The following is a 95,085-nucleotide window of genomic DNA, read 5'->3' as shown; positions in this document are numbered from 1 at the left end:
GTAGGTGTGGGCGATGCCGGTCGGGCAGGAGGTGACGGCGACGATACGGAAGGGCCGCGCGTCCGGGGCGTCCGAGGCGTCTGGGGCGTCCGAGGCGTCTGGGGCGTCCGAGGCGTCTGGGGCGTCCGGAGCGCCCGGCGCCGGAGCGGACGCGTCCTCGGCGCTCGCGTCGGCCGCCGGGGCCGTGCTGCCCGCCGCGGCTTCGGAGGAGGCCGCCCCCGAAGCCGCGGCGGAGTTCTCGGTACCGGCCGCGGGCGCGGGCGTCTCGTCGCCGCGGATCAGCGCGGCCGTGGCGGCAGGGTCGCCCGCCGCGCGCAGGGCGTCGGTGAACTCGGCGTTCATCAACTGCCTGGCCAGCGACGACAGGATCGTGAGATGGGCGTCGTCGGCGCCCGCGGGCGCGGCGATCAGGAAGATCAGGTCGGCGGGTCCGTCCGCCGCGCCGAAGTCGACCCCGGCGGCGCTGCGCCCGAAGGCGAGCGTCGGCTCGGTGACGTGCTCGCTGCGGCAGTGCGGGATGCCGATGCCGCCGTCCAGGCCGGTCGGCATCTGGGCCTCGCGCGCGGCCACGTCGGCGAGGAAGCCCTCCAGGTCGGTCACCCGGCCGGCGGAGACCATCCGTTCGGCGAGGGCGCGCGCCGCCGCTTCCTTGGTGTCGGCGGACAGGTCGAGATCGACCAGGTCCGCGGTGATCATCTCGCTCATCGCGGGCTCCTTAGCACGCGTATCGCCCGGTGGGTGGAGTGGGCGGGGACGGGGACAGAGGTGGGGACGGGGGTGCTGCTGGGGGTTCGGGGAGTCGTCACGCCGGGGCCGGAGAGAACAGAGAGGTTGGACGAGCCGGAGGGGTCGGAGGGGCCGGAGGGGCCGGAGGGATCGGCCCAAGTGACGTGCGGTGTACGGAAGTTCATGTCACCGGCTCCGTCAGTACGAGGTCGGTGGGCACGTCGGCCGTGACCGTGACGGCCGCGGGGTCCAGGTCGGCCGGGGTCGGCATCACGCTGCCCGGCAGCTGTACGGCCGCGGCGCCGTGCGCGAGCGCGGACGCGAGGGCCTCGGGGCCGTTGCCGCCCGCGATCAGGAAGCCGGCCAGGGAGGAGTCGCCGGCGCCGACGTTGCTGCGTACGGCATCCACCCGCGCGCTGCCGAACCAGGCGCCCGCGTCGTCCACGAGCAGTTGGCCGTCGGCACCCAGGCTGGCGAGCACGGCGCGCGCACCCATCCCGCGCAGTTCCTCGGCCGCCTTCATCGCGTCGCCCACAGTGGACAGGGGGCGCTCGACGGCCTCGGCGAGTTCCTCGGCGTTCGGCTTGACCACGTCGGGCCGCTCGCGCAGCGCCTCAAGGAGAGCGGGCCCGGAGGTGTCCAGCGCGATCCGGGTGCCCGCCGCGTGCGCGCGGGCGACCAGGTCGGCGTACCAGGCGGGCGCGAGCCCGCGCGGCAGGCTGCCGCAGCAGGCGATCCACGAGGCGTCCCGCGACTGCCTGCGCACCGTCTCCAGCAGCAGTTCCTGCTCCTCGGCCGACAGTTCGGGACCCGGTGCGTTGATCTTCGTCAGCACCCCGTCCGCCTCGGCGAGCGCGATGTTGGAGCGGGTGGCCCCGGCGATCGGCACCGGCGCGACCTCGATGCCCTGCGCGTCGAGCAGGTCCGCCACGAGCGCTCCCGGCGCACCGCCCAGCGGCAGGACCGCGACCGTGCGCCGGCCCGCGGCCGCGACGGCGCGCGAGACGTTGACGCCCTTGCCGCCCGGGTCCACCCGCTCGCCGGTGGCGCGGACGACCTCGCCACGCTCCAGCGAGGGGACCTCGTAGGTACGGTCCAGGGACGGATTGGGCGTGACGGTCAAAATCATGCGCGCACTACTTCCGTGCCGCCGCGCTCGATGGCGGTGGCGTCTTCCGGGCTCAGCCCGCTGTCGGTGATCAGCAGGTCCACATCGCTCAGGTCGCCGAAGCGGGCGAAGTGCTCCTGGCCGTGCTTGGAGGAGTCGGCGAGCAGCACGACGCGGCGGGCGGCGGCCACGGCCGCGCGCTTGACCGCCGCTTCGGCGAGGTCGGGGGTGGTCAGACCGTGCTCGGCGGAGTAGCCGTTGGCCGCCACGAACAGCACGTCCGCGCGGATCTCGCCGTACGCCCGCAGCGCCCAGGCGTCCACGGCGGCGCGCGTGCGGTGCCGTACCCGGCCGCCGACGAGGTGGAGCTGGATGCCGGGGTGGTCGGCGAGACGGGCCGCGATCGGCAGGCTGTGGGTGACGACGGTGAGCGAGGACTCCAGCGGGATGGCGGCCGCCAGGCGCGCCACCGTCGTGCCGGCGTCGAGGATCAGCGTGCCCTCGGTGGGCAGTTCCGTGACGGCCGCCTTGGCGATGTGGTCCTTCTCGTCGGCCGCCGTTCCCTCGCGCTCGGCGAGGTCCGGTTCGAAGTCGAGGCGCCCGACCGGTATGGCACCGCCGTGCACCCGGCGGACGAGGCCCGCGCGGTCGAGGGCCTTCAGGTCCCGGCGGATCGTCTCCGCCGTCACCTGGAACTCCTCGGCCAGCGAGATCACGTCCACCCGGCCGCCGTCCCGGGCGAGCCGGAGGATCTCCTGCTGCCGCTCCGGTGCGTACATGCCCGTTCGCCTCCGACCCGTGCCCGAACCTGTGGTTTCAGCGGGAGAGTACGCCCTCATTTCCGAGAAGTAAACGGGTTCGGACACGAGGCAGACACAAACGGGCATCCGCCTGTAGGGCGAGGCACGGCAGGACAAGGCGTGGCAGGGCAAGGCACGGCACGGAGAAGCCCGCCCCCCGGACATCACGGGAGGCGGGCCGGTCCGTCGGATCAGCCGACCAGCTCGGGCTCGTCCGTCCGCGCGGGCGTGCCGAGGGAGAGGTCGTCCTGCGGCTGTGCGCCGCCCTCCACATGCTGCGCCGACCGCCGCGGCAGCGCGAACATCAGCAGGAAGATCACGGCCATCACGGCGGCGACCCAGCCCAGCGCGTGCTGGAAGGCGTTCACGAAGGCCGGGCCCACTTGCGCGGCCGTCAGCCGGTCGCCGATCTCGCCGAAGAACACCACCGAGACCAGCCCCAGCCCCAGCGCGTTGCCCATCTGCTGCACGGTGTTGATGAGTCCGGACGCCGACCCGGCGTGCTCGCGCGGCACCTCAGAGAGCACCGCGTCCGTCAGCGGGGCGACGATCAGGCCCATGCCTACGCCCATCACGACCAGCGGCAACGCCATCTGCCAGGACGCGATCGACATGCCGTAGCGGCCGGACTCCCAGATGTAGAGCAGGATGCCCGCGGCCATCAGCAGCGCGCCCGCCTGCAGGACCCGGCGGCCGAAGCGCGGCACCAGCTTCTGCACGGACAGGCCCGCGGCCGTGGAGACGGCGATCGAGAACGGCACCCCGGTCAGCCCCGCCCGCAGCGGGCTCCAGCCCAGGCCGATCTGCATGTACAGCGTCCACACCAGGAAGAACACACCGAGCGCGACACCGAAGACGGTCTGCACGGCGATACCGGCGGCGAAGCTCTTCACCCGGAACAGCGACAGCTCGACCAGCGGCGAGCCGTCCCGCGCCGCCTTCCGCCTCTCGTACGCGACCAGGGCGCCGAAGACGACGAGCGCGCCGGCCATCGACAGGTACCCCCACAGCGGCCAGCCCAGCTCACGGCCCCGGGTCAGCGGGTAGAGCAGCATCGTCAGGCCGAGGGTGACCAGGGCGACGCCGACCAGGTCCAGCTTGAGCGCCCGCGGGGCCTTGGACTCCGTGATGTAGCGGCTGCCGAGGATCAGGGCGGCGACGCCGACCGGAAGGTTGATGAGGAAGATCGGCCGCCACTCAAGGCCGAACAGGTTCCACTCCGTCAGCAGCGCGCCGAGCAGCGGTCCGGAGACGGCTCCCAGGCCGACGATCGCGCCGAACAGGCCGAACACCTTGCCGCGTTCGTGTGCCGGGAAGGTGGCGTGCACGATCGACAGGACCTGCGGCACCATCATCGCCGCCATCGCGCCCTGCAGGATGCGGGAGGCGACCAGCATGTCCGGGTTGGCGGCGAATCCGCACAGCGCCGACGCGAGCGTGAAGCCGCCGATGCCTATGAGGAACATCCGCTTGCGGCCGTGGATGTCGCCGAGCCGTCCGCCGGTGATCAGACCGGCGGCGAACGCGAGGGCGTAACCGGCGGTGATCCACTGGATCTGGCTCACGGACGCCCCGGCGTCGCGCTGGATGGACGGGATCGCGATGTTGACGATCGTGACGTCCACGAGGTCCATGAAGGCCGCGGTCATCACGATGGCGAGAGCGAACCAGCGGCGGCGGTCGGCCGGGCCGGCGGGGCTTGCCCCAAGGATTTCGGTGGAGGTCATGCTGTGAAGTTACGACCCCAGTAGGACAGGTCATGTCCTAGTTGGCGGGCATCCTCGAAACAGACGACAGAAACCCGGGACAGCAGATACCGAAACGGCAGATCCCGGAACGGCAGATCCCGGGACGGCAGATCCCGACGACGGAGGAGTTCCCATGACGACCGACACCCCGGCCCGGCTCCTCCAGCTCCTCTCCCTCCTCCAGACCCCCCGCGAATGGCCCGGCGGCGAACTCGCCGACCGGCTCGGGGTGTCCCGGCGCACCGTGCGGCGGGACGTCGACCGGCTGCGCGAGCTGGGCTACCCGGTGCAGGCGACGATGGGCGCCGACGGCGGCTACCGGCTGGTCGCGGGCAAGGCCATGCCGCCGCTCGTGCTGGACGACGAGGAGGCGGTCGCCATCGCGATCGGGCTGCGGGCGGGCGCCGGGCACGCCCTGGAGGGGGTGGACGAGGCGTCCGTACGGGCGCTCGCCAAACTGGAGCAGGTGCTGCCCTCGCGCCTACGCCACCGCGTCTCCACCCTGCAGGCCGCCACCACCCCGCTGACCAGCGGAGACGGGGCGAGCATCGCACCCGAGACGCTGACCGTGATGGCGTCCACGGTGGCAGGGCGGGAGCGGCTGCGGTTCGCCTACCGCGCCGGTGACGGGACCGAGTCCCGCCGCGTGACGGAGCCTTACCGGCTCGTCTCGACCGGACGCCGCTGGTACCTCGTCGCCTACGACCTCGACCGCGCCGACTGGCGGACCTTCCGCGTGGACCGCGTCAGCGAGCCCTTCGCCACCGGCGCGCGCTTCGCCCCGCGGGAGCTGCCGACGGGCGACGCGGCGGAGTATCTGCGGCGCTCGATGCAACGGCACCAGAGGTCCTACGACTTCGAGGTCACGTTCGCCGCGAACGCGCAGACCGTCGCGGCCCGCATCCCGTCCTGGCTGGGCACACCTGAACCCCTGCACGCCGATTCCTGCCGCCTGCGCGGCCGCACGGCCGACGGCCCGGACTGGCTGGCGGCCCGCCTCGCCCTGCTCGGCTTCGACTTCACGGTGCAGGGGCCGACTGAACTGGTGGAGTGCGTACGGGAATTGGGCGATCGCCTGACCCGAGCGGCAACGAACGCCTGAGGCACCAGCACTCACACCACCCCGCCATCACTCGGCGCTATCCCTCCACCAACTCCGCCCAGGGAAACGCCCGCAGCGCCTCCAGGTTCCGCAGCGCCAGGGCCGCCGGTCCCTTCGGGCCGCTCGCCGGGGCCGTGCCCGCCGCCCAGCTCTCGACGGCCACGCGCACGGCGGCCCCGGCGACAGCGGCAGCGAACCGCAGCGCGGAGGAGTTCACGGGGACGCCGCCTGCCCCCGTGCCAACGTTGTCGGAGCCGCCCGAACCGCCGGAACCCTCCGAACCAACAGCCCCGCCCGAACCGCCGGAACCCTCCGAACCAACAGCCCCGCCCGAACCGCTGGAACCCTCCGAACCCCTAACCCTGCCCGCACCGCCGGAGCCCTCCGACCCGACAGCCTCGCCCGCACCACTGGAACTCTCCGACCCGACAGCTCCGCCCAAACCACCGGAACCCTCCGACCCCCTAACCCCGCCCGAACCACCGGACCCCTCCGACCCCCCAACCCCGCCCGAACCGCCGGAGGCCCGCCCCTCAAGCACCTCCGCCAGTCGCGTCTCCGCCGCGTGGCACACCTCCGCCCACACCTTGCCCAGGGCGGGGCTGCTGTCGGTCAGGCGGATGAGGGTGCGGACCAGTTCCCAGGAGGCCGCGGAGACCCCGGCGCCCGGGGTGAGGGTGTGGTGGACCGCGTGTTCCAGGACCTGTGGGAGGGGCAGATCGGCGGGGGCGGCGGCGACCGCGTCCGTCCAGCGCTCGGCGCCCGCCGCGTACAAAGGCGCGACGGCCTCCTCCTTGGACGCGAAGTAGCGGTAGAAGGTGCGCGGAGCGACCCCGGCGGCCTGCGCGATGTCCTCCGCGCGCGTGGCGCGAAGTCCCTGTCTCACGAACAGTCCCGCCGCCGCCCGGGCGATCTCCATACGGGTCGCGGCCTTGCGTCGCTCGACGAGAGAGGGTTGCTCGGCCGAGGAGACGCGGGGTTTTGGTGCGGGGGTGGAGCTGCTCACTTCGGCAGGCTATGCCCATGTGGCACAATCTGCCATCCGGCGGGCCACCCCGGGGTTCAGGTCCGGGGTGCCCCGCCCATCAGCATGCCCGCAAGGGACCGTACGCGCCAAAAGACGCCGGGCCGCGAACCGGTGTGTGCACAGATGACGCCGGGCCGCGAACCCCTGCGCACAGAAGACGCCGAGCCGCCGGGCCGCGCACAAAAGAAAGCCGGGCCCCGGCGCTCGGGGGGATGGCGCCGGAGCCCGACTGGGAAGGTCCCGGCGCCGGGGGGGTGGTGCGTCGGGACGTGGCTCTGGGGGTGGGAACAGGGCCGAACTCCTGTGCCCTGAAGTCTTTTTCCCTTGGTTCCTACACTTGAAGCGGCGTTACAGCGCCATGTTTGCGCGGTCTTCCGCCACCCGGCGTGCGCGGCGCCGGGCGGTGTACGCCGCCCGGCGCTCCCAAGGCCGCACGCGCTGCCGCACGGCCTTACGCCGCCGCTTCGAAACCGGTGTCGCGCGCCAGCTTCTTCAGCTCCAGCAGAGCGTGCTTCTCGATCTGGCGGATGCGCTCGCGGGTCAGGCCGTGCTCCTTGCCGACCTCCGTCAGCGTGCGCTCGCGGCCGTCGTCGATGCCGTAGCGCATCTTGATGATGGAGGCCGTGCGCGGGTCGAGGCGGCCGATGAGGTGGTCGAGTTCCTCGCTTCGCAGCAGCGTCATGACGGACTGCTCGGGAGAGACCGCCGAGGTGTCCTCTAGCAGGTCGCCGAACTGGGTCTCGCCCTCGTCGTCCACCGACATGTTCAGCGAGACCGGGTCGCGGGCCCAGTCCAGGACGTCCGTCACGCGGTCCGCGTTCGAACCGAGCTCAGCAGCGATCTCCGCGGGCTCCGGGTCGCGGCCGTGCTCGCGGTTGAACTCGCGCTGCACACGGCGGATCCGGCCCAGCTCCTCCACCAGGTGGACGGGCAGGCGGATGGTCCGCGACTGGTCCGCTATCGAGCGGGTGATGGCCTGACGGATCCACCACGTCGCGTACGTCGAGAACTTGAAGCCCTTGCGGTAGTCGAACTTCTCGACCGCTCGCACCAGGCCGGCGTTGCCCTCCTGGATCAGGTCGAGCAGGGGCAGGCCGCTACGGGGGTAGCGCCTGGCCACCGCCACGACGAGGCGGAGGTTGGAACGGATGAAGATGTCCTTCGCCCGCTCGCCGTCGTCCACGAGGGCCTGGAGCTCCTCTCGGGAGGCCTCGGCCTTGGACTCCTCGTACCCGTCGAGAACCTGTCGCGCGAACACACCCGCCTCAATGATCTGGGACAGCTCGACCTCCTTGGCGGCGTCGAGCAGCGGTGTGCGCGCGATCTCGTCGAGGTACATGCCGACCAGGTCACGGTCGGCGATCTCGCCGGCGTGGGCGCGAACACTGCTTGCCGCGTCGGCCGTCTCGCCATTGGCGGACTTACGACGGGCGGCGGCACGGGTTGCCATGCGTGCTCCCTTGCGATGGTGGGCTGGCGGGTGGTCACTCGGATGCCGGCACTCGCCGTCGAGCGCCTCTCAGCACCCTTCTCGGGTGCCCTGCATCTGTTGGAAACAACGACTGGAATCCGGACAGAATTCCCAACCCGCACCCCGAATTTTCTGATCTTGCAGTACCCTGTCCGGCCACGAGAGGAGGGCCGGTGTCGTCGAAACGGACAGAGGTGCAGGTCAGGCCGGGAGCCGAGGAGGACCTCGAAGCCCTCACCGGCATCTACAACCACTACGTACGTGAGACGGCCATCACCTTCGACACTGCCGAGTTCACTGCCGAGGAACGCCGCCCGTGGCTGCTCTCCCACCCTGAAGACGGCCCGCACCGCCTGATGGTTGCCACGGACGGTGACACACAGGAGATTCTGGGCTACGCCACCTCCAGCCCCTACCGCCCCAAGCCCGCCTACGAGACCTCGGTGGAGGTCACGGTCTACGTCGCCCCGCACGCGGGCCGGCGCGGCATCGGCACGCTTCTGTACAAGGCGCTGTTCGCGGCGCTCGCGGGCGAGGACCTGCACCGCGCGTACGCGGGCATCGCCCTGCCCAACGAAGCGTCCACGCGGCTGCACGAGCGCTTCGGGTTCCGTCATCTCGGCACCCACCGCGAGGTGGGCCGCAAGTTCGGGCGGTACTGGGACGTGGCCTGGTACGAGAAGGAGCTGTAGCCGCCTGCGGGATCAGGCGGAAAGCGGCCTCAGCCGAACTGCACCGACCGCTTCGCGAGTCCCATCCAGAAGCCGTCGATCACCGACTTCGGGGTGTCCAGCTCACCGGCCGCGTCCGCGGCGCCCATCGTCACGAAGAGCGGGGCGAAGTGCTCGGTGCGCGGGTGGGCGAGGTGACCGGCCGGGGACTTGTGCAGGAAGTCGAGCAACGCGTCCACGTCGCCGTCGTCCAGCATCCGGTGGCCCCACTCGTCGAACTCGGCCGACCATACCGGCACCCCGGCGCCCGCGTGGCGCAGGGCGGCGAGGTTGTGGGTGAAGAAGCCGGAGCCGACGATCAGCACGCCCTCGTCGCGCAGCGGCGCGAGCCTGCGGCCGATCTCCATCAGCCGCACCGGGTCGAGGGTGGGCATGGAGATCTGCAGGACGGGGATGTCGGCGTCCGGGAACATCTCCACGAGCGGGACATAGGCGCCGTGGTCCAGGCCCCGGTCGGGGATGTCCTGCACGGGGGTGCCGGGGGCGCGCAGCAACTTCCGTACGGAGTCGGCGAGTTCGGGAGCGCCCGGCGCGCCGTACGTCACGCGGTAGTAGTGCTCGGGGAAGCCCCAGAAGTCGTACACGAGCGGGACCGTCTCGACCGCGCCGAGCGCCAGGGGGGCCTCCTCCCAGTGTGCGGAGACCATCAGGATCGCCCTGGGCCGGGGCAGTGCGGCGGACCAGGCGGCGAGCTCGCCGGGCCAGACCGGGTCGTCCGCGAGCGGCGGGGCGCCGTGGCTGAGATAGAGGGCGGGCATGCGCTCCTGAGTGGCGGCGGACATGACGGCGACTCCCTCCGGAGCGGTTGCTCGGACTCAGGTGCTCGAAACCAGTGCTTGAACTCTAAAACTTCTCCCCCGGAGACTACGCTCCGTTTGTTTAAGTTTCAAGAAGAGGCTGGTTACAGTGGAACCATGAACGACACGGCACCCGCACGCTGGCTCAGCGACGAAGAGCAGCGCATCTGGCGTTCGTACCTGCACGCCACCACGCTCCTCGAGGACCACCTCGACCGCCAGCTGCAGCGCGACGCGGGCATGCCGCACATCTACTACGGCCTGCTGGTCGGGCTCGCCGAGGCCCCGCAGCGGCGGTTGCGGATGACCGAGCTGGCCATGAGGTCGAAGATCACCCGCTCCCGTCTCTCGCACGCGATCGCGCGCCTGGAGAAGAACGGCTGGGTGCGGCGCGAGGACTGCCCCTCCGACAAGCGGGGCCAGTTCGCGGTGCTGACGGACGCGGGCGCCGACGTGCTGGCCAGGACCGCCCCGGGCCATGTGGCCGCCGTACGGCAGGCGTTGTTCGAGCGGCTGAGCCCCGAGCAGCTGAAGGCCCTCGGCGAGATCATGCAGATCGTCGCCGAGGGCCTTCAGCCGAATGAAGCGGGTGCGGACCTGCCCTGGCTCCGCTGAGCCGCTCACTCAGCAGGCCAGGGCAGGCGGGCCCGGAAGGGCCTGGGGGCCGTACGCGGGAGGCGTCCCCTTCCTCACGCGCACGGTTGGTTCTCCGAAGGGGTACGACCGACGGTCGCCGTCAGTGGGCGACCACCGGGACGGCCACCTCGTCCTCGGCGCCCTCCTCGGACCCGACCACGGTGGTCGAGCCGGGGCGGCCGGCGTTGACGAGCGTCAGGACGACCGCCGAGGCGATCACCAGCATGCCGACCGCGATCCAGATGGCGTTGGTGTAGCCGTGCACCGCGCCCTGCATCTGGATCAGCTGCGCCTGCGACTTGGAGGTCGCGCCGGCGATGTGGTCCTTGATGTACGCGGTCGTCGCCGAGGCGGCGATCGTGTTCAGCAGGGCCGTACCGATCGCGCCGCCCACCTGCTGCGAGGTGTTGACCATCGCGGAGGCGACACCGGCGTCCCGGGGCTGGACGCCCAGGGTGGCCAGGGACATGGCCGGCATGAACGCCGTACCCATGCCGAGACCCAGCAGCAGCATCGCCGGCAGGATCGTCGAGGCGTACGACGAGCCGATCTCCAGCTGCGTCATCAGCGACATGCCGATGGCGGCGACCAGGAAACCGGGACCCATCAGCAGCCGGGCCGGGACCCGGGTCATCAGCCGGGCGCCGATCTGGGTCGAGCCGATCATCATGCCCGCGATCATGGGCAGGAAGGCGAAGCCGGTCTTGATCGGCGAGTACCCGTTGATGACCTGGAGGTAGTAGGTCAGGAAGAGGAACGTGCCGAACATCGCGATGATGGCGATGCCGAGCGAGAGGTAGATACCGCCGCGGTTGCGGTCGGTGATCACGCGCAGCGGCAGCAGCGGGGCCTTGACCTTGGACTCGGTGACGACGAAGGCCAGCAGCAGCACCGCGGAGGCGATGAACAGGCCGACCGTCAGGGAGTCGCCCCAGCCGTCGGACTCGGCGCGGGTGAAGCCGTAGACCAGCGAGACCAGGCCGAGGGTGGAGAGCAGGACGCCGGGGATGTCGAGCGGGTTGCGGTTGCGGCCGCCCTCCGGCTCACGGATGACGAAGTAGGCACCGAGCGCGGCGATGATGGCGAAGGGGATGTTCACGAAGAACGTCCAGCGCCAGTCCAGGTACTCGGTGAGCACGCCGCCGAGGATGAAGCCGACGGCGCCGCCGCCACCGGCGATCGCACCGTAGATGCCGAACGCCTTGGCGCGCTCCTTGGCGTCCGTGAACATCACGGCGAGCAGGGAGAGCGCGGCGGGCGCGAGCATGGCGCCGAAGACGCCCTGAAGGGCGCGGGCGCCGAACATCATGGCGCCGGACTGGGCCGCTCCGCCGAGCGCGGACGCGAGCGCGAAGCCGGTCAGGCCGATGACGAAGGCGCGCTTGCGGCCCCACAGGTCGGCGATCCGGCCACCGAACAGGAGCAGTCCGCCGAACGCGAGGGCGTAGGCCGTGACGACCCACTGGCGGTTGCCGTCCGAGATGCCCAGGTCGGCCTGGGCGGAGGGCAGCGCGATGTTCACGATGGTCGCGTCGAGCACGACCATCAGCTGGGCGAGCGCTATGAAGACCAGCGCTTTCCAGCGGTTGGCGTCACCGGTCTGCTCGACCGGCCCGCGAGCCTTTGAGGCTGTTTCAGACATGGGGATACCCACTTCGGGACTTCGTGACGGAAAAAAGGTGTCTTGAGGGGACGGCTCGCCTACCGAGACGGCCGGTGAGTTTCGTGAATGTCGACTCGCTGGGAGTCCTGAACTAATCGGTGCAGGGTCGGCGCAGAGCCTCCACGGTCACGGCTGTGCCCGGCAGGACGGAGTGGGCCGGAGCCCGCAGTCCGTCCAGGAACAGCTGCAGATGGCGATGGACGAAGCGGTCGCTGACGTCACAGTCGGTGCCGGCCGGGGGCCGGCTGAGCTGGGCCACGACGATCATCAGGTCACCGACGCCGATGTCGGGGCGGAGTTGGCCGGCCTTCACGGCCCGGTCCATGAGCTCCGCCACGAGCTGCTCGACGCGCTCACGCGCCGCTTCGAGGTCGGGGTGGTTCTGGTCGAAGGTGGTCTGGATCATCGGGCACAGGGCGCTGATCCGCTCGTCGGCGGCGGTGTGCACAAAGCGCTCCAGTGCTCCGAAGGCGTCCCCCGTCTCCGCGAGCGCGGACTCTGCCGCTTCGGACGTACGGTCCATGACGGAGCAGACGACCTCGCGGACGAGGGCGTCGCGGTCAGGGAAGTTGCGGTACACCGTGGCGTTGCCGACACCTGCCCGGCGCGCGATCTCGTCGAGCGGCACCTCGGGGCCGAACTCGGTGAACATCTCGCGGGCGGCGGCGACGATCCGCTCCCGGTTGCGCAGGGCGTCGGCACGCGGCCGGGGCACCTTGGTCTGCACGGGGGTCGCGGTCTGCACGGCGTACTCCTCGGTCAGTGGTTGCTGCGATCCGGGGAGGCTGTCCCCGTTTCGCTCGGACGCTTGGTTAAACGGGGAGAGGTTCCCCGGTTATTTCCCGGACGCGAAAAACTTTCCCGTGACCTGGCTCACAATCCGCGCACGGCGCCCTCACGCCTCCCTCACGGCTCCCTCCTACGGCCCCTCGACACCCCTTCCGTGTGCGAAACCCACGTTCGGCCCATCCAGCGCGCGCCCGCGCAGCCCCCCGATCAGGGTGATCGAAAGGGGGCAGCCGGAGACCGGCGGCTGCCAGGACGAAGGGCCCGTGGATGCAGCTCAGCCGTCGCATACGCCCCCGCCGCGCGGCCGCCCTCGCGACCGTGGCCCTGCTGACCCTCGCGGTCAGCACCGCGGCCGGCGGCGGGCACCCGACGGCACGCTCGGCGGCCGGAGCCCGCCCGCTGACACCGGCCCGCACCACCGCGCTCGGCCCCTGCATGATCGACGGCAGCCGCTCCGTCCAGCTCTCGGAGGGCGTCCCGACCGGCACCGGCTACTCCCGCTCCACGGGCACCGTCCGGGCCCTGACCCTGATGGTCGACTTCTCCGACGCCCCAGGAGAGGGCAAGGCGCTCGACCGGTTCCGCGAGTTCTTCCCCAAGACCCGCCAGTGGTTCCGCACCGCCTCCTACGGCCGCCTCGACTACCGCCCCGAGACCCCGATCCCGCACTGGCTGCGCATGCCGAAGTCGTTCAAGGCGTACGGCATAGAACGCGGCGCCCCCTTCGACGAGGGCTACCGCCGGCTCGTCCAGGACATCGTGAGCGCCGCCGACCCCCAGGTGGACTTCCGCGACTACGACTTCCTGAACGTGCTGGTGACGCCGAACGCGGGCCCGTCCGCTCTGGACACGGTCCTGTCGGTGACGTTCGCCGGGAACGCCGAGGCCCCGGTCGCCGACGGCGTCCCGGTGGCCAACGCGTCCTTCGTCTACTCCCGCCAGGACGACGGCTCCGGCTCCTACGCCCGCACCGGCTACCGCGTGCTGCCGCACGAGAACGGCCATGTCTTCGGCCTGCCCGACCTCTACACCCAGGAGGGCGGCAGCGCGGTCGGGCACTGGGACATCATGAGCGAGGACTGGGGAGCCAACAACGACCTGCTCGGCTGGCACAAGTGGAAGCTCGGCTGGCTGGACGCGTCCCAGGTCGGCTGCGCGGCCGGGCCCGGCACGACGGAGTACACCCTGACGCCGCTGGAGCGCCCGGGCGGCCCCAAGCTGGTCTTCGTACCGCTCGGCCCCCGGACCCTGTACGCCATCGAGGTGCGCGTGCGCGCGGGCAACGACGAGGCCGTGTGCCGGCCCGGCGTGCTGATCTACAGGGTCGACGCGGCCGTGGACACCGGCATGGGACCGGTGCGGGTCTTCGACTCCCGGCGCAACAGCGGCGGTTGCACCCGCAGCCCCAACGTCCAGGCAGAGCTCTCGGACGCCCCCTTCACCCCGGGCGAGGTCTTCAAGGACCCGAAGCGGGGGGTGCGGGTCACGGTGGCGAGCGGCGGCAAGGAAGGGACGTATCGGGTGCGGGTCACCCGGGGGTGAGGCGGCCGTTGCGGCGGCCGTGAGAGGGAGCGGGCTGTCGGCGCATTACGGTGGGCGTGCCCCGACCGCCGTACCGGAGAACCGATGCCCGCGAAGCCCACGACGGACGCCGACGCCGCGTCCGGATTCTCAGGTGTCCCGGCATCGGCGTCCGCCGTTCCGGTCGAGGCGGTCGCGCCGCTCGTGCGGGGGGTCGCCGTGCTGCTGCGGCTGACCGAGGCGGGCGGGACGCTGAGCCCGAGCGGGCTGGAGCGGGCCACGGGCCTGGCCCGCTCCACGGTCGACCGGATCACCGCCACCCTCGCCCGCATGGGCTACGTCCGCGTCGACGGCCGTGACGTGGTGCTGGCCCCCCGCCTGATGGAACTGGGCAACTCCTACCTGTCCGCCCTGCGTCTGCCCGCACTGCTGGACGCGCGCGCCGACGCCCTCGCCGACGAGCTGGACGAGTCGGTGTCGCTGGCGGTCGCCGACCGCGACGGCATCCGCTTCATCCACCAGGCCACCCGCCGCCGCGCGATGTCCCTCAGCTTCCGCATCGGCGACCTGCTGCCGGCCGAACGGACCGCGCCGGGAGCGCTGTTCGCGGCGCAGTGGACGCGGCGGGACTGGCGGGCATGGCGCGAGCGCCGGGCGGCGGACCCGGAGGACCGGGGCTTTCCCGCCGTACCGCCTCGTCAACCCGGCGGTGCGGAGGGCGAGTTCGAGCGAAGGGCCGCCGCGGCGGCCGCGGACGGCTGGGCGCTGGACGACCAGTTGATCGAGCCGGGGCTGGTCGCGGTCTCGGTACCGGTACGGGACCCGGGGACCGGGCGGATCGTGTGCGCGGCGAACGTGGTCAGCCACACCAGCCGGCACACCGCCGCCGACCTGCGCGACACGCTGCTGCCACGACTGCGGGATGCGGTGCGGGCGATGGAGGACGACCTGCGCACGGCGCCGCCCGCGGAGCCCGCCGCCGCGCCCATGGGCCTGGCCGCCTGGACCGGGGCGTCCAAGCAGGAACTGGGCCGGGAGTTCGTCGAGTCCCTCGCCCGCGGCCTCACCGTGCTGACGGCCTTCGGGGAAGGGCGTGCGGAGCTGACCCTGACGGATGTGGCGAAGGCGACGGGACTCGCGCGCGCGACGGCACGCAGGGCGCTGATCACCTACGAGCACCTGGGTCTGGTACGGGCCCGGGACCGGGTGTTCGAGCTGACGCCGCGCGTCCTGTCGCTGGGCTACCCGCCCCTGTCCCGCACCTCCCTGCCCGAGATCGCCGCCCCGCACCTGGCCCAACTCGCCCAGGACATCCACGAGTCGGCCTCGCTGGCCGTACTCTCGGGCGGCGACATCCAGTACACGGCGCGGGTCGCCACGAGCCGCATCATGAGCGTGAACATCACGGTCGGTACGCGGCTGCCGGCGTACGCGACCTCGATGGGTCGCGTCCTGCTGGCGGACCTGCCCGCGGCGGACCGCCCGCTGCCACGGCAGTTGAGCCCGTTCACCCCGCACACCCTGACCGACCCGGACGCGCTCGCCCGTCTCCTCGACGACGTACGCACCCGGGGGCACGCCCTGACCGACCAGGAGCTGGAGGAGGGCCTGCGCTCTATCGCCGTCCCGGTGCGCGACCGCACCGGCCGCGTCGTCGCCGCCCTGAACGTGGCCACGCACGCGGCCCGCCACACGGTCGAGGAGTGCGAGCGCGACATCCTCCCCGCACTGCGCGCCACGGCGGACAGCATCGAGCAGGACCTGCGGGTGGCGGGCCGCTTCACCCCGGTGCCGGTGTTCTGACCGGCGGGCGCGGCTACGCCGCCGCCAGTGGCACCACCGCCGTGAGGATCTCCCGCACCCGCTCCGCGATGTCCGCACGGTCGTTGAGGACCCAGGAGATGTGCTGGGCGCCGAAGAAGGCGGCGACCAGGACGCGCGCCGTGGCCTCGGGCGACGTACCGGCGGCGAGGTGGCCCTCGGTCCGGGCCTGGCGGAGCCAGATCGTGAGGGACTCGGTGTAGCCGAGATAGGGCATGGGCATCTCGGCGCCGATCAGCGAGCGTTCGATCTGCAGGCGGGCGCCGGCCTGCACCATGGTGTCGTCGCGGAAGGCGACGGCGGTGCGCTCCAGCAGCTCCGACACCGCCCGCAGCGGCGGCAGTTGGGCCTCCTCCACCTCCTGCCCGATGACGCCGAGCACGTGGTAGAACTCCTCGGCCACCGCCTGGGCGAGGGCCTCCTTGTTGGCGAAGTGGAAGTAGACCGCCCCCTTGGTCACGCCCGCGAGTTCGGCCACGTCCTGCACGGTGACCGCGGGAAAGCCCTTGGTGGCGAACGCCTTTGCCGCCGCGTCGAGCACCTGCCCCCGGGTGCGTACGGCACGTTCCTGCTTCAGGCCCGTGTCCCGGTGGCGGGGGGCGGTGTCCCGGGCAGGCCGGGACCTGGGGGCGCTGCGTTCCACGGCCATGGCGTCCATCCTCTGTTCCTTGAAATATACCTTCGGGAATGTATTGTAAGTTGCGGCTCGATGAGCGGAAGCCTCGTGCCGATGTTGCTGTCTGCGTGAATGCATTCACTGGGGGTTCAGACCATGCATCAGCCTGCCGTCTTACCTGTCGCCACGCTCTCCTCGGGCGGCTCGGCCCGCTCCGAGCGGCTGCGTCTCAGCTATCTCCAGGCCGTCCCGCGGCACATGGTGCACCGCGCCGCGATCGCCGAGGTCTTCCTCACCGACGCCGTCCGCACCGGCGAGCACAGCTTCCTGGTCGCCGCCCAGTGGCCGCGCGACCACGCCCTCTACTCCCCCGGCCGGGACGGCACCAGCGACCCGCTGCTGTTCATGGAGACCATCCGCCAGGCCCTCGTCTACCTGGCACACGCCCACTACGACGTCCCGCTCACCCACCGCTTCATCGGCTTCGACTCGGAGTTCGAGATCACCGACCCGGCCGCCCTGCGCGTCGGCGGCGAGCCCGCGCCCCTGGTCCTGGAGGCGCGGTGGACATGGGTCGGCAACCGTCCGCCCAACCGCTTCGGCATGCGCCTCGACGTCGTCCTCACCGTCGGCGGCCACGCCTGCGGCCGCGGTGCGCTGCACGTCGTCGCCGTGGACGACAAGCGGTACGCGATGCTGCGCGGCCGGGGCGCCAAGCCGCGCGGCGCCGCCGCGACCGCTCCCGCACCGCGCCCGCTGCAGCGGGTGCACCCCTCGGCGGTGGGCCGGCTGCGCGCCAAGGACAGCGTGCTGGTGCGTGAACGCACCGAGGGGCCCTGGCAGTTGCTCGTCGACGTGGAGCACCCGATCTTCTTCGACCACCCCAGCGACCATGTGCCGCTGATGGTCACCCTGGAGGGCTTCCGCCAGCTCGGCCACCTGCTGCTGCACCCCGTGGGCTCGGCGCCCGGCGCCGGGCACACCCTGCTCGGCATGGAGGCCGACTGCCTGGCCTTCGGCGAACTCGACCAGCCCATCGACCTGGTGGTCCGCGAGCGCGTGCCGGACCCCGGCAGCGGCAGGACCCGCCTCACCCTGGACGCCGTGCAGGGCGGCACCCCGCTCGCCACCTGCCGCAGCATGTGGGCCGCCGTGGCTCACCGCGCCGCCCTCCCGCTGCCGGCCTGAGCGTCCTCCCCCGCCGACGCCGCGTCCCACAGCACGCGCACCCGCTCGGCCAGACCTCGCCGCTCCAGATCGGGAGCCGTGCAGTAGGCGCCCACCAGGATCACGGTGGCGAGGTCGGCCAGCGAGGCGGTGGACGGCTCCTCGCCCAGGGCGCGCAGGTCCGCCAGCAGTCCGGGGGGTTCGGGTGCCGCGGGCGCCTCGTCCAGCATCAGCCGCAGCGCCGCGTTGAAGCGCACGTCCGACTCGACGCGTCCGGCCAGTTCGCAGCACAGGGCGCGCAGCCGCTCGCGCGCCGGGGACTCCGTGTCGTCGTACCGGGCGAGGATCTCGGCCGCCACCTCGTCCAGGTGCTCGGTCAGCGCCCGGGCGAGCTGCTCCTTGGAGGCGAAGTGGCCGTACAGCGCGCCCTTGGTCAGCCCGGTGCGCGCGGCCACGTGCTGGAGGTTGGCACGCGGGTAGCCATGGCGGACGAACTCAGCCGCGGCGGCGTCGAGGACCAGTTCATGCGTGCGGAGCGAGCGCGCCTGTTTCGCCATCGCGCGTCCCTTCGGTCGGTGCGGGAGGTGAGAGCGGCCAGGGTCCTCAAAATAATACCTTCTTGAACGCACTTTTTTGGTACCGGATTCCGACCAGGAGCGAAGACATGAGCGAAGACCTGCCCTCGACCCCCGCCCTGCTCCCGACCCCCGCCCTGAGCACGATCGCCGAGCACGCCCGCAGCGCCGACGCCGACCGCGCGCTCGCCCCCGCGGTCGTCGCCGAACTGACCTCCGCCGGACTGGCCCGCCATTTCGTGCCCCGCCGATGGGGCGGCGCGGAGGGCGGGTTCACCGTCCTGCTCGACCAGGTGGCCGACGTCGGCGAGGCCTGCACCTCCGCCGCCTGGGTCGGCATGTTGTGGGCCGCGCACGGACGCTTCGCCGCGCTGCTGCCCGAGGAGGGGCAGCGCGAGATATGGGGCGCCTCGCCCGACGTACGGATCTCGGCGGCACTGATGCCACCGGCCGGACGGGCCGAACCGGCCGACGGCGGCCGCCGGGTGACGGGCACCTGGGAGTGCGTCAGCGGGATCGGCAGCGCGCAGTGGGTGCTCCTCGCGGCCCCGGACGCGCAAGGGGCGCGCGTCTTCGCCGTACCGGCCGAGGAGGTGGAGGTGCTGGACACCTGGGACGCCACCGGGCTGCGCGGCACCGGCAGCCACACCGCCGTGGTGCGGGACGCCTTCGTTCCGCACCGACTCTCCTTCCCGCTGGCCGAGTTGCTGCGCGGCGGCGACACCCCCGGCCTGCCCCGCTGCCACAGTGCCCCCGCCCAGCTGGCCGGCGGCCTGATGTTCTGCGCACCGGCGCTGGGCGCCGCCCGCCGCGCGCTGACGCTGTGGTCCGAGTGGGCGGCGGCGAAGGCGCCCGGCAGCGGGCGGCCGCACCACGACAGCGCGGCCGTGCGCGAGACGCTCGCGCTCGCCTCGGCGCACATCGACGCGGCCGGACTGCTGCTGCGGCGGGCGGCCCACCGCGCCGACACCGAACCGGTCGACGCGGCCCTCGTCGCCGCCAACCAGCGCGACGCCGCGGTCGCCGCCGGGATGCTCGCCGACGCCGTCGACCGCCTCTTCCGTACCGGCGGCGCCCATCTGCGCGACGGGAGCGGCGATCTCAACCGGCTGTGGCGTGATGTCCACACGGTGGCCTCGCACGGGGTGCTGCGACTGGAACCGGTGGCCGCCGCCTACGCCTCGGCCGTGCTCACCGCCGACGCTCCGGCCCGCGCCAGTGCCGCTTCCCGCTCCCGGTAGAAGCCGATCTTCCAGTCGAGATAGCGCAGCGTGGCGGAGCAGTCCCGGGCCTGGGCGCGCAGCATCTCCCGGTGCGCCTGGAGCAGTTCGCGGCGCGCGGCGATCGTCGAGTCGCCCGCCCGGTACAGCTCGACGTAGTGGTTCATCGCGGCCGGCGACATCCCCGTGCTGCGCAAGTGGTTGAGGAACTCGAGCCAGCGCAGATGCACCGGGCTGTAGGCGCGCACGCCGTACGGGTCCTTGGCGGCGCCCTCGATCAGCCCCTGCTCCTCGTACCAGCGCAGCGTCCCGGCGTCGAGGCCGCTGATGCGCACGACCTCCTCCAGGGAGTACGTCTCGGCGTGCGGGGCGGCGTACGCGGTGGGGCGGTTGTCGTGGGTGTGGGCTTCGGTCGTGGACATGGTGTTCCTCCGGGTCAGTGGCGCCAGGACGTGGCGGCGCGGTGCGTGGTCAGGGCGGGGCGGTGCCAGGTGGGTACGGGCCGGACGGGCGCGGGCTCCTCCGCGGCAGGCGTCCGCCGGGCCAGTTCCAGCAATACGGCGGTGGCCGCGGCGAGTTCCTCCGCGGTCGGCTCGCCGCGCAGCACGCGCACGACGAACTCCTCGGTGCGCTGGGCGTGTTCGCTCATACCGGCTGGTTCCCGTGCTTGCGGGAGGGCAGGTCGGCGTGTTTGGCGCGGAGCGCGGCGAACGAGCGGATCAGCACCGCCCGGGTGTCGCGCGGGTCGATCACGTCGTCGACGAGACCGCGCTCGACGGCGTAATAGGGGTGCATCAGCTCGGACTTGTACTCCGCGATGCGCCGCGCCCGCACCGCCTCGGGGTCGTCGGCGGCGGCGATCTCCCGGCGGAAGACGACGTTCGCGGCGCCCTCGGCACCCATCACGGCGATCTCGTTGGTGGGCCACGCCAGCGCCAGGTCGGCGCCGATGGACCGCGAGTCCATCACGATGTACGCGCCGCCGTACGCCTTGCGCAGCACCAGCGAGATCCGCGGCACCGTCGCGTTGCAGTACGCGTACAGCAGCTTGGCCCCGTGCCGGATGATGCCGGCGTGCTCCTGGCCGACCCCGGGCAGGAACCCGGGCACGTCGACCAGCGTCACCAGCGGGATGTTGAACGCGTCGCAGAACTGCACGAACCGCGCGCCCTTCTCGGAGGCGGCGATGTCCAGAACCCCGGCGGTCGCGGACGGCTGGTTGGCGACGACGCCGACGACATGCCCGTCGAGCCTGGCCAGCGCGCACACCAGGTTGGCCGCCCACGCGGGCTGCACCTCGAAGAAGTCGCCGTCGTCGACGACCTCCTCGATCACCCGGCGCATGTCGTACGCCTGGTTCGGCTCGGCCGGCACCAGGTCGAGCAGCGACTCGCAGCGCCGCTCCGGATCGTCCAACGGCGCCTCGTACGGCGGCAGTTCGCGGTTGTTGGACGGCAGCAGCGACAACAGATGCCGTACGTCCTCCAGGCAGCTCGCCTCGTCGTCGTAGGCCGCGGCGGCCACGCCGGAGACCGCGGCGTGCACGTCGGCGCCGCCGAGCCCCTCGTGCGTGACCTGCTCGCCGGTCACGGCCTTGACCACGTCGGGGCCGGTGATGAACATCTGCGAGATGCCGCGCACCATGAAGACGAAGTCGGTCAGGGCCGGCGAGTAGGCGGCACCGCCGGCGCACGGCCCGAGCATCACGCTGATCTGGGGCAGCACCCCGGACGCGGCGACGTTCCGGGTGAAGATGCCGCCGTAGCCGGCGAGCGCCGAGACACCCTCCTGGATCCGGGCCCCGGCGCCGTCGTTGAGGCTGACCAGCGGGGCCCCGGCCGCGAGCGCCAGGTCCATCACCTTGTGGATCTTGGCCGCGTGCGCCTCGCCGAGGGCGCCGCCGAAGATGCGGAAGTCGTGGGCGTAGACGAAGACGGTACGGCCGTGGACGGTGCCCCAGCCGGTGACCACACCGTCCGTGTAGGGTCGCCGCGCCTCCAGTCCGAACCCGGTGGCATGGTGCCGGCGAAGGGCCTCGATCTCCGTGAACGACCCCTTGTCCAGCAGGAGTTCGACGCGCTCGCGGGCGGTCAGCTTGCCGCGCGCGTGCTGCTGGTCGCTCGCGCCGGGGCCGGGGCCCTCGTGCGCGAGCTCGCGTATGAGCTCCAGTTCGGCGAGGCGGGAGCGGGGGGTGTCGGGCGGGGGCTTCGTTAGGGCTCGTTCTTCCATGACGGTCATGCGGACCATCATGACGCATTTAAATTCCTTCGTGAAGGTTTTTTAATGGGGCTTTGCACGACCCCTCCTCCGGACATGCGGAAGCCCCGCGCCCCTTGGGGGGACGCGGGGCACCAGCCGCCGGAAACCTACGCCTTGCTCCCGGCCCGCTTGCCCACCCGCAGCAGCAGCGCCGTGGCCACGGCGGTGGTCAGCAGCATCACCACGCTGATCACGAAGCTGGTGTCGAACCCCTGCTGGAAGTGCGAGGTGTCCGCGATCAGCGCGCCGAACGCCGCCACCGCGATGCAACTGCCCACCTGCCGGAAGGTGTTGAGCACCGCGGCCGCCGTGCCCGCCCGCTCGCCGTCGATGTTCTCCAGGATCGCCGCCGTCAGCGACGGCACCGCGAGCCCGCCGCCCAGGCCGATCGGGACCAGCAGCAGCACGGGGACCAGGTACGACGTGTGGTCGGTGACCGTCAGCATCAGCAGCGAACCCGCGGTCATGACCAGCTGCCCGATCGTCATCGGCACCCACGCGCCCTTGCGCGCCGCCAGCTTGACGCCCGCCATGTTGACGATGGAGATCAGCGCGCACATCGGGATGAACATCACGCCGGTGCTGACCGGCGAGGCGCCGCGCACCTGCTGGAAGTACATGCCGAGCAGGAAGATGGCGCCGTAGAACACCGCGTTGATGGTGAAACCGGCCGCCAGGCAGACCAGCACCGTGCGGGACTTGAAGATGCTCAGCGGCACCATCGGCCGCTCCCGCCGCGTCTGCGTCCACACGAACGCGGCGGTCGCCACGGCGGCCAGGGCCAGCGTCCCCAGCACGTCCGGGCTGCCCCAGCCCGCGCGCCCGCCCTCGATCACGGCGTACGTCAGACCGGCCAGGGAGGCCACGACGGAGAGCTGGCCGACCAGGTCGACCGGGGCCTCGCGGCGCGGCGAGGCCTGGATACGGGTCAGCAGGGCGAGGCCGAGGGCGCCCACCGGGAGGTTCAGGTAGAACACCGCGCGCCAGCTCAGCCCGCTGGTAAGCATCCCGCCGACGACCGGCCCTACGGCGACCGCCACGGAACCGGCGGCCGTCCAGATCGCGATGGCTCGCGCCCGCTTGCCCGGGTCGGAGTAGGTCTGCCGGATCAGCGCGAGCGAGGCCGGCACCATCAGCGCGGCGGCACCGCCCTGCACCATCCGGGCGCCGATCAGCGTGGCCAGGTTGGGCGCGACGCCGCAGGCCAGGGAGGCCACGGTGAAGGCGGCCAGGCCCCAGGCGTAGGCGCGGGTGGCGCCGATCCGGTCCGAGAAGGTACCGGCAGACAGCATGAACGCCGCGAACATCAGGGTGTAGCCGTCGACGATCCACTGCAGGTCGGCCATGGAGCCGCGCAGGCTGTGGGAGATGGCCGGCAGGGCCACGTTGACGACCGAGCCGTCGAGGGAGATGACGAAGAAGGCGAGCAGCGCCGCCGCGAGCACGGTGGTGGTCGAGGACCGCCGCGGGGTGTTCGGTTCACCGGCCGGTACGACCGGGGTCCGGTCGGTCCGGTCGGTCCGCGCGGACCGGGTCAGGATGGCCATGGGAACTCTCCTTGGGAAAGGCCGGGTTGGTGGGGGGGGAGACGAGCAGGAGTTGATGGGGGGGTGGACTGAGGGGTGAAGGGGTGGAGCGCGGTCAGGCGTCGGCCGGCGCGGCGCGGCGGCGGCTGAGTTCGGCGAACTCGGGGTTCGTGCCGAGCACTCCGCCCTCGCCCCAGCGGTTCTGCGGAATCTCCTGGATGTAGACGGTGATCTTGTCGAGGGGTGCGCCGATGACGCGGTGCACCGTCGCGGTGAGCTCCTCGACCAGCTCCTGGCACTTCTCGTCGGTCTGGTTGGGCCAGGTGGTCATGGAGAGGATGGGCATGGCGAAGCTCCTTCGGGCGTACGGGAGTTGGGCACGGCTGACCGCAACGTGAGCGGGATGCGGGATGCGGGATGCGGGGCGGAACGTGTGGCAGAACGTGCGGCGGGCGGCTACAGGCCGGCCGACGCCCCGCCGTCCAGGGTGAGCGCGGCGCCCGCGATGTGACGGGCGGCCGGCGAGAGGAGGAAGGCGGTCAGCCGGGCGACGTCGACCGGCTCCGCGAGCGTGCCGAGCGGGGTCCCGGCGGCGACCTGGGCGCTGACCTCCTCGGCGGTGGCGCCGGTGCGGTCGCCGATCGCCTTGGCGATCTCGTCCCACAGCGGGGTGCGCACGGCGCCGGGGTCGAGCACGTTGACCCGGACTCCCTTGCGGCCCAGGTCCTTCGAGACCGCCTTCGCGAAGGCCGCGAGGGCGGCGTTGACCGCGCTGTTCACCGGGAAGAGCGGGTCGGGGTCCTTGCGGAAGACCCCGCTGACCAGCACGACCGAGCCGCCGTCGCCCTCTGCCAGCGGGCCCGCGAGCGCCCGGGTGAGCCGGACGGCGCCCATGAGCTTGCCGTTGAAGGTGGCCTGCCACATCGCGTCGGTGGCCTCCTCCAGCGGAGCCAGCGGACCGTCGCCCGCGGTGTGCACCAGCCCGTCGACCCGGCCCAGCTCGGCGACCAGGGCGGCGACCGTACCGTCCACGGAGGCGGCGGAGTTGATGTCGGTCTCGTACGGCACGAGCCGGCCGGCGCCGCCGGTGCGGGCGTCGATCTCGGTCCGGGTCCGCTCCAGGCGGCCCGCGTCCCGGCCGAGCAGCACGACGGTGGCATCGGACCGGGCCAGCTCCTCCACCACGGCCGAACCCATTCCGCCGGTGGCGCCGCTGACGACGATGACGGGGGCGAGGGCAAGGGCGGTGCTGTCCACGGCTTCCTCAATTCCCGGGGCAGCGCCCCTGGTTGACGACACGTCAGGTCCAGTCGGCGACCCCGGGTGAGCGGGTTCGGCCTGGTGATGAAGAAGGTAGCCGGGTTCGGAGGTCGACGCAACCATCTAGTTGGTTTTTAAGAACCAACTAGATGGTTGCATCATGCTGACCAGCAAGAAGAGGCACAAAAGGATCGAAGAAGGGAACGCAAAAAGGGAGCCCGGACGCTCCCGAACTCCCTTGCCTCTGCGGCCCCTTGCCGCAGAGATACCCCCTAGACCGACCCCTGCAGAACGTTGTCGATGATCGAGTGCCCGTGCGCGACGACACTGGCCCGCAGCAGCGCCCAGCCCGACTCGGTGTCCCCGTCCGGCCCCAGCATCAGCCGGCGCTGCTGCGGCACGATGAACGGCCAGGACGCCACGCCGATCAGGGCGATGAGCGCCCGGGCCGCCGAGGTGGGGTCGTCGATGCCGAGGGCGAGGCTGAGCGCGGCCGTCTTGTGGACGTAGTACGCCTCACGTTCCTTCTCGTCCGGGATCGGCCGGTCGCGGTAGTGCAGCCCCTCCCAGGCCAGCAGCCGCACCAGGTCGGACTGGCGGTGGTAGTCGAAGACCTCGCCGACGTAGGAGCGCAGACCCTCCTCCGTGGTGGGGATGGGGACGGCTTCGGACATATGCGCGTAGACCTTGGCCATGACGGCGGCGAACAGGGCTTCCTTGTTGCCGAAGTAGGCATAGATCCGCTGCTTGTTGACGCCGGAGCGCTCCGCGATGCGGTCCACGCGCGCACCCGCGAGACCGTGCTCGGAGAACTCCGCCTCGGCGGCCTCCAGAAGCTTGGCGCGGGTCTGCTGTCCCTTGGGTGTCTCAGCCATGGGACGAGCCTAGTCCATCGGAAAACCAACTGGATAGTTCTAAAAAACCAACTAGATGGTTGCGTCCACGCCCGAGGTGTTCTACGTTCTTCCCATCGGCCCCGCCACCCCGGACAAACCGGCGCGGAAGAGGCGGCAGGCCCGTACGTCAGCTGTACCTGTTTCGAGACTCCTCCCGTCTGCGGCCGCCCCTGCGGCATGGCCGCCCCACCAAGGAGAAACGCATGTCAGCCACAGCCAACCCCCGGACTCTGCTGCTCGTCGGTGACCGTTTCGCCGGATTCGCCACGCACGCGGACGTACTGACGGTCACTCAGTTCACCGAGGAGATGCGCCTCGGGGTGTACTCCTGGGACACCCACCCGATCCGGGTCCGCGCCGGTCAGGGCGTCACCCGCCACGACTGGGAGCTCGTCCGCGAGCAGGCCCTGCTGCTGGGCCTCGCCGAGCGGCTGGACTTCGACTTCCGCGAGCCGGCGCTGGCCGGCCGCGGCGAGGCCCACAAACACCGAAGCTGCAACACCCTCATAGCCGACCTCAGGCGGGACGGCGAGGACCTGTTCTCCGCGACCCTGCGCGTCCACAACGACAACGAGCTGCTCATCGACCACCAGACCGGCGAGCACGTCCAGGGCATGGTCGCCGTCGAGGCGGCTCGGCAGATGTTCCTCGCGGTCAGCGAGCGCTACCACGCCTCGCGCCATCTCGACCGGTCGTACTACTACGTCATCGAGTCCCTGAACACGGACTTCGAGAACTTCCTCTTCCCGCTCGACGCCACGATCGTCTACCACACCCTCCGTGCCGAACTCGACGACCCGGGCCGGCTCTCCTTCGCCGCGGAGATCTCCCTGCACCAGGCAGGCCGCCGCGCCTCGATCACGACCGTGACGTACACGGCCTTCGACGCACCGGTCATCGAGGCCAAGGAGCACCGCAGGGCGCAGCACGCCGTCGAGCACACGGCACGCATCGCGCAGCAGGCGGCCACGGCGGCGGGGGCCGCGGCCACCGGGCACCCGGTGCTGGTCGGCGCCTGAGCCGCCGGGCACTCAACTCCGCACGCAGCCCCATCACTTGCGCGGCAGCACTCGGCATATGCACTGCTCCGCCCGCCACTTGACGCAGCGACACCCCACATCCACACCCGTATCGAAGGAGAACCGTCATGTCCGCTTCCGCCGCCCTGATCACCGCCACCGAGCTGTTCGCCAAGCCCGAGCAGGTCGACGCCGTCGCCGAGGCCTGGCAGCGCCACAACGACGCGTCCGGCTTCGCGGGCCGCATCCTCTACCGCGGCCTGGAGAGCAACTCGGTCCTCGAACTCGCCCCACTGGACGGTTTCGAGCGCATGGAGGAACTGCGCGCCGACTGGTGGAAGCTGTGGGAGGCCGTCGGCCCGCTGGGCGAGGGCGACTTCCGGCGCCAGTTCCTGCAGTTCGTCGAGGCGCCCAAGCCGGCCGCCGGCGCCCTGCCGGACACGCGGTACGTGCAGATGCGGCACGTCGAGGTCGTGCCGCGCGTCTACCGGCAGTACCGGGCCTGGCGCGAGGAGACCATCTTCGACGTCGTACGCACCTCGGACGCGGTCAAGAGCTTCCAGGCCTTCCACTCGCTGGCCAGCACGGAACCCGGCGTGATGTTCGTGTCCGGCTTCGAGGCCGACCCGGCGACCTACATGGAGGCCTTCACCTCCCCGCGCTACCAGCAGATCGTCCGCGAGGCCGGCGACACCTACATCACCGGGGGCGACAACGGCCTGTACACCCGCATCTACGAGCGCGTCACCGCCGCCTGACCCACTCCGCCCCTCCCCCGACGGCCGGCCGCGCGACCCTCCAGCAAGGCGTCCCGCGGCCGGCTGTTCGCATACGTCGCGGTCGGCGGGGCCACCGCCCACCGGCCACCCCCTACCCGCCCCAACCTGTTCGCACTGGTTGGCACTGGCTTCGAATTGGCGAAGGAGCACCCGCCATGACCGTCTCACCCGTGGCCGCAGCACCCGTCGCGGCCGCCCCCATGACCCGGACCTACGACCTGAGCGTCACCACGCAGGGCCCGCTGTATCCGCCGAGCGAGATCGTGGACGCGAACGGCGACTTCGTCGTCATCGGCCGCGTCAACCGCCCCGGCCCCGACGGCACCACCGTCTCCGAGTGGGGCGGCGCGGTGGTCTCCCCCGACAGCCCCCTGCCGCCGCTCGGCCGCAACCTGCCGTACGACATCGTGCGCGAGCTCGACCTCACCGACCCCACCGGCCCGGACGCCCAGGTCCAGCTCTACACCCTGCCCCTCCCCCTGCCCTGCAACAACTACCCGATGCTCTTCGCCCCCGAGCAACGCCCCGACGCCCACGACGTGCGGCGCCCCAGCTACCCGCTGCACGGCGCGCCGATCCCGGACCTGCGCGAGGAGGACGGACCGAAGGTGCGTGAGCCGATCACGCTGGGCCAATGGGCCAAGGCACGCGGCCAGTTGGAGGTCCATGTGCCGGCGCACCGGCGCGGCGCCGACTTCTCGTTCGCCTTCACCGGCCTGATCCCGGACAGCCTCTACACCGTCATGTCGCTGCGCGAGCACGACCTCGACCCGTCGGGCCCGACCCGCCCCGGCCCCCTCGGCGTGCCGAACGCCTTCATCAGCGACAGCAACGGCATGGCCCACTACCGGGCGACGCTGCCCAACCCCTTCCCGGCGCCGGGCACCCCCGGCGCGAACCGGGTGATCAACGTCGTAGTGCTGTGGATGAGCTACCAGCAGAACTACGGCGGCGCCATCGGCCACTTCGGCCTCGGCGGCGACATCCACGCCCAACTGAAGCTGCAGGGCCCGAGCTTCGGCGAGTTCACCACCACACCGTCCAACTGACGCGCACTCAAACGCAGTTCGACGTCACGCCAACTCAACACACTTCCTCGACACACTTCAGGAGAGACCGAACATGAACGCCAACCCGATCGGCATCATCGCGACCGGCTCCCACCTGCCCGCCACCGTCATCGACAACGACGAGGTCGGCGCGGCGGCGGGGGTGACCGCGGAGTGGATCGAACGCAAGACGGGCATACGACGACGGCACCGGGCCGCGGCCCACGAGGCGACCTCGGACCTGGCGGCGCAGGCGGCCCGGCAGGCACTCGCACAGGCGGGCCTGGAGGCCGAACAGATCACGTACGTCGTGGTCGCCACGTCCACTCCCGACCACCCCCAGCCGGCCACGGCGGCGATCGTCACCGACCTGATCGGAGCCCACCGGGCCGCGGCCTTCGACGTCAACTCCGTGTGCAGCGGCTTCATGTTCGCGCTGACGGCGGCCGAACGCATGCTGCGCGCCGAACCGGCGAGCGCCGGGCAGGGGCCGTACGCCCTGGTGATCGGGGCGGACGTCTACTCCCGCATCCTGGACCCGGCGGACCGCAAGACGGCCATCCTGTTCGGGGACGGAGCGGGAGCGGTGGTGCTCGGCCCGGTGCCGGCGGCCACCGGCGGCATCACCACCAGCCTGACCACGCGCGGCGACCAGCACCGGCTGATCAGCGTGCCGGCGGGCGGCAGCAGGCGGCCGGCGTCGGCGCAGACGCTGGCGGAGGGTGCGCACTGGTTCACGATGGACGGGCGCGGGGTGCGCGGCTTCGTGCACGAGAACCTGCCCGGCGCGGTCCGCGCGCTGCTGGCCAAGGCGGACGTACCGGCCCGCGCGGTCCGCCACTTCGTGCCGCACCAGGCCAACGGCGTGATGCTGGCCGAGGTCTGGCCCACGCTCGGCCTGGACTCGGCCCGTATGCACCTGGCCCTGGCGCTGCACGGAAACACGGGCGCCGCCTCCGTCCCGATCACCCTCGATCTGGCGCACCGCCGGGGCCTGTTCACGGAGGGCGACCTGACCGTCCTGTCCGCCTTCGGCGGCGGCATGTCGGTGGGTTCGGCCCTGCTCCGCTGGGCCCCGACCCGCCACGCGCGCCCGCCGAGGATTCCCGGCCGGACGACCGCCCCCACGGCCCCGCGGCCGGAGCCCGCGCTGGCGGGGCCCGCGCTGGCGGGGCCGAGGTAGCGCGACCGTACGACCGCACACGTAAGCGCAGACGCCAAGCAGCGGAGACACGGGAGACCCGTACGAAGCCCTCACGATCCAGAAGGAGCAAGGACCATGGCCACACACCACCCGATGCCGAAACCGACCCTCACGGCGCCGACGCCGTACTTTTCCCGCCTTCCCCACCGTCCCCGCGTCCCCCTACGTGTCCTGTTGAGTACCGTGCCGGAGCCGAGGAGGCCCGTGCTGCGGCTGGCGGGAGACGCCGACGACGCCGGGCTGGAGCCGCACATCTGCCGGGGCATCGACTGAGCGCAGGCGAGTTCGGGGACGGGGGCCTGGGCCCGACCGTCCCCGAACTGAACACTTGTTTTTCGGACTTCACCGATCGCCCATCACCCCAGCGGCAGGGCTACTCCCCCGAGCAGTCCTCGCAGTTCTCGCAGTTCTCGGAGTGCTCGCCCCGGCCCATGGACCAGCAGGCGAGAGCGCACCCGGAGACGGCGGCCGCGACCGGCTCCGCCCGCCGGGCGAGATAGGCCCGTACGGCGGGAGCGTCGCCGACGCCCCGGGGGTGCCCGACGCAGTCGAGCATGGGGAAGTCGGAGGGGTGGTCGCCGTAGGCGTAGCAGTCGCGCGGGTTGACCCCCGGGTGCTCGGCGAGCATGCGCAGCACGGCCGCCCGCTTCCCCTCGCCGATCACGGGTTCGGACACGTCGCCGGTGTAGCGGCCGTCGACCACGTGGGGCGAGGTGCACAGGACGTGCCGGGCGCCGACGCGTTCGGCGACCGGATCGAGGCACGGCGCGAAGGACCCGGAGACGAGCACGACCTCGGCGCCGGCGGCCCGGTGCCGCTCCAGTTCGGCGACGGTGGACGCGATGAAGAACCCCGGCTCGACGGCGGCGAACGAGAACCACTCCCGCCCGAGCGCCGCCATCTCGGCCGCGCTCTCCCCGGCGTACGAGCGGTAGTAGGCCCGATTGACGTCCTCCCGGGGCGCCCCCTCGGCGGACTGCCGCCGCAGCTCCCCGGCGATCCGCCGGTACCGCTCCTCCCCCTCCCGCCCGTACCGCCGCGCCAACTGAAACCGCAGAAACTCGAACATGCTCTTGCAGCCGATCAACGTCTCGTCGACGTCGCAGAACACCAGATAGGCAGGCCGATGCCGCCCACCTGCCGCCGAGCCCGTGCCTATCTCTGTCTCTATCTTTGCGCCAGTCTCCGTACGCTCCGTACCTGCCACCACAGTCATCCCGATGACCTCCCCCTAGGGCCCGGGCAGTGCATACCGACACCGGGCTCGGTAGAAAAATTCCTTCGCGAAGGTATCACTGAGAGACGACCCACGGGGAGCGTTCGACCAAGCCAAGGCAGGGCAGGGCAGGGCAGGGCACGGCCGAGGCAAGGCCGACGGCGGCTGCAACGCACCCCACCCTGATCCGCTACGCTGTCATGGACCGCCCTCAGCGGCGGTCCCGACCTTGCCGCAGCGCAGGTGGACACTCACGCAGAGTATTCACCAACGCCCCACGCAAGGCCCGCCTTCGTAGCTCAGGGGATAGAGCACCGCTCTCCTAAAGCGGGTGTCGCAGGTTCGAATCCTGCCGGGGGCACCAGGGATAGGGCCCCAGACCGATCATGGTCCGGGGCCTTTGACGTCTGCGTCGGCGATTACCTCGCAGGTAATCGCGGCGTGCAGGGCGCGCGGCTACGTTCAAGTCGTCTCGTCGTATAGGAGCGAACGGAGGGAACAGGACGTGCCTGCATACGGATTTGCCCATCTGCGTGATCGCCGCCATCACCCTGATGTCCTTGAGTACTTGGAACGCATCCAAGACACCCTGGATCCATTTCACGGCCGCTTCCTGATCCACGGCCCGCCGACTGACGTGGTGGAGGGGAACTGGCCGGGCAGCATGGTGCTGATTGAGTTCCCCGGCCTGGCCGAGGCCCGCGCCTGGTACGCGTCCCCCGCTTATCAGGAGATCCTGCGGCTGCGGACCGATCACATCGACGGGGACGTCGTGCTGGTCGAGGGTGTTGGTGTTGGGTACGACCCTCGTGAGCGGGCGGTGAAGCTCAGGGCAGAGACGACCGGGGAGCCCGCCTAGTCCGCTGCGCAGGCGTGGTCAGCTCTTGCCGGCGTAGCTCCACAGCTGCGCGGGGGCGGCGTTGCAGGTGGTCACCTTTGCGGAGCTGGCCGGTGCCACCTCCATGCACTGCGAGTAGGTGGTGTTCTCCAGGGTGCTGCCCGAGGATGTGGTGCTGCCGATCCGCCAGTGCTGGGCGGAGTTCGAGCCGCACGCGTCCATGTTGATCCAGCCGCTCGAGTTGAAGGCGGTGAGGCATTTGCCGCTGCCCTTGTTGATCACCTTGAACGTGCCGTTCGACGCGGGTGAGAAGGTCCACTGGGAGTAGGAGCCGTTCGTCGAGGAACAGGAGCTGCTCACGGCGTACGTGCTGGGGCTGCCGCTGCTGGTGTCCTGTTCGAGACAGCGGCCGCCCGAAGCGTCCTTGATGCGGTACGTACCTGCGGAACCGACCTTGATCGTGCCTCCGCCCCCGCCGCCGGACCCGCCGGACCCGCTGGATGCTCCGGAGGACGAACCACCGGAGGACGAGGACGACCCCCCGCTCCCGGACGTGCCCCTGCCCTTCGCGCCCGAGCCGCTGGACCCGCCGGAGGACGAATCGCCGCTCTCGCCCGCCGCCCCTGAACCCGACGTTTTCGAGCCCGAGTCCGAGCCTGACTTCGCGCCCTTCCCCGCGGAGTGTCCCTTGGGCGACGCGGACGCCGAGCGGCTCGACCTCGCCGACGGCGCCGACCCGCCGGTGGACGACGAGGCGGTCACCACGGTCGAGGGCGCGTCGGACGACTTCCCGTCGGCGTGCGAGGACACGTACGGCAGGAGGATGACGCCGGTGACCCCGCCCGCCGCCAGGACGATCGGCACGATGATCGGAAGCCTGAGAGCGCGACGCGTACGCTCCCCCGATCGGCGCGGGCTCTTTGCCGACTCGTCCCCGGCCGCCGCGGCTTCGGCGGCCTCGTGGCCCTCGGGGGCCGGTGGCGGGTCCGCGACCCCGCCTGCCCGCTCTGCCACAACCGCGCCTGCCGCGCCTGCCACACCTGCCACACCCTCCCCCGCCTCGGCAGGCGGCGAAGACCGCAAGGCCCGTGTGGCGGCACTGAACTCGTCGAGCGCCGGCACATCGGCAGCGAACTCGGCGCGTCGCTGGAGTCGTTCCGCGACGGTCGCCGGCCAGACCGTGCCGCCGGGCTCCGGGCCGTCCGCGGAGCGTTCGAGCAGATCCGCCGCGGTGGGCCGGGTGGAAGGGGACTTGTCCAGGCAGTCGGTGATGATGGCGGCCAGGGCCGGGTCGAGCTCGCTGAGCGCGGTGGCATCGGGCTCGCTGTGCACGATGCGGTAGAGCACGTCGAGGCCGGAGCCCTGGCCGAAGGGCGAGGCGCCGGTGGCCGCGAAGAAGAGCAGGCTGCCGAGCGCGAACACGTCGGCTGCGCCCGTCAACCCCTTCTTGCCCTCGGCCTGTTCGGGCGCCATGTACTCGGGCGTGCCGAGCACCATGCCGGTCTTGGTGAGCCGGCTCTGGTCGGCGGCCCGCGCAATGCCGAAGTCGATGAGGGCGAGCCCGTCGAGCGTGATCATCACGTTGGAGGGTTTGACGTCCCGGTGCAGCATGTCCAGGGCGTGCAACGCCTTGAGCCGGCCTGCCAGTTCACGCAGCAGATACCACAACGCCGCTTCGGGCAGCGGCCCTTCGTGCAGGCGTACCGCCTCGGTCAGGGTGAGTCCGGGGATGTATTCGGTGGCGAACCAGGGTGGGTTCTCGGTGCGGCCGGTCTCCAGCAGCGGGACGCTCACGCCTGCGGGAAGCCGGGCCAGGTTGTCGAGTTCGTGGTTGAAGTGCCGCCGGAAGTCGGGGTCTTGGGCGACCACCGGCAGGACCCGCTTGACCGCGGCGTAGCGGTCCTCCGCGATCCCGAGGTAGACCCGGCCCATTCCGCCTTCGCCGAGCAGCCCGACCAGCGGGTACGGTCCGATCCGCTGCGGGTCCTCCGGACTCAGCGGCGCCGCTCCGCTCCCGTCGAGGTCGATGTTGCGGATCTCGTCCTGCCCCCCGTGCGTGACCATGCACGCACGCTATCCAAAAGGTGCCGGGGCCATCCATCTCGAACGGGCTGCCCCAGCAGACTTGTTACGTCACTCGCACACAATCCGTGGGCGGGGGGCTCGGCCGTGACCGTCCCTCCTTGCTGCAAGCACCTCGCCGTCAGGCCGACCCACAATCCCATGACCGCTGGGAGGGCGGAGACGTGCAGTTACGCAACCTCGTGGCACTGACCAGGGGGATGTCGTCGTTGGAGTCGAAGCTGTGGCTGTCCAAGGGCAGGTCGGGGAAGTACTCGCTCTCGGCCCGGCCTGTCAGGACGGCGAGCAGGAAGGGGGCGGCGCACGGGCTGGCGTGGTGTGTCCATTCCGGGCCTCGGCCTTCGTTGAGGATGACCGTCCAGTCGTTCGGCTTCTGCCCCGGCTTCCGTAGCCAGTAGAGGTACATGCCGCTTTCCTCGACGTAGGCCCATGGCAGGACTTGCGTGTCGGGGTCATGGAGTTCTGCCGGCCTGGCTTCGGTCTGCCACAGGTCAGCGAGGATTGCGGTGCGCTCCGCGGCCTGGTCCCGAAGGTTGTAGTCCTCATCGGGGCATTCGGGGTCCAGAAGCCAGATGGTCTCGTCGAAGACGCCGCCTCCGTAGGTCTCGACGAGTTCCTTGTAGTCGTCGGGCAAAGGCGTACCCAGTTGCCGCTCCACTGCCGCCCAGTCGCGGGCACGGAGTGGCGTAGCTGGGGGGATGAGTTCGAAGAGGCGTTCCACGGCGGGGTGCATGAAAGCGGGATCCTTTCTGTGCGCTCTCCGCCACGGTGGGGAAGGCGTATCGATGCGGTGGGTTCCACCGCGGTGCGCTGGAGGGCCCGGACGTGGCAGGCGGCAGCTGTGCGAGCAACCCGGCCTTCCCGGACATGCCGCACGAACGGCAGACAGTACGCTGAGTCCAGCGGGATCGGGCCCGCCGCGCAGTGTCCGGGAGGTGCTTCATGACGGCCGAGATGGTGGCCCCGGCGTGGATGCATGAGCAGATCACGGCGGAGGAGTACGAGTCCTGGTCCGAGGAGCAGTGCGCCGGTATCGAGATCGTGGACGGGATGGTCGTCGTAAGTCCGAGCGCGTCCAAGCGGCACAACCGGCTGGCGCGGATTCTGGCGAATGCCCTGGATGCCGCCGCGGGCCCGGAGTGGAACGCCGACACGGACTTCGATGTACGGCTGCAGGATCTCCCGCTCACCAATCGCCGCCCGAACGTCGTCGTATACCGCGCAGACACGATCGACATCACTCCCACCCGCCCCGAGCACGTGCTGTTGGTCGCGGAGGTGGTGTCGCCGGGCTCGGAAACCACCGACCGGATCGTAAAGGTCGACCAGTACGCCAAGGCAGGCATCGGCTTCTACTGGCGGATCGAGCAGGCCGCGACAGGCGTGCCTCTCGTGTACACCTACGTTCTCGATCCCGCGACGAAGACCTACCGAGACGGAGACGTGTTCACCGGCGCTCTCAAGGTAGCGGCACCCTTCCCGGTGGAGATCGACCTCAGCGAGATCTGACCCACGCGCTGCTCAGTGGTCGGCGGCGCATGAACGGGCAGCTCTGTCGGTCCTTACGCAGGCGGATGCTCCGGCTCCGATGTGTTCGCGCGTTGGAAGGTGGCGTAGAGGAGCCAGAGTGAGGGGATGAGGAGGGCGGCTCCGCAGGCCAGGGAGATGAGGCAGGCGGAGAGTACGGGGGGCTGGGAGGCCGACTGGGATGCGGTGAGGCTGCCGACGAGCATGGCCGGGTACTGGGCGGCGCCCCAGGACCACAGGATCGCGGCGACCGCCAGCGCGGCGGCCACGCGCGCGGCGAGGTAGTGCCGGGTCGCCAGCAGGGCGAGGCCCGCCACCCCGCTGACCGCGCTGAGCACCACCAGCGGCAGCGCCCGGTGTGTGAGGCCGTGGAACAGTGCGGGGGCGTCCGCGTGCAGCACCGCGGTTCCCGCCAGTGCGACCGCGCCGCTCGCCAGCCCGGTGGCGATCGCCCGCCGGGCGAAGGCCCGGGCCAGTTCCGCGTCGCCGTCGCGGGCCACGTCCGCGCACAGGTAGACGGCGGCCAGGTGCGCGCAGGTGAGTACGGCGAGGGCGCCGCCCAGTGCGGAGGTCGGGTTGAGCCAGCTGGTGATCACGTCGCCCTCGGCGAGGCCGGCCGGTACCCGTCCCGAGGCGACGCCGCCGGCGACGGCTCCCAGGAAGAACGGCGTGAGCAGCGAGGAGAGGGCGAAGAACGCGCCGAACAGCCGCTGCTGCCACAGCTCGGTGCTGACCTTGCGGAAGGCGAAGGCCGCTCCGCGGGCGATGATGCCCAGTGCGGCGAGGGTCAGGGGCACGTAGAGCGTGGACATCACGGCGGCGAAGACCGGTGAGAAGCAGGCCCACAGCAGGACGATCACGAAGATGAGCCAGACGTGGTTCGCCTCCCAGATCGGCCCGATGCTGTGCTCGATGACCCGGCGCTGCCGCGCGCCCCGGCTCGCGCCCCCGGCGAACAGGTCCCACACCCCGGCACCGAAGTCGGCGCCCGCGAACAACGCGTAGCAGGTCAGTCCGGCCCACATGACGGCCAGGGCGGTGTCGACGAGCACTGGGCCTCCTAGGACATCATCGGAAACCGGCAGGGGCCGGGGGTCAGACCACGGGATAGTCGCGTACGTCCGCCTCCTGGGGTGCGACCGGCACGGCGGTGCCTCTCGCGAGGCGGCGCAGTACGTACACGGTCGCCACCGTCATCGCGGCGTACACCGCGAGCACCAGCCACAGGCCGGTCATGAGTCCGGGTGCCGGGTTCACCGCGTCCCGCACGCTCATCACCCCGTACACGATCCACGGCTGCCGGCCCAGCTCGGTCACGCTCCAACCGCTCTCCAGAGCCACCACGGACGCCGGACCGGCGAGCGCCACCAGGGCGAGCAGCAGCCGGGAGCCGCGCCGGTCGAGCAGGCCGCCGCCGCTGTCGCGCCGGTCCAGCAGGCCGCCGCCGCTGCGCCGGGTGCGCCACCAGGCGAGGAGCAGCCAGACGCCGAGGCCGAGCATGAAGAAGCCGCAGGCGACCATGAGGTCGAAGGCCCAGTGCACCCCGGTGACGGCCGGCCACTGGTTTCGCGGAACCTGGTCGAGTCCCTTGACCACCGTGTCCGTCCGGTAGCCGACCAGCAGGGACAGCCCGTCGGGCACCTCCAGGCCGTACTGCAGGCCGTTGTCGCCCGCGACACCGCCGACGGTCAGGGGAATGTGCGAGCCGGTGTGGTAGACGCCCTCGATGGCGGCGAGCTTGACCGGCTGGTAGTCCGACAGGAAGCGGGCGGCCCAGTCCCCCACCACGATCTGGAACGGAGCCACCACCGCGCCGAGCGTGAACGGGATGGCGAATCCGGCCCGGTGATAGGCGTCGCGGCGGCCGCGGAGCAGGGCGACCGCGTACACGGAGGCGGTCAGGAACGAGGCCACCATGAACGCCGCCAGGATCATGTGCACGGTCTGCGGCGGACTCGCCGGGTTGAGCATGGCCGCCCAGGGATCGACGTGTACGACCTTGCCGTCGCGCAGGGTGTAGCCGCGGGGCTGATTCATCCAGGCGTTGGCGCACACGACGAAGAACGCCGACGCCGTACCGGCGACCACGATCGGAATGCCGGTGAGCAGGTGCCGGCGGGGCGGCAAGCGGTCCCAGGCGTACAGGTAGATGCCGAGGAAGATCGCCTCGATGAAGAAGGCGATGCCCTCCAACGCGAACGGCAATCCGATGACCTGCCCGAACCGGCCCATCAGCCCGGGCCACAGCAGCCCCATCTCGAAGCTGAGGATCGTGCCGGACACCGCCCCCACCGCGAACAGCACCCCCATGGCCCGCGCCCAGCGGCGCGCCAGCAGCTTCAGTGCCGGATCTTCTCGCCGAATCCCCAGCCATTCGGCGAGAAGAGTGAGGGCCGGCAGCCCTACGCCGAGGCAGGCGACGATGATGTGCCACGCCAGGGAGAACCCCATCTGAGCGCGGGCGGCCGGCAGATCTCCCGGGCCGGCCGGCCCGGCGAGAAGGACAGCGGGCCAGGAACCGAGGGCTGCGATGGCTGCGGGCACAAGTGCGCTCCCTCTCTACGCGTCGCGCCGTGCAGACGGCGGGCGGTCTGCTGCGAGGTAACCCCGGGCGACACCGGTAAACCAGCCGCGGCGGGATGCCCTACGGTCCTGCCCTACGAACGTACGGCGGGTTCGCCCCGCTCGCGACGCCGCCTCCGCGCTGCCACCACCGCGATGTCGGCGGCCGCGACCAGAGCGAGAACCCCGCACACCACGGCCAGCACGGTCAGCAGGCCACTCCCCGGACTCTCCCCGGGCCCCTGATGCGCGGCCCAGATCGCGAAGCCGACTGTCGCTGCGGCGAAGAGCGGCAGGAACACGGCGGACAACGCCAACCGCAGCCCCAGGGCGCTGCGAGCGGTCGTGGGTTCCGTGCCGGTACGGGGCCTACGGCTGCGGGTCGCCCTGGTGGCCCCGGTCGGCCCGGAACGGGCATGAGGTATCGAGGTGGCGCGTCCTGGGACGCCTCCGTGGTGGGGGTCTCGCATGAGGATCCTCCTGCGACGGGCTACGGGCTTGCTGTCTGCGTAACCCCCGGCGAATCCGGCAAACAGATCGAACACGACGGTGGGCAGGTTTCGGCCCTGGTGGCCCGCCCGCAGCGGCACACGACGTGTCGTCCCAACGTCCGGCAGGCGTCCGGTTGCTCACGCTCCAGTTCCGCCACCCCTGACACGGTCCACTCCAGGGAGTGCAGTCAGAGAAGGTCCCGCCAGAAGGGAACGGTAGCTCGCGGGTTCCAGCTCTCGTCGACCTCGCCTCGGGCCCGGTCGAACTCCTGGTGCATGTAGTCGACCAGGTCCAGGCCGTAATGGATGATGTCGGTCTGCCACATCGAGAGCACCGGATGGCCACTGCTTCCCCGGCCGGAGGGCAGATACCGATGGGCGTACACGGGCACCAGCACCGGCACCTTCAGCAGATGCTTCCGCGCCGCGTCCAGCGCCTCCGTCCCGTCGACTGGACGCTCACCCCAGCCGTCGTACCAGAACCCGTTGTGCTCGACATCGAGCAGAACACCCGCGACCGGCCAGGCGAGTTGACGGCGCAGGCTGTCCAGGTCGCCGCCCCGCCACTCAGGCCAGGACCTGGACCAAGTCTGCCCGTCCTCGGGCGGGACGTTGACCGGAAGGCCGGCGGCAAGGAACGCCCTGTGATCGTCGGCGAACTCGAAGCCGTAGTCGCGTTCGATGCGCTCGAACTCAGGCTCCGTCAGCCCCGGTTCGAACTCGTAGAGGCCTGTTTCCGCCAGACGACGTGCGGCCTCCGCACCCAGACGTGCTCCCTCGCCACTGATCACCGACGCACGCTAGCGCGAACCGCAGCCCTGGTCATGTGAATTGGTCACCGCGTTGCGGCGGCCAGTGCCGTGCGGATGGTGTTTTCGCCGGCCGGGCGGCCCTTCTCGTTCGTGTAAGGCCCGTACGGTGTGCCCCACACCGGTGCGCCCGTCGACTGTCGCCAGCTGTCGGCCAGTGTTCCCGCGTCCACCACGTCGTAGCCGATGGAGTTGATGAATGCGGTGACCGTCGCCTTCGCCGGTGCGGAGTCGGCGGCGATCGGCAGGTAGGAGCGGTCGGTTGCTCCGGACGGGCGGGCGAGTGACAGCAGGTGCTTGAAGAAGATGTTGTTGAACGCCTTTACGAGCAGGGCGTTTGGCACGTGGCGCAGGAGCAGTTCGCTCGAGGTGAGGGAGTTGCTGTCGAGTTCGGGGATGTGTCCGTCGCGTTCGGGGCCGTAATTGCAGGTGTCGATGACCGTCTTCCCGGCCAGTGGCGCGGCCGGTACGTGGGGGAAGGCGCTGACCGGCACCGTGACCACGACGATGTCGCCGGCCGCAGCGGCCTCTTCGCTCGTCGCCGCGGAGGCTCGCGGCCCCAGTTCCGCGGCCGTGTCCATGAGCGTCACGGGGCCGCGTGAGTTGCTGAGCACCACCTGATGCCCGGCCCGGACTGCGAGTTGCGCGACGGTCCTGCCGATGTTGCCGCTTCCGATGAATCCCACGGTCGTCATGGCCTCAACGTCCTTCCGGATCCGGTCTTTTGGCGTCAGCCTGCGGGGAAGTAATGGCCGTTGTTCAGGTCGGCGAGCAGGCCGGGGCGGACCGGTTCCCAGCCGAGGGTTCGGCGGGTGATGAGGTTGGACGCCGGATAGCTCTGGGTGACGATGTTCGTGAGGAACCCGAAGTACCCCGGCGTCATCAGGGCATCGTCAGGAACGCTGACGGCGGGCAGGCCCAGGCGGTCGGCGATGGCCTCGGCGATGGCGCGGAACGGGATGCCCCTGTCCTCGACGGCGTGCCAGTACGTGCCGGCCGGCGCCTTCTCCAGCGCCAGGCGGAACAGGGCGGCGGCGTCGCGGATGTGCACGGCGTTCCACAGGTTGGCGCCGTCGCCGGGGTAACCGACGAACCCCTTCTCCTTCGCGAGCGCGATCAGCGTGGGGAGGAAGCCGGCCCGATCGGTCGTGCTGTGCGCGATGTTGGCGATCCGCACGACCGAGGACCGTACCCCCTGTTCGGCCAGGTCGATCACGGTCCTTTCCACGACGTTGCGGGCGCGCAGGGTGCCCTTGTGCTCCTCGCCGGAGGGGAGGGCCGGGTCGTTCTCGGTGACCGGCCGCCGCAGGTTCCCGGGCGAGCCGATGCTTCCCGCCGTGACCAGCGGCTTTCCCGTTCCGGCGAGTGCCTCGCCGTACGCGAGCATGATCGGGAGTTCCGCAGCGGCCACGGCGTCCATCCCGCCGGAGGGCAGCAGGTCCTGCCGGTGGGCGACGTGGATGACGCCGTCGGAGTCCGCTGCCGCCTCCTTCAGTCCGTCGAGATCCTGAAGGTCGCCGCGACGCACCTTCGCGCCGAGCGCGGACAGGGCCGCCGCGGAGGCGTCCGACCGGGCCAGGCCGGTGACCTCGTGCCCGGCAGAGATGAGCTCGGGGATGATGTACGAACCGGAGTGCCCGGTCCCCCCGGCGACGAATACGTGCATGTGTCTTTTCCTTTGCATGCTCAGCCGAGAAGGGTGATACCGAGCGAGAAATTGGCGTGCTTTACGGAATGCTTCATGAGGCCAAGCTCCATCAGGCCTACGTTCTCCAGCGCCCGCGCCATGAACAGTTCACCGGTGTCCCAGGGGCGGAGCCCCAGACTCTGGACGAACTCCGACACGCGCGCCTTCGCCCGTGCGTCGTCGCCGGCGATGAATACGTCGAGCGGACGATTTACGTCCACAGGGCGGGCCTCGACGGACTCCGCCACCAGAACGTGAGAGAAGACGGTGTTGAACGCCTTGACGACATACGCGTCGTCAGGAGCCGCCTCGGCGATTTCCTGTGCGCCGGAACCGTTGTCGGGGACGACGAATCCCTGCAGGTCGGGGGCTACGGGGTTGGTGACGTCGACGACGATCTTGCCGCTCAGTGCGGTCCCGTACTCCCTCACCACCGCCAGCGCGCCGGCGTACGGCGCGGCGAGGATCACGATGTCCCCGGCCGGGGTTGTCCCGGGCGTCCCGACCGTGGCGCCCCGAAGCGCCGCCGCCAATTCCTTGGCCTTGGCCTGGTCGCGGCCGATGAGTTCGACGGCGTGGCCGGCGGTGAGCGCACGGCCGGCCAAAGCGCGCGCCATGTTTCCGAGTCCGATAATGCTGATGCTGCTCATGGGTATTCCTGCTCCGGGCTTCGGCCCTGTCGAAAAATTCCGGTGCGGCACTCCTGTGGCGAATTCACTCGGACGCCCTTGAATGCCTGCCTTTTTATGCTGCCACCGGGCTCGATCGACGTCCAAGACCTGTTGAAACCGTGGTGATACCCTGGAGGTATCACGAGCTGGGGATTGCTGAGGGTCATATGGATCTGGACCTGGATCTGCGGAAACTGCGTTACTTCGTCGCAGTGGCCGACCGGCTCCATTTCGGCCGCGCCGCCGAAGAACTCCACATCGCGCAGCCGGTGCTCAGCCGGCAGATCCGCGCGCTTGAGCAGGATCTGGGCGCTTCGCTGTTCGCCAGGGATCGCCACGGCGTGGAGCTGACGGATGCGGGGCGGCAACTGCTGGCTGAGGCCGGTCCGTTGCTCGCCTCGACGCAGGCGCTACGCCGCCGCGTGTCCGCGGCCGCCGGGGGCAAGCGGCGGCTGATGGTGGGATTCCGGGCCGGCGTTGCCGTCACCCCGGCGGCCCGCGCGTTCGAGGACCGGCACCCGGACGTGGTCGTGGATGTGCAGCGCATCGAAGCGGACGACCAGGCTGCGATGCTGCTCGACGGCCGCATCGACGTCGGCTACGTACGACTGCCCATCGACGAGGCGGGACTGCGCGTCACCCCGCTGTACACCGAGCCGCGGGTCGCGGTACTGCCCGCCGGGCACCGGCTCGCCGGCAAGGAGGAGATCACCGAGGCCGACCTATCCGGTGAACCGCTGATCTGGGACGGCGACCCGAGCACACAGCCCACCGAGCACCCGCTCCGCAATGCCGGGTACCCGGTGCGCGGCGTGGACGAGACGCTGGAGCACGTCGGGGCCGGACGGGGCATCTCCTTCCTGGCCCGTTCGGCCACCGTGTTCTACTCCCATCCGGACGTCGTCTACGTACCGATCCCGAATCTGACACCCGACCAGGTCTGCCTCGCGGTATCGGCCTCGCACACCTCACCGCTGGTGGACGACTTCGTCACCGCGGCCCGGTCGACGCTCGAGATCACCGCAGAATGCGGGAACTACGAGATGTGGCAGCTCGGGGGCGATGCCGCGACGAGGGACGCTTGAGCGTGGCCCGGCGCTGCGAGAACCGACGGCCGTGCGCGGCTACTACTGCACGTCCACGAAGTCGCCCGCCGCGTTGACCGCCGGGGTGGTGGCCGTGCCTGCGAAGCTGTAGCGGTAGTAGCCGTCGGTGGAGGCGGTGACGGTGGTTTTGAGGTTGCCCGTCGAGTTGGACTTGATCGTCTTCACCGTGGTGTACGTGGAGCTGTTCTTCTTGCGGAACTGGAGCTTCACCGACTGGTTGGTGTAGCCGTGGTACTCGTTGTCCTCCCAGTTGGCCCGGGAGAGCTTGCCGGTGACCGTGACGGTCTTGCCCTTCTTCACCGGCTCCGGCGAGGCGTTGACCGTGAGCTTCGAGTAGCGCTGCACCTTGAACGTGGTGGCCGCGTCCCGGTGGATGTAGTCCAGGTCGTTGGCGGAGACGAGCGTGCCGAGGTTCCAGGTGGCCGCCGCGGCGTTGTTGACGAAGCCCGTCGAGGCCTGCGGGTCGAACGTCAGGGTGCCCGAGCAGGTCGACGTGGTGGCGCTCACCTTCACGCAGGTGATGTCGCCGTCGTCCGCCCAGATCTGTGCGTAGTTCGGGTTCGGGCCGAAGGCGCTGATGTACGTGGTCTCGGCGATGCCCGAGTCGTCCGACGCGGTCACGGAGACCTTGGCGGAGACGACGTTGGTGGTACCGACCACGACCGGCTTGCCGCCGTTGACGACGACCTTGTCGATCGTGATGTCGCCCGAGCCGCCGTCCTCCGCCTGGGCGGCGGTGGCGCCGAGGGCGGTGGCGATGAGCGCGGCGCTGGTGCCGAGCAGGCCGAGGCGCATGGATGCGCGCATGGATGTGTCCCCCCACTGAGTCTTCTGAGTCCCCAACCGGCCTAATTGGCCAGGCTGTTGGACTGAGCAGATTGAGCAGATCGATCAGGTTGATCGGATTGATCAGGTTGATCGGATTGATCAGGGGGAGCGTACGACGTTGGCCAAAGGTTCACCACGTTGTTGTTCTACAACTGTGCAACAACGTCCAGGCGAGAGGAGGCGGGGAAGTGGGCGGAGCGGGGCCCCTCGCGCCCACCGTCGGCCCCCACACCGCGTGCGTGATCCACCGCGTGGGGCAGGGCCCGGCGGATGATCTCGGGCAGGGGGGCGCCGGAGGGCCAGCCGACCAGGCAGCGGGCGACTTCAGAACTTCCAGCAATGACACCCGGTCTGTGCCCTCGTCATCTCCGATCAGCTTCGTACAAGACTGTACAAAAAACGAAAAACGCCTGATGAGCCCGTACATGTAGAGAACCTGCACGGGAAAGGGAGTAGAGGACTCTTTCGGCCCCGGCGAGGTGGCGCTGTTAGCCCCGCCCGACCTGCCGTTCAGCGGGCGAATACGCAACGCGCGCTACACCGTCACCATGCTGGATCCCGCCCTGCTGACCCAGGTGGCCGGCTTCGTGGCGGGCCACGACGACCGGCCGGTCCGGCTCACCGGGCACCGGCCGCGCTCCGCCGAAGCCGGCAGCCAACTGGCGCGCACCATCGGCTATTTGCGCGACCACGTGCTCAACGACCCGGCCCTCGCCGAGCAGCCCCTGGTGGCGTCCACGGCCGTACAGCACCTGGCGGCGGTGGTGCTGTCCGCGTTCCCCAACACCGCGCTCGTCGAGGGGACGGACACCGACTCGCGCGACGGGCACCCCAGGGTCCTGCGCCGCGCCCTCGCCTATATCGACGACCACGCCGACCAGCCGGTCACCGTCGCCGAGATCGCCACGGCCGTCCATGTCACGCCACGGGCCCTGCAGTACGCGTTCCGGCGCCATCTGGACACCACGCCGCTCGCCCATCTGCGCCGGGTGCGGCTGGCGCAGGCCCATCGTGACCTGATGGCGCCGACCCCACCACCGACGTCACAGTCACCGGGATCGCCGCCCGCTGGGGCTTCCACCACCCGGGCCGCTTCGCCTCCCTGTACCGCACGACCTACCGCCACGCTCCCCACCGCACCCTCAGCGACGGGAGCTGAGCTGCCGCACGCGCTCCTCGGAACCGGCCAGGAAGTCGAGGATCAGGTTGTTCACCAGCGCCGGTTTCTCCAGGGGTACGGCGTGCGAGGCGCCGGGCACGACCGCGAGCTGCGCGTCGGGGATCGCCCGGTAGAGATCGACCGTGTGCTCCAGCGTCATCATGTCGTCGTCGCCGACCATGACCAGGGTGGGCGCGGTGATACGGGACAGCTCCGCCGTCGTCAGCGCCGGCTCGACGGCGAACATCGCCGCCATCTTGCGCAGGACGACCGGCCAGTGATCGGCGCCGTCGGGGGTCACGGCCGCGTACGAGTCGCGCAGCGGCGCCATGCCCGGACCGTCGTCCGTCATGTGCTCGATCATCGTCGGGTCGGCGAGGATCTCGGGGCTGGGGCGGAAGTTGGCCCCGATGGCGACGACCTTGCGGACCAGATCGGGACGGGCGAGCGCCACCAGCAGGGCGACGATCGCGCCGTCGCTCCAGCCGACGAGGTGGGCGGGGCCCCGCACGACGGAGTCGAGGAAGTCGGCGGTGTCGCCCGCCATGTCGGTGTACGACAGCGGGCCCTCGACGTCGGGGGTGTGGCCGTGGGCGCGCCGCTCCGGAAGGAACAGGCGGTACGCCGCCGCCAGCCCGGGGCGCTGGCCCGCCCAGGTCTCGTTCGTGCACAGGCCGCCGTGCAGCAGGAGCAGCGGCTCGGCGTCCGCGGCGCCGTCGGTCTCGTACCACGTTCTGACGCCGGGCAGTTCCACGTAGTCGCCCATCGTTCGCCGCCTTCCGCACGATCGCCCCGCAGGGCGCCCCCGCAGGATCGCCCCGCACCGACGCTAATGCAGATGATGCGCCGCTGCCCGCGGTGATGAGATGGAGCGATGGAAGGTGAAGTGGCCGAGGTCGTCGATCGTGGGCGCCACCTGGACGTCGTAACGCCCTGGGATCAACAGGAGTGGCGTACGGCCGCCCTGGAGTGGGTGGCCGGCGAGCTCGCCGCGCACGGGCTGCGCGCGTGCGGACCGCGGCGGGTGCGGCTGCGGCCCTGGTCGGTGCTGGTGCGGCTGGCGGTCGGGGAGGGCGGGGCCGTGTGGTTCAAGGCCGGTCCGCCGGCCGGCCGGTTCGAGGCGGGGCTCACCGAGGCGCTGGCCGGGTGGGTTCCGGAGCATGTGCTGAAGCCGGTCGCCGTGGACGCCGGCCGGGGCTGGGCGTTGCTCCCCGACGGCGGACCGCGGCTGGCGGACGTGCTCGAGGCCGGGCCCGACGACCCCCGCATCTGGGAGGAGTTGCTGCGGCAGTACGCCGACCTGCAGCGCTCCCTGCTGCCGTACGCCGGGGAGATGGAGGCGTTGGGGGTGCCGGGTGCTCGTACGGCCGCGCTGCCCGGTGTCTTCGACCGGCTCGTGGCGGAGAACGGCGCCTTGACGGACGCCGAGCGCGCGACGCTGCACGGGCTGCGGCCCCGTCTGGTGCGGTGGTGCGAGGAGCTGGTCGCGCTCGGGATCGCGGACTCGCTCGACCACGCGGACGTGCACGCGAAACAGGTCCTCGTGCCGGCTTCGGGGCGGTTCACCTTCTTCGACTGGGGCGACGCCAACGTCTCGCACCCCTTCTGCAGCTTCCTGGTGCCCGCCCAACGCGCCGTCGAGCGCTACGGCCCCGAGGTGCTGCCCAGGCTGCGGGACGCTTATCTCGAACCCTGGACCGGCGACGGCCACACCGCCCGGGACCTGCGCCGCGCCCTGCGCCCCGCCTGGCGACTCGGCGCCCTCGGCCGCGCCCGCGCCTGGGGACGCCTCTTCCCTGGCGCCGCGTCCACCACTGCCCTGGCCGGCGACCCCCAGAGCGCCCGCTCGCTCCTCCAACTCCTCGACGAACCCCTCGTATAGCGCTGCTCAGCTCCTACGACTCCTGCAGCGCCGCCGACCCGTTTCAGGACTCCCCTACGACTCCTGCAGCGCCGCCGCCCCGGGTTCACGACTCCGCCGAGCTGCCGTGGCCAGCGTCAGTGTCACCGCGAGCGATGCGAGCGCCATCAGCGTCATCGCCGTGGCGGGTGAGGTGAGCCCGGCGACCGAGCCCGCCACTGCCGCGGCCACGCCCTGCATCGTCAGCATCCCGGACGAGTGCAACCCCAGGGCGTGGCCGCTCAGTTCGTCCGGGGTCAGCGCCATCAGCCGCTCCTGCTGGACCAGGCTCGCGCCGAAGCCGACCGAGGCGAGGGCCGCCGCGAGGGCCGCGAGGGGCAGCGCCGGGTGCAGTACGAAGAGCAGGTACGGCGTGGCCAGCAGCGTCAGCAGCGGGACGGCGAGCCGGGGGCGCAGCGCGGGCGGCACGAGGCGGCCCACCGTCACATCGCCGGCGAACATGCCCAGCGCACCGCAGGCGAACAGCGCGCCGGCCGCGTGCGGGGCGTAGGAGACGTAGAGGGATTCGCAGCCGACGACCAGGCCGTTGGGCAGCCACAGGCCGAGGTAGGTGAGGCGGCGCGGGCGCGAGGACCACAGCAGGGTGTTGGTGCGCCAGGTCTCGCCGGCGGACGGGCGGCCCGAGGTGCGCGGCGGGCGGGCGGTCAGGCCCAGGCGGGTGCCGAGGGCCGAAGTGACGTACAGCGCCGCCGAGATGAGCAGACAGGTGCGCGGCGACAGGACCGTCAGCAGGGCGCCCCCGGCCGCGAACCCGGCGATCTGCATGAGCCCGGAGAGCATGTTGAAGATCGAACGCCCCAGCAGATAGCCGTCCTTGGAGAGGATCTCGTTCAGCAGCCCCCAGCGCACACCGCCGCCGAGCGAGGCGACCAGACCTTGCAGGAGGACGACGGCGAAGACGCCCCAGATCGGCAGGCCGGGGACGGCGAGGACGGACGTGGCGACCGCGAAGGCGAGACCGATGCCGGTCAGAGCGGCCCGCGGGGGCAGCCGGTCGGCGCCCGACAGCAGGACCGTGGCGCCGAGCACCTGCGCGAGCTGCGGCCCGAACATGCTCACCGCCGACAGCAGCGGGGATGCGGTGATGCCGTAGACGAGGGTGCCGAGCGCCAGACCGCCGATCGTCTGGCCCGCGGTGCGGGCGGCCGAAACGAGGAAGAACGGGGTGAACTCCGGGGTGCGGAACAGATCTCGGTAGCTGCGCATGCCGTGAGTCTGGGAACCCCCTCGGAGCGGGGATATTCTTTCGCACACACGCGAAAGGTGCGCCCACACGCGAAAGGTGAGGACGTCATGGGCTGGTGGCAGATCAGCGCCGACACCCTCGCCCGCAGCCGGTTCGTGCTCTCGCCGCTCACGGAGACCTTCGCGAACCTGAACCTCCTGCACTCGGGCGTGGGCCGGCACCCGGGCGAGCAGGCCTGGCTGCGCGAGCACCTCCCCGCCTACCGGCGCAGGCTCGCCGCCGACCCGGTCACCGCGCTGCTGGTGCGCGCGGGCCTGGGGCGGGGCTGGATCGCCGACTTCCTCACGCCGACGCCGCGGGACGGGGAGACGTTCGAAGAGGAGGTGGAGCGCGTCCGGGCGGTCCGTCCCGAGACGGCCCGCGCGCATCTCGTCACTTCCCTCACCGGCGCCCCGCTCCCCGCCGAACTCCAGCGGGACGACCTGCCTGAACGGGCCGCCGCCCTGCTGGAGTTCGTGTGGCAGTCGGCGGTACGGCCCGACTGGCCCCGGCGCCGGCACATCCTGCAGGCCGATGTGGTCGCCCGCACCGCACAGGTCGGGCAGGGCGGCTGGGCGGCCGTCCTGGAGGGGCTGCGGCCCGGACGGACGCGGTGGCTCGGCGAGAACCGGCTGCAGATCAACGAGCAGGAGTATCCGCCGCGCGACCTCTCCGGCGCCGAGCTGATCTTCGTGCCGGTCACCCCGCAGCGGCAGGGCTGGGTGTCCTGGGAGGGGCACGAGCGGTACGCCGCCGTCTATTCCTGCCTGGGCGCCCTGGCCGGCGGTCCCGGGGCCGGCGTCCCCGAGTCGCTCGGCGCCCTGATCGGCGCCCACCGTGCCGAGATCCTCGTCCTGCTCGCCTCCCCCATGAGCACGAGCCAGCTGACCGCCGTGACCGGGCAGGGCCTCGGCTCGGTGGGCCGGCATCTGAAGGTGCTGCTGGACGCCGGTCTGGTGGACCGGCGGCGGGCGGGCCGCTCGGTCCTGTACGCCCGCACCGCCGCCGGGGACGTCCTGGCCGGGGCGCGGAACCGGCTCGACGCATACCGGAGTTAGCATCCGCTCATGACGACTGCAGACAGCAACGGCGCCGCTCCCCTCGATGTGGAGATCGGCGCCCTCCAGGGTGGTTCCGCCGACCTGTCCCAGTACGCGGGACAGGCCGTCCTCATCGTGAACGTGGCCTCCAAGTGCGGGCTGACCCCGCAGTACGCCGGGCTCGAGCGCCTCCACGAGCGCTACGCCGACCAGGGCTTCACCGTCCTCGGCGTGCCCTGCAACCAGTTCATGGGCCAGGAGCCGGGCAGCGCCGAGGAGATCGCCGAGTTCTGCTCGGCGACGTACGGCGTGACCTTCCCGATGACCGAGAAGGTCGAGGTGAACGGCGACGACCGGCACCCGCTCTACCAGCGGCTGACCGGCTTCGCCGACGCCGAGGGGCACACCGGCGACATCCGCTGGAACTTCGAGAAGTTCCTGATCGGCCGCGACGGGAAGATCGCCGCCCGCTTCTCCCCGCAGACCGAGCCGGAGGCGGCACAGGTCGTCTCCGCGGTCGAGAGCGCCCTCGGCTAGCGCGGCCGGACCGGCCGGGGGCGCCGCGCGGTCACTTCAGCTCGTCCGGGCAGGGAGTGCCGCGCGGCAGCTGGTACGGCGCCCCCAGCCGGTACGTCCCCGCCTTGGGCGCCACCAGGATCGTCCACTTGTCGCCCTTGTCGTCCTCGTCCGTCTGCATCAGACAGCCGTTGACGTTGTCGAAGGACTTGGGCGTGCCGTCGGCGCGGTGCTTGGAGGCCTCCGTCTCCTTCGGCGGTTTGACGCCCTTGCCCTTGGCGTCGACCAGGCCGAGCCACGGGGAGTAGGGGACGCGGATCAGCACCCGGCCGGGCTTCTTGACCTCGATGGTCAGCTCGCCCTGCTCCGCGCGGTCGACGACGGCGGGCGGGTCGGCGAGCGGTGTGGGGTCGGTGACCTTGAACAGCTGCCAGTTGGCGTCGCCCCAGATCTGCTTCAGATACGGCATCCCGCGCTGGACCAGCTCCCGCTCGCGCTCACCGCCGTCGCCGTCGGGCTCGCCCTTGGGCAGGACGACGAAGTGGACGGACCAGCGCTGCAGCCACTCGTGGTAGTTGGCCGAGTTGAGGGTGTCGTCGTAGAAGAGGGGGTTGCGCTCCATGTCGGCCTGGCGGTTCCAGCCGCGGGCGAGGTTGACGTAGGGCGCGAGCGCGGAGGCCTCGCGGTGGGAGGCGGCGGGGACCACCTCGACGCGGCCCTTCTCGGCGCCGACGTCCTGCAACTCGTTGACCAGGGGCGCCAGCTCGCGCGCCCAGGAGGCGGCGGGGGTGGTGTGGACGACGTCGTCGACCGCCTTGAAGCCGATCCAGAAGGTGAAGCCGGCGAAGGTCACCACGGTGAGGTACCAGTTCCGCGAACGCGGCACCGTGAACGGCAGCGCGGCGATCAGCGCCACGCCCGCGAAGAGCATCGCCAGGCGGGTGATGTTGGAGCCGATCTGCGAACTGACCAGCCACACCCCGAGCACCGACAGGGCGTAGACCGCTGAGGTCAGCCGGACGGTCGTCCAGTTCTTCGGTACGACCACGAAGACGACGACCGAGCACAGGAACGGCAGGATCACCGAGGCGAACTCCATCGGCTGCGTGCCGGAGAAGGGGAACAGCCAGGCCGACACGGCCACGACCAGGGTCGGCGTGATCCCCAGGGCCCAGGCGCCGGGGCGGCGTTTCTGCAGGAACAGGGCGACCGCGACCAGCCCCACGAACAGCCCGGCGACCGGGGACGACATCGTCGCCAGCGCGGCCAGGGGCGCCGCGCACAGCGCCTTCGCCCAGCGCTTGTAGCGCCACTTGTGCGGCCAGCAGAACACGACGGCGACCGCGCCGAGCGCGAACACGGTGCCCAGGCCGAAGGTCACCCGGCCCGAGGCGGCGTTGCACAGGAACGCGAAGACACCGGCAAGCGAGGCCCACAGCGGGTTCTTCACCGAGCGGCTGCGGATGAGGATCATCGTCAGCAGCCCGGCCGAGAGGGTCCCCGAGATCATCATCGTCGTACGGACGCCGAGCACCGACATCAGATACGGCGACACCATGCTGTACGACACCGGGTGCATACCGCCGTACCAGGCCAGGTTGTAGGCCGAGTCCGGGTGCCGGCCGACGAACTCGGCCCAGGCGTCCTGCGCGGCGAGGTCGCCGCCGCTGTTCGCGAAAGTGAAGAACCAGACGATGTGCAGGATGCCCGACAGGGCGGTGATCGAGAGCACCGGGTGGCGCAGCAGACGCTCGCGCAGGGCGAGCACGGCGGACATCAGGCGTGCCCGGCCGCCCTGTGCACCGTCCCGCGTACGGCCGGTGTCACGACCGTCCGCGCGCGGTGCGGGCACGCGTATTCGCGGGCCGGTTCCCGGGCCCGGATCGGCGTCGTCGGCGCGTGTCGGCTCCGCTGTGGCCACCTGAAGGCACTCCCCGTGGTGTCCCGTCTTCTGTTCTGGACGCATCCCGTCGGCCGCCCGTTCGCGGCTGCGTCCCCGGGGGTTCCCGGTCGCGTACCGCGAGCGACATCCTGCCCCGATTCGTGACGCTAGCACGCACCCCGCCGGTGGGCGCCCTGGTGGCCGCCTCGGCGGGGTGCTGCTGTGTCGCGTCCGTGACCCGGGGTGGCCGCGGGTCAGCCGATGCGCTTCAGCTTCGCGCCGAAGCCCGGCTCGGCGAGATCCTTCTGCAGCGCGACCGGGACCTTGACCGCGCCGTTCGAGCCGTCGCCCACGGTGAGGGTGCCCACCTGGGTGCCGGCCTTCGCGGTGTGCGGCACGTCGTCGGCGTCGAAGGACAGCTTCACCTTCAGACCGGCCCAGCCGACCGCGGTGACGTCCTTGGTCAGCACGATCGGGGTGTGGCCGCCGAGCTGGTCGTCCACGTATCCGACCACGGAGCCCTTCTTGAGGATCTTCGTGGAGGTCAGGGCGTCCTGCGCGGCGAGCATCGCGGTCTTGCTGACCGCGTTGACGGTGTCGATGATCGGCGCGGTGTGCTGGCCGAGGATCGCGCCGACGACGGTGACCGTCTCACCGCCGACCTCCTTGGTGGCGGCGAAGAGCAGGTTGCCGCCGGCCTTGGTGGTGGTGCCGGTCTTGATGCCGAGGGCGCCGTTGTAGGGGACCAGGGCGTTGTAGTTGCGCCACCTGTGACCGGACGGGTCGGTCCAGTTGGGCAGCTTGGTGATCTCCATCAGGGCCGGGATCTTCACGAGTTCGTTGCCGAGCTTCACCTGGTCCTCGGAAGTGGAGACGGTGGTCTCCTTCAGGCCGGAGGCGTCGGTGTACGTGGTGTTCCTCATCCCGAGCTTCTTGGCGGTGTCGTTCATCTTCTTGATGAACGCCGCCTCGGAGCCCGCGTCCCAACGGGCCAGCAGGCGGGCGATGTTGTTCGCCGACGGGATCATGACGGCCGACAGTGCCTGCCGCTCGGTGAGCACGTCGCCCTTCTTGACCGTGTTGAGGGTGGACTCGCCGTCCTTGTCGTAGCCGCCCTCCTTCTCCGCCAGCGCGTCGACCGTGATCTTCTCGCCCTCCGCGCCCGGCTTCAGCGGGTGGTCCTTGAGGACGAGGTACGCGGTCATCGCCTTGGCGACGGAGCCGACCGCGACGGGGGTCTGCTTGCCGAAGTTCCCCATCGTGCCGATGCCGTTGACGTCCATCCAGCCCTGGCCCTCGCTCGGCCAGGGGAGGTCCGCCTTGTCGCCGTCGAAGGTGTAGGAGTCGTCGGCGGTCAGGGCGAGCGTGGGGGTGGGCAGGGGGCGTACGGCCTGCACGATCGCAAAGACGATCACCAGGAGGAGGACCAGCGGGGTCCAGATCTTGACGCGGCGGACGAGCGTGCGGACCGGGGTCTGCGGCGGAGGCGGCGTGTTCGTCAGCTCGGCCAGCAGGTCCATGGGCGGCTTCGGCGGCAGCGGCTGCTGCGCCGTGCGCTCGGGCCCGACCTGCGGAACCTGCGCCGTGGCATCCGCCGGCTGCCTCGCCCCCGGCTCGTCCAACGGCTTCAGCGCCACGAACTTACTGGTGCGCTCAGCCGCGGGCGGCTCGGGCGCCTTCTTCTCGGGCGCCCTCTTCTCGGGTGCCTTCGGCACGTCCCCGAGCTTCAGCATGGTCGTGGGCTGATCCACCTGCGGTTTGGCCGGCGGGCGCTTGAAGATGGCGGTGGGTTGATCGACCGGCTTGCGGTCTTCACGGTCGGAGGGGGTGCCCTCCGGGGGCTTGGGCTTGCCGTCCGGGGTCTCGCTGCGCGAGGGGTCGCGCTTGGCGGGGCCGTCGCCGGTCTCGGGGGTGTTCTTGGCGTCGGCCTTCCCGACCGGGCTCGCACCGGCGGCGGACGCGTCCGCCTTGGAGGGGGTGGCCTCATCGGCGGCGGGGGTGTCGTCGGCTTTGGGGGCTGCGTCTGCGGCGGGCGCAGGGGCGTCAGCCTTGTCGGCCGGGCTCGCACCAGCGCCGGGCGCGCCCGTCTTGGGGGCGGTGGTCTCACCGGTTACGGGGGTGTCAGCCGCGGGGGCTGCATCTGCGGTGGCCGCAGGGGCGTCAGCCTTGTCGGCCGGGCTCGCACCAGCGCCGGGCGCGCCCGTCTTGGGGGCGGTGGTCTCACCGGTTACGGGGGTGTCAGCCGCGGGGGCTGCATCTGCGGTGGCCGCAGGGGCGTCAGCCTTGTCGGCCGGGCTCGCACCAGCGCCGGGCGCGCCCGTCTTGGGGGCGGTGGTCTCACCGGTTACGGGGGTGTCAGCCGCGGGGGCTGCATCTGCGGTGGCCGCAGGGGCGTCAGCCTTGTCGGCCGGGCTCGCACCAGCGCCGGGCGCGCCCGCCTTGGAGGCGGTGGCCTCATCGGCGGCGGGGGTGTCGGCCTTGGCGGCTGCGTCTGCGCCGCCATCAGGGGCATCGCCCTTCGGGGTGGAGCCCTCATCAGCGGCACGGGGGTCACCGGCAGCCGCCTTGGAGGCGGTGCCCGCCCTCGCAGCGGCGCCCTTGCCGTCGGCGTTGGTGGCCTCGTCGGCAGTGGACGTATTCGGCTCGGAACCCGCATCCGAGTTGTCGCCGGAGGTGGCCGGCTTCGGGGCCTCGGGCCCACTTGCCGTAGCAGCGCCGGAGACGTCCTCGGAGGACTCGCTTTCGTCCTCCGCGTCACCTACCGCCGCAGGCGCCCCGTTCCCCCCACCGTCCGCGGCGCCGGAATCATCCGCTCCGGCGCCCTCAGCAGGCTTCTCGCGGCCCGGGGCGGCTTCCGCGTCCTTGGAGTCGCCGGAGCGAACCCAGGCCGCCACAGCCGCGCGCAGGCGGTCGTCGCCGGACGAGCCTCCGGGGGCGTCACTGGACGCGCCACCCTCGTCACCCTCCGCCACACCATCCGCGGAAACGTCTCCGCCGCTTCCGGCACCTTCCTCGCGGTGGTCGCCTGAGCCCGCGGCACCACCATCCCGGTCCCCGCCCCCGCTCACGGCACCACCCTCGCCGTCCCCGCCTGCGCTCGCGGCACCGTCCTCGACGTCCCCGCCCGAGCCCGCGGCACCAACGTGGCGATCCGCGTCCCCGCTCGCGGCACCATCCGCGACGTCTCCGCCTGCGCCCGCGGCACCTTCCGCGCGGTCCTTGCCCGACCCCACGGCGCCACCATTGCGGCCCTCGCCCGAGCCCGCGGCACCATCCTCGACGTCTCCGCCAGCGGCACCATCCTCGCGGTCCTCGCCAGAGCCCGCGGCACCACCATCCCGGTCCCCGCCCCCGCTCACGGCACCACCCTCGACGTCCCCGCCCGCGCCCGTGGCACCGTCCTCGACGCCCCCGCCCGAGGTCGCGGCCCCATCACGGTCCCCGCCCCCGCTCACGGCACCACCCTCGACGTCCCCGCCTGCGCTCGTGGCACCGTCCTCGACGCCCCCGCCCGAGTTCGCGGCACCATCACGGTCCCCGCCCCCGCTCACAGCGCCCTTCTCGACGTCCGCGCCCGCGCCAGCGGCACCCCCCGCGTCCAAGCCAGCGCCAGCGGCACCCCCCGCGTCCAAGCCAGCGCCAGCGGCACCCCCCGCGTCCAAGCCAGCGCCAGCGGCACCCCCGGCGTCCAACCCGGCGCCAGCGTCCCCCCGTGCCGTATCCCGTACCGAGAACACCCGCGTCGCGGTGTCCACGCCGCCCGGCGTCCCGGCGTCACGCGCCACGGCCAGGCGTGGGTCTCGCGTCGAGGGTTCCTTCGTGCGGGCCTCGGGAACCGGGCCCGTGCTCCCCGACGTCGGTTCTGCCGACGACGCGCGCTTCTTCGACCTGTCGGGGGACTCGCCCGCCACCGATGCCTCCTCCTGCCGCACGCCCCGCGTGCGCTATCGAACCGTGAACCGCCGCCCGGAACACCGCTCAAACACGCTGTCCGAACCATGTACCAGTGTCCTGTGTGCGGGCTTAACCCCTGCGGTAGACGAGAACGACATACCTACCGGTTCCCTCACAAAGAGGTCACGCACTCTCGACAGACCAATGTGAGAGGGGTCACCCTGTCTTTCATCCACGCGGGGAGGCATGGATGGGCAGGAGCCGCAGAACAATTCCGGAGGAGCTTCTGCTGCTGGCATTGGACCCGACCACGGGTACCACTGCACAGCCGCAGTCGCTCGACCTCGGTCTGGCCGGAGCACAGCTAGTGGAGCTGGCGCTGGCCGGACGGATAGCCCCAGACGGGGATCGTATCGCCGTGGTGGCCCCACGGCCGACTGGAGATCCAACTCTGGACTGCGCATTGGAGTTGCTGCGAAGGCGTGGCGCTCCCGTGCGTGCCGTCCACTGGATCGGCGGGCCCCGACTAGGGCTGCGCCAGACCTATCTCTCGCATCTGGAGCGGTGCGGCATGGTGCATGCCGTGGCGGGCCAGATGTGCGGAGTGCTGCCGACGACGCGCTATCAGGCGACGGACACCGAAATCAGCCGGGAGATCAGGGCCCGGCTGGATTCAGCGATCCGTACCGGCGTGCCACCGGACCCGCGGACCGCGGCGCTCGCCGCCCTGGCCCACGCGGTCGGTCTCGGCAAGCACCTGTATCCGGGCAACGAGGGTCGGTCCTCGCGCTCCCGGCTGCGGGATCTGATCAGGCACGACCCGATGGGCGGCCTCGTGGCGCACGCCGTGATGGACGTCCAGAACGGCGTGGCGGCCCAGCCGCGCCGCAGCCCGGCCTCGCCGTCCGGGCGCCAGCCTGCCGGACCGTCCAGGTCCGCACCGGAACCCGCTCGCGGCGTTCCGATGCAGCCGCGCCGCGGTTCCATGGCGCGCGTCGTGGCGCACTGAGCCGCGCACCACGACGGGCAGCACGAAACCGCACGCGTACGGGCACGTACGTGCACAACCGCAGCACCACGCAGCACCACGCAGCACCACGCATTGCCGAGCGCCGCACCGAGCCTGAACAGGCAAGTCCCCAAGTCCGGTACGGGAGCCGCTGGTCCGCGCGGGGCGGCGGAACCGCTGTGCCCATCCGTCCCCACGGAGGGCCGCAGCGGTCCGCCGTCCCGCGCGGCCGCATGTCGCTCCGGCGGCCAACTGGCGCGTATGCAGCGCATATCCATCCGTTTGCCAGCGGCACGGAGCACCTTGGTGGCAGTCTGCTCAACAGCAGATACGCAAAGTGGCAAGTCGAGTCACGCAGCCGGAGGTGCACGTCCCGTGGCGTCCAATGTCAATCCCACCGTCAGGCGACGCCGGCTGGGCCAGGAGCTGCGCAGGCTCCGTGAGCTCAAGGGCATGACGGCCGAGGAAGTGGCGGAGCGGCTGCTGGTGTCGCAGTCGAAGATCAGCCGCCTCGAGAACGGCCGGCGCAGTATCAGCCAGCGTGACGTGCGCGACCTGTGCGGCGTCTACGAGGTGGAGGACCACCGCATCGTCGACTCGCTGATGCAGATGGCCAAGGACTCGCGCCAGCAGGGCTGGTGGCACTCCTTCGGCGACATCCCCTACAGCGTGTACATCGGCCTGGAGACGGACGCGGCGAGCCTCAGGGTCTACGACCCCCAGGTGGTCCCCGGTCTGCTGCAGACCAGGCAGTACGCGGAGGCCCTGATCACGGGGGCGCTCCCCGAGACCGCGGCCACCGACATCGAGAAGCGCGTCCAGGTGCGGCTGCGCCGGCAGGAACGAATCACCGCCCCCGACAACCCGCTGCGGCTGTGGACGGTGATGGACGAGGCCGCCCTGCGCCGTGTGGTGGGCAACCGCTCCCTGATGCGCGACCAGTTGGAGCAGCTCGTCGAGCACTCCCAGCTGCCGCACGTCACCGTGCAGGTCATCCCCTTCGACATGGGCGCGCATCCCGGCCTCAACGGCCAGTACGCGATCCTGGAGTTCCCCGACGCGGCCGACTCCAGCGTCGTCTACATCGAGGGCGTCACGAGCGACCTGTATCTGGAGAAGGCCAACGACGTGCAGAAGTACAGCGTGATGTACGAGCATCTGCGCGCCCAGGCCCTGAATCCGGACCAGTCACGGCAGTTCATCGCGGACATCGCGAAGGAGTACGCCCGCTGAAGCGAAGCACAGTACACCTTCCATAGGCAGTACTGGAAGACTCATCTGGAATATGCCACCCGGTCGAGTGAATGGTCACTTCGTACGCCGGGGTTGGCGAGTAGCGTCGATCACGCCACCACACACCAGAGGTTGGCGCAAACCGCGCTGTGGGTCCGGAGCCGGATCCGGTGTGCGGTGACAGCAACTCACAACTGGCAATTCGGAGCAAAAATGGCAATTCGTCAGGGCGCCACGCGGACATGGACCAAGTCCTCGTACTCCACCGGCAACGGCGCGTGCGTCGAGATCAAGTCACCGGTCCGCGCGGCCATGGCCGTCCGGGACTCCAAGGTTCCGGAGGGTCCCGTACTGGCCTTCCCGGCCGACGCGTGGAACACCTTCGTCGGCTCGATCAAGGCGTGAGGGGAGGATCTTCCTGATCCTCGGCCGAGTTCAGTCTCCACAACTTCACAAGCACCACAGCTACATAGGCAGCACCGCTTCACAAGCAGCACATGAAGAGCCCTCTCGACCAGTTCGCCGTCCTTGCCGAGGGGGCTCGGCTTGTGCCCGGACGCGGCTGAACCGCCCCTACCTCAGCCGGTCGACGTACGTGTCCGTGCCCGGCACCGTCGGGACGAACGGCGCCACCAGTTCCACCCTCCCCAGCCCCGCCTCCCGCACCGGCGCATCCAGGTCCGCGAAGTACGCCTCCCAGCACTCCCGCGGATCCGCCTGCAGAAACCACAGCAGGGTCAGCCTGGTGTCCACGCCGTCGACCTGCTTGACATAGGTCATGCGGTCGCCCGGCAGTGGGGTGGGCCGGAAGACGGTCACCATCGCGGCCGGTGAGCCCGCCACCCGCTTCGGCAGATGCCGTGAGCGCAGCCATTCGAGCAACTCCCCGCGCTGCTCGGCAGATTCGGCGTCGATCACCTCGACGACCAGCCCCGCGTAGGGATGGTCGAGGGCGTGGACGTCGCGCGGCCCCGCGGCCCCGTCCCGGTAGACCGTCGCCTCGTGGTCCTGGAACGCCGTGAAGACATGCGTACGGTCCTGATAGACCCGGGCGTCGCGGTTGAGGCGCTTGTTGATGGCGACGGTCCACCTCATGTGGTCGTCGTAGCGGCCGTCGGTGATCCAGTACGTCGAGAGGTAGCAGCCCGCGGTGACCGGCTGGGCGATCGCCGACTTCTCGGGGTAGCGCAGGAGTTGGAGGTCCCGGGTCGCCACCCAGCGGCGCCCGGCGAACATCCAGGGCATGGCCATCGCGCCGGCGTAGTAGTGGTCGTCCTCGTACCAGCGGTTGTACGCGTACTCATGGCCGGGGTGGGGCTCCACCATGGTGATCAGGGCGTGGCCCGGACGGACCTCGTAGGGCCCCACCGCGGCCAGTTCGGCGTACGTCCCGCTGCGGGTGCCGCTCTCGTCGGACATGGGCGTTCCCCTTCCTTCGTCGGCCGCTCGCCCATACTCTGACGCCCCGTCAGACAATGCGCCAGGGTCAGTGCGGAGGTCGGTCATGTCACTGCTTGCGGGCAAGACGGTCGTCGTGTCGGGGGTCGGCGCGGGGCTCGGGCACCAGGTCGCGGCGGCCGTCGTACGCGACGGCGGGAACGCCGTGCTCGGGGCGCGCACCGAGGCGAACCTCGCCAAGAGCGCCGCCGAGATCGATCCGGACGGGACGCACACGGCGTACCGGCCGACGGACATCACGGACGAGGCGCAGTGCGAGCGGCTGGCGGAACTGGCGCGGGAGCGGTTCGGGCGGATCGACGCGGTCGTCCATGTGGCCGCCTGGGACAGCTACTTCGGCGGGCTCGAGGATGCGGACTTCGCCACCTGGCAGTCGGTGATCGACGTGAACCTGCTGGGTTCGCTGCGGATGACCCGGGCCTGTCTGCCGGCGCTCAAGGAGCGCGGGGGCTCGGTGGTGTTCATCGGGACGCAGTCGTCGGTGGCCGCCCCCAGCCAGGTCAGGCAGGCGGCGTACGCGGCCTCGAAGGGGGCGCTGACCAGTGCGATGTACTCCCTCGCCCGGGAGCTCGGCCCGCACCGCATCCGGGTCAACACCGTGCTGCCCGGCTGGATGTGGGGCCCGCCGGTGCAGGCGTACGTCCAGTTCACGGCCCACACGGAGGGCGTGCCCGAGCCCGAGGTGCTGCAGCGACTCACCGGCCGGATGGCGCTGCCGGACCTGGCGACCGACGGGGACGTGGCGGACGCCGCGGTGTTCCTGGCGTCGGACCGGGCACGGGCCATCACGGGGCAGTCGCTGCTGGTCAACGCCGGGGAGCTGATGCGCTGAGACCACGCCCCCACCATCGTCGGTTGTTCATGTGAGTGAACAGAGGTCAACAAGACGAACATCTTTACTTGCTCTTGACCCTACGTCCGCTTGTCGTGTCCGCGCAACCGCACCCACGATGAGCGGGCACTTCGCGGCCTCTCCCGGCTTCCCTCGCCCCTACCCCGCTCAGGCGAAGTGCCAACCAACTGAGCGCGGTTCACAAGGCGGACCCTGGAAGGGGGCTCATGAACAGTCTCGACTGGGCCGTGCTCATCGGCTACTTCGGCGTGATGGTGGCCATCGGCGTCTGGTCCCACAAGCAAGTGGGCAATGTCAGCGACTTCTTCACGGCCGGCGGAAAGATGCCGTGGTGGCTGTCCGGCATCTCCCACCACATGTCGGGCTACAGCGCGGTCCTGTTCACGGGGTACGCGGGCATCGCCTACACCTACGGTGTGACGTCCTTCGTGACCTGGTCGTTCCCGATCGCCCTGGGCATCGCCATCGGCTCGAAACTGTTCGCGCCACGCATCAACCGGCTGCGCTCACGGCTCCATGTGGCCTCGCCGCTGGAGTACCTGAAGAACCGCTACGACCTCAAGACCCAGCAGGCGCTGGTCTGGTCGGGCATGCTGCTGAAGATCGTGGACGTCGCCGCGAAGTGGGCCGCGATCGCGACGCTGCTCGCGGTCTTCACCGGCGTCACACTCAACCAGGGCATCCTGATCACCGGCGCGATCACCGCCGTCTACTGCACCATCGGCGGCCTGTGGGCGGACGCGCTGACCGAACTGGGCCAGTTCATCATCCAGTTGCTCGCGGGCATCTCGATGTTCGTCGCGGTGGTGCTGAAGCTGAACGACAAGGGCATCGGCATCTTCGACGCCTTCGACCAGCCCGCCCTGCACGGCCACGACAAGCCGCTGGTGGGCCCCTACGGCACGGTCTTCCTGCTGGCGTTCCTCTTCATCAAGCTCTTCGAGTACAACGGCGGCATGCTCAACCAGGCCCAGCGCTACATGGCGACGGGCAGCGCCCGTGAGGCCGAGCGCTCGGCGCGGCTGTCCGCGATCCTGTGGCTGGTCTGGCCGGTCGTCCTCTTCTTCCCGATGTGGATGTCGCCGCTGCTGGTGCACGCGCAGAAGCCGGACGGCTCCGACTCCTACGGCCTGATGACCGAACAGCTGCTGCCGCACGGGCTGTTGGGCCTGGTGATCGTCGGGTTCTTCTCCCACACGATGGCCATGTGCTCCTCCGACGCCAACGCGATCGCGGCGGTCTTCACCCGCGACGTGGCGCCGGTGGTGTCGCGCGCGGCGCGGGCCTGGAACGAGCGTTCCGGTCTGATCGCGGCGCGGGTGACCACGGTGATCTTCCTCGGTCTGTCGATGGCGGTGGCGACGCAGGTCAACTCGCCGACCTTCAAGGACATCATCACCGTCGTGATCAAGTGGGTGGCGGGTCTGATGGGCCCGATCGCCATCCCGATGATGCTGGGCCTGCTGCGCCAGTTCAGGCGCTCCGGCCCGACGGCCGCGCTCGTCAGCTGGGCGATGGGCCTGCTGGCCTTCTGGCTGGTCAACTACCCGATCAGCTGGAACGTCGACGGCGGCGTCCCGCTCCAGTACCAGGTGTCGATCCCGCTGGCCGTCTCCCTGGTGCTGTACATCCTGGTCGGCTATCTGAAGCCGGAGGACACCCCCGACCGGCTGGGGGTCATCGAGAGGATCAACACGGACGACGACAGCGCGGCGGTCGCCGTACCGGCTCCGGCGGGCGAGGTGGAGGACGTCACCGGGCGTACGGCAGTAAAGGACTGACGCATCGTCAGCAGTGCGCGAGGGCCCGGGCCGTGACATGCGGCCCGGGCTCTTCTGCGTGCAGACGTGCAGACTGGCCGTATGACACCGACCGAGCTTCCACAGCAGCGCACCGCGGGCGTCCTGCAGATGGCGGAGGAGGTCGGCTTGAGGTCCGCTGCACCAATCTGCTGGGTCTGGTCAAGCATGTGACCTTCGTAGAACTGGGCTACCTGGGCGACACGTTCGGGCGTCCCTCCAGAGCCGAGCCCATGGGCCGCGGAGGCATACGCCGAGGACCCCGACGCGACATGTGGGCCACCGCCGACCAGTCGCGCAAGCACATCGCCGACCGCTGTCGCAGGGTGTGGGCCACGCGCACGTGACTGTCGAGGCGCTGCCCCTGGACACCGGCCGGCAGGGTGTCGTGGTGGCACGCCGACATCCTGCGCGAGACGATCGACGGCGCGGTGGGGATGCGGGAGGACAACTCCAGCCTGCCGTCGGACGACGCGGAGTGGTGGAAGCAGTACCGCGACCGGCTGGAGCAGGTCGCCGAGGAGGCCGCGCGCAAGGCGCCGTAGGGTCCGGGAGCGAGGCGCCGTAGGGCAGCGGTCAGGCGCGGGGATACCTGGTGAGCCGACCCGGCGCCGACCCCGCGGGGCCATACAGCGCGAGACAACTCCAGCCTGCCGTCGGACGACGCGGAGTGGTGGAAGCAGTACCGCGACCGGCTGGAGCAGGTCGCCGAGGAGGCCGCGCGCAAGGCGCCGTAGGGTCCGGGAGCGAGGCGCCGTAGGGCAGCGGTCAGGCGCGGGGATACCTGGTGAGCCGACCCGGCGCCGACCCCGCGGGGCCATACAGCGCGAGACAACTCCAGCCTGCCGTCGGACGACGCGGAGTGGTGGAAGCAGTACCGCGACCGGCTGGAGCAGGTCGCCGAGGAGGCCGCGCGCAAGGCGCCGTAGGGTCCGGGAGCGAGGCGCCGTCAGGCGCGGGGATACCTGGTGAGCCGACCCGGCGCCGACCCCGCGGGGCCATACAGCGCGAGACAACTCCAGCCTGCCGTCGGACGACGCGGAGTGGTGGAAGCAGTACCGCGCCCGGCTGGAGCAGGTCGCCGAGGAGGCCGCGCGCAAGGCGCCGTAGGGTCCGGGAGCGAGGCGCCGTAGGGTCTGCGGGCAACGCGCCGTAGTCCGGGAGCGAGGCGCCGTCAGGCGCGGGGATACCTGGCGAGCCAGCCCGGCGCCGAACCCGCGGGGCCGTGCAGCGCCGGGCCCTGGGTCATCTCCATGGCGAAGTCGTCGGCCAGTTCCAGGAGTGTGGGGCGGCCCTCCAGTTCGGCCAGCCAGCCCGGCGGCAGGGCCGTCTCGCCGTGCAGGGCGCCGAGCAGTCCGCCGGTCAGGCAGGCCGTCACGCCGGACGGGCCGTCGTGGTTCACGGCGAGGCACAGACCGTGCCGGACGTCCTCGCCCACCAGCGCGCAATACACGGCGGCGGCCAGCACGCCCTCCGCCGTGCCGTCCCCCGCCAGCTCGGCCACCCGGGCCGGCGTGGGCATGCCCTGCCGGACCGCGCCGAGCGCGTGCTGCAGCGCGGCCCCGACCGACTGGTGCCCGGGCCGCGCGGCGAGCAGCGCGAGCGCCCGCTGCACGGCGCCGTCGAGGCTCTCGCCGCGGGCCAGGGCGTGCACGATCACGGCGTACGCCCCCGCCGAGAGATAGCCCATGGGATGCCCGTGGGTCTGCGCCGCGCACTCCACCGCGAGCTGCACCACCAGCTGCGGCTCCCAGCCGACCAGCAGCCCGAAGGGCGCGGAACGGGCGACCGCCTCGGGCCCGACCTCGCCGGGGTTCTTGGGCACGTCCAGCGTCCCCATGGTCTCGTCGCCGAAGCCGAGCAGCAGGCAGCGGGCGGGGTCCCGGCGGGCGTAGAGCCACTCCTCGCGCGCCAGCCAGCCGTCGTCCTTGCGGCGTTCGTCGGGCCCCCAGTCGCGCTGGGTGGCCGCCCAGCGCAGATACGCCCGGTGCAGATCGGTCGGCGGATGCCAGGCGCCGGTGTCGCGGCGGACCTGGGCGCGTATCAGCCCGTCCACGCTGAACAGGGTGAGCTGCGTGAGATGGGTCACAGCGCCGCGTCTGCCGTACGCGAAGGCGAGATCGACGACGCCCTCGGCGCCGTAGGCCTCTCTGATCTCGTCGAAGAGCAGCCCGTCGACGGGCGCTCCCAGCGCGTCGCCGAGGGCGGATCCCAGCAGGGTTCCGCGCACCCGGCTCCGGAAGTCCTGCTGCTCGACACGGCCCCAGACGGCCCCGGTCGTCACGTCCACCAAGACCTCCCCTCCGGCACCGCCCGACCATGACAGCTCAGCACTGTAATCGAACGGGAACGGTGGGTTGAGGGGGCAGAGTGATATGCGAAATGCCGACCGACTGATCCGGACTGGTCAGTTTTCGACCTCGGTGACCGCTGTCAGATAGTGGCCGATGCGCTCCCGGTCGGCGCCGGGGCTCTCCCGGAGTTCGGTGAGGATGCAGGTGAGGTAGGCGAGGTGGTCCCAGTCGCGGGTCGCGGCCAGGAGGTCCGCCAGGCCCCGGTCGGCGTCCGCCCAGTCGGCGAGGGCACAGCCGGTGAAGCACCGGCCCTGGGCGCGCTCCAGCTCGTTGGGGTTTTCGCTGTCGTCCAGGAGCCGGGTCAGCTCCCGCCACAGGGGCCCGGCGTCGCTCAGTCCCTCGGAGCCGCTGACGACCATCGCCAGGTGGAAGGTGCCGGCGATCGGTTCGGCCACGCGCAGGGCCTCCGCCATCCGCCGGGCCTCGGCCCACCGTCCGCGGTGCCGGTGCGCCTCGATGCGGAGCTCGTCCAGTTCGGTGTTGGGCTCCGCCACCCGTTCCGCATCGGCGAGCCTCGCCTCCGCTTCGTCCCAGCGGCCGGCCAGTTGCAGCACGTCGACGGCCCTGCGGCGCGCCCAGTCCGCCTCCTCCCCGAGGGCGACGCACCGGTCCAGGTCGGCCAGCGCCCGGTCGATGCGCCCCGTCGCGACGAGGACCCGCGCCCGCTGGTAGTAGGCCCACCCGTACTCGGGGTCCAGGTCCAGGGCCCGGTCGAGACACCGCAGCGCCTCCTCGTAGTTCTTCTGTACGCGGTGCACCGCTCCGAGACTGGCCAGCGTGAGGTCGTAGTCGGGGTTCCGTTCCAGGACCCGGTGGAAAAGGGCGACGGCCTCCTCGTAGCGGCGGTCGAGCCGGTATTCCTCCCCCAGCTGGTGGCTGAAGGCGTCGACTCCCGGGTCGAGTTCGACGGCCCGGTGCAGGTCCTCGTACATGCCCGTCCGGTCGCCCAGCCGATCGCGGACCTTGGCGCGCACCAACAGGGCCCAGGAGTAGTCGGGCTTCAGCTCCACGGCACGGTCGAGGTCGGCCAGCGCCTCCTCGCTCCGGTCCAGCGCGAGCAGTACCTCTCCCCTGCTCGCGAGCGCAGACGGATAGTCGGGCCGGAGGGAGACGGCCCGGCTCAGCTCGGCTACGGCGTCCTCCAGGCGGCGCGCGCGACGGTAGGCGTCACCGCGTTCCGACGCGATCCAGGCCGCGTCGGGAGCCCGCGAGACCGCCCGGTCGAGGTCGGCGAACTCCTGCTCCGGCTCTCCCCTGCTGCCGTGCAGCCGGGCTCTTCGCACCAGCGTCCACAGGTCGTCGGTGATGCTCAGCGAGCGGTTGAAGTCGGCGAGCGAGGCGTCGTACTGCCCGAGACCGTGGCGGGAGACGGCCCGCCCGGTCAGCGCGGCCGTGTCGGTCGGATCGAGGGCGATCGCCCGGTCGAAATCGGCTACGGCCTCCTCGAAACGGCCGGCCAGGCGGTAGGTCTCCGCGCGCTCGGTGAGGATCCACCCGGTGTCAGGGGACAGTTCGTCCGCCCGGTCGAAGGCGGCCAGCGCCGCCGGGAGGTCTTCCATCAGCTGGAGGGTGAGACCACGGCAGTAGTGGGCCACGTGCTGCTCCGGATCGAGCTCGATCGCGTGATCCAGGTCCGCCAGGGCCCGTGCGTACTCGCGGCGGACGCGCAGTTCCCTGGCCCGCAGCACATGGGCCATCGCGCGGCCCTCGGCGTCGAGTCCCGGGCGGGTCAGGAGCAGGTCGGCCGCTCTGATCGCCGCGGACTCCTCGTCCGCGAGCGCCTCGCCGAGGTCCCGGCCCCAGTCGAGCAGGACCGGGTGGTCCGTGGCCGTGCCCGCGTCCTCCAACATGCGTGCCCAGCGTCGCCCGGTGACGTCGTCCGCGTTGTAGCAGGCCTCGACGAACCTGCCCAGGGCGTCGGCGAGCGCCGCGGGCGGGCGGGCACAGAGCTGGTGGTAGGTCTCCTCCAGGAGCAGCGCCCGCCACTCCTCGTCCTTCCACAGGCTGCCGTTTCCCCAGCTCGCCTCGCAGTCCGCGCGCCACTCGCCGTAGGCCTCCGCCAGCTTCCGATGCCGAGGCGCCCAGACCCGCGGATGCTCGCGCCGCTCAAGGCGCAGCATCTGCGTTCGTACGACGTCGTGGTACTGCGTGCGCTCCCCGCCCGCGTCGACGAAGGGCAGCGACGTCACCCACTCGTACAGCTCGTCCCGCTCCTCGTCCGGGCGGTCGACCAGGACCCGGAAGACGTCCGCGTCCAGCCACCGGGGCAGGGCGCACAGCGTGGCGACGTCCCGGCGGGCCCGCGGCTCCCCGTCCAGGAACCGGCTCACGGCGGCGGTGCTCGGATCGCGTACGCCCTCCGGGCCGACCGGGGAGTTCGTCGCGAGCGTCGACACGAGGACCGGCAGGCCGCCCGTGATCCGCAGTACCGCCTCGACGACCGGCTCGGCCACCACCCCGCGCGTGGCGAGCAGCCGCCGCGCCTCCGCGTCGGTGAACGGCTCCAGCGGTACGTCCGCGACGGAGTACAGTCCGCCGCGGCCGAGGTCACGGGCGCGCTGCCCGGCGGTGACCACGACGAGGGTGACGGGGAGCCGGCGCTCCTCCTCGTCGCCGGTGAGCATGTCGTGCAGCCACGGTTCGAGATACGGTCCGGTCCGCTCGTACGTGTCGAAGAACAGGACGACCCACCGGCCCCCGGAGGCGGCGTCCCGCAGTCCGCGCAGCAGCAGCGGGGTGAGCACCTTCTCCGGTGTCAGCACCAGGTCCCGGTCCTCCTCGTTGCGGAAGCGGGCGCCGAGCCCGGCCCGCAGGCGGTCCGCGCCCTGGGCGAGCCGGTCCGCGGGGATGCCCCTGGTGACCACACCGGCGAACGGGATGGTGGCGTCCACCAGGCCGAGGCCCATCTGCACGGCAGCCGTGCTGCCGGCCGACGCCGTCGGCGGTTCGGGGGACGACGCGGCGACGGCGGCCGCCTCCGCCTCGCGCCGCCGGTCGCGGTAGGTCACCAGGCGACGCTCCAGCGCCTTCAACCTGCGCCCCTGGTCCGCGAACTGACGGCAGATCACGTCGAGAGCCTCGGGCACGCTGCCGGCGCCCTCGCCGACGTACACGGTCAACGCGCCCCGTTCGCGGGCCAGATGGCGCCATTCGCGGATCAGCGAGGTCTTGCCCACGCCGGCGGGGCCGTGCACATGGAAGCGGAGACGGTGCCGGCTGTCCTCGGGCGGGATGTCGAAGTTCCGTGCGAACAGGCGGCGTTCGGACTCCCGGCCCACGAACCCGGCCCGCACGCTCTGCCCGTCCAGCCCCTGCAGCGACGGATCCGACTGCGCCACCGGTACGTCCTCTCGCCCGCGAACCCCGACCCTTTCATTCTGGCTCACCTTGTGGCGGGCCCGCTGATCGTCACAGGGAGAATGGCTGTCATGACCACCACCCCCCGAAACCCGCTGACCGTCACGGCCGCGCTGCTCACGGCCACGGTCGCCCTCTACATCGCCCTCGTCGCCTTCGGCAACATCACCGACTTCGGGACGAACCAGGCGTTCGTACAGCATGTCCTGGCGATGGACACCACGTTCAAGGACGACGACCTGATGTGGAGAGCCATCACCAACAAGGGCCTGCAGAACACCGCTTACGTCGCCATCATCGTCTGGGAGACCGTCGCCGCGCTGGTCCTCGTCTACGGCACCTGGCTCTGGGCCCGTCGGGAGAGCGCCCGCGCCCGCGCCGTCTCCACGTACGGCCTGCTGATGCTTCTGCTGCTGTTCGGCGCCGGGTTCATCGCGATCGGCGGCGAGTGGTTCTCCATGTGGCAGTCGAAGACCTGGAACGGACTCGACGCCGCGCTGCGGGTGTTCGTGCTCAGCGGGGTCGTGCTGATCGTCGTGCAGCTGACCGGCCGCGGGACCGAGGACTGACCGGCAGTCGGTCTGTCTGAGGTCCCGCCTACTTCACCACCGCGACCTTCGTCCCGGCCGTCCCGAACGCCCACATCGCCGTCCCGTCCGCCGCCCGCATCCGGATCCCGCCCGTCGGAGTCCCGGAGGCGGGCGGCGGCGAGGAGCCGTCGAGGGCGTTGGAGAAGGCGATGTTGGAGCCGGACTTCACCGAGAAGTACACGATGTGCTCGATCTGCACGCCGTCGGAGCCGGTGATCGGGCCCTCGGTGCGGGTACCGACGGTGTAGGTCCCCGGGTCCGGGGCGACCGTGCCGGGCCAGACGGCGAAGGTGCGCCGGGCCGCGTCGCCGGCGTCGACCAGCCAGACCGTCCTGCGCCCGAGCGAGTAGACGATACGGCGCCCGGTTCCGGAGCCGTCCGGCACCGCGGCGGGCGCCTTGGACGCGGTGGGCTTGGGATGCGCCGTCGCCGACGCGCTCGGCCGGGCCGCGACCGCGTGCGGCTTCGGTCCCTTGTCGGCCTGCACGGCCAGGACGGTGACAGCGGCTATCGCTCCCACCGTCAGGCCGGTCACCCAGACCTTCGAGGCTGGCACGGCTCGCATCTCCTCGGTCACAGGACCCCGCGGGCCCCTCGATCCCCCCGGACCCGACGGAACAGGGGTCCGATCATCGTACTGTGGCGCTTCCGCTCCTCAGTCCAGTACGGGCAGCAGCTGCGGCAGGTGCCCGTCGGACGCCGCCGCCGCGCGTTGCCGCTCCTCGGGTACTTCGCCGTAGAGGGTGGTGCGCGGTTTCGCGGGGCGTCCGGCGGACTCCGCGACGGCGATCAGGTCCTTGACGGACTTGTAGGAGCCGTAGGAGGAGCCCGCCATCCGGGAGATCGTCTCCTCCATGAGGGTGCCGCCCAGGTCGTTGGCGCCGGAGCGGAGCATCTCGGCCGCGCCCTCGGTGCCGAGCTTGACCCAGCTGGTCTGGATGTTGGGGATGTGCGGGTGCAGCAGCAGGCGGGCCATCGCGGTCACCGCCCGGTTGTCGCGCATCGTCGGGCCGGGGCGGGCGATGCCCGCGAGGTAGACCGGGGCGTTGGTGTGGATGAAGGGCAGGGTCACGAACTCGGTGAAGCCGCCGGTGCGTTGCTGGATGCCGGCCAGGGTGCGCAGGTGGCCGAGCCAGTGCCGGGGCTGGTCGACATGGCCGTACATCATCGTCGACGAGGAGCGCAGGCCCAGCTCGTGTGCGGTGGTGATGACCTCGATCCAGGTGGCGGTGGGCAGTTTGCCCTTGGTCAGGATCCAGCGGACCTCGTCGTCGAGGATCTCGGCGGCGGTGCCGGGGATCGAGCCGAGGCCGGCCTCCTTGGCGGCGCTCAGCCACTCGCGGATCGACAGGCCCGTGCGGGTGGCGCCGTTGACGACCTCCATCGGCGAGAAGGCGTGCACATGCATGCCGGGCACGCGCTCCTTGACCGCCTTCGCGATGTCGAAGTACGCCGTGCCGGGCAGGTCGGGGTGAATGCCGCCCTGCATGCACACCTCGACGGCGCCCAGCTCCCAGGCCTGCTGGGCGCGGTCGGCGACCTGGTCCAGGGAGAGGGTGTAGGCGTCGGCGTCGGTGCGGCGCTGGGCGAAGGCGCAGAAGCGGCAGCCGGTGTAGCAGACGTTGGTGAAGTTGATGTTGCGGGTGACGATGTACGTCACGTCGTCGCCGACCGCGGATTTGCGGACGTCGTCCGCGACGCGGCACAGGGCGTCCAGCGCCGGGCCGTCCGCGTGCAGCAGGGCGAGGGCCTCGTCGTCGGTGAGGCGGGTCGGGTCGTCGGCCGCCGTCGCCAGCGCCGCGCGTACGTCCGTGTCGATGCGCTGCGGCACCATGCCGGGCGCGGCCGCCTCGCGCAGTTCGGCCCAGTCGCCGTAGACCTCGTCGAAGTCGTCGCGGCGGTCGGAGGTGCGGCCCTCGGTGTCGATGGTCGTGTGCAGGTCGGTGCGGCCGGTGGGGACGAAGACCTCCTCCGGTTCCTGCCAGGCGTGGCCCTCGACGACCGCGTCCGGCCGGGCGAGACCGGTCCTGGGGTCGGCCAGGGCGTTCACGTGCGGGCGCAGCCGCGGGTCCAGCCAGGGCTCGCCGCGGGTCACGAACTCCGGGTAGACGCACAGGCGTTCGCGCAGCTCGAAGCCGGCCGCCGCGGACCGCTCGGTGAGCTCCTCGATCTGCGGCCAGGGGCGCTCGGGGTTGACGTGGTCGATGGTCAGCGGGGACACCCCGCCCCAGTCGTCGATGCCGGCGCCGATCAGCCGCTCGTACTCGGCGTCGACCAGGTTCGGCGGGGCCTGGAGGCAGGCGGACGGGCCCATGATGTGCCGGGCGACGGCCACCGTCGCCACCAGCTCGTCCAGCTCCGCGTCCGGCATGCCGCGCATCGCGGTGTCCGGCTTGGCGCGGAAGTTCTGGATGATCAGCTCCTGGATGCCGTGGTACGCCCGCGAGATCTTCCGCAGCGCGAACAACGACTCCGCCCGCTCCTCGTACGTCTCTCCGATGCCGATGAGGATGCCGGAGGTGAAGGGGACGGAGGAGCGGCCCGCGTCCTCCAGCACCCGCAGCCGTACGGCGGGTTCCTTGTCCGGGGAGCCATAGTGGGGACCGCCGGGCTCGGACCACAGGCGGGTCGCGGTCGTCTCCAGCATCATGCCCATGCTCGGGGCAACGGGCTTGAGCCGCTGGAAGTCCGTCCAGGACATCACGCCGGGGTTGAGGTGGGGCAGCAGGCCCGTCTCCTCTAGGATGCGGATGGAGATGGCGCGGACATAGGCGATGGTGTCGTCGTAGCCGTGCGCATCCAGCCACTCGCGCGCCTCGGGCCACCGCTCCTCGGGCTTGTCGCCAAGGGTGATCAGGGCTTCCTTGCAGCCCAGCGCCGCGCCCTTGCGGGCGATGTCGAGGACCTCGTCCGGCGACATGAACATCCCGTGCCCGGCCCTGCGCAGCTTGCCGGGCACGGTGACGAAGGTGCAGTAGTGGCACTTGTCCCGGCACAGCCGGGTCAGCGGGATGAACACGCTCTTGGAGTACGTGATGACGCCGGGCCGCCCCGCCGCCTCGAGGCCCGCGTCACGGACCCGGGCGGCGGACGCGGCGAGGTCGGTCAGGTCCGCACCGCGGGCCTGGAGGAGGACGGCCGCCTCGGCGACGTCGAGCGCCACACCGTCCCGGGCGCGTTTGAGCGCACGACGCATGGAGTTCCCGGTCGGGCCGGTGCCGCCGGGGCGGTCGGAAGAGCCGGTTCCGGAGCTCACGGAAGTCGTCATCCTTCGAGCATACGGTCGAGCTGATCAGTGCCGAGAGGTCAGCCCGGGAAGGCGCCGAGAGGTCAGTCCAGGAAGGCCTCGTACCCCTCAAGCACCCGCAGGACCTCCGCCTCCCCGGCCGGCGGCAGCTGGACCACGACCTCCTCGATGCCCAGGTCCGCGTAGTGCGCGAGCTTGCCGGTGCTCGGGTAGACGGCGTACGGGACGATCTGGAGGGCGTCCGGGTCGCGGCCCGCGTCCGCCCAGTTCGAGCGCAGCACCGGCAGCGACTCGGTCAGGCCGCGCCCACCGATCGGCATCCAGCCGTCGGCGTAGGCGCAGATGTGGGAGAAGAGCTTGGGGCCTGCGGCGCCGCCGACGAGGGTGCGCGGGCCGGTCACCGGGCCGCGCGGCTTCTGGGCCGGTTTGGGGTGGGCGTGGGAGGCCCGCACACTGCCGAACTCCCCTTCGTGGGCGGTCGGTTCCTCCGACCACAGGGCACGCATCAGGGCCATGCGGTCCTTGACCAGTTCGCGCCGGGTGCGCCACTCGACGCCGTGGTCGGCGGCCTCCTCGACGTTCCAGCCGAAGCCGAGGCCGAGGGTGAAGCGGCCGCCGGAGAGGTGGTCGAGGGTCGCGATCTGCTTGGCGAGGGCGATCGGGTCGTGCTGGGCGACCAGCGTGATGCCGGTGCCGAGGCCGAGCCGCTCGGTGACGGCGGACACCTGGCCGAGGGCGACGAAGGGGTCGAGGGTGCGGCCGTACTCGGGCGGCAGGTCGCCGCCCGCCGGGTACGGTGTCGCGCGCTCCACCGGGATGTGGGTGTGCTCGGGCAGATACAGGCCCGCGAAGCCGCGCTGTTCCAGCTCCCGCGCGAGTCGGACGGGGGCGACGGTCTCGTCGGTGAGGAAGATCGTGACAGCGATGCGCATGGCCCTTCTTTACCCGGCACCCTGCCAAAAGTCCATACCGACCAGTCGGCCTCATTTTCACGGAGAACCGGCGGAAGTACCTTCACGGAGAACTGGCGGAAGTACCGTCGAATCCCTGGCGTCGCACCCATGTACATGCCATATCGTCGTCGAGCCCCGATTCCCTCTCCTTTCCGGCACGTTCACACCCGGACCCGAAGGTGGCTCGCATGTGTGAGGACGCCCATGGCATCGGACGACGCGCTCTGTTCGTGACGGGCGCGGCCGCCGCGCTTACGTTGGGAAGCGTGAGTTTCGCGGCGGCCGACGGCCAGGACCAGCAGACCAGGACGATTCGCGGCACCCTGCCCACCGGTTCGCCGGACTACGTGTACGTACCCGTCGAAGTCCCCTCCGGCGTACGGGAGATCAAGGTCGCCTACACCTACGACAAACCGTCCGTACCGGCCGGCACCCAGGGCAACGCCCTCGACATCGGCATCTTCGACGAGCGCGGCACCGATCTCGGCGGCCGTGGCTTTCGGGGCTGGTCGGGCGGCGCGCGCTCGGAGTTCTTCATCCGCGCGGACGACGCCTCGCCGGGCTATGTGCCCGGGCCGGTGCGGGAGGGCACCTGGCATGTGGCGCTGGGGCCGTACACGGTCGCTCCGCAGGGGCTGTCGTACGAGCTCACGATCACGCTGACGTACGGGGAGCCCGGCAGGACGCCGGCGCCCGTCTACCCGCCGGAGCGGGCGAGGGGGCGGGGGCGCGCCTGGTACCGCGGCGACTGCCATCTGCACTCCTGGTACTCCGACGGGCGCCGCACCCCGGCGGAGATCGCCGCGCTCGCCCGAACCGCCGGGCTGGACTTCATCAACTCCTCGGACCACAACACGCATTCGGCCCATCCGCACTGGGCCACCGAGGCGGGCGACGACCTGATGATCATGCTGGGCGAGGAGATCACCACCCGCAACGGCCATGTCGTCGCGCTCGGCACCGAGCCCGGCACCTTCGTCGACTGGCGCTACCGGGCCCGCGACAACCGCTGGGCGAAGTACGCCCGCCAGATCCGCCGGGCCGGCGGCCTGGTCGTCCCCGCCCATCCGCACGCCACCTGCATCGGCTGCGGCTGGAAGTTCGGGTTCGGCGAGGCGGACGCGGTCGAGGTGTGGAACGGGCCGTACACGCCCGACGACGAGGTGACGCTCGCGGAATGGGACAATCTGCTGGTCGCGACCGTGCGCGAGGGGCGCGAGGAGTGGCTGCCGGCCATGGGCAACAGCGACGCCCACCGGGACCCGGACGCGGTCGGGCTGCCGCAGACCGTCGTGCTCGCCGATGACCTCACCCGCGAGGCCATCCAGGACGGCATCCGCGCGGGCCGCTCCTACGTCGCCGAGTCCCAGCACGTCTCGCTCACCTTCACCGCGACCGGCGGGAGGGGCCGGCACGCGGGCATCGGCGAACGCCTGGAGGTCACCCCCGACACCCCCGTCACAATCCACGTGGAAGCCACCGGCGCCCCCCGCTGCACCATCCGCCTCGTCACCGACCAGGGCGTCCTGCTCACCTCCGACCCCCTGCCCGTCACCGGCTCGGGCACGCTGGAGTGGCAGACGACTCCGGCGTACGCGGCTTACGTACGGGCGGAGTTGAGACACGAGACGGCGGCGGGACCGCTGCCGGGGGCACTGGCGGCGTTCACGAATCCGATCTTTTTGGGGCGGCGCTAAAACGGGCCGGCGGTGAGGTCCGCGACCACTGCTGCGTGGTCCGAGGGCCAGACCCCGTCGATCGGGCCGTCGCCCGCTCGTTGGGCGTGTTCCACCGTGCCGATGCCGTCGGGGCCGGCCGGGCCGCCGATGTGGATGTAGTCCATGCGGAGGCTGGGGCCGAGGCCCGGGTGCACGTAGGGGTTGGTGATGTCCCAGGTGACCGACGGGGCGGCCGGGTCGGCGTAGTCCCAGGCGTCGAAGAAGACCTGGCCGGGGACGACGGGGGCGGTGCGCAGCCCGCCGAAGAGGCGGATCTCGTCGGAGTCCGGCCAGGCGTTGAAGTCGCCGGTGACGATCGGCGGGAAGTCCGTGCCCACACGGTGCTCGGCGACGAACTCCGCGAGTGCGATGACCTGGGTGCGGCGTACGGCGGAGGCGTGCAGCGGGGAGGCCAGGTGGACCGTGAAGAAGGGCACCGGGTGGCCGGGGGTGTCCAGGCGGGCGTAGAGGGCGAGGCGGCCGTCGTCGAGTTCCTCGGGGGCGGGTAGCCGCAGCACCTCGCGCTCCAGGACCGGCCAGCGGCTCAGCACCGCGTTGCCGATCTCCACGCCCGGCTCGCCGATCCGCCGCTGCCAGCGCTCGGAGGCGGGCGAGGCGGCCCAGGTCCAGTGCAGTCCGAGCTCGCCGGCCAGCCACTCGGCGAGGTTCTCGCCGTCGGCGGACCACACCTCCTGCAGCCCCACGACGTCCGGCCGCAGTTCCTCCAGCACCGCGAGGACGGCCTTCTGCCGCTCGGCCCACGGGCCGAAACGCCACCACAGATTCCAGGTCACCACGCGCATGGCCACCGTCCTTCGCACAGGAACGTTCGAGGTTCCGCCTGCCGTCCGATCCCCCGTAGGGGACATTGAAAGGCATCGACGCCCCCGCGACACAGGAGAACCCCGAACATGCCCCGCCACTCGGAGACCAAGTACCGCGTCGTCACGACGTTCCAGCGCCGCCTGAACGCACTCGTACGCCGCCTGCCGGGTCACACCCTGCTGGAGACGACCGGCCGCACCTCGGGCCTGCCCCGCCGCACACCGGTCGGCGGGCGCCGGATCGGCGACGCGTTCTGGCTGGTCTCCGAGTTCGGCGAGCGCTCCCAGTACATCCGCAACATCAAGGCCGACCCACGCGTACGCATCCGCCTCCACGGCCACTGGCACACCGGCACCGCCCACCTCCTTCCGACCGACGACCCGGTCGCCCGCCTGCGCACCCTGCCCCGCATGAACAGCATGGCGGTACGGACGATGGGGGCGTCACTGCTGACGGTGCGGGTGGATCTGGAGGAGTGAGGCCGGGCGAGGACGGGCGGGGTCAACGACACCCGAGCCCCGTCCCGCGCACCCCACCCCATTCACCCCGGCCAGACGATCGCCTGCACCTCGCTGTACGCGTGCAGGGCGTACGACCCCACGTCCCGGCCCACCCCGCTCTTCTTGAATCCGCCGAAGGGGGCCTCCATGTTGCGGCCCACGGTGTTGACGCCGACGCCGCCGGCTCGTAGTCGGCGGGCCACGCGGAAGGCGCGGGCGACGTCGCCGGACCAGACGTAGTCGATGAGGCCGTAGTCGCTGTCGTTCGCGAGGGCGATGCCTTCGTCCTCGTCGTCGAAGGGGACGACCACGACGACGGGCCCGAAGATCTCCTCGCGGGCCACGCGCATCTCGTTGGTGCAGTCGGCCAGCAGGGTCGGGGCGACATAGAACCCGCGCTCGTGCGGCGGGCGTTCGCCGCCCGTCACCACCACCGCGCCCTCCTTGCGGCCCAGTTCGACGTACGACTCCACCCGCTCGCGGTGCGCCGCGGAGATCACCGGGCCGACCACGGTGTCCTTCTGTCGTGGATCGCCTACCTTCAACCGGCCTGCGTAGGAAGCCAGTTGTTCCACCAGCCGGTCGTAGACCCCCCGCTGCGCCAGCACCCGCGTCGGGGCCGTGCAGATCTGGCCGCTGTAGAAGGAGAAGGTGGTGCCGATGCCCGCCACCGCCGACGCGAGGTCCGCGTCGTCGAGGACGAGTGCCGCGCCCTTGCCGCCCAGCTCCATCAACTGGCGCTTCATGTCACGGCCGCACGCCTCCGCGATGCGCTGCCCGACCGCCGTGGAGCCGGTGAAGCTCACCATGTCTACGTCGGACGACGACACGGCGGCCGCGCCGACCTCGGCCGACTGCCCGCAGACCACGTTCACCACGCCCGGCGGCGCGCCCGCCGCCTCCAGGGCCTCCGCCATCCGGAACACCGACAGCGGGTCCTGCGGGGCCGGCTTCACGACCACGGTGTTGCCCATGGCGAGCGCGGGGGCGATCTTGCCCGCCGGATTGGCCCACGGGTTGTTGTACGAGGTGATGCAGGTGACGACGCCGACCGGCTGGCGCACCACCAGCGCGCCCATCACGCCCGCCCTGCCCATCGGCCCCGCCTCGTTGATCTGCGGCGCGATCGCCCACTCGGCGGGCTCCACGCGGGCGTAGCGCCGGAAGCGGGCCATGCCCACCCCGACCTGCATCGCCCGTGCCGTCCCGGTCGTGGCGCCGGTCTCCGCCTGCGCCAGCTCGGCGTACGACCCGAAGTGGCTGCCGATGATGTCCGCCGCCCGGCCGAGCACCGCCGCCCGCTCCTCGGGCGAGGTCCTCGACCACGGCCCGAAGGCCGCGCGGGCCGCGGCACACGCCGCGTGCACCTGGTCCCGGGAGGCCTCCGGGGCCCATCCGACGGTCTCCTCGGTCGCCGGGTCGACCACGGCGTAATGCCCGCCGTCCGGCTCGACCCACGCTCCGTCCACGAACAGCCGCTGGCCATCGGCCACTTGACTCACCCGTCACTCACCGCCCCCGCGCCCGGATTCCACCACAGCCCCGGCACGCTGCAGCGAACGACGCCCGCCCACGCCACGGCCCCGATCACCCGGCCCGAACCACGAGCCGCACCCCGCGAACAGCCGAGCCCACCGCCGGCTCCCCTCACCGAGTACTCACCGCCCTGGTGTCCCGCCCCCACCACAGCCCCGGCACACTGCAGCCCACCACGCCCGCCCACGCCACGACCCCGGTCGCCCGGCCCGAACCACGAGCCGCACCCCCGCGAACAGCCGCGCCCACCGCCCGCTCCCCTCACCGAGTACTCACCGTCCTGGTGTCCCGCCCCGACCGCAGCACCCTGCCCGGTACGGCACCGCTCACCACGTCGTCCCGGATCGCCTCGGTGCCGTTGACCCACACGGCCCGCACCCCGATCGCCTTGGCGTCCAGCCGCGGACTGTCACCCGGCAGGTCGTGCACCAGGGTGGCCTGGCCCGCGTCGATCCGCTCCGGGTCGAAGAGCACCAGGTCCGCATGGAAGCCCTCCTGGATGCGGCCGCGCTCGCGCAGCCCGAACAGCCGCGCCGGGTCGTCGGTGAGCATCTTCACCGCCTGCTCAAGACCGACCAGCTTCCGGCGGCGCAGACAGTCGCCGAGGAACCGCGTCGTGTACGGCGCCCCGCACATACGGTCCAGATGCGCGCCCGCGTCGGACCCGCCAAGCAGCACGTCCTCGTGCTGCCAGGTCTCCGCGCGCAGCGCCCAGGACGCCGGGTCGTTGTCGGTGGGCATCGGCCACAGGACCGTACGCAGATCGTCGGCGGCGCAGATCTCGACCAGGCAGTGGAAGGGGTCCTGGCCGCGCTCCTGTGCTATGTCACGTACCACCCGCCCGGTCAGCCCGGCGTTCGCCTCGCTGTAGGTGTCGCCGATGACGTACCGCCCGAAGTCGGCGAGCCGCCGGAAGACGCCCGCCTCCTTCGACTCGGCGCGCCGCAGCATCTCGGCCCGTACGCCGGCGTCCCGCAGCTTCGCGATGCGCTCCGGGACCGGCAGCCCGAGGATCGGGCCCCAGCCGGGTATCAGGTTCAGCGCGCAGAAGGTGCCCAGCGACATGTTCATCGGGGTGAGGATCGGCATGGTCAGCGCGACGACCCGGCCGCCGGCCTTGCGCGCCCGCTCGCTCGCGGACATCTGCCGGGGCACCCGCTCGGGGACGGCCGCGTCGATGGTCAGCACGTTCCAGTTCAGGGGCCGTCCGGCCGCGGCGCTCATCTCCACGAACAGGTCGATCTCCGCGTCACTGAACTGGTCCAGGCAGCCCGCGACGATGGCCTCGATCTGCGTCCCCTCGTGCTCACCGACCGCCCGCGACAGCGCGAGCAGCTCCGCGGGTTTCGCGTGCCGCGAGGCCACGGGCTGTCCGTCGCCGTCCGCATGGCTGGAGGACTGGGTGGTGGAGAACCCCCAGGCACCGGCGTCCATTGCTTCGTGCAACAGCCGTACGATCTCGGCGAGTTGCTCCTCACTGGGCTGCCCGCCGACCGCGTCGGGCCCCATCACGTACCGCCGCAGCGCGCAGTGCCCCACCATGAACCCGGCGTTGACGGCGATCCGCCCTTCGAGGGCATTCAGATACTCCCCGAACGAGTTCCAGCTCCACGGCGCCCCCTCCTCCAGCGCCACCAGCGACATCCCCTCCACCCTGGACATCATCCGCCGCGTGTAGTCGGCGTCCTGGGGGCGTGCCGGATTCAAGGGCGCAAGCGTGAAACCGCAGTTGCCCGCGGCGACGGTCGTCACTCCGTGGTTCAGGGAGGGGGTGGCATACGGATCCCAGAACAACTGGGCGTCGTAGTGCGTGTGCGGATCGACGAACCCGGGGGCGAGGACCAGACCGGAAGCGTCCTCGGAACTGCGCGCCTCCTCGGCGACAGCCCCGACGACGGCGATCCGCCCGTCCCGTATCCCGACGTCGGCGACAAACGCGGGCGCCCCGGTCCCGTCAACAACCGTCGCCCCTTTGATGACGTGATCAAGCATGAACCTGGCCTCCTCAAGCACCGTTTGCGCAGGAGCTTTCAGGGGCGCGGGGAACTGCGCGACCAGCCACAACACACCCGCACCCGCCAACGGAGATCACACAGCAGCCCGGAACCGCGAGGTCCGGTGCACAGGATCCGTATCGATCTTCGGAATCACGTGCTCCCCGATCAACCGGATCGTCTGCAACGTCTCCTCCTTGGGCACCCCCACCGGCAACCCGAAACTCAGCTGATCCGCCCCGGCCTGCTCCCACCGCTTGCACTGCCGCGTCACCTCATCGGGATCGCCGCAGATCAGCAGCTCCTCCTCGATGAGCAGCTCCACGAACTCCGCGTTGTACTCGGGCAGCGTCTCCGGCCACACAGGGAACCCCTCGGGCCGCGGGAAGGTGTCGTGGTACCGGAACACCAACGACGGCAGATAGTGCAGCCCACCCCCCACCGCGATCTCGATCGCCTCCGCGTGCGTCGGCGCGCAGATCGCCGTCGTGGTCACCATGACGTTGTCGTTGACGAAGTCGCCGATGGGCTCGGCGTTCACGATGGCCGTCTTGTACTGCTCCAGCACCCACTCCATGTCGGAGACCTTCTGGATGCTGAACCCGAGGACCCCGAGGCCCTTCTTCGCGGCCATCGCGTACGAGGGCGGCGACCCGGCGGCATACCACATCGCCGGGTGCGACTTCCCGTACGGCTTCGGCAGGACCTTGCGCGGCGGCAGCTGCCAGTGCTTGCCCTGGAAGCCGGCGTACTCGTCCTGGAGCCACATCTTGGGAAACTCGGCGATCGTCTCCTCCCAGATCTCCTTGGTGTAGTTCATGTCGGTCACGCCCGGTATGAACCCGAGGATCTCGTGCGAGCCGGCCCCACGTCCGCTGCCGAACTCGAAGCGGTTGCCGGTGAGGTGGTCGAGCATGGCGACCTTCTCGGCCACCTTCACCGGGTGGTTGACCTGGGCCAGCGGGTTGAAGATCCCGGAGCCGAGGTGGATGCGGTCCGTGGCGTGCGCCAGGTAGCCGAGGAAGACGTCGTTGGCGGAGAGGTGGGAGTACTCCTCCAGGAAGTGGTGCTCGGACGCCCAGGCGTACTTGAAGCCGGACTTGTCCGCCTGGATGACGTACTCGGTCTCCTCCATCAGCGCCTTGTGCTCGGCGAGCGGATCGGTCTCGGCGCGCTTGCCCACGTATCCCTGTACAAAGAGCCCGAATTCCAAGGCGGGTCACCATCCCTACGTTCCTGACGCACCGTCAGATTCTCTGCCGCCGAACTGTTGCACCGCCCGCATGCACCGTCAATAGCTGACGGCCTGTCAGATGACGGTCGAATGCCGGTCAGATGACCGAGACCCCCGCCAGCCAGCCCCCGTCGATTACGAACGGCTGCCCGGTGATGTAGGAGGAGTCGTCGCCGGTGAGGAAGAGGGCGAGGCGGGCCACCTCCTCCGGGCGGCCGATCCGGCCGAGCGGGACGAGCTTGCGGTACAGCTCGTCCAGCGCCCGGCTCATCTCCGCCGCGTCCGCCGCCGGGTCCAGCTGGGCCGGGTTGGACATCGCGGTGTCGATGGCGCCTGGGCACATCGCGTTGACCCGGATGCGCCGGTCGGCGAGCTCCAGGGCGGCGACGCGGGTCAGGCCGAGGATGGCGTGCTTGGTGGCGGCGTAGGAGCCCACGGCGGCCATGCCGGTCACGGCCGTGTAGGAGGCGGTGTTGACGATCGTGCCGCCGTCCTCCATCACGGGCGCCACCGACTTGATGCCGAGGAAGCAGCCGACCTGGTTGACCTGCACGACCTGCATGAACTCGTCCAGCGGCGTGTCGAGCAGGGAGTTGAAGCGCAGGATGCCCGCGTTGTTGACCAGGCCGTCGATGCGGCCGCAGGCGTCCTTGACAGTGCTCACCGCCGACTGCCACTGGTCCTCCCGGCGCACGTCCAGGTGGACGTAGCGGGCGCCCAGCTCCTCGGCGAGCGCTGCGCCCTGCTCGTCCAGGACGTCGGCGATCACGACCTCGGCGCCCTCCGCTCTGAAGAGACGGGCCTCCTGCTCGCCCTGTCCGCGCGCCGCCCCGGTGACGAGCACGACGCGTCCGTCCAGCTTGCCCATGCCGTACTCCTCACAGGTGGGGCGCCACGTCGGCGCCGAACGCGGCGATCTGGTCGGTGAGTTCGCTGCGGGCGCGGCTGCGGAACCGCACCTGGATCTGGTCCACGCCCATCGCGCGGTACGCCCGCAGGGACTCGGCGAGCCGCTCCGGGGAGCCGGTCAGGGTGCGGCGTCCGACGTCCCAGGCGGGCTCGCCGACGTACAGGGGCTCGGTGATGGCCCCGACGGTGATCGGCTCCTCGACGCCCGCCTCCGCGCGCAGCCGTCTGAGCTTGGCGATCTGGGCGGGCAGCCGGTCGCGCGGGTCGCCCTGGGGCAGCCAGCCGTCCGCCTTGAGCGCGGCCCGGCGCACGGCGGCGGGCGAGGAGCCGCCGACCCACAGCGGGACCTTCTCCTGGGCCGGCCTCGGTCGCTGGCCGAGCCCCTCGAAGTCGTAGAGCTTGCCGTGGTGTTCGGGGAACTCCTGCGGGCCGAGGGCGGCGCGCAGGGCGTCGATGCACTCGTCGAGCACGGCCCCGCGCCGCTCGAAGTCGGCGCCCACCACCTCGAACTCCTCCCGGACGTGCCCGGCGCCCACGCCCAGGATCAGCCGCCCCGAGCTGAGGTGGTCGACCGTCGCGTACTGCTTGGCGGTGATCAGCGGATGCCGCAGCCCGACCACGGCGACATGGCTGAGCAGCCGCACCCGCTCGGTGACCCCCGCGAGGAAGCCGAGGGTGGCCACGGGGTCGTACCAGACGGTGCTCATGGCGGAGGCGAGGCGGCGCGGGACAGCGACGTGGTCGCAGCTCGCCACGTAGTCGAACCCGGCGCGCTCGGCGGCGCGGGCGATCTCCACCAGATCGGCGGGCCCGGCCCGGTCCTCCCAGCCTTCGGCGTAGATGGTGCTCTGGGACTGCACGGGCAGCTGCATCCCGTACACGAGGCCCGCGCTCACCGAGCCGCGCTCCACAACCCGTCCTCGGTGAGCCCGAGCAGGTCGATGGCGTTGCCCCGCACGATCCGCTCCACCACGTCCGGTGCCAGATGGCCCATCTGCGCCTCGCCGACCTCGCGGGACTTGGGCCAGGTGGAGTCGGAGTGGGGGTAGTCGGTCTCGTAGAGGACGTTGGACAGGCCGATGGCGTCGAGGTTCCTCAGCCCGAAGGCGTCGTCGAAGAAGCAGCCGTAGACGTGCTCGGCGAACAGCTCGGACGGCGGACGGTGCACCTTGTCGGCGACCCCGCCCCAGCCGCGGTTCTCCTCCCAGACGACGTCGGCGCGCTCCAGGATGTAGGGGATCCAGCCGATCTGGCCCTCGGCGTACATCACCCTCAGGTCGGGGAACTGCTCGAACTTGCCGCTCATCAGCCAGTCGACCATGGAGAAGCAGCAGTTGGCGAAGGTGATGGTCGAACCGACCGCGGGCGGCGCGTCCTTGGAGGTCGAGGGCATACGGCTGCTGGAGCCGATGTGCATGGCGACGACCGTGCCGGTCTCGGCGCAGGCGGCGAGGAAGGGGTCCCAGTCGTCGCCGTGGATGGAGGGCAAACCCAGGTAGGGCGGTATCTCGGAGAAGGCGACCGCGCGGACCCCGCGGGCCGCGTTGCGCCGCACCTCCGCGGCGGCGAGCTCCGGGTCCCACAGGGGGATGAGCGTGAGCGGTATCAGCCGGCCCTGCGCGTCGGGGCCGCACCACTCCTCCACCATCCAGTCGTTGTACGCCTGCACGCACAGCAGCCCGAGTTCGTGGTCCTTGGCCTCGGTGAAGGTCTGGCCGCAGAAGCGCGGGAAGGTCGGGAAGCAGACGGCGGACTGGACGTGGTTGACGTCCATGTCGGCGAGGCGCTGCGGCACGTCGAAGGAGCCGGGCCGCATCTGCTCGTAGGTGATGATCTCCAGCTTGATGTCGTCCCTGCTGTAGCCGACCGCCGTGTCCAGGCGGGTCAGCGGCCGGTGCAGGTCCTCGTAGACCCACCAGTCGCCGAGGGGGCCGTCGTCGCCGGGCCCGCCCATGACCGGCCTGAACCGCCCGCCCAGGAAGGTCATTTCCTTCAGCGGCGCGCGGACGATGCGCGGCCCGGTGTCCTGGTACTTCTTCGGCAGCCGGCTGCTCCAGACGTCCGCGGGCTCAACGGTGTGGTCGTCGACGGAGATGATCAGGGGAAATGTGGCCTGGTTGCTGGGTTGGGTGTCCATGGCGGCCACGGTAGCGCTGATCTGACGGTCCGTCAGCTATGCGGTTGCGGGGATCTTGTTGCTCGGGTCTGTCCGGAAGTGTGCGAAGACCGGGTGAGGACCCTGTGATATCCAGCGCGTCTGTCTGTGAGCGCGCTCTCCACAGCTGACGCATCAGCCATGGACAAGGCAGACTGACGGAGTTGCTCGACGGCTGGTCTAAGGGGAACGGCGATGGACGGTGTACCGCGAGTGCCGGAGCAGAGGCGGGCCGGCTCCGCGGCGGAGCCTGCCGCGCTGAGCTTCACCGTGCTCGGTCCGGTACGGGCCCGGCGCGGCGAGGAGGCGGTCAGCACCGGCTCCCCGCAGCAACGGGCCCTGCTCGCCGCCCTGTTGCTGCGCGAGGGCCGCACCGCGACCGCGGCCGAACTGATCGACGCCGTATGGGGCGAGGAACCGCCCTCGCAGGCGCTGGCCGCGCTGCGCACGTACGCCTCCCGGCTGCGCAAGGTGCTGGACCCCGGGGTCCTGGTGAGCGAGTCGGGCGGTTACGCGGTGCGCGGACTGCGCGAGGACGCCCTCGACCTGGTGGCCGCGCAGGAGCTGGCGGCCGCGGCGGACAAGGCGCGGGGCGCGGGCGATCTGCACCGGGCGCGCGAGGCGCTCGGCCGGGCGCTCGCCCTGTGGGACGGCGAGGCGCTGGCCGGGGTGCCGGGTCCCTACGCCGAGGCGCAGCGGGTGCGGCTGGAGGAGTGGCGGCTGCAACTCCTCGAATCCCGCCTGGACATGGACCTGGAGCAGGGCTGCCACGCGGAGGCCGTCTCGGAACTGACCGCGCTGACCGCGGCGCACCCCCTGCGCGAGCGGCTGCGCGAGCTGCTGATGCTGGCGCTCTACCGCAGCGGCCGCCAGGCCGAGGCGCTCGCGGTGTACACGGACACCCGGCAACTGCTCGCCGACGAGCTGGGAGTGGACCCGAGACCGGGCCTGCGCGAGCTGCAGCAGCGGATCCTGGAGGCGGACCCGCACCTCGCTGAGCCGTCCTCGCCCGCGGCCGAACCCGCCCCCGCGCCGGTACGGCCCGCCCAACTCCCGGCCACCGTCCCGGACTTCACGGGCCGCTCGTCCATCGTGGCCGAGCTGAGCGAGGTGCTGGCCTCGGCCAAGGGCCGGGTGATGGCCGTATCGGCGGTGGCGGGCATCGGCGGCGTGGGCAAGACGACGCTCGCCGTGCACGTCGCCCACCAGGCGCGGACCGCGTTCCCGGACGGACAGCTGTACGTCGATCTGCAGGGCGCCGGGGCCAGTTCGGCCGAGCCCGAGACGGTGCTGGGGTCCTTCCTGCGGGCGCTCGGCACCGCCGACTCGGCGATCCCGGCCTCCCTGGAGGAGCGCGCCGCGCTGTACCGCTCCGTCCTCGACGGGCGCCGGGTGCTGGTGCTGCTGGACAACGCGCGGGACGCGGCGCAGATCCGTCCGCTGCTGCCCGGCACGGAGGGCTGCGCGGCCCTGGTGACGTCTCGGGTACGGATGGTCGACCTGGCCGGTGCGCACCTCGTCGACCTGGACGTGATGTCCCCCGACGAGGCGCTGCTGCTGTTCACCAGGATCGTGGGCGAGGAGCGGGTGGCCTCGGAGCGCGAGGCGGCACTCGACGTCGTGGCGGCCTGCGGTTTCCTGCCGCTGGCCATCCGGATCGCGGCCTCCCGGCTCGCGGCCCGGCGCACCTGGACGGTCTCCGTGCTCGCCGCGAAACTGGCCGACGAACGGCGCCGCCTGGACGAGCTGCAGGCCGGCGACCTGGCGGTCAAGGCGACCTTCGAACTGGGCTACGGCGCCCTGGACTCGGCCCAGGCGCGCGCGTTCCGCCTGCTGGGCCTCGCGGACGGCCCGGACCTCTCCGTGGCGGCGGCAGCGGCCGTACTCGACCTGCCGCTGGAGGAGACCGAGGACCTGCTGGAGTCCCTCGTCGACACCTCGTTGCTGGAGTCGGCAGCGCCCGGCCGCTACCGCTACCACGATCTGGTCCGGCTCTACGCGCGTGCGTGCGCCGAGCGCGACGAGTGGCCGCCGAGCGAACGCGACGCGGCGATGTCCCGCCTGCTGGACTTCTATCTGGCCACGGCGGCCCGGGTGTACGCGATGGAGCGGCCCGGCGACCGCCTGGTCGACCACCTGGAGCCGACCGCCCACCCCGGCCTCGGCTTCGCGGACCGGCACGAGGCGCAGGACTGGCTGTACGCGGAGGCGGTCTGCCTGCTCGCCTGCGTCGCGCAGTCCGCGGCCCGCCCCGAGACCCTCGCCCGCGCCATCGACCTGCTGTGGGCCGCGCACGACCTGTCCGAGTCGGGGGCCAACTCCAAGGGGTACGAGGCGACCGCGAAGGCCCTGCTGGAGTCGGCCCGGCGGCACGGCGACGCACGGGCCGAGGCGCGCGCCCTGACCACCCTGGTCAACGTCCACCACGTCAGCGGCCGGTTCGAGCAGGCCGGCCAGGAGGCCGAGCGCGCCACGCTCCTCGCGCGGCAGGCGGGCGACCTGCTGCCGGTGTGCTGGGCGAGCAACGCCCTCGGCATCATCGCGCTCTACCAGAACCGCCACCAGGACGGCGAGGAGCACCTCTCCCAGGCCATCGAGCACTTCCGCACCCTCGCGGACCGGCCCGGTGAGGCCAGCGCCCTGTGCAACCTCTCCCGCATCCACCTCGCCACCGGGCGCACGGCGAGCGCGGTCGCCCTGGCCCAGGAGGGCATCGACATCTACGACGCCATGGGCAACACCATGCGCGGCGCCAACGCCCGCTACGCGCTCGGCCTGGCCCTCACCCATAGCGGCGAACTGGACTCCGCGGCCGAGCGGTTGCACGAGGCGCTCGAGGTGTTCCGGGACAGCCGTCAGCGCCTGTGGGAGGGCATGAGCCTGTTCCGGCTGGCCGAGGTGGACCTCGCCGCCCGGCGTCCCGCGCAGGCCGCGGCGGGCGCCGAGATGGCGCTGACGGTGCTGCGCGGCATCGGCGGAGCATGGCGGCGGGGCAACGTCCTGACCGTCCTCGGCCGCGCCCTCGGCGGCATCGGCCAGACCGGCCGGGCCCAGGTCTGCTGGCAGGAAGCCATGAGCATCTACGAGGAGTTGGGCTCCCCCGAGGCCGAGGAGGTCCGGGCCCTGCTGACGCCCGCGCGGGCGGCCTGAGCGCATGCGCCGGGGCCGTTCATCATTCGTTTATCGGCCTGCGCCATGCTGGACCCAGTCGATCCGTCGCGTCGGGGGGCAGACGGGTCACTGCTGAGAGGCCGCATCCGCACATCGGGGGTGGGCGGCCTCGAAGGGCCCGTCCGGCCATCCTCGGGGGAGTGACCGGGCGGGCCCCGCCGATCCATTCATGTGATCCGTACCAAAGGGGAGTTGACCACCATGAGCGACACGATCGAGCCGGACGACCTGCACGCCACGGGCACCACGGACGGCAAGGTGACGACCGACGACCTGCACGCCACGGACCAGCCCGTGACGACCGACGACCTGCACGCCACCGACGAGCCGCTGGAGACGAAGGACCTGCACGCCACCTCGGAGCCGTTCAAGCCGGCCAAGTAGGCCCACCGACACGGGGATCGACCGCGGCGGCGCGGAGGGGAGCCGCCGCGGTCGTGGTGTGCGCCGGCGCCGGTCTCACTCCCCCCTCTCCAGTTCGCACCACACCGTCTTGCCCGCCGCCTCCGGCTCCACGCCCCAGCGCAGCGCCACCGCGTCGAGCAGCACGAGTCCGCGACCGGATTCGTCGTCGTCCGCGACCCGCATGAGCACGGGGAGTGCGCGAGGGTCAGGATCACAGACCTCGACACGAGTACACCCGTCCGCACGGGCCACTCGAACGCGTACGGGCGTCCCCTCCCCCACGTGCCGGATGACGTTCCCGACGAGTTCCGTGACACAGAGCTGCACGTCGGCGCACGGAACACCCAGGTACTGACGCACCGTGCGGCGCAACTCCGGGACAGCGTCGGGGAAAGCGAGGAGGTCGAGCTGGAGATGGGGCGCCCTGGGAGGTTCCGCCGCCTTGAGGGTGCTGTCGTAGACGGTGGGGCTGCTGGTGGGGGTTTGGTGTGGGGGCATGGTCGCGCGTCCCTTTCTTCACTTCTTCGCGCTCTGTGATGAATCGGTCACAGATTGACGCGAAGCGGCGTACCGTAAAAGGGTTTTCGGCTACGCAGAGCAACTGGCAAACGGTGGTGGTGTGTTGTGCCCCCTCGCAAGGACCCCGACGCGTCGGCGAACGTCCCCTCCTTCTACGGTGCCGAGTTGCGCTACAAGAGGGAACTGGCCGGCCTCACGCTCGAACAACTGGCGGAGGGAAGCTTCCGCGGCGTTCCGTTCCTGAGCCAGATCGAACGGGGCGAGCGGCGGATGCCGATCGACCTCGCCCGGCACGTCGACCAGGTGCTGGGCACGGACGGCTTTTTCGAGCGCCGCTGTGAAGACGCCCGCAGGGCACGGCAGTCGGGGCACGCGGAGTACTTCGCGGACGTGGCGGAGATGGAGCAGCACGCGGAGTCGATTGAGGAGTGGGCGCCGTCGCTGGTGCCCGGCCTGCTCCAGACGAAGGCGTACGCCACGGCAGTCGTGCGCACGTCCCTGCCCTGGCTGCGGCCCGAGACGGTAGAGAAGCAGGTGCGCGCCCGCATGGAACGCGCCAAGCTCTGGCAGCGTGAGGACCAGCCGGCGTTCTGGGCGATCCTCCACGAGGCGCTGATCGACAGGCCGCTGCTGCCGCCGGAGCAGGCGGCCGCGCAGCTGGAGCACATCGCGCACGTGATCCGGTCCACGCAGAGCGTTCTGCAGATCGTTCCGGAAACGACGGCAGCCCACCCGATGATGATGGGCATGATCAAGGTCATGACGTTCACGGACCAGCCGCCCGTGGTGTACACGGAGGGTCTCCACAGCGGCCAGCTCATCGACTATCCGGCCCTCGTGAAGGACTACCGCAGGTCGTACGATCTGCTCAGGGCCACGGCGCTGTCCCCCGAGGCGTCCCTGGCCATGATCGATCAAGCGGCTAAGGACTTTCGAAATGGCAGACACCGAGCGTGACTTGAGTTCCGCGCTGTGGCGCAAGAGCAGCTACAGCAACGGAAGCGGCGGCGACTGCGTCGAAGTCGCCACCGGCCTCCCCGGCATCGTCCCCGTCCGCGACTCGAAGAACGCCCAGGACGGCCCCGTACTCCTGTTCCCGGCCGGGGCCTGGGCCGCCTTCCTGGCGGAGTTCAACTGAGCCGAGGTTATCGACAGCGTTATCCACAGCCCCAGGCACCTTCCGCGCTCCCCTCCGCCACAGTGGACCCGTGGAACGCACGGAGTTGAGGTCGCTGGTCGAGGGGGGCGTGCTGCTCACCTCGCGGGCCCTGGCGGCAGGCTGGAACCGGGCCTCCCTCTCCCGAAGGCTGAAGCTGGAGGAGTGGACCCGGATTCGGCGTGGCGCCTGGGCCGAGCCCGGGAGGGATGTCGATCTGGTCGTAGGACTGAGAGCCACCCAACTCCTCAATCCGCGGCTCGTCGTGAGCCACCGCTCGGCTGCCCGCCTGTGGCAGATCGAGCTGCCGTACGCCGCAGCCGCGGACCCCCTCGACTTCACAGACCCCGAACTGATTCTCCGGCAGAGCCTGGACGGCCTCCGCGTGCATCGCGTCCCCCTCGGCCAGGCAGAGGTGACCGAACGGTGGGGGCTGAAGGTGACCGACGTCCCCCGTACCCTCGCCGATCTGCTCCGGGCCGGTCCGCGGGACGACGCCCTCGTCGCCGTGGAGTCGGCCCTTGGTTACCGCAGGGTGGGCGAGCGGCGCCGCGCCCCGCTGATCACCCCGGCCGCCCTCGCCGTCGCCCTTGAGCCCCCGCTCCTCGGTGCCACCAGAGCCCGGAACTGGCATCAGCTCGTCGACCGCGGCTCCGGTTCACCGGCCGAGACCATCGCCCGCCTGCGGATACTCGACGCCGGACTGCGCCCGGAGACCCAGGCCGAGGTACGCACTCCCGACGGCCGCCGCCGCTATCTCGACTTCCTCTTCCGCGCAGAAGGCCTGGCCGTCGAGATCGAGGGCTACGCCTACCACGGCACCCGTGACTCGCACCGCCGCGACATCGCCCGCTTCAACGAGATCCTCCAATGCCCCGAGATCCAAGACCTCCGCCGCTTCACAGCAGAAGACGTCTTCCACCACCCGGCCGCGATGCTCACCACCATCCGCTCCGCACTCTCCCGGAGCCGTTGAGCCAGGGATTGGAGTGAATGTCCCGCGAAGCGCCCTGAATGGCCGGGTTTGGGGTCGCTGTTGTGAGATCTTCGCGCCAATCACCGCCTCGACGCGACCCGCCGCCTAGCGCCCCCGCAGCTCCCCCTTCACCACCTTCCCGCTCGCGTTACGCGGCAGCTGTGCCAGGAACTCCACCTCGCGGGGCACCTTGTAGTTGGCCATCTCCCGGCGGGCCCAGGCGATCAGGTCGTCGCCGGTGAGCACCGCGTCCGGGCGTCGCACCACGTAGGCCCGGCCGACCTCGCCGAGCCGTGCGTCGGGTACGCCGACGACCGCGACGTCCGCCACCGCGGGGTGCAGGCCGAGCAGTTGCTCTATCTCCGCCGGGTAGGCGTTGAAGCCGCCGACGATGAACATGTCCTTGATGCGGTCGGTGATCCGCAGATTGCCGGCCTCGTCGAGCACGCCCACGTCCCCGGTGCGCAGCCAGCCGTCCTCCGTCAGGGTCTGTGCGGTGGCCGCCGCGTCCTCGTAGTAGCCCCGCATGACGTTGAAGCCACGCACCAGGACCTCGCCGGGCCTGCCGGGCGGTGCCTCCACCCGCACCTCGGTGCCGGGGATGGCGCGCCCGGACGTGGAAGCGATGACCGCCGGGGCGTCGCCGCGGCGGCACATCGTGACGATGCCGCTGGCCTCCGAGAGGCCGTAGGCCGTCAGGACCGTCTCCACGCCCAGCTCGCCACGCAGCCGCTCGACCAGTTGCAGGGGCACCACCGCGGCGCCCGTCACCACCAGCCGCAGCGCCGAGAGGTCGTGGGTGTCGCGGGCGGGGTGGTCGAGGAGGGACTGGTGCAGGGTGGGCGGTCCCGGCAGCACCGACACCCGCTCCGAGGCGATGTTCGCCAGCACCGTGTCGATGTCGAAGACCGGCTGGGGGATCATCGTCGCGCCGCGCATCAGACAGGCCAGCACCCCGGCCTTGTAGCCGAAGGTGTGGAAAAAGGGGTTCACGACCAGATAGCGGTCGCCGCGCCTGAGCCCGGCGAGGTCGCACCAGATCTCGTACGCCCGCAGCGTCTGCGCGTGCGTGATCACCGCGCCCTTGGGGCGGCCCGTCGTGCCGGAGGTGAAGACGATGTCCGACGGCAGCGATCCGTCCACCGCCGCCTCGCGCGAGCGCACCTCCGCCCCGCTCACCCCGTCGCCGGCCGCGAGGAAGTCCTTCCAGGTGCGGTACTCGGCGGGCGCGTCGTCCGACAGCACCACCACCTGCTCGAGCGCGGGCAGCCCCGGCCCCTTGGCGATCTCGCGCCGCAGGGAGGCGACGTACGACGTGCCGAGGAAGGTGCCCGTCACGAACAGCAGCCGCGCCCCGCTGCGGCGCAGTACGTCGGCCGCCTCGCCGCCCTTGAAGCGGGTGTTCAGCGGCACCAGCACCGCTCCGGCCGAGACCGCGCCGAGGGCCGCCACGATCCAGTCGAGCGAGTTCGGGGCCCAGATGGCGACCCGGTCGCCCGGCGCGACGCCGTTCGCCATGCAGGCCGCCGCCGAGCGTTCGACGCGGGCGCCGAGTTCGGCGTACGAGATCCTTGTGCGCCCGTCCACCACCGCCTCGACGTCCGCGTACCGTTCGGCCGCGGATCGGACGAGTCCCGGAACGCTGCCCCACTCCAAGTCACCGCGCACCACGGCCTCCAGACTTACTAGCTGACTACCCGTCAGATTAGCTGTAGCCTGACGCCCTGTCAGCAGCCGCTTCAGCATGCGGAGGTGCGCGCAGCATGACGTCAGGCATCGGCCTCAAGGACGCCACCGCGATCGTCGGTATCGGGCAGACAGCGTTCGCCAAACAGCTTCCGGACGACGAGAAGACGCTCGCCTGCCGCGCCGTCCTCGCGGCCCTCGACGACGCCGGCATCGCCCCCGGCGAGGTGGACGCCCTCGCCAGCTACACCATGGAGGACACCGACGAGGTGGAGCTGGCCAAGGCCGTCGGCTTCGGCGACCTCACCCACTTCTCCAAGGTCGGCTACGGAGGCGGCGGTTCGTGCGCCACCGTCGCGCATCTGGCCGCCGCCATCGCCACCGGACAGGCGACGGTGGGCGTCGCCTGGCGCTCGCGCAAACGCGGCAGCGGGCCCCGGCCCTGGAGCAACACCACCGTTCAACTGCCCACACCCGCCCAGTGGACCCGGCCCTACGGCCTGCTGCGCCCGGTCGACGAGATCGCCATGCTCACCCGCCGCTACATGCACGAGTTCGGCGCCACCCGCGACCACCTCTTCAACGTCGCCCTCGCCTGCCGCAACCGCGCCAACCAGAACCCCGCCGCGATCATGTACGAGCGCCCGCTGACCCGCGAGATGTACATGACCTCGCGCTGGATCAGCGAACCGCTGTGCCTGTTCGACAACTGCCTGGAGACGGACGGCGCGCTGGCCTGCGTGGTCGTCTCCGCGGAACGCGCCCGCGACTGCCGCCGCACCCCCGTCTACGTCCACTCCGCCGCCCAGGGCCTGCCCGCCCAGCACCACGGCATGGTCAACTACTGGAACGACGACCCGCTCACCGGCCCCGCCTGGACCGCCGCCCGCCATCTTTGGAAGCACGCCGACCTCACCCCGCAGGACGTCGATGTCGCCCAGATCTACGACGCGTTCACCGCACTCATACCGCTCTCCCTGGAGGGCTACGGCTTCTGCGGCCGGGGCGAGGGCGGCGCGTTCACCGAGCAGGGCGCCCTGGAGATCGGCGGACGGCTGCCGGTGAACACCGGGGGCGGCGGGCTCAGCGAGGCCTACGTGCACGGGTTCAACCTCATCACCGAAGGGGTCAAGCAGCTGCGCGGCACCAGCACCGCGCAGGTCCCCGGCGCCGCCACCTGCCTCGTCACCGCCGGCGAGGGCGTCCCCACCTCCGCCCTGCTCCTGAGGAGTTGATTTACGGTGCTCTCCCCCGTCACCGACGCCGACGGCGCCCCCTTCTGGGAGTACGCGCGCCGGGGCGAACTCCGCGTCCAGGCGTGCGCCTCCTGCGGCGAGCCGCGCTTCCCGCCCCGCCCCTGCTGCCCCCACTGCCAGTCCTTCGCGAGCGAGTGGCGCAGGGTCTCGGGCCACGGCCGCATCTGGTCCTACGTCGTCCCGCACCCGCCCCTGCTGCCCGACTACGCCGAGCAGGCGCCGTACAACGTCGTCGTCGTGGAACTCGCCGAGGCCCCCCGCATCCGCCTGGTCGGCAATCTGGTCGCCGAGGCCGGGGCCCGCCTCGGCTCCGTGCCGCCCGAGCGCATCCGGATCGGCGCCAGGGTGCAGGTCGTGTTCACCGAGGGCGGTCTGCCGCAGTGGGTCCTGGAGCGCTCATGACCACCGCCGTGCGCCTGGACACCGACAAGGACACCGGTGTCGCGGTCGTCACCCTCGACCGGCCCGGCCGCCTCAACGCCATCGACCTCACCATGCGGGATCAACTGCGGCAGATTTGGCGTGAGTTGAGGTTCGATGACTCGGTGCGGTCCGTCGTGCTGACCGGCGCGGGCGAGAAGGCCTTCAGCACCGGCCTCGACCGGGACGCCGTCGTACCGCAGCCCGGCTCCCCCTACATGAGCGACGATCCACTGCTGAGGATCGGGCCGAAGTCCAACGACCTCTTCAAACCCGTGATCGCCGCCGTACGGGGCATGGCCTGCGGAGGCGCGTTCTATCTGCTCGGCGAGAGCGACTTCCTCGTCGCCGACACCACCGCCGCCTTCTTCGACCCGCACACCACCTACGGCATGGTCAGCGCCTACGAGTCCGTCCTGATGACCCAGCGCATGCCCTACGGCGAGGTCGCGCGGATGATGCTCATGGGCACCGCCGAGCGGATCTCCGCAAGGCGCGCACACGACATCGGCCTCGTCTCCGAACTCACCGCGCCGGGCGAGGCGTTGGCGGCGGCGACCGCCTGCGCCGCCGTGCTCGCCGGGCTCCCGGCCGAAGGTGTGCAGGGAACCGTGCGGGCGCTGTGGGCCGCGAAGGAGCAGGCGATCGCCGCCGGGTTCGCCCAGGCGCCGCACCTGATCGCGCTGGGCAATCTGCCGCACGAACGGCAGGCGGGACTGTTCACCGCCCGCCGTCCGGGATTCAGGACCCGGTGACCGGATCGGTCACCAGTGGTAGGACGCGACCGGATCCAGGTCGCAGTGGTCCACCTGAGGCGCTGCCTCCTCGGCGTTGTCCACCGGGATCCGTACGGTCTTCGTGCCGTTCGCCGGCACCGTGAACTCCTTGATGGTGCCGTTGACCGTCATGTTGTCCGCGTCCTCGAAGGTGATGTGGACGTCGAAGCCGCTCTTGACGGCGTTCGGGTTGGTGATCTCGACGGTCGCGTACGGGTGCTTCACCGTCGCGCAGCTCACCAGCCGTGCCGTGCCGTCCTCGTGGCCGGAGGGGGAGCTGGACGTGGAGACGGACGTGCCGCCGGAGCCGCTGCCGCCGTAGGAGTCGTCGTAGTCGTCATCGTCGTAGTACCTGTTGTGGCTGCTGTACGACGAGCTGTCGTGGTCCTGCGAGGAGCTGCTGCAGCCGCCCCCGCTGTCCCCGTAGTGTCCGTGGCTCCTGCTGTGGTGGCTGTGACCGGTGAAGCCCGTCAGAGACAGGACCACGAAACCCAGTACGGCCGTGAACTTGAGACTGCGCCCCCGTGAATGCATGCCGTGACCTTATCGATCACCTGTCACGATCAGGTCACCGCGTGGCATCCGTCGCGTACCCGGCGTAGCGTCGGCCCTGGACGGCCGCCGTCCGGCCCTTCCGTGAACCTGTACGACGGCCGTCCCAACTTCCTACGTGGTCCGGGCCGTGCCCGTGCCCTTCTCAGCGTCCAGCGCGTACACGCACCGGTCCTTGCTGCACGCGTACACGACGCCGTCGCGCACCACCGGCGATCCGGTGATCTCGCCGCCGGTCGCGAGCTTCCAGCGCAGCCGCCCGTCGTCGGCCTTCAGCGTGTAGAGCAGATGGTCGGTCGAGCCGAAGTGGATACGGCCGTCCGCCACCGCCGGGGCGCCCACGATGTCGCCGCCCGCCTGGAAGCGCCACTTGGGCGTGCCGGTGACCGCGTCCAGGGTGTAGAGCCCCTTGCCGCTGCCCACGTGCACATGCCCGGCCGCCACCAGCACCGGCTCGATCGAGGCCCGGGACTCGGTGGCGATGCGCCAGCGGTCGCGGCCGTCGGCGGCGTCGAGGGCGTAGACCGTGCCGAGGTAGTCGGCCAGATAGATGCCGCCGCCGGTCACCGCGGGGCCCGGCGCGAAGGTGGGTGCGCTGAGGAAGACAGCGGGCGCCTCGAAGTGCCACTTCACATGGCCGCTCGCCACGTCGATCGCCAGCACCCGGCTGCCCGCGCAGATGTAGGCGTAGCCGTCGGGCGCGTGGGTCACCCGCAGCGGCACTCCGCCGCAGGAGGCGGCGTCGCCGATCGGGTAGGACCAGCGCTCCTCGCCGGTGCGGGCGTCCAGGGCGCGCAGCCGGGCGTCCTGCCAGACGTACACCGTGCCCTCGTGGACCGCGGGTCCGGCCTCCGGCGACTCGAAGTCGGTCTGGGCGCCGGTGAGCTCCCACAGCTTCTGGCCGCCCGAGGCCTCCCAGGCCTGGACGCCTCCGCCGCGGGTGCCGGTGACGACGGTGCCGCGGTCGGCGTGCAGCGAGTACACCCAGGCGTCGGTGGACAGCCGCCACAGGTCCGCCCCCTCGCGGCAGTCCAGGGCGAACAGCGTGGGCCCGTCGGAGGCGTGGATACGGCCGTCCGCGATCGCCATCGACCAGGCCACGTCCCGCGTCTTGAAGCGGCGCCGGCCGGTGGCCACGTCCAGGGCGTGGACCTCGAAGGAGGTGACGTAGACGAGGTCGCCGGCGACCGAGGGGGTGCCCCACACGTCGTTGGACATGCGGAAGCGCCAGGGGCGCCAGCCCGAGGCGGCCTCCGGAGGGGAGGCGGGCAGTACGACGGGGTCGGCGCCGTTGACGCCGGGGCGCGGCTTGGACCACGAGCCGGCGAGGGCGGCCTCGGGCGGCGGGGCCTTCACCGCGGCCGCCCGTACGTCGGAGACGCGCGGTCCGGGCCCGATGGGCACCTGGGCGCCGGCCAGCCGGACGGGGCCGGTGTCGGGGGCGCCCACGGCGGCCGGGACCACGGGGTCGTGCGAGGGC

85 protein-coding genes, 1 tRNA gene and 1 pseudogene are annotated in these 95,085 nt (G+C 71.2%); 37 read left to right on the top strand and 50 right to left on the bottom strand.

Translation table 11 applies throughout. The annotated features are described in order from the left end of the window. From JYK17_RS26390 to JYK17_RS26375, 4 genes are all read right to left on the bottom strand, one after another. Positions 1-705: PTS sugar transporter subunit IIA (locus JYK17_RS26390; protein ID WP_222811316.1), on the bottom strand; the 705-nt coding region annotated here is incomplete at its 3' end. 202 nt (positions 706-907) lie between these two features. Continuing rightward, a complete protein-coding gene (gene pfkB, locus JYK17_RS26385) occupies positions 908-1,855 on the bottom strand; it encodes a 1-phosphofructokinase (RefSeq protein ID WP_222811315.1) in 948 nt (315 codons plus the stop codon). Further along, a complete protein-coding gene (locus JYK17_RS26380; protein WP_108008442.1) occupies positions 1,852-2,613 on the bottom strand; it encodes a DeoR/GlpR family DNA-binding transcription regulator in 762 nt (253 codons plus the stop codon). The genes pfkB and JYK17_RS26380 overlap by 4 nt, the downstream gene beginning before the upstream one ends. A gap of 212 nt (positions 2,614-2,825) precedes the next feature. After that, the gene (locus JYK17_RS26375; protein ID WP_222811314.1) at positions 2,826-4,361 is read right to left on the bottom strand and encodes an MFS transporter; all 1,536 of its coding nucleotides are present in this window, start codon (positions 4,359-4,361) and stop codon (positions 2,826-2,828) included. A gap of 154 nt (positions 4,362-4,515) precedes the next feature. Between JYK17_RS26375 and JYK17_RS26370 the strand changes: the two genes are divergently transcribed. After that, positions 4,516-5,484, top strand: a complete 969-nt coding sequence (locus JYK17_RS26370; protein WP_108008446.1) for a helix-turn-helix transcriptional regulator — start codon at positions 4,516-4,518, stop codon at positions 5,482-5,484. A 511-nt stretch (positions 5,485-5,995) separates the two neighbouring features. Here the strand turns inward: JYK17_RS26370 and JYK17_RS41260 are convergent. After that, a pseudogene (locus JYK17_RS41260) lies at positions 5,996-6,403 on the bottom strand (TetR/AcrR family transcriptional regulator); the annotation flags it as partial. 559 nt (positions 6,404-6,962) lie between these two features. Further along, on the bottom strand, positions 6,963-7,961 hold the full coding sequence (locus tag JYK17_RS26355) for a sigma-70 family RNA polymerase sigma factor (RefSeq protein ID WP_108008450.1): 999 nt from the start codon (positions 7,959-7,961) through the stop codon (positions 6,963-6,965). Between the two features lie 194 nt (positions 7,962-8,155). Between JYK17_RS26355 and JYK17_RS26350 the strand changes: the two genes are divergently transcribed. Beyond that, positions 8,156-8,674: a GNAT family N-acetyltransferase gene (locus tag JYK17_RS26350; protein WP_108008452.1), complete on the top strand. Its 519-nt coding sequence runs from the start codon at positions 8,156-8,158 to the stop codon at positions 8,672-8,674. 29 nt (positions 8,675-8,703) lie between these two features. Here the strand turns inward: JYK17_RS26350 and JYK17_RS26345 are convergent, their stop codons facing one another. Then, positions 8,704-9,495: a dioxygenase family protein gene (locus tag JYK17_RS26345; protein WP_128802186.1), complete on the bottom strand. Its 792-nt coding sequence runs from the start codon at positions 9,493-9,495 to the stop codon at positions 8,704-8,706. A 132-nt stretch (positions 9,496-9,627) separates the two neighbouring features. Between JYK17_RS26345 and JYK17_RS26340 the strand changes: the two genes are divergently transcribed. Beyond that, on the top strand, positions 9,628-10,125 hold the full coding sequence (locus JYK17_RS26340; protein WP_108008456.1) for a MarR family winged helix-turn-helix transcriptional regulator: 498 nt from the start codon (positions 9,628-9,630) through the stop codon (positions 10,123-10,125). Positions 10,126-10,246: 121 nt separating this feature from the next. Here JYK17_RS26340 and JYK17_RS26335 read toward each other — a convergent pair whose 3' ends face one another. Together JYK17_RS26335 and JYK17_RS26330 are read right to left on the bottom strand one after the other, a co-directional pair. Beyond that, complete coding sequence (locus JYK17_RS26335; protein ID WP_108008458.1) at positions 10,247-11,788, bottom strand: MFS transporter; 1,542 nt, start codon at positions 11,786-11,788, stop codon at positions 10,247-10,249. 112 nt (positions 11,789-11,900) lie between these two features. Next, positions 11,901-12,554 carry a TetR/AcrR family transcriptional regulator gene (locus JYK17_RS26330; RefSeq protein ID WP_181362376.1) on the bottom strand — a complete coding sequence of 218 codons (654 nt, stop codon included), beginning with the start codon at positions 12,552-12,554 and terminating at the stop codon, positions 11,901-11,903. A gap of 311 nt (positions 12,555-12,865) precedes the next feature. Between JYK17_RS26330 and JYK17_RS26325 the strand changes: the two genes are divergently transcribed. Both JYK17_RS26325 and JYK17_RS26320 read left to right on the top strand, forming a co-directional pair. Then, positions 12,866-14,140 (top strand): M6 family metalloprotease domain-containing protein, encoded by a 1,275-nt coding sequence (locus tag JYK17_RS26325; RefSeq protein WP_108008462.1) that lies wholly within the window; start codon positions 12,866-12,868, stop codon positions 14,138-14,140. A gap of 84 nt (positions 14,141-14,224) precedes the next feature. After that, entirely contained in the window at positions 14,225-15,922 is a 1,698-nt protein-coding gene (locus JYK17_RS26320) for an IclR family transcriptional regulator domain-containing protein (RefSeq protein WP_222811313.1), read from the top strand. 13 nt (positions 15,923-15,935) lie between these two features. Here JYK17_RS26320 and JYK17_RS26315 read toward each other — a convergent pair whose 3' ends face one another. Further along, on the bottom strand, positions 15,936-16,598 hold the full coding sequence (locus JYK17_RS26315) for a ScbR family autoregulator-binding transcription factor (RefSeq protein ID WP_206660167.1): 663 nt from the start codon (positions 16,596-16,598) through the stop codon (positions 15,936-15,938). A 114-nt stretch (positions 16,599-16,712) separates the two neighbouring features. On the opposite strand from JYK17_RS26315, the gene JYK17_RS26310 reads away from it, so the two are divergent. Then, positions 16,713-17,744, top strand: a complete 1,032-nt coding sequence (locus JYK17_RS26310; RefSeq protein ID WP_108008466.1) for a ScbA/BarX family gamma-butyrolactone biosynthesis protein — start codon at positions 16,713-16,715, stop codon at positions 17,742-17,744. Here JYK17_RS26310 and JYK17_RS26305 read toward each other — a convergent pair. Beyond that, positions 17,714-18,280 (bottom strand): TetR family transcriptional regulator, encoded by a 567-nt coding sequence (locus JYK17_RS26305; protein WP_108008468.1) that lies wholly within the window; start codon positions 18,278-18,280, stop codon positions 17,714-17,716. The two genes, JYK17_RS26310 and JYK17_RS26305, sit on opposite strands and share 31 nt — an antisense overlap. A 107-nt stretch (positions 18,281-18,387) precedes the next feature. Here JYK17_RS26305 and JYK17_RS26300 point away from each other — a divergent pair, with 107 nt between their 5' ends. Further along, positions 18,388-19,539 (top strand): acyl-CoA dehydrogenase family protein, encoded by a 1,152-nt coding sequence (locus JYK17_RS26300; protein ID WP_234548081.1) that lies wholly within the window; start codon positions 18,388-18,390, stop codon positions 19,537-19,539. Here JYK17_RS26300 and JYK17_RS26295 read toward each other — a convergent pair. The 7 genes from JYK17_RS26295 to JYK17_RS26265 form a co-directional block, all read right to left on the bottom strand. After that, complete coding sequence (locus JYK17_RS26295) at positions 19,473-19,940, bottom strand: MerR family transcriptional regulator (protein WP_108008470.1); 468 nt, start codon at positions 19,938-19,940, stop codon at positions 19,473-19,475. The genes JYK17_RS26300 and JYK17_RS26295 overlap by 67 nt on opposite strands. 14 nt (positions 19,941-19,954) lie before the next feature. Continuing rightward, entirely contained in the window at positions 19,955-20,167 is a 213-nt protein-coding gene (locus JYK17_RS26290) for an acyl-CoA carboxylase epsilon subunit (RefSeq protein ID WP_222811312.1), read from the bottom strand. Continuing rightward, entirely contained in the window at positions 20,164-21,756 is a 1,593-nt protein-coding gene (locus JYK17_RS26285) for an acyl-CoA carboxylase subunit beta (RefSeq protein ID WP_261996164.1), read from the bottom strand. Before JYK17_RS26285 ends, JYK17_RS26290 begins: the two co-directional genes overlap by 4 nt. Positions 21,757-21,884: 128 nt before the next feature. Next, on the bottom strand, positions 21,885-23,324 hold the full coding sequence (locus JYK17_RS26280) for an MFS transporter (protein WP_222811311.1): 1,440 nt from the start codon (positions 23,322-23,324) through the stop codon (positions 21,885-21,887). A 94-nt stretch (positions 23,325-23,418) separates the two neighbouring features. After that, entirely contained in the window at positions 23,419-23,649 is a 231-nt protein-coding gene (locus JYK17_RS26275) for a tautomerase family protein (RefSeq protein ID WP_108008478.1), read from the bottom strand. Positions 23,650-23,759: 110 nt separating this feature from the next. Further along, positions 23,760-24,560, bottom strand: coding sequence for an SDR family NAD(P)-dependent oxidoreductase (locus JYK17_RS26270; RefSeq protein ID WP_164932183.1), 801 nt, complete (start codon positions 24,558-24,560; stop codon positions 23,760-23,762). Between the two features lie 275 nt (positions 24,561-24,835). Continuing rightward, positions 24,836-25,438, bottom strand: coding sequence for a TetR/AcrR family transcriptional regulator (locus JYK17_RS26265; RefSeq protein ID WP_016436514.1), 603 nt, complete (start codon positions 25,436-25,438; stop codon positions 24,836-24,838). Between the two features lie 224 nt (positions 25,439-25,662). Here JYK17_RS26265 and JYK17_RS26260 point away from each other — a divergent pair, with 224 nt between their 5' ends. From JYK17_RS26260 to JYK17_RS26245, 4 genes are all read left to right on the top strand, one after another. After that, positions 25,663-26,478 (top strand): AfsA-related hotdog domain-containing protein, encoded by an 816-nt coding sequence (locus JYK17_RS26260; RefSeq protein ID WP_108008482.1) that lies wholly within the window; start codon positions 25,663-25,665, stop codon positions 26,476-26,478. Between the two features lie 128 nt (positions 26,479-26,606). After that, on the top strand, positions 26,607-27,236 hold the full coding sequence (locus JYK17_RS26255) for a hypothetical protein (protein ID WP_222811310.1): 630 nt from the start codon (positions 26,607-26,609) through the stop codon (positions 27,234-27,236). A 176-nt stretch (positions 27,237-27,412) separates the two neighbouring features. Continuing rightward, a complete protein-coding gene (locus JYK17_RS26250; protein WP_128802191.1) occupies positions 27,413-28,306 on the top strand; it encodes a hypothetical protein in 894 nt (297 codons plus the stop codon). Positions 28,307-28,379: 73 nt separating this feature from the next. Beyond that, positions 28,380-29,489, top strand: coding sequence for a 3-oxoacyl-ACP synthase III family protein (locus JYK17_RS26245; RefSeq protein ID WP_222811309.1), 1,110 nt, complete (start codon positions 28,380-28,382; stop codon positions 29,487-29,489). 394 nt (positions 29,490-29,883) lie between these two features. Here the strand turns inward: JYK17_RS26245 and JYK17_RS26240 are convergent, their stop codons facing one another. Beyond that, positions 29,884-30,621 (bottom strand): HAD family hydrolase, encoded by a 738-nt coding sequence (locus JYK17_RS26240; protein WP_267974129.1) that lies wholly within the window; start codon positions 30,619-30,621, stop codon positions 29,884-29,886. Between the two features lie 393 nt (positions 30,622-31,014). On the opposite strand from JYK17_RS26240, the gene JYK17_RS26235 reads away from it, so the two are divergent. Both JYK17_RS26235 and JYK17_RS26230 read left to right on the top strand, forming a co-directional pair. Then, positions 31,015-31,090: transfer RNA gene (locus JYK17_RS26235), tRNA-Arg, on the top strand. 141 nt (positions 31,091-31,231) lie between these two features. After that, the gene (locus tag JYK17_RS26230) at positions 31,232-31,585 is read left to right on the top strand and encodes a DUF1330 domain-containing protein (RefSeq protein ID WP_222811308.1); all 354 of its coding nucleotides are present in this window, start codon (positions 31,232-31,234) and stop codon (positions 31,583-31,585) included. 18 nt (positions 31,586-31,603) lie between these two features. Here the strand turns inward: JYK17_RS26230 and JYK17_RS26225 are convergent, their stop codons facing one another. Next, the gene (locus JYK17_RS26225; RefSeq protein WP_222811307.1) at positions 31,604-33,628 is read right to left on the bottom strand and encodes a protein kinase domain-containing protein; all 2,025 of its coding nucleotides are present in this window, start codon (positions 33,626-33,628) and stop codon (positions 31,604-31,606) included. 139 nt (positions 33,629-33,767) lie between these two features. After that, the gene (locus JYK17_RS26220; RefSeq protein WP_222811306.1) at positions 33,768-34,379 is read right to left on the bottom strand and encodes an SMI1/KNR4 family protein; all 612 of its coding nucleotides are present in this window, start codon (positions 34,377-34,379) and stop codon (positions 33,768-33,770) included. Positions 34,380-34,588: 209 nt separating this feature from the next. On the opposite strand from JYK17_RS26220, the gene JYK17_RS26215 reads away from it, so the two are divergent. Beyond that, complete coding sequence (locus tag JYK17_RS26215; protein WP_108008500.1) at positions 34,589-35,155, top strand: Uma2 family endonuclease; 567 nt, start codon at positions 34,589-34,591, stop codon at positions 35,153-35,155. A 53-nt stretch (positions 35,156-35,208) separates the two neighbouring features. Here the strand turns inward: JYK17_RS26215 and JYK17_RS26210 are convergent, their stop codons facing one another. The 7 genes from JYK17_RS26210 to JYK17_RS26180 form a co-directional block, all read right to left on the bottom strand. After that, complete coding sequence (locus tag JYK17_RS26210; RefSeq protein WP_222811305.1) at positions 35,209-36,225, bottom strand: cytochrome d ubiquinol oxidase subunit II; 1,017 nt, start codon at positions 36,223-36,225, stop codon at positions 35,209-35,211. A 43-nt stretch (positions 36,226-36,268) separates the two neighbouring features. After that, positions 36,269-37,717, bottom strand: coding sequence for a cytochrome ubiquinol oxidase subunit I (locus JYK17_RS26205; protein WP_108008504.1), 1,449 nt, complete (start codon positions 37,715-37,717; stop codon positions 36,269-36,271). A 113-nt stretch (positions 37,718-37,830) separates the two neighbouring features. Then, the gene (locus tag JYK17_RS26200; protein ID WP_108008506.1) at positions 37,831-38,205 is read right to left on the bottom strand and encodes a DUF6343 family protein; all 375 of its coding nucleotides are present in this window, start codon (positions 38,203-38,205) and stop codon (positions 37,831-37,833) included. Positions 38,206-38,414: 209 nt separating this feature from the next. Next, a complete protein-coding gene (locus JYK17_RS26195) occupies positions 38,415-39,017 on the bottom strand; it encodes a hypothetical protein (RefSeq protein WP_128802196.1) in 603 nt (200 codons plus the stop codon). Positions 39,018-39,061: 44 nt separating this feature from the next. Then, positions 39,062-39,730, bottom strand: coding sequence for an NADPH-dependent F420 reductase (locus JYK17_RS26190; RefSeq protein ID WP_234548075.1), 669 nt, complete (start codon positions 39,728-39,730; stop codon positions 39,062-39,064). A 35-nt stretch (positions 39,731-39,765) separates the two neighbouring features. Then, on the bottom strand, positions 39,766-40,701 hold the full coding sequence (locus JYK17_RS26185; protein WP_128802197.1) for an SDR family oxidoreductase: 936 nt from the start codon (positions 40,699-40,701) through the stop codon (positions 39,766-39,768). Positions 40,702-40,721: 20 nt separating this feature from the next. Continuing rightward, positions 40,722-41,372 (bottom strand): NADPH-dependent F420 reductase, encoded by a 651-nt coding sequence (locus JYK17_RS26180; RefSeq protein ID WP_222811304.1) that lies wholly within the window; start codon positions 41,370-41,372, stop codon positions 40,722-40,724. A gap of 194 nt (positions 41,373-41,566) precedes the next feature. Between JYK17_RS26180 and JYK17_RS26175 the strand changes: the two genes are divergently transcribed. After that, positions 41,567-42,478 (top strand): LysR family transcriptional regulator, encoded by a 912-nt coding sequence (locus tag JYK17_RS26175; protein WP_222811318.1) that lies wholly within the window; start codon positions 41,567-41,569, stop codon positions 42,476-42,478. Positions 42,479-42,520: 42 nt separating this feature from the next. Here the strand turns inward: JYK17_RS26175 and JYK17_RS26170 are convergent, their stop codons facing one another. Together JYK17_RS26170 and JYK17_RS41425 are read right to left on the bottom strand one after the other, a co-directional pair. Further along, positions 42,521-43,306 carry a single stranded DNA-binding domain-containing protein gene (locus tag JYK17_RS26170; protein ID WP_108008514.1) on the bottom strand — a complete coding sequence of 262 codons (786 nt, stop codon included), beginning with the start codon at positions 43,304-43,306 and terminating at the stop codon, positions 42,521-42,523. 509 nt (positions 43,307-43,815) lie between these two features. Further along, complete coding sequence (locus tag JYK17_RS41425) at positions 43,816-44,337, bottom strand: hypothetical protein (protein WP_504739982.1); 522 nt, start codon at positions 44,335-44,337, stop codon at positions 43,816-43,818. On the opposite strand from JYK17_RS41425, the gene JYK17_RS41420 reads away from it, so the two are divergent. Next, on the top strand, positions 44,227-45,348 hold the full coding sequence (locus JYK17_RS41420; RefSeq protein WP_504739983.1) for a helix-turn-helix domain-containing protein: 1,122 nt from the start codon (positions 44,227-44,229) through the stop codon (positions 45,346-45,348). The two genes, JYK17_RS41425 and JYK17_RS41420, sit on opposite strands and share 111 nt — an antisense overlap. A 12-nt stretch (positions 45,349-45,360) precedes the next feature. Beyond that, positions 45,361-46,368: a phosphotransferase gene (locus JYK17_RS26155; RefSeq protein ID WP_222811302.1), complete on the top strand. Its 1,008-nt coding sequence runs from the start codon at positions 45,361-45,363 to the stop codon at positions 46,366-46,368. Positions 46,369-46,422: 54 nt separating this feature from the next. Here JYK17_RS26155 and JYK17_RS26150 read toward each other — a convergent pair whose 3' ends face one another. After that, positions 46,423-47,613 (bottom strand): MFS transporter, encoded by a 1,191-nt coding sequence (locus JYK17_RS26150; protein WP_222811301.1) that lies wholly within the window; start codon positions 47,611-47,613, stop codon positions 46,423-46,425. Between the two features lie 87 nt (positions 47,614-47,700). On the opposite strand from JYK17_RS26150, the gene JYK17_RS26145 reads away from it, so the two are divergent. Next, a complete protein-coding gene (locus tag JYK17_RS26145; RefSeq protein WP_128802202.1) occupies positions 47,701-48,690 on the top strand; it encodes an ArsR/SmtB family transcription factor in 990 nt (329 codons plus the stop codon). Between the two features lie 9 nt (positions 48,691-48,699). Continuing rightward, on the top strand, positions 48,700-49,209 hold the full coding sequence (locus tag JYK17_RS26140) for a glutathione peroxidase (RefSeq protein WP_108008524.1): 510 nt from the start codon (positions 48,700-48,702) through the stop codon (positions 49,207-49,209). Positions 49,210-49,240: 31 nt separating this feature from the next. On the opposite strand, the gene JYK17_RS26135 is transcribed toward JYK17_RS26140, so the two are convergent. Continuing rightward, the gene (locus JYK17_RS26135; protein WP_108008526.1) at positions 49,241-51,109 is read right to left on the bottom strand and encodes a DUF8823 domain-containing protein; all 1,869 of its coding nucleotides are present in this window, start codon (positions 51,107-51,109) and stop codon (positions 49,241-49,243) included. A gap of 215 nt (positions 51,110-51,324) precedes the next feature. Continuing rightward, positions 51,325-54,042 (bottom strand): D-alanyl-D-alanine carboxypeptidase, encoded by a 2,718-nt coding sequence (locus tag JYK17_RS26130; protein WP_372465285.1) that lies wholly within the window; start codon positions 54,040-54,042, stop codon positions 51,325-51,327. 1,172 nt (positions 54,043-55,214) lie between these two features. Here JYK17_RS26130 and JYK17_RS26125 point away from each other — a divergent pair. The 3 genes from JYK17_RS26125 (at position 55,215) to JYK17_RS26115 (ending at position 57,611) form a co-directional block, all read left to right on the top strand. Then, a complete protein-coding gene (locus JYK17_RS26125) occupies positions 55,215-55,973 on the top strand; it encodes a GOLPH3/VPS74 family protein (protein WP_108008530.1) in 759 nt (252 codons plus the stop codon). Between the two features lie 375 nt (positions 55,974-56,348). After that, on the top strand, positions 56,349-57,206 hold the full coding sequence (locus JYK17_RS26120) for a helix-turn-helix domain-containing protein (RefSeq protein WP_108008532.1): 858 nt from the start codon (positions 56,349-56,351) through the stop codon (positions 57,204-57,206). Positions 57,207-57,419: 213 nt separating this feature from the next. Beyond that, entirely contained in the window at positions 57,420-57,611 is a 192-nt protein-coding gene (locus JYK17_RS26115; RefSeq protein ID WP_108008534.1) for a DUF397 domain-containing protein, read from the top strand. 168 nt (positions 57,612-57,779) lie between these two features. On the opposite strand, the gene JYK17_RS26110 is transcribed toward JYK17_RS26115, so the two are convergent. Beyond that, entirely contained in the window at positions 57,780-58,625 is an 846-nt protein-coding gene (locus JYK17_RS26110; protein WP_108008536.1) for a hypothetical protein, read from the bottom strand. An 85-nt stretch (positions 58,626-58,710) separates the two neighbouring features. Here JYK17_RS26110 and JYK17_RS26105 point away from each other — a divergent pair, with 85 nt between their 5' ends. From JYK17_RS26105 to JYK17_RS26090, 4 genes are all read left to right on the top strand, one after another. After that, positions 58,711-59,496, top strand: coding sequence for an SDR family oxidoreductase (locus JYK17_RS26105; RefSeq protein ID WP_128802206.1), 786 nt, complete (start codon positions 58,711-58,713; stop codon positions 59,494-59,496). Positions 59,497-59,723: 227 nt separating this feature from the next. Further along, entirely contained in the window at positions 59,724-61,298 is a 1,575-nt protein-coding gene (locus tag JYK17_RS26100) for a sodium:solute symporter family protein (RefSeq protein ID WP_108008540.1), read from the top strand. Positions 61,299-61,330: 32 nt separating this feature from the next. Then, on the top strand, positions 61,331-61,663 hold the full coding sequence (locus tag JYK17_RS41255; protein ID WP_372465283.1) for a mycothiol transferase: 333 nt from the start codon (positions 61,331-61,333) through the stop codon (positions 61,661-61,663). A 36-nt stretch (positions 61,664-61,699) separates the two neighbouring features. Beyond that, a complete protein-coding gene (locus JYK17_RS26090) occupies positions 61,700-61,861 on the top strand; it encodes a hypothetical protein (protein WP_164932185.1) in 162 nt (53 codons plus the stop codon). Between the two features lie 629 nt (positions 61,862-62,490). On the opposite strand, the gene JYK17_RS26085 is transcribed toward JYK17_RS26090, so the two are convergent. Then, the gene (locus JYK17_RS26085; RefSeq protein ID WP_108008542.1) at positions 62,491-63,606 is read right to left on the bottom strand and encodes an ADP-ribosylglycohydrolase family protein; all 1,116 of its coding nucleotides are present in this window, start codon (positions 63,604-63,606) and stop codon (positions 62,491-62,493) included. 117 nt (positions 63,607-63,723) lie between these two features. Then, entirely contained in the window at positions 63,724-67,008 is a 3,285-nt protein-coding gene (locus JYK17_RS26080; protein ID WP_222811299.1) for an ATP-binding protein, read from the bottom strand. 90 nt (positions 67,009-67,098) lie between these two features. On the opposite strand from JYK17_RS26080, the gene JYK17_RS26075 reads away from it, so the two are divergent. Further along, entirely contained in the window at positions 67,099-67,596 is a 498-nt protein-coding gene (locus JYK17_RS26075; protein ID WP_108008546.1) for a DUF2165 domain-containing protein, read from the top strand. 28 nt (positions 67,597-67,624) lie between these two features. Here the strand turns inward: JYK17_RS26075 and JYK17_RS26070 are convergent, their stop codons facing one another. The 3 genes from JYK17_RS26070 to JYK17_RS26060 all read right to left on the bottom strand — a co-directional run bounded on the left by JYK17_RS26070 (position 67,625) and on the right by JYK17_RS26060 (position 71,796). Beyond that, complete coding sequence (locus tag JYK17_RS26070; RefSeq protein ID WP_222811298.1) at positions 67,625-68,182, bottom strand: hypothetical protein; 558 nt, start codon at positions 68,180-68,182, stop codon at positions 67,625-67,627. A gap of 90 nt (positions 68,183-68,272) precedes the next feature. Further along, positions 68,273-70,885: a bifunctional FO biosynthesis protein CofGH gene (locus JYK17_RS26065; protein ID WP_108008548.1), complete on the bottom strand. Its 2,613-nt coding sequence runs from the start codon at positions 70,883-70,885 to the stop codon at positions 68,273-68,275. A gap of 62 nt (positions 70,886-70,947) precedes the next feature. Beyond that, positions 70,948-71,796 (bottom strand): LLM class F420-dependent oxidoreductase, encoded by an 849-nt coding sequence (locus JYK17_RS26060; protein WP_108008550.1) that lies wholly within the window; start codon positions 71,794-71,796, stop codon positions 70,948-70,950. Positions 71,797-72,005: 209 nt separating this feature from the next. On the opposite strand from JYK17_RS26060, the gene JYK17_RS26055 reads away from it, so the two are divergent. After that, a complete protein-coding gene (locus JYK17_RS26055; RefSeq protein ID WP_222811297.1) occupies positions 72,006-73,514 on the top strand; it encodes a CehA/McbA family metallohydrolase in 1,509 nt (502 codons plus the stop codon). On the opposite strand, the gene JYK17_RS26050 is transcribed toward JYK17_RS26055, so the two are convergent. Beyond that, positions 73,511-74,338 (bottom strand): endonuclease/exonuclease/phosphatase family protein, encoded by an 828-nt coding sequence (locus JYK17_RS26050; protein WP_222811296.1) that lies wholly within the window; start codon positions 74,336-74,338, stop codon positions 73,511-73,513. The two genes, JYK17_RS26055 and JYK17_RS26050, sit on opposite strands and share 4 nt — an antisense overlap. A 108-nt stretch (positions 74,339-74,446) precedes the next feature. Between JYK17_RS26050 and JYK17_RS26045 the strand changes: the two genes are divergently transcribed. Then, positions 74,447-74,839, top strand: a complete 393-nt coding sequence (locus JYK17_RS26045) for a nitroreductase/quinone reductase family protein (RefSeq protein ID WP_108008557.1) — start codon at positions 74,447-74,449, stop codon at positions 74,837-74,839. 62 nt (positions 74,840-74,901) lie between these two features. On the opposite strand, the gene JYK17_RS26040 is transcribed toward JYK17_RS26045, so the two are convergent. From JYK17_RS26040 to JYK17_RS26015, 6 genes are all read right to left on the bottom strand, one after another. Then, positions 74,902-76,362 (bottom strand): aldehyde dehydrogenase family protein, encoded by a 1,461-nt coding sequence (locus tag JYK17_RS26040; RefSeq protein WP_222811295.1) that lies wholly within the window; start codon positions 76,360-76,362, stop codon positions 74,902-74,904. 295 nt (positions 76,363-76,657) lie between these two features. After that, positions 76,658-78,388, bottom strand: a complete 1,731-nt coding sequence (locus tag JYK17_RS26035; protein WP_222811294.1) for an N-acyl-D-amino-acid deacylase family protein — start codon at positions 78,386-78,388, stop codon at positions 76,658-76,660. 96 nt (positions 78,389-78,484) lie between these two features. Continuing rightward, positions 78,485-79,603, bottom strand: a complete 1,119-nt coding sequence (locus tag JYK17_RS26030; protein ID WP_108008563.1) for an LLM class flavin-dependent oxidoreductase — start codon at positions 79,601-79,603, stop codon at positions 78,485-78,487. Between the two features lie 118 nt (positions 79,604-79,721). Then, the gene (locus JYK17_RS26025) at positions 79,722-80,492 is read right to left on the bottom strand and encodes an SDR family NAD(P)-dependent oxidoreductase (RefSeq protein WP_222811293.1); all 771 of its coding nucleotides are present in this window, start codon (positions 80,490-80,492) and stop codon (positions 79,722-79,724) included. Positions 80,493-80,502: 10 nt separating this feature from the next. Beyond that, complete coding sequence (locus JYK17_RS26020) at positions 80,503-81,405, bottom strand: LLM class F420-dependent oxidoreductase (protein WP_108009151.1); 903 nt, start codon at positions 81,403-81,405, stop codon at positions 80,503-80,505. 20 nt (positions 81,406-81,425) lie between these two features. After that, a complete protein-coding gene (locus tag JYK17_RS26015; protein WP_222811292.1) occupies positions 81,426-82,670 on the bottom strand; it encodes an amidohydrolase family protein in 1,245 nt (414 codons plus the stop codon). A gap of 213 nt (positions 82,671-82,883) precedes the next feature. Here JYK17_RS26015 and afsR point away from each other — a divergent pair, with 213 nt between their 5' ends. Next, entirely contained in the window at positions 82,884-85,838 is a 2,955-nt protein-coding gene (gene afsR / locus JYK17_RS26010; protein WP_222811291.1) for an SARP-family global regulator AfsR, read from the top strand. A gap of 222 nt (positions 85,839-86,060) precedes the next feature. Then, positions 86,061-86,243, top strand: a complete 183-nt coding sequence (locus JYK17_RS26005) for a hypothetical protein (RefSeq protein WP_108008571.1) — start codon at positions 86,061-86,063, stop codon at positions 86,241-86,243. A 75-nt stretch (positions 86,244-86,318) separates the two neighbouring features. On the opposite strand, the gene JYK17_RS26000 is transcribed toward JYK17_RS26005, so the two are convergent. After that, on the bottom strand, positions 86,319-86,762 hold the full coding sequence (locus JYK17_RS26000) for an ATP-binding protein (RefSeq protein WP_108008573.1): 444 nt from the start codon (positions 86,760-86,762) through the stop codon (positions 86,319-86,321). 126 nt (positions 86,763-86,888) lie between these two features. Here JYK17_RS26000 and JYK17_RS25995 point away from each other — a divergent pair, with 126 nt between their 5' ends. The 3 genes from JYK17_RS25995 to JYK17_RS25985 all read left to right on the top strand — a co-directional run bounded on the left by JYK17_RS25995 (position 86,889) and on the right by JYK17_RS25985 (position 88,915). Then, a complete protein-coding gene (locus JYK17_RS25995) occupies positions 86,889-87,740 on the top strand; it encodes a helix-turn-helix domain-containing protein (protein WP_108008575.1) in 852 nt (283 codons plus the stop codon). After that, complete coding sequence (locus tag JYK17_RS25990; RefSeq protein WP_108008577.1) at positions 87,721-87,921, top strand: DUF397 domain-containing protein; 201 nt, start codon at positions 87,721-87,723, stop codon at positions 87,919-87,921. Before JYK17_RS25995 ends, JYK17_RS25990 begins: the two co-directional genes overlap by 20 nt. Positions 87,922-87,991: 70 nt before the next feature. Next, a complete protein-coding gene (locus tag JYK17_RS25985) occupies positions 87,992-88,915 on the top strand; it encodes a hypothetical protein (protein ID WP_108008579.1) in 924 nt (307 codons plus the stop codon). 105 nt (positions 88,916-89,020) lie between these two features. Here the strand turns inward: JYK17_RS25985 and JYK17_RS25980 are convergent, their stop codons facing one another. Further along, on the bottom strand, positions 89,021-90,583 hold the full coding sequence (locus JYK17_RS25980; RefSeq protein ID WP_234548064.1) for a FadD3 family acyl-CoA ligase: 1,563 nt from the start codon (positions 90,581-90,583) through the stop codon (positions 89,021-89,023). A gap of 95 nt (positions 90,584-90,678) precedes the next feature. Here JYK17_RS25980 and JYK17_RS25975 point away from each other — a divergent pair, with 95 nt between their 5' ends. The 3 genes from JYK17_RS25975 to JYK17_RS25965 are packed head-to-tail and all read left to right on the top strand — an operon-like array spanning position 90,679 to position 93,032. Then, the gene (locus JYK17_RS25975) at positions 90,679-91,836 is read left to right on the top strand and encodes a lipid-transfer protein (RefSeq protein WP_206660169.1); all 1,158 of its coding nucleotides are present in this window, start codon (positions 90,679-90,681) and stop codon (positions 91,834-91,836) included. Between the two features lie 6 nt (positions 91,837-91,842). After that, entirely contained in the window at positions 91,843-92,259 is a 417-nt protein-coding gene (locus JYK17_RS25970) for a Zn-ribbon domain-containing OB-fold protein (RefSeq protein ID WP_108008581.1), read from the top strand. Then, positions 92,256-93,032 (top strand): enoyl-CoA hydratase/isomerase family protein, encoded by a 777-nt coding sequence (locus tag JYK17_RS25965; RefSeq protein WP_108008583.1) that lies wholly within the window; start codon positions 92,256-92,258, stop codon positions 93,030-93,032. The genes JYK17_RS25970 and JYK17_RS25965 overlap by 4 nt, the downstream gene beginning before the upstream one ends. Before the next feature lie 9 nt (positions 93,033-93,041). On the opposite strand, the gene JYK17_RS25960 is transcribed toward JYK17_RS25965, so the two are convergent. Both JYK17_RS25960 and JYK17_RS25955 read right to left on the bottom strand, forming a co-directional pair. After that, a complete protein-coding gene (locus tag JYK17_RS25960) occupies positions 93,042-93,587 on the bottom strand; it encodes an LEA type 2 family protein (RefSeq protein WP_128802217.1) in 546 nt (181 codons plus the stop codon). A 132-nt stretch (positions 93,588-93,719) separates the two neighbouring features. Then, positions 93,720-95,085 (bottom strand): outer membrane protein assembly factor BamB family protein (locus tag JYK17_RS25955; RefSeq protein ID WP_222811290.1); only part of this gene is annotated, 1,366 nt, incomplete at its 5' end.

This window comes from Streptomyces plumbidurans (assembly GCF_019857225.1).
In the GTDB taxonomy this organism is placed as follows: domain Bacteria; phylum Actinomycetota; class Actinomycetes; order Streptomycetales; family Streptomycetaceae; genus Streptomyces; species Streptomyces plumbidurans.
Note: the sequence above shows the minus strand (reverse complement) of the source record. Positions and strands in the feature narration are given on the sequence as shown.

Excerpts from the sequence above, each read along its gene's own strand:
- pfkB (WP_222811315.1), bottom strand. The coding sequence starts at position 1,855 with ATGATTTTGACCGTCACGCCCAATCCGTCCCTGGACCGTACCTACGAG.
- JYK17_RS26380 (WP_108008442.1), bottom strand. The coding sequence starts at position 2,613 with ATGTACGCACCGGAGCGGCAGCAGGAGATCCTCCGGCTCGCCCGGGAC.
- JYK17_RS26375 (WP_222811314.1), bottom strand. The coding sequence starts at position 4,361 with ATGACCTCCACCGAAATCCTTGGGGCAAGCCCCGCCGGCCCGGCCGAC.
- JYK17_RS26370 (WP_108008446.1), top strand. The coding sequence starts at position 4,516 with ATGACGACCGACACCCCGGCCCGGCTCCTCCAGCTCCTCTCCCTCCTC.
- JYK17_RS26355 (WP_108008450.1), bottom strand. The coding sequence starts at position 7,961 with ATGGCAACCCGTGCCGCCGCCCGTCGTAAGTCCGCCAATGGCGAGACG.
- JYK17_RS26345 (WP_128802186.1), bottom strand. The coding sequence starts at position 9,495 with ATGTCCGCCGCCACTCAGGAGCGCATGCCCGCCCTCTATCTCAGCCAC.
- JYK17_RS26340 (WP_108008456.1), top strand. The coding sequence starts at position 9,628 with ATGAACGACACGGCACCCGCACGCTGGCTCAGCGACGAAGAGCAGCGC.
- JYK17_RS26335 (WP_108008458.1), bottom strand. The coding sequence starts at position 11,788 with ATGTCTGAAACAGCCTCAAAGGCTCGCGGGCCGGTCGAGCAGACCGGT.
- JYK17_RS26325 (WP_108008462.1), top strand. The coding sequence starts at position 12,866 with ATGCAGCTCAGCCGTCGCATACGCCCCCGCCGCGCGGCCGCCCTCGCG.
- JYK17_RS26320 (WP_222811313.1), top strand. The coding sequence starts at position 14,225 with ATGCCCGCGAAGCCCACGACGGACGCCGACGCCGCGTCCGGATTCTCA.
- JYK17_RS26315 (WP_206660167.1), bottom strand. The coding sequence starts at position 16,598 with ATGGACGCCATGGCCGTGGAACGCAGCGCCCCCAGGTCCCGGCCTGCC.
- JYK17_RS26310 (WP_108008466.1), top strand. The coding sequence starts at position 16,713 with ATGCATCAGCCTGCCGTCTTACCTGTCGCCACGCTCTCCTCGGGCGGC.
- JYK17_RS26305 (WP_108008468.1), bottom strand. The coding sequence starts at position 18,280 with ATGGCGAAACAGGCGCGCTCGCTCCGCACGCATGAACTGGTCCTCGAC.
- JYK17_RS26300 (WP_234548081.1), top strand. The coding sequence starts at position 18,388 with ATGAGCGAAGACCTGCCCTCGACCCCCGCCCTGCTCCCGACCCCCGCC.
- JYK17_RS26295 (WP_108008470.1), bottom strand. The coding sequence starts at position 19,940 with ATGTCCACGACCGAAGCCCACACCCACGACAACCGCCCCACCGCGTAC.
- JYK17_RS26290 (WP_222811312.1), bottom strand. The coding sequence starts at position 20,167 with ATGAGCGAACACGCCCAGCGCACCGAGGAGTTCGTCGTGCGCGTGCTG.
- JYK17_RS26285 (WP_261996164.1), bottom strand. The coding sequence starts at position 21,756 with ATGACCGTCATGGAAGAACGAGCCCTAACGAAGCCCCCGCCCGACACC.
- JYK17_RS26280 (WP_222811311.1), bottom strand. The coding sequence starts at position 23,324 with ATGGCCATCCTGACCCGGTCCGCGCGGACCGACCGGACCGACCGGACC.
- JYK17_RS26275 (WP_108008478.1), bottom strand. The coding sequence starts at position 23,649 with ATGCCCATCCTCTCCATGACCACCTGGCCCAACCAGACCGACGAGAAG.
- JYK17_RS26265 (WP_016436514.1), bottom strand. The coding sequence starts at position 25,438 with ATGGCTGAGACACCCAAGGGACAGCAGACCCGCGCCAAGCTTCTGGAG.
- JYK17_RS26260 (WP_108008482.1), top strand. The coding sequence starts at position 25,663 with ATGTCAGCCACAGCCAACCCCCGGACTCTGCTGCTCGTCGGTGACCGT.
- JYK17_RS26255 (WP_222811310.1), top strand. The coding sequence starts at position 26,607 with ATGTCCGCTTCCGCCGCCCTGATCACCGCCACCGAGCTGTTCGCCAAG.
- JYK17_RS26250 (WP_128802191.1), top strand. The coding sequence starts at position 27,413 with ATGACCGTCTCACCCGTGGCCGCAGCACCCGTCGCGGCCGCCCCCATG.
- JYK17_RS26245 (WP_222811309.1), top strand. The coding sequence starts at position 28,380 with ATGAACGCCAACCCGATCGGCATCATCGCGACCGGCTCCCACCTGCCC.
- JYK17_RS26225 (WP_222811307.1), bottom strand. The coding sequence starts at position 33,628 with ATGGTCACGCACGGGGGGCAGGACGAGATCCGCAACATCGACCTCGAC.
- JYK17_RS26220 (WP_222811306.1), bottom strand. The coding sequence starts at position 34,379 with ATGCACCCCGCCGTGGAACGCCTCTTCGAACTCATCCCCCCAGCTACG.
- JYK17_RS26215 (WP_108008500.1), top strand. The coding sequence starts at position 34,589 with ATGACGGCCGAGATGGTGGCCCCGGCGTGGATGCATGAGCAGATCACG.
- JYK17_RS26200 (WP_108008506.1), bottom strand. The coding sequence starts at position 38,205 with ATGCGAGACCCCCACCACGGAGGCGTCCCAGGACGCGCCACCTCGATA.
- JYK17_RS26190 (WP_234548075.1), bottom strand. The coding sequence starts at position 39,730 with ATGACGACCGTGGGATTCATCGGAAGCGGCAACATCGGCAGGACCGTC.
- JYK17_RS26185 (WP_128802197.1), bottom strand. The coding sequence starts at position 40,701 with ATGCACGTATTCGTCGCCGGGGGGACCGGGCACTCCGGTTCGTACATC.
- JYK17_RS26180 (WP_222811304.1), bottom strand. The coding sequence starts at position 41,372 with ATGAGCAGCATCAGCATTATCGGACTCGGAAACATGGCGCGCGCTTTG.
- JYK17_RS26170 (WP_108008514.1), bottom strand. The coding sequence starts at position 43,306 with ATGCGCGCATCCATGCGCCTCGGCCTGCTCGGCACCAGCGCCGCGCTC.
- JYK17_RS41425 (WP_504739982.1), bottom strand. The coding sequence starts at position 44,337 with ATGGGCCTGCGCCAGCCGCACCCGGCGCAGATGGGCGAGCGGCGTGGT.
- JYK17_RS26155 (WP_222811302.1), top strand. The coding sequence starts at position 45,361 with ATGGAAGGTGAAGTGGCCGAGGTCGTCGATCGTGGGCGCCACCTGGAC.
- JYK17_RS26150 (WP_222811301.1), bottom strand. The coding sequence starts at position 47,613 with ATGCGCAGCTACCGAGATCTGTTCCGCACCCCGGAGTTCACCCCGTTC.
- JYK17_RS26145 (WP_128802202.1), top strand. The coding sequence starts at position 47,701 with ATGGGCTGGTGGCAGATCAGCGCCGACACCCTCGCCCGCAGCCGGTTC.
- JYK17_RS26140 (WP_108008524.1), top strand. The coding sequence starts at position 48,700 with ATGACGACTGCAGACAGCAACGGCGCCGCTCCCCTCGATGTGGAGATC.
- JYK17_RS26125 (WP_108008530.1), top strand. The coding sequence starts at position 55,215 with ATGGGCAGGAGCCGCAGAACAATTCCGGAGGAGCTTCTGCTGCTGGCA.
- JYK17_RS26115 (WP_108008534.1), top strand. The coding sequence starts at position 57,420 with ATGGCAATTCGTCAGGGCGCCACGCGGACATGGACCAAGTCCTCGTAC.
- JYK17_RS26110 (WP_108008536.1), bottom strand. The coding sequence starts at position 58,625 with ATGTCCGACGAGAGCGGCACCCGCAGCGGGACGTACGCCGAACTGGCC.
- JYK17_RS26105 (WP_128802206.1), top strand. The coding sequence starts at position 58,711 with ATGTCACTGCTTGCGGGCAAGACGGTCGTCGTGTCGGGGGTCGGCGCG.
- JYK17_RS26100 (WP_108008540.1), top strand. The coding sequence starts at position 59,724 with ATGAACAGTCTCGACTGGGCCGTGCTCATCGGCTACTTCGGCGTGATG.
- JYK17_RS26075 (WP_108008546.1), top strand. The coding sequence starts at position 67,099 with ATGACCACCACCCCCCGAAACCCGCTGACCGTCACGGCCGCGCTGCTC.
- JYK17_RS26070 (WP_222811298.1), bottom strand. The coding sequence starts at position 68,182 with ATGCGAGCCGTGCCAGCCTCGAAGGTCTGGGTGACCGGCCTGACGGTG.
- JYK17_RS26065 (WP_108008548.1), bottom strand. The coding sequence starts at position 70,885 with ATGACGACTTCCGTGAGCTCCGGAACCGGCTCTTCCGACCGCCCCGGC.
- JYK17_RS26060 (WP_108008550.1), bottom strand. The coding sequence starts at position 71,796 with ATGCGCATCGCTGTCACGATCTTCCTCACCGACGAGACCGTCGCCCCC.
- JYK17_RS26055 (WP_222811297.1), top strand. The coding sequence starts at position 72,006 with ATGTGTGAGGACGCCCATGGCATCGGACGACGCGCTCTGTTCGTGACG.
- JYK17_RS26050 (WP_222811296.1), bottom strand. The coding sequence starts at position 74,338 with ATGCGCGTGGTGACCTGGAATCTGTGGTGGCGTTTCGGCCCGTGGGCC.
- JYK17_RS26045 (WP_108008557.1), top strand. The coding sequence starts at position 74,447 with ATGCCCCGCCACTCGGAGACCAAGTACCGCGTCGTCACGACGTTCCAG.
- JYK17_RS26035 (WP_222811294.1), bottom strand. The coding sequence starts at position 78,388 with ATGCTTGATCACGTCATCAAAGGGGCGACGGTTGTTGACGGGACCGGG.
- JYK17_RS26025 (WP_222811293.1), bottom strand. The coding sequence starts at position 80,492 with ATGGGCAAGCTGGACGGACGCGTCGTGCTCGTCACCGGGGCGGCGCGC.
- JYK17_RS26020 (WP_108009151.1), bottom strand. The coding sequence starts at position 81,405 with ATGCAGCTGCCCGTGCAGTCCCAGAGCACCATCTACGCCGAAGGCTGG.
- JYK17_RS26015 (WP_222811292.1), bottom strand. The coding sequence starts at position 82,670 with ATGGACACCCAACCCAGCAACCAGGCCACATTTCCCCTGATCATCTCC.
- afsR (WP_222811291.1), top strand. The coding sequence starts at position 82,884 with ATGGACGGTGTACCGCGAGTGCCGGAGCAGAGGCGGGCCGGCTCCGCG.
- JYK17_RS26005 (WP_108008571.1), top strand. The coding sequence starts at position 86,061 with ATGAGCGACACGATCGAGCCGGACGACCTGCACGCCACGGGCACCACG.
- JYK17_RS26000 (WP_108008573.1), bottom strand. The coding sequence starts at position 86,762 with ATGCCCCCACACCAAACCCCCACCAGCAGCCCCACCGTCTACGACAGC.
- JYK17_RS25990 (WP_108008577.1), top strand. The coding sequence starts at position 87,721 with ATGGCAGACACCGAGCGTGACTTGAGTTCCGCGCTGTGGCGCAAGAGC.
- JYK17_RS25975 (WP_206660169.1), top strand. The coding sequence starts at position 90,679 with ATGACGTCAGGCATCGGCCTCAAGGACGCCACCGCGATCGTCGGTATC.
- JYK17_RS25965 (WP_108008583.1), top strand. The coding sequence starts at position 92,256 with ATGACCACCGCCGTGCGCCTGGACACCGACAAGGACACCGGTGTCGCG.
- JYK17_RS25960 (WP_128802217.1), bottom strand. The coding sequence starts at position 93,587 with ATGCATTCACGGGGGCGCAGTCTCAAGTTCACGGCCGTACTGGGTTTC.